Raw genomic sequence first — 115,343 nt, 5'->3', positions numbered from 1 at the left:
GACATCAACCAGGACGCAGCACGCCGGCAACGGAACGCCTGCCGCCCGCTTTTTCCGGCCTGCTTACGCATGCACTGCGCGCAGTCCGACGCACCCCTCGCAAAGCCGAAACACATGAGCAAAAAAGCCGCATCCAGCAAGAAAACAAAATCCTTCGAACAGACGCTCTGGGACACCGCCGACAAGCTGCGTGGCACGGTTGAGTCATCCGAATACAAGCACGTGGTGCTGAGCCTGATCTTTCTGAAGTTTGTCAGCGACACCTTCGAGGCGCGCAGGCAGGAGATGATCGATGAGGGCCGAAGCGCCTACGTAGATATGGTCGACTTCTACACCATGCGCAACGTGTTCTACCTACCTGAGCAGTCGCGCTGGTCATACATTCAGCAGCACGCCAAGCAGGATGACATTGCGGTCAAGATCGACACCGCGCTGCATACCGTCGAAAAGAGCAATCCGTCGCTGCGCGGCGCATTGCCGGACAACTATTTCTCCCGCCTGGGGCTGGACGTCAGCAAGCTGGCGGCGCTGATCGACTCGATCAATAACATCGACACCGTCGAAGACAACGAGCAGGACGTGGTCGGCCGGGTGTACGAATATTTTCTCGGCAACTTTGCCGCCACCGAGGGCAAGGGCGGCGGTGAGTTCTATACGCCCAAATGCGTGGTCAACCTGATTGCCGAAATGATCGAGCCCTACCAGGGCAAGATCTATGACCCGTGCTGCGGGTCGGGCGGCATGTTCGTGCAGTCGATCAAGTTCATCGAGAACCACCAGGGCAACAAGAAAGACATATCCATCTACGGGCAGGAACAGACCGCCACCACCTACAAGCTGGCGAAGATGAACCTGGCCATTCGCGGTATCGCCGGCAACCTGGGCGACGTGCCTGCTGACACCTTCTTCAAGGACCAGCACCCGGACCTGAAGGCCGATTTCATCATGGCCAACCCGCCATTCAACCTGAAGGAATGGCGCGCCAGCAACGAGCTGACCAACGACCCGCGCTGGGCCGGCTATGAAGTACCGCCCACCGGCAACGCCAACTACGCCTGGATACTGCACATGCTGGCCAAGCTCAGCGAAAACGGCGTCGCCGGTTTTGTATTGGCCAACGGCTCCATGAGCACCAACACCAGCGGCGAAGGGCTGATCCGCCAGAAGCTGATCGAGAACGACCATATCGACTGCATGATCGCCCTGCCCGGCCAGCTGTTCTACACCACGCAGATTCCCGTATGCCTGTGGTTCATGACCAAGAACAAGCGCGCCCAGCAGTTCAATGATGGCCGCAAACACTTCCGCGACCGCCAGGGTGAAACCCTGTTTATTGACGCCCGCAACAAGGGCAGCATGATCGACCGCACCCACAAGGAACTCACCACCGACGACATCGCCGACATCGCCCGCACCTACCATGCCTGGCGTGGCGAGTTTGACGGTGAGACTGTGTATGAAGACGTACCCGGCTTCTGCAAATCCGCCACGCTGGATGAGATCAAGGCCAACGACTATGTACTGACACCCGGTCGTTATGTCGGCGCTGCGGACGTGGAAGATGATGGCGTGCTGTTCGAGGAAAAAATGGCCGAACTAAGCCAGACCCTGTACCGGCAGATGAAGGAATCGGCGAAGCTGGATGCGGTGATTCGGCGGAACCTGGAGGGGTTGGGTTATGGGGAATGAGGATTTTAAGCATTGCAAGGTAGAGGATATAGCTCTCGAATTGGGCGATGCCCCCTTTGGGTCGAATCTAAAGACCTCTGACTACACTGACCTAGGGGCTCTAGTCGTACAGGGTAAAAATATTCAAGGACGGCGCTTCGACTGGTCTGACACTCGACACGTTTCGCTAGAAAAATACCATTCCATTCCAAGGAGCCATTGTTTTATCGGAGATTTGATTTTCCCGAAAGTTGGCACAATAGGCAAGGTCGGTGTGCTTACCCCACGCCAAGGGGATGAGCATTATTTGCTATCAACGAACACTATGAGATTACGAGTCAACGCCGCCAAGGCTGATCACCTCTTTGTTTACTATTACTTTACGTGGCAGCGAACGGTAGATTTGATTCATGCGATGAATTCTAAATCTGTTCAGCCCGTATTCAACTTTACAAGTCTCAAGAGTTTTCCATTAGAGCTGCCACCTCTCCGTGATCAAGTGAAAATCGCGTACATGCTCAGCACCCTCGACGACAAAATCGAACTCAACCGCCAGATGAACACCACGCTCGAAGCCATGGCGCAGGCGTTGTTCAAAAGCTGGTTTGTGGACTTCGATCCGGTGATCGACAACGCACTGGCAGCCGGCAATCCGATTCCCGACGAACTGGCCGACCGCGCCGAACGCCGCGCCAAGGCCGCACAGCTGCAATCGCCCGAACACCCCCACACCCTACCCGCCGCCATCCGCCAGCAGTTTCCAGATCGCTTTGTGTTTACCGAAACCATGGGCTGGGTGCCGGAAGGATGGAAGCATGGTCGACTCTCAGAGTTCACTCAGATCATTTCGAAAGGAACAACGCCTAGCAAGTCCGCTGTAACTTTAGCGCCCGACAAACCTGAGATTCAGTTTTTGAAGGTGCGAGATATTAGCGATAACAATGAAATAAACATCGATGGGTTAGAAAGAATTTCTCGGAGCATACATGAAGGAGTTCTTAAAAGATCGATCCTCAAAGAAGGGGATATATTGTTTTCTATAGCGGGAACGATCGGGCGGACCGCGATAGTCACTCACGAGTTAAATTATTCGAATGCCAATCAAGCTTTAGCATTTATAAGACCAACCTCAAAAACGACTTGTCATTATATTCACCAAACTTTGAAATCAGAGCAGATCAAAGACATCGTGCACTCCAGAACAGTCCAGGCGGTTCAAGCCAACTTCAGCTTGAGCGAGCTGGCAAGTATTCCTATTTTGGACCCTGGAACTTATATTCTCGATGCGTGGCATGGCCATACATGTTGCCTTTTCGAAAAGACTGCGCGATTGAGAGAAGAATCACGAGGGCTCGCTAAGCTCCGCGACACCCTCCTTCCCAAACTCCTCTCCGGCCAACTGCGCATCCCCGAAGCCGAACAGCTGCTCGCCGAGGTGATCTGATCTTGCGCAAGGTCGCGGACGACAGATTAGAGCGGGAGTAGGATATGCCACTGCAATGGCAGGTTCATACGCCTCAGGCGGGTGATCGGTTTCGCCACAGCGAACCCAATCATCATGCACTAACGAGGCAGGACAGCCGATGACCACCGACAAGCAGATCGAAATTTACCAGATCGACGACAATCAGGTAGAAGTTCAGTTATACAGCGACACCCTTTGGGTCAGTCAGAGCCAGATGGCTGAACTATTTGCTACCTCGACTGACAACATCAGCCTCCACCTCAAGAACATCTTTAGCGAGCAGGAGCTGGATGAGCCTGCAACTACCGAGGATTTCTCGGTAGTTCGCCAGGAAGGCAAGCGGCAGGTACGTAGAAGTCTCAAGCATTACAACCTCGATGCCATTATCTCAGTGGGCTACCGTGTGAACTCCACCCAGGCCACCCGATTCCGCCAATGGGCTACGCGGGTTCTGCGGCAATACCTGACGCACGGCTACGCATTGAGTCAAACCCGCTTCGAAAAAAATGCCCCCGAACTGGAACAGGCGCTGAAGCTGATTCAGAAAGCCGCACAGAGCCCCGAGCTGAGCGGCGATGCCGGGCGCGGGCTGGTAGACATTGTCTCGCGCTATACCCAGACCTTCCTGTGGTTGCAGCGCTACGATGAGGGCTTATTGGAAGAGCCCGACGGTGAGTCCGGCGGCAAGTTGCCCAGCGCAGATGAAGCGATGGCAGCGCTGGGTGAACTCAAGCAGCAACTGATGGCACGCGGTGAAGCGACGGCCTTGTTCGCCCAGGTGCGCGAAGCTGGACTGGCCGGTATTTTCGGCAACCTGGATCAGAGCGTATTTGGCGAACCGGCCTACCCTACCGTGGAAAGCAAGGCTGCGCATCTGCTCTATTTCGTGGTGAAAAACCACCCCTTCGCCGACGGCAACAAGCGCAGCGGCGCCTTTCTGTTTGTAGACTTTCTGCACCGCAACGGCAGACTACTGAATACCAGCGGCCAGCCGATAATCAACGACACCGGCCTGGCGGCGTTGACACTGCTGGTTGCCGAGTCCGACCCGAAACAGAAAGAAACGCTGATTCGCCTGATCATGAATATGCTGAGCACCCCGACCTCTGCCGCCAGGTAAGCCTCCAGCGATTCGCGAGTTTATGCCAAGAGGAAAATCAATACTTTGGGTATGACTATCGTGGAAAAAGTAAACTCGATACGATCAGTACCGCAGGATTATTGTTTCTGATGCTGACACGGGACGCCCACAATTCACCTTCATTTACGGGACTCAGACTGCGTTAAACGTTTAGACACTAGCCAGACGATCAACCATATCAGGGTACTACTCGACCAGCTTTATCAGCAGCGACGCCTGGGCGTTCGGCTTGGACTTGTCCTGCTCCCAGTTGCGCAGCGTCTCAGCACTGGTTCGTATGCGCATGGCGAAAACCCGTTGTGACATCTTCATTTTCTTTCTCAGAGCGACGATCTCTCAGCCGTCACCTCGGGCGCGGGCCTGCCTGCGACAGTCACCGAATAAAAACTGGGATCAGATGAAAATTTTTCACATCCGCCGTTACCTCGGGCGCGGGTCGGTTTTCGACAGTCACCTGAGCAAGGGGATTTTGCCTCCCGCTGCGCCGCCATCTCATCGACGCCCTGCATCATCTCGTCGAACAGATTGCGCTTGTTTATTGAATACCTCGCTTGTCAAGACCACGAAACGGTGCAAAAGCCCCCACTCATATGTAGGCATCAACAAAGTAGAGACAAAAAGAAAAGTCGAGGTTAAAGCACTTCCAAACAGAATACGGCAGGCGTGACAATCCGTGTGCGTTCGATGTGCCCACGTTGCAGCAGGCCTGCGCGCCGATCACCGGTGACCAGATAATCCGCTTCACCTGCCAGTGCCATGGCCAATAAGAACGAGTCATCTGGATCCGTGGCTTCGACCTCAATTTTCAGTCGCTCCAGCACTACTGCTCGCTGCAGATTGTTAATCATGGCTCCAACTTTGGCAGGCTGAAGAACGTTCTGGAGCTTGGGGTAGCGGCTTGCTCTACGGATTTCATCGAGCTGCGCCTGCGAGGTGACCATCTCGAATCGCGCCGCTCGCCAGGCGCGATAAATCGTATCAGGTGCGCCGTGGGGAGAAATCAGAGCACTGAACAGGATATTTGTATCCAACACCACCCGCATCAGCGTTCACGTGCCCATTGGAGCGCTTCATCAATCGCCTCGGCCAATTCTGCCTCACTCAAATGCGAGTTCGAGGCCTTAGCTTGCTCCGCAGTCAGTTCCAGTATGTGTGCTTGCACTGCCTCCTCGATGAAACGAGATAGATCACCCTTCCGACCGCCGCCTTGGCTGGCCAGAAACATACGAAGGGACTGATCCGTGTCAGCCGAGACAGCTACGTTCCAGCGAACGGTATCCATCGAACTCTCCCAAATGTGTGTTTATGCGCTTATGTGTTTATACATCGATCATAGATAGCCATTCAAGCTTTTGGCCGCGCAGCGAATAGCCAATTTGATGAGCCCGCCGCAGCGCAGTTACCTGCTGTACGTTGGAAGCTGATGAATATAGAAAAGCTCGCAACCAATGCAGCCCGCCATCAACAACAGATCGCCCTGCTCGAATCTGTATCGAACCAATGGCTGACCGGTATTCAATAGCGCCAACGTTTGGCCGCTGGGGGCAATGCTGGCACTATTGGGCGAGATGTTGACCGAAACTGCCGTCATTGAGGAAGGGAGTACCCGATGAGTTTCAACGAAGCCAAGCTGGAGCAGGCAATTATCGATTTGCTGGCGCAGCAGGGTTATCCGCACTTCACTGGCGACAGCATCCGGCGCGCCAGCAACAGCGAAGTCCTCATCAAGGATGATCTGCGCCAGTTTCTGGCTACGCAGTATGCTGCCGACAACATCACGGCGAGCGAGATCGAATCGGTCATCCAGCAGCTAGACAGCCTGCCAGCGCTGGATCTGTATGACTCCAACAAGACCATTCACAAGCGCGTGGCAGACGGTTTTCTGCTCAAGCGCGAGCACTCGCAGCACAGCCAGAAAGACCTCTACATTCAGCTGATCGACTACAGCGGCCTGCCCGAACAGCGCGTGCCGATCGAGGGCGAGGTAGAAACTCTGGTCGTGGAGCCCCGCGCGGATTACCACACCGGCAATATCTATCGGCTGGTCAATCAGCTCGTCATCGAAGGCACCGAGAAGCGCATCCCCGATGCGATTCTGTATATCAACGGCCTGCCGCTGGTGGTGTTCGAGTTCAAGAGCGCTGTGCGGGAAGACGCGACCATTTTTCAAGCCTGGGAACAGCTGACCAGGCGCTATGTGCGCTCCATTCCCGAGCTGATGAAATACAACGCCCTCTGCGTGATCAGCGACGGGGTGAACTCGCGCATGGGCTCGGTCTTCGCGGCTTACGATTTCTACTACACCTGGCGCAAGGTCACGGGTGACGAGAGCATCGAGCAGGATGGCATCAACGCTCTGCACACCATGATCGAGGGGCTGTTTCACCCGGATCGCTTGCGCGCGGTGATTCGGCACTTTATCTACTTCCCGGACGTGTCCCGCAAGCAGGAGAAAATCGCCTGCCGCTACCCGCAGTTCTACGCGGCCAACAGGCTGTACGAGAACATCCGCCTGCACCGCAAGCCGCTGGGCGATGGTAAAGGCGGCACCTACTTTGGCGCGACCGGCTGCGGCAAGAGTTACACCATGCTGTTTCTCACCCGTCTGCTGATGAAGAGCGTGGAGTTCGGCAGCCCGACCATTGTGCTGATCACCGACCGTACCGACCTGGACGACCAGCTCGCGGGCCAGTTCACCAACGCCAAGAATTACATTGGCGACCAGACGGTGGTCAGCGTGGAAAGCCGCGCGCATCTGCGTGAACTGCTCAAGGGCCGCAACAGCGGTGGCGTATTCCTGACCACCATCCACAAGTTCACTGAAGACACGGAGCTTCTGACCGAGCGCACCAACGTGATCGTTATCTCGGACGAGGCGCACCGCAGCCAGGTAAATCTGGACCAGAAGGTGCGGGTGACCGACAAGGGCGTTAAGCGCACCTTCGGTTTTGCCAAATACCTGCACGACTCGCTGCCCAATGCCACCTATGTGGGCTTCACCGGTACGCCGATTGACGCGACGCTGGATGTGTTCGGCGAGGTAGTCGATAGCTACACTATGACCGAGTCGGTGAAGGACGAGATCACCGTGCGCATCGTCTACGAAGGCCGCGCCGCCAAGGTGCTGCTGGATAACGAGAAGCTCAAGGAAATCGAGGCGTATTACGCCCAGTGTGCCGAAGACGGCACCAGCGAATACCAGATCGAGGAAAGCAAAAAGGCCAGCGCCAACATGAGCGCCATCCTCGGCGACCCGGATCGCATCCAGGCGCTGGCCATCGACTTTGTGCACCACTATGAAAAGCGCGTGGCAGAAGGCTCAACGCTCAAGGGCAAGGCGATGTTCGTGTGCAGCAAGCGCGAGATCGCTTATGCCTTCTGGCAACAGGTGGTGGCGCTGCGCCCCGAGTGGAATGAGGTGCTGGCGGCCGAGGAAGGCGTCGAGCTGACCGAGCAGGAGCGCAAGGAAATCAAGCCGATGGAGCGGATCAAGATGATCATGACCCGCGGCAAAGATGATGAGAAAGCGCTTTACGAAATGCTCGGCACGCAGGAATACCGCAAGGAGCTGGACCGCCAGTTCAAGAACGCCAAGTCCAACTTCAAGATCGCCATCGTCGTCGACATGTGGCTGACCGGATTCGACGTGCCTTTCCTAGATACCATGTATATCGACAAGCCGATCCAGCGCCACAACCTGATCCAGACCATCTCCCGAGTGAACCGCAAGTTCCAGGGCAAGGAAAAGGGTCTGGTAGTCGACTACATCGGCATCAAGAAGCAGATGAACCTGGCGCTGGCGCATTACAACAAGGCCGACCAGCAGAACATCGAAGAGATCAACCAGTCGATCATCGTGGTGAAGGACCACCTGGATCTGCTCAACAAGCTGTTTCATCAGTTCGACGCCCGCCTCTACTACACCGGCAGCCCGCTGGAGCAGCTCAACTGCCTGAATAGGGCGGCGGAGTATGCCCAGATCACCGACAAGATAGAGAAGCGCTTCATGGCGTTGGTGAAACGCCTGAAGGCGGCCTATGACATTTGCTGCGGCTCGGAGGGCGTCAGCCAGGGCGAGCGCGACCAGATCCATTTTTACCTCGCAGTGCGCTCCATTGTCTTCAAGCTGACCAGGGGCAACGCGCCGGATATCGCGCAGATGAATGCGCGGGTGCGCGAGATGGTCGCCGAGGCGCTGAAGGCAGACGGCGTGGAGGAAATCTTCAAGCTGGGCGATGACGGCGCGGGCGAGATGGATATCTTCGACGATGACTATCTGGCGAAGATCGAGAAGATCAAGCTGCCGAATACGCGCATCAAGCTATTGCAGCAACTGCTGGCCAAGGCTATCGAGGACTTCAGGAAGATCAACAAGGCCAAGGGCGTGGATTTTGCGGAGCAGTTTCGCAGGCTGGTGGATCATTACAATGAGCGCAAGGACGATACGCTCTATGTCGGCGAAGTCTGGGACGACATTACCAACGAGTTCGTAGACCTGATTCATGCTCTGAAAGACGAGCAGCAATCCTATGCCGACCTCGGAGTGGATATTGAGGAAAAAGCCTTCTACGACATCCTCAAGAAGCTGGCCTTCCAGTACAACTTCACTTACCCCGAAGACAAACTGCTGACCCTCGCCACTGCAGTGAAGAAGGTGGTGGACGACAAGGTGCGCTACACCGACTGGAATCAGCGGGCAGACATAAAAGCTGAGTTGAAGGTCGAGCTGATCCTGGTGTTGGCGGACCACGGCTACCCGCCGGTGGCCCAGGATGAGGTGTACAAGGAGATATTCGAGCAGGCGGAGAACTTCAAGAAGCATCGGGCAGTGTTAACCGCAGGCTAGTCACGGCCCGTGCATGAGACATAGGCATCCCGCCATTGCTCTGCGGGAAGCCGATCCGATGACGATTTTCCAGCAGCCAACGCGGGCTGCCTGAACGCTTGTCATGGGAACGCTCGGCCTGCCTTCCGCAACACGCCTGCCCAGAGGGCGAGCGTGTACAGCCAACCCCTAAATGTTCTCCTGTGGTGATTGCCTGCGAAACTGAGCGAGACCAGCCCTCACGCTATGCCCCTTAATTCCCGCGCAGCCGCGACCATATTCTCCAAGGCTGGAAGAACTTCCTCCCATCGACGGGTCTTCAGGCCGCAATCGGGGTTAACCCACAGGCGTTCGGCCGGTATGCGTTCCGCCGCTTTGCTCATCAACGCCACCATCTGTTCCTTTGTCGGAATGTTCGGGGTATGGATGTCGTAGACCCCAGGGCCAATCTCGTTGGGGTAGTGAAATTCCTCGAACACGTCGAGCAGCTCCATGGCGGAACGGGAGGTTTCAATGGTGATCACGTCGGCATCCATACGTGCAATGTCCCGGATAATGTCATTGAACTCCGAGTAGCACATGTGGGTGTGAATCTGGGTGGTATCCCTGACGCCGTTTGCGGTAATGCGAAAGGCGTCCACGGTCCAGTCCAGATAGTCCTGCCACTGGGAACGTCGCAGGGGCAGCCCCTCGCGCAGGGCCGCTTCGTCAATCTGGATGACATTGACGCCGGCGGCTTCGAGATCCAGTACCTCCTGGCGGATTGCCAGGGCTAGCTGTAGCGCGGTGTCGCGCCTCGGCTGGTCGTCGCGCACAAAGGACCAGTTGAGTATGGTCACCGGCCCGGTGAGCATACCTTTCAGCGGCTTGTCTGTGAGAGAGCGGGCGTAGACGGTCCAGTCTAGAGTCATGGAGCTGGGGCGCTGGACATCGCCGTACAGGATAGGTGGTTTGACGCAGCGCGAGCCGTAGGATTGTACCCAGCCAAAACGGGTGAACAGATAACCTTCCAGTTGCTCACCGAAATATTCCACCATGTCGTTGCGCTCGGCCTCGCCATGCACCAGAACATCAAGCCCCAACTTCTCCTGTTCCCGCACCGCACGTTCGATCTCTCCTTTCATGGTGGAGACGTAGAGTTCGTGGCTGATTTCCTGTTTACGGTAGGCCAGTCGCGCTTTACGGATATCGGTGGTTTGCGGAAAGGAGCCGATGGTGGTGGTCGGGTAGCGTGGCAGCTGCAGCGCGACGGCCTGTCGCTCGGCCCGTACAGGATAAGGGCTCCGACGCTCGCCCAGATCGGAGGTGATGGCCTGAACCTGCTGTTTCACGGTCGGGTTATGGACGCGCGTGGAAGCCCTCCGGCTGGCGATGGCGCGGGCATTGGCCGCCAGTTGTTCGGCCACCGCATCGGTGCCGTGGTTGAGGGCGGATCGCAGCAACCGGAGCTCGTCCAGCTTCTGGACGGCGAAGGCAAGCCAGCTGCGAATTTCCGGGTCGAGTTCGGTTTCGAGTTCCAGATCTACCGGAACATGAAGTAATGAACATGAGGCAGCGAGCCACAGGCGATCCCCCAGCCTTTCGTGAATAGGGGCCAGCCACTCCAGCAAAGCATTCAGGTCGGTCTTCCAGATATTGCGACCGTCGATCACTCCCAGGGACAACACTTTATGAGACGGCAGCCAATCGACCAGCGCGTTAACCTCCTGCCGGCCGCGAACGGCATCCACATGCAGACCGGCGACCGGCAGATTGCAGGCTTGCTGTAGATTTTCGCCCAGCACACCAAAATAGGTGGTCAGCAGCAATTTCGCGCGGCTACCTTTCAGATGGTGGTAGGCGGTTTCGAAGGCCAGCTTCCAGTCGGCGTCCAGCTCAGTGACCAGGATGGGTTCATCCACCTGCACCCAGTCCACGCCTGAATCAGCCAGTTGCTCCAGCAGCTGCCCATACACGGGAAGGAGGTTCTGCAGGAGTTGCAATCGGTCATAGCCGCTCCGGGCCTTGCACAGCCACAGGTAGGTGACCGGGCCGATGATCACCGGCTTGGGTGTGACACCGGCGCTGCGGGCCTCGGCAATCTGGTCCACCAGCCGTTGGCTGTTGAGCAGGAAAGCGGTATCGCCGCAAACTTCGGGGACAATATAGTGATAGTTGGTATCGAACCACTTGGTCATCTCGCCGGCCGCGACGCCGGAACAACCGCAATCTGCGGGGGAACGGCCCCGTGCAACGCGGAAATAATGATCCAGCTCGGTGCCCTTTAGCTGCCTTACGCGCTCCGGAAGGTGGCCGAGGGTAAAGCTCATGTCCAGCACATGGTCGTACAGTGAAAAGTCGCCTACCGGTACCAGATCCAGGTCTGCCTGGATCTCCCAGTTCTGCGCCCGCAGCGCGGCGGCCGACGTCAGCAAATCATCCGCGGTAGTGTTCTGCCTCCAATAGTCTTCAAGCGCGAACTTCAATTCCCGGCGGGTGCCGAGGCGGGGAAACCCGAGGTTATGTGCCTTTGCCACAGTGATGCTCCTGTTAAACGGTAACGGGGATGAGCATAGCGGCGGTATCTCATGACGAAAAATGGTTAAATATCACCAGTCCATGACACAGATTCATAATTAATCATGATCGAACGAAGCCACCTCAAAATATTGCGGGAAATAGAACGTCAGGGCTCGCTTACCGCCGCCGCCCGCGCACTGCACCTGACCCAATCTGCCCTTAGTCATAAGATCACCCGGCTGGAGCAGTTACTGGGCACCCCCCTCTGGCTGAAGGAAGGTCGTGGTCTGAAGTTGACCCAAGCTGGCGATTATCTATTGCGCGAGGCCAACCGGCTGCTGCCCCAACTGGAGCGGGTAGATGAGCGCCTGTTGCAGTTCGCCCGGGGGGATCGGGGCGCACTCAATATCGGCATGGAGTGCCACCCTTGCTATCAATGGCTACTCAAGGTGGTGGATCCGTTCCTGGCCCGCTGGCCGGGTGTGGATGTGGACGTGACCCAGAAATTCCAGTTTGGTGGTATGGCGGCACTGTTCAACCACGATATCGACCTGCTGGTAACCCCGGACCCTATCCGCCGGCAAGGCATTCACTTCGTGCCAGTGTTTCCCTATGAACAGGTGTTGGTCGTCGGCCGTGACAGCCCGCTCGCCGGACTGGACTGGGTTACCCCCGACCAGGTGGCAACCCAGACCCTCTATACATACCCGGTGGCAATTGATCGTCTGGACATTTTTCAGCAGTTTCTGCTGCCCGCCAACTGCCTGCCCAAAAAGCATAAGGTGCTGGAAGCCACCGAGATGATGCTGCAGATGGTAGCCGCCGGCCGTGGGGTCGCGACGCTGCCATTGTGGCTGGTGGAGGAATACACCGAGACGCTGCGCATTGCCCCGGTGCGGCTCGGGGTGCAGGGTATTCACAAGCACATCAATCTGGGGATCAGAACACACGATCTGCATGACCAGCACACCCGTGCCTTTATCGAAATAGCCTCGCTAAGCGCCCGCGCGGGAGACGCCTGAAAGTCACGGTATTTTATGGTTGCCGACGAAAGCTTGGCTGTATATAGTGCCTATGTCCTTGGCGCACTACCATATATAGAGATATTAACGAGATCCCTTGGTAGTAGGGAATCCGGTGAGAATCCGGAACTGACGCGCAGCGGTATTGGGGAACGAGCGGGCAACACGACACTGGCTAACGCCGGGAAGTCGCCCGCGAGGCCGAGCCTGACCGGTTCACGCCCCTGAGTCCGAAGACCTGCCCTGGACAAAGTACTGCGCCTTCGCGTCCATAAGGTAAGCAGAGAACTCTTTGGCCACGAATGGTTTGTATCGTCGGTGCATCGCCCTGCCCTTCCCCTGGGATCGAGCAGGAGATCTGATCGCCGCGGTATTTTCTTGCATACGTCCTCCGGCCAGGGTTTCTCCTCTGCAACGCGAAGTCAGCAGCCCTAACGCGTTGTAACAGGAGACACTCATGTCCACAGCTCTAGCAGAAACCCCGGCGACAACAGCCAGACTTCAGGTCGTCAAACGCAACGGTACGCTGGTGGCGTTCAATCTTTCCAAGATCAATGTGGCCGTGACCAAAGCCTTTCTCGCAGTGGAAGGCGACCGGGCAGCAGGTTCCACGCATATCAATCGTGCCGTGCAGGAAGTGTCTTCTCAGGTCATGCAAGCCATAAGCCGGCGCCTGGAAGCCGGCGGCAAAGTGCATATCGAGGACATCCAGGACCAGGTAGAACTCGCGCTGATGCGACGCGGCGAACGGAAAGTGGCCCGTGCTTACGTGCTTTATCGGGAAGAACACGCCCGCCAGCGCGCGCAGGATGCTCCAGTAGAGGCGCACCCTCACCTAACCGTAAAAAAGGCTGACGGTGAAGTCGTGCCCCTGGACCTTGGATTGATGAAGCATCAGGTCGAGCAAGCTGCCCAGGGCCTGGAAGGCATCGACGGCGAGTCCCTGGTGGAGGACGCGTTACGTAACCTCTACGACGGCATTGAGGAGACGGGCGTGCTATCGGCTCTGATCATGACCGCCCGCGGCCGCATTGAGCAGGAGCCAGACTACAGCGCGGTCACTGCACGGTTACTGCTGGAGCAGATTCGCCTGGAAGTCGCCGGAGCGCTCAACCTGCCCGTCAACCTCTCCCTGGCAGCGTTCTATCCCCAGGCCTTCGATACCTTTATCCACGAGGGCATCGGTTACGAGTTGCTGGACGAAGCCCTTGCGGCCTTCGATCTGGACCGCCTGGGCAATGCCTTGCAACCGGAGCGAGACCAGCAGTTTGGCTTCCTCGGACTACAGACGCTGTACGATCGCTACTTTCTGCACTGGGACCAGGTTCGCCTGGAGCTACCCCAGGTGTTCTTCATGCGCGTCGCCATGGGCCTCGCCCTGCGGGAGGATGACCCCAACGCCCGTGCAGTCGAGTTCTACGACCTGCTTTCTAGTTTTGACTACATGGCCAGCACACCCACGCTGTTCAATAGCGGCACTCGGCATTCTCAGTTGTCGTCCTGCTACCTGACCACTGTGCGAGATGACCTGGACGGCATATATGGCGCGATCAAGGACAACGCCCTGCTCTCGAAGTGGGCCGGTGGCCTGGGCAACGATTGGACTCCGGTCCGGGCGCTGGGCTCTCACATCAAGGGCACCAACGGCCAGAGCCAGGGCGTCGTGCCCTTCCTGAAAGTGGTCAACGACACTGCCGTGGCGGTGAACCAGGGCGGCAAGCGCAAGGGAGCGGTCTGCGCCTATCTTGAAAGCTGGCACCTGGATATCGAGGAATTCCTCGAGCTGCGCAAGAACACCGGTGACGAACGCCGCCGCACCCATGATATGAACACTGCCAACTGGGTGCCGGATCTGCTGATCGAGCGCGTGCGTGAAGACCGGGAGTGGACCCTGTTCTCCCCCAGCGATGTGCCCGACCTGCACGACTTATACGGCAATGCCTTTCGAGAGCGTTACACGCACTACGAAAAACTGGCTGAACAAGGGCAAATCCGTCTCCACAAGAAGATTTCCGCCAAGCAGCTCTGGCGCAAGATGCTCACAGTGCTGTTCGAAACAGGCCATCCCTGGATTACCTTCAAGGATCCTTGCAACCTACGCTCACCACAACAACATCGCGGCGTAGTACACAGTTCCAACCTGTGCACCGAAATCACCCTTAACACCAGCGACGATGAAATCGCTGTGTGCAACCTCGGCTCCGTCAACCTGGCGGCCCATGTGCAGCACGGCGAGCTGGATGTCCAACGGCTGGAGCGGACTGTCACTACGGCGGTACGCATGCTTGATAACGTCGTCGACATCAACTTCTATGCCGTACCCCAGGCCAGAAACTCCAACCTCAAGCACCGCCCGGTGGGTCTTGGGTTGATGGGCTTTCAGGATGCGCTCTATAAACTGGGTGTGCCCTACGCCAGCCCGGAAGCAGTAGAGTTCGCTGATGTCGCGATGGAACAGCTCAGCTACTTCGCTCTCCGCGCCTCCGCCACGCTTGCCGCAGAACGTGGCGCTTATGAGAGCTATCCAGGCTCCCTGTGGGATCAAGGCATCCTGCCTATCGACTCCCTGAACCTGCTCAAGGAATACCGCAACGACGGCGACTTGAGTGTCGACACCAGCCTTCGACTTGACTGGGCCCCGGTGCGGGAGCTCATCGCCAGACATGGCATGCGCAACAGCAACGTCATGGCAATCGCTCCCACCGCGACCATCTCCAACATAGTGGGCGTTTCGCAGTCCATCGAACCGGCGTATCAGAACCTATTCGTCAAATCCAACCTCTCCGGCGAGTTTACCGTCGTCAACCCATCACTGGTCCGCGACCTGAAGGCCGAAGGCCTGTGGGATAACGTCATGGTCAACGACCTCAAATACTTCGACGGCAGCGTTCAGCAAATCGACCGTATCCCGACTGAACTGAAGGCCCGCTACGCCACCGCCTTTGAAATCGATGCAAGGTGGCTGGTGGAAGCAGCCGCCCGCCGGCAGAAATGGCTCGATCAGGGCCAGAGCCTGAACCTTTACATGGCAGAACCCAACGGCCGCAAACTGGACGCCCTGTATCAGCTGGCCTGGGAACGCGGTCTGAAGACCACCTATTACCTACGCTCCCTTGGCGCCACCGGCGCGGAAAAAACGGCCCCGGTCGCCGCGCCACAACCGCAGGTGTGTTCGATAGACGAGCCTGACTGTGAGGCATGCCAGTAAGCGCCGGCTCATCACTAAAGCACGACGAACGGGCCGGGTAGCGCTTTTCGGCAAACACTACCTGGTCCGGTCCTGACACCGAATTCTGCTGGCCAGACAAGAGAAGGCAACGACAATGCTCAATTGGGACGACGAACCAAACACTCGATCAACCACCACCCGGACTGAAGGCCCAGCCCCGGTCAACGCTGATGACAAACGCGTCATCAATGGCGAGACTGACATCAACCAGCTGGCGCCATTCAAATACCCCTGGGCCTGGGAATATCTCATGAACGCCAACAAGAATCACTGGACACCCCTGGATGTGAACATGGCCCAGGATGTTCACGACTACCACCACCGCCTCAACCCCGCGGAAAAGCACGTCTACGAGAATGTCCTGGCCTATCTCACCACCTCCGACATCCTGGCCATGCGCAACATCGGCCTGGCCGTGATGGAAAAGATGAGCGCTCCGGAATTACAGATTTACCAGGCAAGACAGGTGTATGAGGAAGCGATGCACACCTGGGCTTATCAGCACTGCATCGAAACTCTCAACCTGGACCAGAGTGAAATCTACAACCGCTACCGCGTGGTGCCCGAAATCTACGGCAAAATCCAGATGGCCAACCGTCGATTGGACGCCGCTATGCGCAGTGACCTTAATCTGCGCAACCGGGAGGACTTGCATGAATTCATCATGTCCTATCTTTTCTTCGCCGCCGTATTTGAGGGGACCTGGTTCTACAACGGCTTCAGTCCCATCTTCGCGCTCCAACGGCGGGGCCTGATGCGAGGGACCGGCGAACAGCTGCAGTACATTCTGCGGGACGAGGCCATGCACTTCTCTTTCGGCCTGAAGGTGGTCAATCAGATCATTGAGGAAGAGAACATCACCCTGGATCTCAGGGCTGTACAGGAGATGTGGGAAGAATCAGATGCAGCCGAAACCGCCTATGCCAACTACATCCTGCGCGACCCCATCCTGGGTTACTCTGCCGAGTATCACCGCGAACAGTTCCGCTTTGTGGCCAACCGCCGCGCAAGGACCCTGGGCCTGAAAGAACCTTTCCCAGGTGCGAAGAACGTATCACCCTGGCTTGATGAACAGGCCACTCTGCGTAAGGAAAAGAATTTCTTCGAAACACGGGTGATCGAATATCAGACGAGCGCGCAGCTAGACTGGTGATAGCCGACGATTGGTACCTGGATAGGGAACCTTGGATGACGGCAGCGTGATCTCGCGCTGACTGGGACTTCCATCTCACGCGACGGAAGCCCCCAGCGGGGCTTCTGCGCATCTAGCTGAAACGCGACCGTATCGGCACCTGAAATTCCGGACAAAAAAATACCCCAATCACCTTTCCAGGTTGTGGGGTATTTTGTTGGGTGTAAATCAATACTTTATCTAACTTATTGATCTACAACGGTATCTGGCGGAGAGAGAGGGATTCGAACCCTCGATACGCTATTAACGTATACACACTTTCCAGGCGTGCTCCTTCAGCCACTCGGACACCTCTCCGGATCTTGAAGGCAGGGTAACCCCTGTCTCCAAGGCGCGCTAATTTACCGAAACATGCCCGCTTTGGCAAACGCTATTTGCTTGAAAGCGCTATAAATTTGGCTGCCGCCAGCGGGACTCGCCGGTCAAATTTATCTTGGTACACTGCTGGGCGATTGTGGCCTGTGGAAGCCACCCCTATAACGAGGAAAAATCAATGAGCGCGCTGGTTAGCTACGAATTTGCTGAGGGTATTGCCCGACTGAATCTGGACAACGGCAAGGCCAACGCCCTATCGCCGGAGGTGTTTGCGGCGTTCAATGCGGCGCTGGACCAGGCCGAAGCTGACCGGGCGGTGGTGGTGATCAGCGGCAAGCCGGGGATTTTCTCCGGTGGCTACGATTTGAAAGTCATGACGTCCGGGCCGGACCAGGCGAAGGCGCTGGTTGAATTGGGTTCGACATTGTCACGCCGCTTGCTGTCCCACCCCTTCCCTGTCGTTGCGGTCTGTACTGGCCATGCGATCGCCAAGGGTGCGTTCCTGCTGCTGTCGGCTGACTACCGCCTCGGCGTCGAAGGGCCGTTCAAGATTGGCCTGAATGAAGTCGCCATCGGTATGTCCATGCACAACGTCGGCACCGAGCTAGCCCGCGGTCGACTGACGCCCGCAGCCTTCAATCGTTCGGTTATCAATGCCGAGATGTTCGAGCCGAACGCTGCAATGAACGCAGGTTTCCTGGATGACGTGGTTTCCGCCGACAGCCTGGAGGAACGTGCCCTCGAAGTCGCCCGCCAGCTCGGCTCGCTGAACATGACTGCGCATCGCAACACCAAATTGAAGGCGCGCCGGGATTTGCTTGAGTTGCTTGACCGCTGCATTGAACTGGATCGTCAACACGCGCTGTAACCCACGGTCAGCAACGTCCGGCGCAAATCGCCTGCAGGTTGAGTATCCTGTGCGCTTCCTCACAAGGGTTGAAGCAAAATGGATTCGATAACGCAGGCGATGTTGGGCGCCTCTATCCAGGGGGCGGTGTTGGGCCGCTGGCAAGGTCGTAAGGCGCTGGTATTCGGCGCGATGCTCGGCACTTTGCCTGATATGGATGTAGTCATTGATTTCGGCGACGCGGTGGCCGATGTGACCTATCACCGCGGCTTCAGCCATTCGCTGTTTGTCATTGGTCTGGTCGCCGTTCTGCTCACCTGGCTGGTACGCAAGGTCTGGCCAAACGCCGAGTACTCAACCCGCCGACTCTTCGCCTGTATTGCTCTGGTGTTGTTTACCCACGTTCTGCTGGACGCGTTCACCACCTACGGTACGCAACTGTTCTGGCCGTTGCCGACGCCGCCGGTGGCGATTTCCAGCATCTTTATTATCGACCCTCTATATACCGTGCCGCTGCTTGTTGCAGTGCTCGGCTGCCTGCTGTTCGGACTAAGGCGCAGCGGGATTCGCCTGCAGTATTTCGTACTTGGGCTAAGCACGCTCTATCTGGCCAGCACCCTGGCTGGCAAGCAGATGGCCGAACACAATCTGAACCAGGCGCTGCAGCGCGACTCAATCGTGCCGCAGCACACCTTCATCGCACCCGCGCCCTTCAATACGCTGCTTTGGCGCGTGGTGGCAGTCGATGGAGATGATTATTACGAAGGCCTGGTCAGTTGGCTGGATAGCCGTCCGCCCACACTTGAGCGGCTTTCGCGCAATGCCAGTGCCGCCATGCCCGCGTTGGATAACTCACCGCAACACGCACGGCTGCGCTGGTTTACCCTGGACCTGCTGCGCTATGACCTGATCGAGAATGAGTGGGTGGCCACTGACCTGCGCCTGGGCATGCCCGGCTACCACCCGTTCCGTTTTGCGCTGGCCAGACGCAGCCCTGAAACCGGTGCATTCGAGCCGATTCAGCATGTGGAGTACTGGCCGGAATCCGATGCGGACTGGTCACGCCTGGAAGACCTCAAGCGCCGGGCCTTCGATCAGGATTACCCGCTATCCATGGCGGCGCTGGCTGCGAATATGACTGACGCGCCGTCTGCCAACGACCCGAGCGCCGCCGATGACTGAGGCGTTGAGCCCCGCACTCTGCGATAATCGCCGCTTTTGCGCAGCACACGGGCAGCAATGATGATGACAGGCGATAGCGTCCAGGCAACTTCACAGAGCAGGAACCGGCTGGCAATGACGGCGGCGCTGATGGCGATCTTCACCACCATCTTCGCCAGCAATCTGCCTACGCCGCTGTATGCCGTGTGGCAGGTGCAATGGGGCTTTTCCTCGATGGCGCTGACGGCGATCTTCTCGGTCTACGTATTTGGCGTCGCCAGCACCCTGATCACGCTCGGCTCCCTGTCGGACAAGCTCGGGCGCCGCCAGGTGCTGGTACCGGGGTTACTGCTGACGATCATCAGCTCGGTCATGTTCATGTTTGCCGATGACATTGTGGATCTCGGTCTGGCCCGGGTGCTCACTGGCATCGGCACAGGCATCATCACCGGCGCAGCCTCCGCCGCCGTGGTGGAGATGGAACCTGATGGCAACTGGGCGCGCGGCGCGACGCTTTCTGCCCTGTTTTTCACGCTGGGCGCGTTCGCCGGGCCAACGGTCAGTTCTCTGGCGTTGCGCTGGGATATCGATGCCGGATTCTGGCCCTTCGCGCTTATCGTTGTGCTCTGCGTGACAACCATCGCTCTGCTGATCACAGCGCCCTGGCCGGCCCATCTTGGTCAGCGACGCGCGGATTTCAGCTGGCGTACCTGGCGCCCGACTACCATCAGATTACCGCGCGAAATGCTCGGTGTATTTGCCTTTGCCGGGGCGGCGATCAGCCTGGCGTGGTCAACCGGCAGCCTGTACGGTTCCCTCGGGCCATCGTTGGCAACCAATCTGGTGGGAATTGGTGACCGCTCTACAGCGGGATTGTTCGCTGCGGCCTGGCAGTTGCTGGCGGGTATGAGCCAGTTCGCCTGCCAGCGCCAGCCGGTCAGCCGCATGTTGTTGCTGGGCCCGTCCACGCTGATGATCGGATTGCTGGCGATGGCGGCGGCGGTCCTGTTCAGCTCGCCCTGGATCTTCGCCTTCGCCACCATCGCTACCGCCTTTGGCGCAGGGGCAACCGGCGTGGTGGCGATTGCTTCGGTAAGTGAAGTCGCACCGCCGGCTGAGCGCGGCGGCATCACGTCCGCGTTCTATCTGCTGGCCTATCTGACCATGGCTACCGTGGTGCTTTCGCTGGGCTTCGTCAGCGACCTGGTTGGGTTGGGCAATTCGATACTCGGCTTCACGGCCGTAGTGTCTGTCGCTGCGGTGGGGTTGATTATCGTTGCGGTACGCAGCGGCCGGGTAACACTGTTCAGCTGAACAACCAGCGCCACAGCATGAAGGCCGCCATGCCGCCGGCAATGGTCGCTAACAGGTTGCGCCATTTGGCGGCAATCCCGATCGCCGCCAGGCCGCCGAACAGATAGGCGTTATCCAACGAAAGCTGCCAATGCTCGCCATCCGGCATGAGCATCGCCGGCGCGACAATGGCGGTCAGCACCGCCACCGGAACGTAACTCAGCGCCCTGCTCAGCAGAGGGCTGAAACGCACCCGATGGCCTACGGCAAACAGCGTATAGCGAATGGCAAAGGTGATCGCCGTCATACCGGCGATGAGAAGGATCTCAGCGTGGCTCATCAGCGGCCTCCCCGGTTCGGTCCGCGCGGTTGAGCTGCTCTGCGACCAGCCCCGCCACCACGCCGGCCAGCGCAGCCAGGATCAGCCCCAGCTTGTAGGGCAGCGTATGCGCAACCAGCGCCACCGCAGCCGCCACCAGCGCTGAGACAATCATGGGGCGGCTGCGCAGCGAGGGCACCACGATCCCGATGAAGGTCGCGACCATCGCAAAATCCAGCCCCCAACCCGCCATACCCGGTAACGAGCTGCCCAGCAGCACGCCCACCAGAGTGCAGGCTACCCAATTGCTGTACATCGCCAGGCAGGAGCCGAGAAAATACCAGTGCTGGTGTTCCAGCGGCCCCTGCGAGCGCAGGTAATGGTTTTGCACAATGGCGTAGGTTTCGTCGGTCAGCCAGAAGGCCAGCGGAATGCGCCAGCGCTGCGGCAGGTGTTTGACGTAGGGCAGCAGGCTGGCGCTATACAGCATGTGCCGCAGATTGACGATGAAGGTGGTGATCAGGATCACCGCCAGCCCGGTGCCGGATGCAATCAAACTTGCAGCAATGAATTGAGCGGAACCTGCGAACACGAAGACGGACATCGCCAGGGTGGCGGCCACCGACAATCCGGACGACACCGCCAGGGTTCCGTATATGATTCCGAAGGGTGCAGCGCCGACGAGCATGGGGATGGTGTCCCGCGCACCCAGCAGCGCCTGTTTGAAACGCGACGACATGAATACTGACTCTGCGTGGTAATCGGGAAGACTAAGGCGCGATACGCGTCGCTTCAAGATACAGTTGGGTTGATACAGTTCGGAGAGGCCTGAGATGCGCTGTCGTTGAGCAGGCGCTCAACATCTCCGGGGCGCAGCGTTCGCTCGCTACCTGGGTGTGTCGTGCGCCTGCGCGACGCAATCCATTTCACTGTCTACTGCAAGGTCACGTAACGGCTGATCAGCGCACGCATCGCTGCGGGTTTGACCGGCTTGGGCAGAAAATCCAGGTCTGCCTGACGTATCCGCGTGACCAGTTCATTGCGGCCGTCTGCGCTGATCACCACGCCCGGCAGATCGGCGCCCAACTGCTCACGCAGCCAGCGCATCACCTCCAGTCCGGTGTCGCCCTCATCGAGATGAAAATCAACCAGCACCAGCTGCGGCCTGAAGCCCTCTGCGAGAATGCTGCTTACCTCGTTGCGATTGCGGGCAATGGCTACATTGCACTGCCAGCGGCCAAGGAGACTGCGCATACCGGTCAGAATATTCAGTTCATTATCGATACACAGCACCTGTGCACCACTCACCGCAGGCGCTGCCTGGGTCTGATTGGTCTGTTTGCCCTGCCCGCTTGAACGAGCGATCGGCAGAGTGACGCTGAACACGCTGCCGCGCCCCGGCCAGGAACGCACCGCCAGTTGATGCCCGAGCACCCGGCAAAGACCATCCGTTATCGCCAACCCCAGGCCGAGGCCCTTCTCGGCCTGGTTGCGATGACTGTCCAGACGCTGGAATTCCTCGAAGATGATCTCCAGTTTGTCGCGTGGAATCCCCGGTCCCTGATCCCAGACTTCGATCCGAACGCGTTCACCGACCCGCCGCACACCGAGCAGTACCCGCGAGTTACCCGCATAGCGAAACGCGTTGGTCAGGAAGTTCTGCAGGATTCGGCGCAGCAACCGCGGATCACTGCGCACAGGCAATCGACTCGCACGTACACGCAGATCCACGCCCTGCTCCGCCGCCAGTGCGCCGAACTCGATGCGCAGGGTGTCGAATAGCTCACTGAGCGGGAAATCGCTCCACTCGGGGTTGATTCGGCCGGCCTCCAGGCGCGACATATCCAGCAGGTCGGAAATCAGATCCTCAGCCGAGCGTAGCGATGTATCCAGATGCCGCACCAGCTCCTGCGCTTCGGCTGGCAGATTCGGCTGATGGGCCAGTGAGGCAGAAAACAGTCTGGCGGCGTTCATCGGCTGCATCAGGTCGTGGCTGACCGCCGTCAGGAAGCGCCCTTTGGATTGGCTGGTACGCTCGGTTTGTGCCTTGGCCTGAATCAGCGCCTCGTTCAGTTCAGACAGTTCCCGGGTACGCTCGGCCACACGTTGTTCCAGGCTTTCGTTGGCTTCCTTGAGTCCCTGCTCGGCTTTCTTGAACGCTGTGATGTCGGTGAAACTCATGACGAACCCGCCGCCAGGCATCGGGTTGCCGATGATTTCGATAACCCGGCCGCTGGGAAACAGGCGCTCTGAACGGTGCGCGGTGCCGCGGCGCATCCAGTTGATGCGCTTGTCGACGTGGGACTGCGGGTCACCCGGGCCACAGAGCCCGCGCTTGGCGTTGCACAGAATGAGATCCGCAATCGGCCGGCCAATCACGATCAGCCCTTCCGGGTACTCGAACATTTCCAGGTAACGCCGGTTCCACGCCACCAGCCGCAGCTCCTTGTCCACCACGCTGATGCCCTGGGTAATATTCTCGATCGCGCCCTGCAGCAGTCCCCGGTTGAACTGCAGCACCTCGGTCGCTTCGTCGACGATGCGCACCACATCGTCAAATTGCATGTCGCGGCCCTCGATTGCAGCTTTCACCACGACCCGCGCCGATGACGCACCGAGTACGCCGGCCAGCAAGCGTTCGGTATGGGTAATCCAGCTGCTGTCGGCCGCGACGGTGGAGACCAGAGCCGTATCTTGCGCCGCGGCGAAGCGCTCGAAACTGGAGTAGGCACGCTCTTCGCCAACGAACCGCGAAGCCAGCTCAAGCAAGTCATTCACCGTTACGCGCAACAATGAGCGGCTCGGACCATTGGCCCACATCTGGCCGTCTTCGCTGACGAAGCGACTGGCTTGCCAGTGTTCCAGGACACGGGTGCGGCTCGCCTGGGAGACAACTACAAAGGCAGCGAAATTGCAGGCCAGCGCAATCAGGCTGCCCAAGGTGATGTTGTCGATGGGCAGTCCAAACGAGTCGCCATGCAGCTGCGCCAGCAAGGGCCAGCCGCCCAGATTCAGCCCCAGGCCACCACCAATTGCCGGAACAATCAGCAGATACAGCCACAGGCTGATACCGATGGTAAGCCCGACGAATACACCGGTGCGGTTTGCCTGCTTCCAGAACAGCGCGCCGAACATGGCCGGGGCAAGCTGGGCGATTGCAGCGAAGGCAATCTGACCGATATTGGCCAGGCTGCCTGCCGAACCGATCAGCCGATACACGACGTACGCCAGCAGAAGGATCACCAGAATACTGGTGCGCCGCACGTTGAGCAGCGATCCGCGAAACTCTTCATAGGACTGTGCGGAGCGATGCCGGTTGCGCAGCAGCAAGGGCATTACTACGTCATTGGATACCATAGTGCTCAACGCAATGGCCGCCACCACGACCATGCCGGTCGCGGCGGAAGCACCGCCAAGAAAGGCCAGCATTGCCAGCACCGGGCGGCCTTCGGTCAAGGGAATACTGATCACATACGAATCGGGAGAGACGTTCGGACCGAGGGTTATCTGCCCGGCGAGGGCGATGGGTATAACGAACAACGCTGCCAGAATCAGATAGGCGGGAAAGACCCAGCGCGCCAGACGCAAGTCTCCCGGCTGAATATTCTCCACGACGGCGACCTGGAACTGTCGCGGCAGGCAGACAAACGCAAGTATTGCGATAAAGGTCTGGAACAGGATGCTGGTATGCAGCGTTTCGCGTTGCCAGTATTCCTCAAGCTCTGGGGTGGTCGCAGCGCGCTCGAACAGATCCCCGAAGCCGTTGAACAGACCGAAGGTGACAAAAGCGCCCACTGCGAGAAATGCCAGCAACTTGACCAGCGACTCGAAGGCAATCGCCAGCATCATGCCGCGGTGGTGCTCGGTCACGTCCAGGCTGCGCGTGCCGAACAGGATGGCAAACAGCGCCAGCACCAGGGTCACCGCCAGCGCCGTATCTTCAGCCACGCCGCCCTCGCCTTCAACCAGCCCGTCCGCCGGGGACGGTGCGCTCAGGAGGGTGTAGCCGAGCACGATGCCCTTCAATTGCAGCGCGATATACGGCAAAACGCTGACCAGACACAGCAGCGTAACCATCACCGCCAGCCCCTGGGATTTACCGTAGCGCGAGGCGATGAAGTCGGCGATGGAGGTAATATTCTCCTGCTTGCTGATCGCAATCATGCGAGCGTAGATACGCCAGCCAAACAGGAACAGCAGCACCGGCCCGAGATAGATTGGCAGAAACGCCCAGAGCTGCCCGGCGGCCATGCCGACCGCACCGAAGAACGTCCAGCTCGTACACCAGACCGCCAGCGACAGCCCGAACACCCACATACGCAGACGCGGGTTGAACTCGCCCGGCTTTCGGTCACCCCAGAACGCTATCGCGAACAGCAGGACGATATAGAGGATGAAAATCGTGGCGACCAGCCCGCCGGTGAGCATCATGAGCAGTAGGGCCTGTTGTGCAAAGTCATAGTTTGGCAGCGGCCCCGGGCTTTGCCCAGAGAGGCATGTTCAGACAAAAGTCGGGGTTGCTGCGCGGGCGCTTCAGCCGAGCAGCACCAATCCCCAGACCACCGCGATCAGGCTCAGGCTGATCAACTGCGCGGCACTGCCCATATCCTTGGAGGCTTTGGAAAGCGGATGACGTTCCAGCGAGATCCGGTCGATGGCCGCCTCGATCGCTGAATTAAGCAGTTCGACAATGAGCGAAACCATGACACTGCCAATCAGCAGTGCGCGGGAAATAGCATCCAACGGCAAGATCAGCGCCACCGGTATGAGCACCGCGGCCAGCCACACCAATTGACGGAATGCGGCTTCACCCCGGTAGGCCACAGCCAGGCCGTCCAGCGAATAACCCGTCGCACGCCACACCCGACGCAACCCGGTCACGCCCTTGTATGGGTTTTCTTCCATCCGTTCGATCCTGGCTATTGCGCGGCGCGCGTTAGTTCCATATGTTGCAGTGCGAGGGCCGCCTGGGTACGGGTGCGGACGTCGAGCTTGCGAAAAATCGCTGTCACATGCGCCTTGACGGTGGCCTCGGAGACGTTCAGCTCATAGGCGATCTGCTTGTTGAGCAAACCATCGCAGACCATGGTCAGCACCTTGAATTGCTGGGGCGTCAAACTGGCCAACTGGGCACTGATGTTCTTTTCTTCATCGGACAACGGGCCAGCGTCGTCGACCGCAGGGGGCCAGCATACGCCACCATCCAGCACTTCCTGTACGGCCTGCTGGATGCCCTCGAGTGTTGACGACTTGGGAATGAAACCACTGGCACCGAAATCCTTGGCACGCTTGTATACCGGCGCCTCTTCCTGCGCGGAAATCACCACTACCGGGATATGCGGATACTGCCCGCGCAGCAATACCAGGCCAGAAAAGCCATAGGCTCCCGGCATATTCAGATCGAGTAGCACCAGGTCCCAATCCTTTCGCGTTTCAAGCAACGATTGTAATTCGACGATGCTTCCGGCTTCGGTCAGCTGCACTTCTGCTTCGAGGCCGTTGCTCAGCGCCTGACGCAGTGCGCTGCGGAAAAGCGGATGATCGTCGGCGATCAGAATGTCGTAAGTGGGGCCCATGCCTGGATTTCCAATTGAACTGTTATTGTTATCAATGGTTAGTCCTTCAAACAGCAGCGAGAGCGTGCCAGCTGGCGGCAGTGGCGTCAATTCGCATCGGCGCGCCATGGCGCGATCACAGCGCTACTGTATCTGTTTTGCGCGCGCCTCGAGGTTCATACTCTCCGCCTTTTCCAGACGGTTGTCGTTCATGAATATTCGAACCTATCGGGCCGACGCCCTGATGCTCATTACTGCCCTGATCTGGGGCAGTACCTTTGTCGCCCAGAGTCTTGGCATGGAACACATAGGGCCCTTTCTTTATACCGGCCTGCGCTTCCTGCTCGGGGCCCTTGTGGTGCTGCCACTGGTCCTGCTGGCGCGACCGCAGACCGACCAGCCTCACCGCCAGTTTAGTCGACCGATGGTTCTCGGCAGTCTCGTGCTTGGCACGGTGTTGACGCTGGGCATCAACCTTCAGCAGATCGGGCTGATGTTCACCAGCGTAACCAACTCGGGCTTCATTACCGGGCTCTACGTCATTCTCGTACCGATATTCGGTCTGTTTATCGGTATGCGCACCGGCGTGGGCACCTGGATCGGCGCACTGCTTGCGCTGGTAGGCATGCTACTGCTCAGTATCAATGAGGATTACAGCGTAGCCCCCGGGGACTGGTTACAGCTGATCGGCGCCGCCTGCTGGGCGCTCCATGTGCTTCTGGTCGGTGCATTGGCAAGCCGCTACGATCCGATCCGCGTTGCCTTTTTGCAGTTCGTTGTTTGCGCGCTCATCAGTCTGATGCTGGCGCTGATCTTCGAGGAGCTGGATTGGCACAATATTGTCCTGGCCGTCCCGGCGATTCTGTATGGCGGACTGCTGGCGGTAGGCATCGGCTTCACCTTGCAGGTGGTCGCGCAGAAGGATGCTATTACCTCCCACGCCGCCATCATTCTGAGTCTGGAAGCCGTGTTCGCCGCCCTGGCCGCCTGGCTGGTCCTCGGCGAGACACTCAGCCTGCGCGGCCTTATCGGTTGCGCATTGATGCTGAGCGGCATGCTGCTGGCGCAACTCGTACCCATTTACCTCGAGCGACGCCGTACCGTTGCCCCGGTGCAGCAAGAACCGGCGGGGCATCATTGAGCTGCAAGCAGCGCGCCAGCGGCGAGACCCCGACCAACGAACCACTGTCCTGTGGCGCGGTCCGACAGTTAGAACCTTTCTTACAGCAGATGGAGATCTCATGCGTTGGTTAAGTCTTGTCCTAGCCTTGTCCGTAGTCGTGCCAGCGCACGGGGCGTCGCTTCGCGACATGCAGTTGCAGAAAATGCTCGAGGACGTCGCGGTCATCAGTAGCGAAGGCACCCCGCGAGCGATCAACGAGGAGATCACCGACGAGGGCTTCACGGTCGATGGCAAACAGCTGGTCAATATCCTGTCGGTACGGCCTGCTTATGCGAAAAAGCTGCAAGGCGACCCGCTGGTTGTTCGCACCCAGCTCCAGGCCAGCGTCTGCGAGAACCAGCGTTTCCGCCGATTGATGGATCTGGGCGCCACGCTGACTTATCACTTCGTTCTGACCGGGTCCACGCAACCGGTCCTGACCCAACGTTTCATTGCCGAACATTGCCAGGCGCTCTGACTTGAAGCGGGCATGACGCAGGTCATGTCACAGGGAGGCGGAAGGATTGATAATCAATTTTTCCCAATCTCAGGAAGATATCCATGGCATCACTTACGTTTCACGGTGCAGTTCGACAGGTAACCGGTTCCTGCTATCTGCTGGAAGCCAACGGCGATCAGGTGCTGATCGAGTGCGGCATGACGCAGGGCGGCAAGCGCGACGAGCTTCATAATCGCAACCGCTTTCCCTTCGACCCCGCTGCGCTGAGTGCGGTGGTGATATCCCATGCCCATCTTGATCACTCGGGACTGCTACCCAAACTGGTGGCCGAAGGATTCAGTGGTTCGATCTATCTGACGCCTGCCAGCACCGATCTGCTGGGGCTGATGCTCAAGGACGCAGCCGGCCTGCAGGAGCGCGACACGGAATGGGAAAATCGCTGGCGACAGCGGGCCGGCAAACCCTTGCTTGAGCCCTTGTATGTTCAAGCCGACACTGACGCGGCGCTGGAACTGTGCAAGCCCACCGATTATCAGCAGCCAACCATGATCGCCCGTGGTATCGAGGTATGCTTCCACGAAGCAGGACACATACTGGGCTCTGCCATCGTGGAAATCAGCGTGCATGAGGAAGGCGAACGCACCCGTCGACTGGTGTTCTCCGGCGACCTCGGCGGGCTGGACGCCCCGCTGCTGCGTGACCCGGCCTTCCTTGAGCAAGCGGATCTGGTGCTGATGGAATCCACCTATGGCGATCGCGACCACCGGAACAAGCAGGAGACCCTGACAGAGCTGCAGGCGATCCTGGAACGAGCCTGGAAGGACGGCGGCAACGTGCTGATCCCCTCCTTCGCCGTAGGCCGCACGCAGGACCTGCTCTACTATCTGGGCAAGTTCTACCAGGCGGGACTGCTCAAGCAACACACTGTGTTCCTCGATAGTCCGATGGCAATCGCTGCCACCAGAATCTACGACCGCTACCATCACCAGTTCAGCGAAGAAGACCAGGCGCTGATCAAGGGCAGCGGCAAGGGCACGCTGCGCGACTGGTTGCCCATACTCAAATGCACCCAGACGCCGGATGAGTCGATGGCGATCAACAAGGTCACCAGCGGCGCGATCATCATTGCCGGAGCGGGCATGTGTAACGGCGGTCGAATCGTCCATCACTTCAAGCACAACCTGTGGCGTAAGAACTGTCATGTGATCTTTCCCGGTTTTCAGGCCAAGGGCACCGTGGGGCGTCGCCTGGTGGATGGCGAGAAACAGATTCGCGTGGTGCATCAGAGCCTGGCGGTCAATGCTCAACTGCATACGCTGGGCGGCTTTTCGGCACATGCTGGCCAAAGCGATCTGATCGGTTGGCTAAAGCATTTTACCAGTGCCCCCGAGGTATATCTGGTGCATGGTGAAGAAGAAAAGAGCCAGATACTCGCAGCGGCAATCAAGGAGCAGTTGGGCATACAAGCCAGACTCCCGGAACAAGGGCAGAAGATCACCTTGTGATCAGCCCCCATGAGCGAGCAGGAGCGATATATGTCGGATGATCTGAACACGGTGGGGTATCTGAACCGGCACTTGCGCACCGGAGACACCGGCATTCAGGACAAGGTCGATGATCTCATCAACGCCTGCCAGGGCAGCAGCGAGAACGCAGCGTTATACAAGGAAATGGTCCTGACTGTGGTGCGCATGGCCCAGGCTGACCGGGACCGCTGGGATGCCAAGATCATGCTGCAGACGATACGTGAACTGGAACAGGCGTTCGCGCGGCTGGAACTGTTCAAACGGCGGCGCAAGGTCACCGTATTCGGCTCGGCGCGCACGCCTATCAGCCACGAGCTGTATATGCTCGCCAAGAAGATGGGCGCGGCGCTCGCGCGCAATGAGTTCATGACCATCACAGGTGCAGGCGCAGGCATTATGGCTGCCGCGCACGAGGGCGCCGGGCTGGATAACAGCCTGGGGTTCAACATCACCCTGCCCTTCGAACAACGCTCGAATGACATAGTGCGTGGTACCGATCACGAGCTGCCGTTCAAATTCTTCTTCCTGCGCAAACTGTTTTTCGTCAAGGAGGCAGACGCGCTGGTGCTATGTCCGGGTGGGTTCGGCACGCTGGATGAAACACTGGAGCTCCTGACGCTGATCCAGACAGGCAAGAGTCCGGTAGTGCCGGTTATCCTGCTGGATCTTCCGGAGGGCGGATTCTGGAGTGGCCTGGTGGAGTTTTTCCGGCATCAACTGTGTGAATCCGGCTACATCGGCGAGTCAGATCTGAATCTCATGACCGTGGCCCATTCGCCTGACGAAGCCATGGAACACATCCTGCGGTTCTACAGTAATTACCATTCAGCACGCTGGGTCGACGGTCAGTACGTTATCAGGCTGTACCGCCCGCTGACTGAAGCGGCAATGGAGCTGATCAATAAGGAGTTTGCGGGGATCTGCAAGGAGCCCGGGTTTCATCAAACACATGATTCACCGAGCGAATCAGACGAACCCGAGTTGAAACAACTGGTACGACTGGGATTTGTGTTCAATGGCCGCGATCACGGACGTTTACGCGCGTTGATCGACGTGCTCAATCAACCTCATAACCAGCAAAACCACGATACTGCATGAAGCGAAGCTGCTTGGCGCGCTCTCTGGCGTCCCGCGCCTCGCCTTCCGGAAAGCGCTTGTGAAATGTCTCGCGGGCAAGCGCGCTCCAGTCATAGACCTCATCGCGCAATATCGAATCAATCAGATGTTCAGCCACACCGCGCTCGCGCATTTCCTGGCGTAACCGCTGCGGCCCGTACCCTCGCTGGGAACGGGCGTGAACATAGGCTTCGCAGAAGCGCTCGTCGCTGAGCAGCCCGTCGTCTTCCAGACGGTCCAGCTCCACTTCAAGCAAATCAGCCGGCGCTTCGCGCTGACGTAACTTGCGTTGCAACTCCAGACGGGTATGTTCTCGCCGCGCCAGCAAATCCAGCGCGGTGCGGCGGATGGCTACCGGGGTCTCGAGTCCCTTGCGACCGAACATATGTCAGTGACGAAGCGGATCAGGCGTCCGCTTCGGCGCTATCCTCAACCACAGCACCTGGCTTGCCGGGCTTGGGCAACAATTTTTCACGGATCGCCTTTTCAATTTCTTCAGCAATCGCAACGTTCTCGGCCATGTACTTGGCAGCATTTGCCTTGCCCTGACCGATCTTGTTGCCCTTGTAGCTGTACCAGGCGCCTGCTTTCTCAACCAGACCGATCTGCACGCCCAGATCGATGATCTCGGCATTGTGATAGATGCCCTGACCGTAAAGAATCTGGAACTCAGCCTGACGGAACGGCGGCGCAACCTTGTTCTTGACGACCTTGACGCGGGTCTCACTGCCAACCACTTCGTCACCTTCTTTCACCGCACCCGTGCGGCGGATGTCCAGTCGTACGGAAGAATAGAATTTCAGCGCGTTACCGCCGGTAGTGGTTTCCGGGTTACCGAACATAACGCCGATCTTCATACGGATCTGGTTGATGAAGATAACCAGGCAGTTGGCGTTCTTGATATTACCGGTGATCTTGCGCAGCGCCTGGGACATCAGACGCGCCTGGACACCCACGTGGTGATCACCCATTTCGCCTTCGATTTCGGCCTTGGGCACCAGGGCAGCCACGGAGTCGACAATGATTACGTCGACCGCGTTTGAACGCACCAGCATGTCGGTGATCTCAAGGGCCTGCTCACCGGTATCCGGCTGGGACACAAGCAGGTCATCCACATTCACGCCCAGCTTGCCAGCGTACTCGGGGTCCAAAGCATGTTCAGCGTCAACGAAGGCGCAGGTGGCCCCTTGCTTCTGAGCCTGAGCAATGACCGACAGGGTCAGCGTGGTTTTACCTGACGACTCAGGACCATAGATTTCAACGATCCGGCCCTTGGGCAAGCCGCCAAGACCCAGGGCAATATCAAGCCCCAGCGAACCGGTGGAAATCGACGGAATGGCCTGGCGTTCATGATCGCCCATGCGCATGACCGCGCCCTTGCCAAACTGACGTTCAATCTGACTCAAAGCCGCCGAAAGCGCCTTCTTCTTGTTGTCGTCCATTGTGCATCCTCTTGGAGTGGCGGGAGCGGTAGCGCCCGGACTACTGGAAAAACTACTGTATATTTGGTCAGTATTATTCCACAGTTGCTGAAGCTCGCCTACCCCCCTATTTGATCAGGATGATGATCGGTTCGCAGCGAGGCGTTCAACCTCGATAACCAGGCCTTCCAGTGCCTTGAGCACGGTATGCGCGCGCACTTCACGACGATTGCCCTGCATGCGCTTGCAGTGGCTGACTACGCCCTTGCCCCGAATAGCCCAGGCAAACCAGACAGTGCCGACCGGCTTTTCCGGCGTCCCGCCATCAGGCCCGGCAACACCGCTCACCGCTACCGCCAGATCCGCATCGGCTGCCTGCAAAGCGCCCTGCGCCATTGCCCGGACCACAGGCTCGCTGACTGCGCCATGGGTTTCGAGTATGTCCTCCGGCACGCCCAACCAGTGGGATTTGCTGCGATTGGCATAAGTAACGAAGCCTGTTTCAAACCAGGCCGAGCTACCGCTTACCCGCGTGATGGCTTCGGCAATACCACCGCCCGTGCAGGACTCAGCCGTGGTGACCTGCAGACCCAGCCGCCGCAAGCCGTTGCCCAGCCGGGCGGCTACGGAATCGATCAAGGGGTCGTATTGAGACATCGTGCACACCTCTTCATTTGCGCTTGAAAAACCGCGACTGCTTCACTTCAGCGTGTCCGGCCACCCTATCATCCCAACGCCGCAGACCCCAGAAACACACACGAAATGCGCGGCAAACCGTCAGGTCTTGGAACCGATTGAAACCATTCTCCCACACTGCCAGCCGCTTTTCGCGAAGCGAATAAAGCCACCTATAAACAGGTTCTCATCGCGCTGCCAGAGCCATGTTGATGCGCCGCCGGCATGGTAGACTTTCGGCATCGGAGCGGCTGTATTTCCTGTCAGTACAGCGTGATTTCCGTATGAGATAAAAGTTTTCCTGTAATGGACAAAGCGATGCACGAGAATAAAAAAGGTTCCGGATTTACGGGACATGTGCCCGACCAATTGTTCGAAGCCAAGCTAGAAGGCATTCAGGACACTTCTCTCGCCGAGCAGCGCCGGGATCAGATATGCGACGCAGCGCTCGAACTCTTCCTCAAGAAAGGCTTCGCCTCGACCACGGTGCGCGATATCTGCGCGCTTTCAGGGGTCAACCAGGCGAGCATCTACGACTATATCGCCAACAAGAACGACATCCTCAGGCGATTATTGAACAAGCTCTGGTTTCGCTCGGGCGTGCCCAATCTGCATGAACTGATGAAAGAGCACCCGCAGGAGTCGCTGGAAGACTGCGTCAGGTTGTACCTGAGCGAATCCTGGACCAAGAAGCGCAAAGGCACGTTACTGGCTTATCGCACAGTGCCGCATCTGCAGAAGGACGACCGCGACGCCATGAGATCGCGCGATCAGCTGGTGATCCGGCAGATGGCCGAGAAATTCCGGCATCGAGCGGGTCTTGCCGAGGACGATCCCCGGGCGGAAATCATCTCGAATCTGATCATTTACCTTGCAGGCTTCGGTCCGCTACGCGACTGGCTGCATCAGGATATTGACGATGACGTCATCGTCAATACCGTCGCTGCGGGCGTTACCGCAATGGTTGAGACGCTCGCACACTCTGTAGAGCAGCCGGAGCCACAGCCCAGCTGACTGCACACTCTTCTCGCCTGACAAGAAAAAGCCCGGAAACCGTTACTGGTTCCGGGCTTTTTCCTTCTACCGGTGCAGTCGCTGGCCCTTAGGCCAGGCTTGGCTTCATCCGGTTTTGACTCCACACAAGCGCTATCAGTACCGCCGATGCCAGACCACCGATGATGGTCGTCATCAGACCCGGAAAGCTGAAGGCGAAACCGGCGACGAACAGCGGTATACGCTGCCAGGGTTTCACATGTCCGGCGCCCAGCAGATAACCTTCCAGACCGCCCGAGATCAGCATGATGCCGATGATGATCGACGGCAGCACATACAACAGCGGTGTCAGATCACCCTGCAATACCAACGCCGGCTGGAACAGGAAGAACAGCGGTATGAAGTAGATCACGATGCCCAGACGCATGGCCGTGAATGACGTCTTCATCGGCTTGGCCCCGGCCATGGTGCCGGCCAGGAACGCAGCAGCCCCTACCGGCGGCGTGATCACCGAGAGCATGGCGTAGTAGACGATGAAGAAGTGCACCGCGATGGTGTTCAACCCACCGACTTCAATGATCGCAGGCGCCAGCGTGACCGCCAGGAAGATGTACGCCACGATCGCCAGCCCCGCCATTCCCATCACAAAGCAGGCGACGATACCGAAGAAGATCACCATGAACACATTATCGCCACCCAGGCCTATCAGACCCGAGGTCAGGGACCCTGTCACACCCGTGATGGTCAGGGCGCTGACGACGAACGCAATGGGCAGGATGATCGCCGCGGTCTGCGTAATCAGCACACCAATCTGTCGCATCGCGCTATATAGCCGCTTCGGCGTCATACGCGTTTCTTTGTTGAAGAAAGACAGGCCGATCATCAGGATGCAGGCGTACCACGGGGTGTAGTACTCCCAGCGCATGTACAGCAATCCCCAGATCAGGAACACCAGTACCAGAAGGAATGGCCAACCGCGCATCAGGACTTTGCGAGTGGAAGGGAGGCTTTCGACCGGCATACCTTTCATGCCAGTGCGGGCCGCGTAGGCGTCCACCTGCAGGATCAGACCGAAGTAGAACAGCAACGACGGAAGAATCGCAGCAATCATGATGACCGCGTAGTCGACGCCGATGGTGATGGCCATAACAAAGGCAATGGCCCCCATTACCGGCGGCATCACAACGCCACCGGTCGAAGCACACGCTTCGATAGCACCAGCATAATGTGCCGGATACCCAGCCTTCTTCATCGTTGGAATAGTGATGGAACCCGTTCCGGCGATATTTGAAAAAACTGAACCCGACAGGCTGCCCATGAAGGCACTGGCAACCACCGCCACTTTGGCGGGACCGCCGCGATAGCGACCGAAGCTGGCGTTTGCCAGGTCGATGAAGAAGTCGCCTGCGCCCGTTGCCAGCAGGATGCCGGCGAAAACCAGGAAGCCGAGGATGATCTCCGCAACGATCTTGGTCGTAATTCCCATCATCCCTTCAGTGCGGAAGACGTGGGCTTCGATCATGTGATCAAACTGGTAGGGAATCCCCATCAACAAGCCGGGGAGGTAATCGGCAATCAGGGGGTATACCCCGATGACTGCAACAACCAGAAGGAAAGGAGTGCCCCCGCTGCGCCGGGCCAGCTCCATCATCAACAACCAGACCACGATTCCCCAGTACAGATTGCTCCATCCGGCTTGCGCCATGTCCCAGGCGTTGATCGCGAAGAATATCCCCACCCCCAGCACCAGCGCGGCAGCAGCCAGGTCATAAACGGGTACTTTGAACTGGTTGGCTTTTGCAGGCAGCGCAATGAATGCGGCCGCCCCGAAAAGGCCGATGAAAATCCAGTAGTACTCACCTTCGAGCAGCCGGTGCCCGGCAAAGGTAAATCCAAAAATATAGGCAATGCCGGCCAGCAGCCCGCCTACACAAAGCAGGACAAACAGGATGCTTTGCCAGGAAGTGGCGTCGCCCAGTCGGGTCACTTCAGATTTGTGCTCAACACTTTCAACAGGAGCGGCATCAGCTTTCATGGAACTGTCTTCCAAATAAAAAAACGGTGGTGATGCGTGGCCAGAATTTGTTGCCGCCAGCTACGCGCCCCGGAGGAACAGGGCGCGAGCACGACAACAGACCCAGTCAGGACTATTGCTTAAAGCCGGGTGCGGAAAGGCTCGAGCCCTTCGGTGTGCTTCTTCAGGATCGCGGTGAATTCTTCGTTGTTATGGCTAGCCTGGATGCGCCCCTTTCGTGCCTCGTCCAGCGCTGCCTGCCGCGCCTCGGTCCAGCGGTCCATTTTCTCGATCGCGGCCTGGTTCCAGGTGTCATCTTCAGCCGTCCAGGCACCTACTTCCTTCAGGTAACGAACCGTGCCTTCATGAACGGGCAAGGGTGAGCGGTTCAGGTATTCCCGGAAAATACTCAGATCCATACGTGCGGACAGTGGATGAGTGCCCTTGTATTTGTCGAATGACTGGTGGAACCACTTGGCCATGTTGTAGGCGAACTCTTCATCCGCATCCGCTGGTACGGAATACAGAAAGTTGGAGGCCAGGCCATCCACACCCTTTGCCGTCGACACACCAAGATCAATCTCGGTAGGCACGACCATGGTGCGGTGTGCCAGGAACCGGTTCCAGGCCTCCTTGTTGTCGAGGTCCATGTTCAGCCAGCGGATGCCACCCGGGGCGCCTTCCATCTCGGAAAGGATCGAGCTCGTCGGGGCGCAGTAGGCGACGTCAGCCCGGCCCTCCACCACGGCGCGGCAGCTTTGCGCATAACTGCTCGCAGAAGCAAAAGAGAAGTTCTGGGACGTTTCTTCGTCAGTCATACCCAGATAGGCAGGCAAGGCTTTGGTTACCGCGACAACCATGGGAGGCGAGAACTCGCCCTGTGACACGGTGATTTTTCGCTTCTTGAGATCTTCCATGGTGTGCAGGTCAGAACTGCCGGCGACGACAAAACCCCATGGCGTGTCGTTGTGGTGCCAGAGGACGCGCTGCGGAACCGGCTTGCTGCCCGCATAGCTGCCAATCCCCTCGATCTGGAAACGCATTTCGGCAGAGGACACCGAGCTGATGGTGAGATCCCGGCGGTCTGTCAGCCGCTGATACCGTTGGGATTCATTGTCCACCGGGACGATCCGCACATTGGAGCCGGTTTCCTTTTGGAATACCGGGCCCCACCCGTTGGTTGAAGCGAAGCTGCCGCTAGCAGTACCCGATGTCCCTATCGCCAGCAGACGCGGCATCTTGTATTCGTCTGCATGCGCCAGGCCGGCGCTGCTCATCGCAAGCGCGACAGCCAGGGACACGCTAGTACTGAGCACGTTCTTCAGCGACTTGATCTTCATGGATACTTCTCCAGTTTTGTTATTGTTTGCTTCAGTCCTGGCGGAGGCCTTGATGCCTCCGCCGATCGATTCTTTGCAACCAGTCTGGCTCAGGCCAGCGCCTGGTCAGGCACCCACTCTGCGACTTGCTCGCGCAGGGTTTTCTTGAGCACCTTGCCGACGCCGTTGCGCGGCAGGGCGTCGACGAAGATGACGGCGCGCGGCGTTTTGTACTTCGCCAGATGCTCCTGGCAAAAAGCCAGGAGTTCGGACTCACTCGCGACGGCATTGCGGGCGGGCACCACCACGGCGATCACCTCTTCGCCCATGCGCTCCGACGGCACACCCACCACCGCCACTTCGGCAACGGTCGGATGCGTAGAGATAAGCTCTTCCAGGTCTCGCGGGTAGATATTGAAACCGCCGCGCAGGATCAGGTCTTTTTGACGATCCACGATGTACAGGTAGCCACCCTCATCCAGTCGCGCGACATCGCCTGTATGCAGCCAGCCATCCCGGATAGCCGCGTTGGTCGCTGCCTCGTTGCGGTAATAGCCCGGTGTGATGTTCTCGCCCCGCACCAACAGCTCACCAATCTCACCCGTCGGCAGCGGTTGGCCCGCCTCGTCAACAATACGCAGCTCAACGCCTGGAAACGCCCGGCCCACCGAGCCAGGCTTGAGCGTTTCACCGACCCGGTGCGCAGAAACTGTAGGCGCGGCCTCGGACAGGCCGTACCCCTCATATATATCTGCACCGAAGCGCGCCTTGAATGCGGAAATCAGCGAGACCGGCAAGGGTGCCGAACCCGACCCCACGATTTCCAGGCTGGACAGGTCGTACTGAGCCGTGACCGGATCCGCTACCAGGGCATGGATCATCGCAGGCACCGCACTGAAACGGCGGACCTTGTGCTCCTGAATAGCCTGGCAGACCTCCGCAACACCAAACTTCGGCAGGATCACCATCGCACCGCCTCGCAGGAACAAGGTGTTGGCAGTGGTAAATCCGTAGATATGAGCAAGGGGCAGAACACCCAGGGTCACGCCAGCGGGCTCGTCCTCCACATCAGCGAGGGCAGCCGCAGCCGCCGCATTGCTGTACAGGTTACGGTGGGTGAGCATGACGCCCTTGGGCTGTCCCGTCGTACCGGAGGTAAACAGGATGACGGCGGTATCGTCCGGCTGCAGCTGCGGATGCTCAAGCGCGCCCGAAGCAGTCTGGAGTAACGTATGCAGATCCAGCATGCGCGGTGCAGTGCCGTTGGCCGGCTCGCCCAGCCCCGACACCAGTAGCAATGGCGGCTCCGTCATGCCGGCCACGGCCTGCTGCACATTGGGAAGAATCGAGTGTTGCGTGATGATCGCGCTTGCCTCGGATACTTCCGCGATGAACCCAATCTCCCTGGGATGAAGTACATGCATTACCGGGAGCACAATTGCGCCGGCGCGCATGATCGCCTGGTAGGCGACAAATACCTCCGGGGCGTTCGCCATACACACCATGACGCGGTCGCCTGGCTTGATGCCTTGTGCCTGAAGTCCTGCCGCAAGGCGGCTGGTCATCTCCAGAAGCTGGCGATTGCTCAGCGGCCGATCATTGAAATACAGAAAGGGATATTCACCGAAGCGTTCAAGGTTATGGTCTGGCAACTCGGTCAGAATCATGGCGATACCCCGTAGCTCAGGCAGCCGAGCATTGTCGGCGCTTTATTATTGTTCACGTGCAGCTTCCTGAAATTATTGTAAGCACGGCCTGTAGGAAAACGCTTCGTCGCTCCCTGACAACTGTCAGCAATCAAGCTACGACCGAGGCCAGACCCCTGTCAAGCGAGCTGACCGACCATATCGAAGCATTGAAATCGGATGATTCACGAAACGAATAACGGAACTTCATAGTAGCCGACCGAAAGACTCGCCTACTGTAAAAGCGCGCACAAGGTTCCGGGGGCTGTTACCGGACGGGGCTGGCAGGCCGGCTCCCTGAAACTGAATGAGCACTTCACTTTGCGCTTAAAAGCCGAGAGCGCTTTGCGTAGACTATGCCCGGCCAACCTACCCTCCTAACGTCACCGACCCCAGGGATCTGCATGAGTCGCGCCGAAAAATCAGCCAGCCACACCCCCATGATGACGCAGTATTTCGGCATCAAGCAGCACCATCCAGATCAGTTGCTGTTCTATCGCATGGGTGATTTCTACGAACTCTTCTACGACGACGCAAAAAAAGCCGCGCGGCTGCTGGATATCACGCTGACCGCGCGCGGCCAGTCGGGCGGGCAACCGATTCCCATGGCGGGTATCCCCTTTCACGCGGCTGAAGGTTATCTGGCCAAGCTGGTCAAGCTGGGTGAATCCGTAGTGATCTGCGAGCAGATCGGCGACCCGGCCACGTCCAAAGGTCCGGTTGAGCGCCAGGTCGTGCGTATTCTCACACCTGGCACAGTGAGCGACGAAGCCTTGCTGGATGAGCGCCGGGACAACCTGCTCGCGGCACTGGTCGGGAGCGAACGTGGCTTCGGGCTGGCCACGCTGGACATCAACAGCGGCCGCTTTACCACCATGGAGCTGCGCGGCTGGGAAACGCTGCTCGGCGAACTGGAGCGCCTGGCGCCAGCCGAGTTGCTGATCCCCGATGACTGGGAAAGCAATACACCCATCGAGCGACGCCGTGCGGTGCGCCGGCGCGCTCCATGGGACTTTGATCAGGACAGCGCATTCAAGTCGCTGACACAGCAATTCGGCACCAAAGATCTCGCCGGCTTCGGCTGTCGTGGACTGACACTCGGGCTCGGTGCGGCCGGCGCGTTGATGTGCTACGCCAAGGAAACCCAGCGCACCGCCCTGCCCCACATCCGCGGCATTCTGCGCGAGCGATTCGAAGACAGCGTCATCATCGATAGTGCCAGCCGGCGCAATCTGGAGATCGACAGCAACCTGTCCGGTGGGCGTGACAACACCCTGCTTGATGTGCTCGACCAGACCGCAACCACGATGGGGAGCAGACTTCTTGCACGCTGGCTGAATCGCCCCCTGCGCGACATGGCTGTCCTGGAAGCCCGGCAAAGCAGTATCGCGACCTTCCTTGACCAGCATTTCCACGAAGACATCCGGCCGATACTCAAGGGCATCGGCGACATCGAGCGCATCCTCGCACGAGTCGCCCTGCGCTCAGCCCGGCCCCGCGACCTGGCGCGTTTGCGCGATGCCCTGGCGGTACTGCCAGAGTTGCAGGAAGCCCTCGCGTCCACCGAAACCCCGCATGTACGTCATCTGGCCGAACAGGTACGTACCTACCCTGCCCTGGCAGACCTGCTTGAACGCGCCATTATCGATAATCCTCCGGCAGTGGTACGGGACGGAGGCGTGATCAAAGCAGGCTTCGATGCCGAGCTTGACGACTTGCAAAACATCAGCGAAAACGCCGGTCAATTCCTGCTGGATCTGGAGACCCGCGAACGCGAGCGCACCGGCCTGTCCAGCCTGAAGGTCGGCTACAACCGCGTGCATGGTTATTTCATCGAGTTGTCCCGCGGGCAATCGGATAAGGCGCCGGTCGATTACATCCGCCGCCAGACGCTAAAAGGTGCGGAGCGCTTCATCACCCCTGAGCTGAAAACCTTTGAAGACAAGGCGTTATCAGCCCGCAGCCGTGCGCTGGCCAGAGAAAAACAGCTTTACGACGAACTGCTCGATCGCCTGAACGAAGACCTGGCGGCATTGCAGGACAGTGCAGCCAGCCTCGCAGAACTTGATGTCCTGGCGAATCTCGCCGAGCGCGCCGGCACGCTGGACTTTTGCCAGCCCCGCTTTGTCGAGCAAAGTCAGCTGATTATCAGGCAAGGCCGTCACCCGGTGGTCGAGCAGGTACTGGATACGCCCTTTGTGGCCAACGGGCTATGCCTGAACGACGACATCCGGATGCTCGTGATTACCGGCCCCAACATGGGCGGTAAATCAACCTATATGCGGCAAACCGCGCTGATCGTACTGCTTGCCCATATCGGTAGCTACGTACCGGCCGCCCAGGTTGAGCTGTCCTGCGTTGACCGGATCTTCACGCGTATCGGCTCCAGTGATGATCTGGCAGGAGGCCGCTCCACCTTCATGGTGGAAATGAGCGAAACCGCCAACATCCTGCACAACGCGACCGCGGCCAGCCTGGTGCTGATGGACGAAGTAGGCCGGGGAACCAGCACTTTTGACGGCCTGTCTCTGGCCTGGTCAGCGGCTGAGTACCTGGCAAAGATCCGCGCCTTTACGCTGTTCGCCACGCATTATTTCGAGCTCACCGGTCTGGCCGATACCGACCCGGGCGTAGCCAATGTGCATCTCAATGCCACCGAGCACAACGAGCGAATCGTGTTCCTGCACACCGTGCTGGAGGGCCCCGCAAGCCAGAGCTACGGTTTGCAAGTAGCGCAGTTGGCGGGCGTGCCCCGGGAAGTAGTGGAGCGTGCCAAACAACATCTGGCGCACCTCGAGCGCCAGAGTCTGAACCAGCAGGCCAGCACCTTGAATGCCGGTAACCAGCCGTTGCAAAGCGATCTTTTCGCCAGTGCGCCGCACCCGCTGATTGAACAGATGCAAAGCGTGAAACCGGACGACCTGACCCCGCGCCAGGCGCTGGAACTGCTATACCGGTGGAAGGAGCAGCTGCATTGATCAGCCGCTAAATGAGAGTGATTTTCATTAAACGTGTGGAGAACGGCGCATAATGGGTACGGATCGGCTAACTCCCTGTACCCACAGAAAAAAACTGCTAAACTACGCGCCACTTTCGTACTCGCCGATCTTGATGGAGACCCACAATGACTTTCGTTGTTACCGACAACTGCATCAAATGCAAATACACAGATTGCGTTGAGGTCTGCCCTGTCGATTGTTTTTACGAAGGCCCGAATTTTCTGGTCATTCATCCTGACGAGTGTATCGACTGCGCTCTGTGCGAGCCTGAGTGCCCGGCCAACGCTATCTTCTCCGAGGACGAAGTGCCCGCCGATCAGCAGGAATACACCGAACTGAACGCAGAGCTGGCGGAAGTCTGGCCAAACATCACCGAGAAAAAAGACAGTTTGCCCGATGCAGAAGAATGGGACGGTGTGCCTGACAAGTTGCAGTATCTGGAGCGCTAAAGGCGCACGGATTGAAAATGCCGGCCTCGCGCCGGCTTTTTTTGTGGCCGCTCAAAGAGTGAGAAGGTATTGACACCGAGCGGCAGGTTCTACGTCAGGCCATAAATCGCAGGCAAAAAAAGGGGCGGGGATTAACCCGCCCGCTCTTCATTCCATTTGTGCAATCCGTGTCCAAGTCATCCTGACTTTACCTTCCTGGAAATCCCTTCCCCAACTTCCTGTCGGGGTGCGTGATCCGTCACACATGGATACATAATACGTCCAATCCATAGGGAATCAAGGCGCTGCTACAGGGTCTCGCCTGTCCTTCTATAAAATAATGTTCTTTATATTCAATAGCTTAGCCATTATCACACAGCCAATCAACTGTCATGCTGACAGCATTTGGCAGTCATGGCTTACATCTCGTGTAGGTAATCGCTTACACATGATCTTCTAATCAATGCTCCAGGCACAAAAAAAACCCGGTCTTTACAGACCGGGTTTTCGGAGCGGGAAAGCAGCGTTACATCATGCCGCCCATGCCGCCCATACCACCCATGCCGCCCATGTCAGGCATTGCTGGCTTGTCGTCGTCCGGCAACTCAGCAATCATGGCTTCGGTCGTGATCATCAGGCTGGCCACGGAGGCAGCAGCCTGCAGCGCAGCGCGAGTGACCTTGGCCGGATCGAGGATACCCATTTCGATCATGTCGCCGTACTCACCGGTGGCAGCGTTGTAACCATAGTTACCGGAGCCGGCCTTGACCTTGTCCAGCACGACAGAAGCTTCGTCACCGGCGTTGGTCACGATCTGACGGAAAGGTGCTTCGACAGCGCGACGCAGCAGATTGACGCCGACAGTCTGGTCATCGTTAGCACCAGTCATGCCTTCGATTGCCTGCAGCGCGCGAACCAGCGCTACCCCACCGCCAGGTACCACGCCTTCTTCAACGGCCGCACGGGTTGCGTGCAGAGCGTCTTCAACGCGGTGCTTCTTCTCTTTCATCTCGACTTCAGTCGCTGCGCCAACCTTGATGACGGCAACACCGCCGGCCAGCTTGGCCAGACGCTCTTGCAGCTTCTCACGGTCGTAATCGGAGGTAGTGTCGTCGATCTGCTTACGGATCTGCGATACACGCGCTTCGATGTCGATCTGGGTGCCCGCACCGTCGATAACAGTGGAGTTGTCCTTGTTGATCTGAACGCGCTTGGCCTGGCCAAGGTGCTCAAGAGACGTGTTCTCAAGGTTCAGCCCAACTTCTTCGCTGATCACGGTACCGCCGGTCAGGATAGCGATATCCTGCAGCATTGCCTTGCGACGATCACCGAAGCCAGGCGCCTTGACGGCTGCAACCTTGACGATGCCACGCATGTTGTTGACAACCAGAGTCGCCAGCGCTTCGCCTTCAACGTCTTCAGCAACGATCATCAGCGGACGGCCAGCCTTGGCAACAGCTTCCAGAATCGGCAGCATTTCGCGGATGTTGGAGATCTTCTTGTCAACCAGCAGGATGTACGGGTTGTCCAGCTCGGCAGCCATGGTTTCTGGCTTGTTGACGAAGTAAGGAGACAGGTAGCCGCGATCGAACTGCATGCCTTCTACGACAGACAGCTCGTTGTCCAGGCCGGAGCCTTCCTCAACAGTGATAACGCCTTCCTTGCCGACTTTTTCCATCGCGTCAGCGATGATCTTGCCGATGGACTCATCGGAGTTGGCCGAGATGGTGCCGACCTGAGCGATGGCGCGGGAATCAGCGCAGGGCTTGGCCAGGTTCTTCAGCTCGGCAACGATAGCGGTAGTCGCCTTGTCGATGCCGCGCTTGAGGTCCATGGGGTTCATGCCGGCAGCAACAGACTTCAGACCTTCGGTAACGATAGCCTGAGCCAGAACGGTCGCGGTGGTAGTACCGTCACCGGCGTCGTCGTTGGCGCGGGACGCTACGTCCTTGACCAGCTGGGCACCCATGTTCTCGAACTTGTCTTTCAGCTCGATTTCCTTGGCAACGGAAACGCCGTCCTTGGTGATCATCGGCGCGCCGAAGCTGCGCTCGATCAACACGTTGCGACCCTTCGGTCCCAGAGTAGCCTTTACGGCGTCAGCCAGAGTATTCACACCAGCCAGCATCTTGTTGCGGCCGGAAATTCCGAACTTAACTTCTTTAGCAGCCATTTTCGCTTTCCTTCATATATTCGTTGGAGAAATGCAGGACGTCAGCAGTTCGCGGATCAGTCCAGCACACCATAAATTTCGGATTCGCTCATGATCAGCAGGTCTTCGCCGTCGATCTTGATGGTGCTGCTGCCGGAATAGGGACCAAAGACAACCTTGTCACCTTCCTTGACGGCCAGTGCGCGCACTTCACCGTTGTCCAGCAGACGCCCGGTACCTACAGCTACTACCACGCCGGTATTTGGCTTTTCTGCGGCTGAGCCAGGCAGAACGATACCGCCAGCGGTTTTAGTTTCTTCTTCGCTGCGACGAACGACGACGCGATCGTGTAACGGACGAATTTTCATCGTGTTTAGTCTCCAATTAGCTTCTAAAAGCCGGCGTGCCGGCGTCCCAAGAAAAACAGGCTTTTCAGCCTGACAAACATGCCTGAGCATGCTTTTGTTCAGGGCATGCACCCGATGAGGGAGCCTGCCAAAACTGGTGAATCCTTAATGGGGCCCTGTAAAAGCTTTTCAAGCCCCCTGCCGCAAAATTTTTCTGCCTGGTTCAGTCGCGATTGATGCGCTGATCCGAGTCGGACGACTCCTTGCGACCAGCCTCCCACTCGCCTTCGATGACGTGGTGCTCGCCGCGCTTCCAGACTGTCGGCCCGCCTGGTTCGCCCGGACCGGGTCGGTTGCGATTACGCAGCGCGAGTATCAAGGCAGGGACTGCCAGAACATCAGTCACGACACCCGGGATCAGTAACAGCACACCGGCCAGCACGCCCCACATTCCCGACTTTAGAATGGAGAAAGGCGCGCGGTTCTCAGCCATTTGCATCTGCAGACGCTGGAGCATTCCCCAGCCCTGTCGTTGTATGACTGCTACGCCAAGCAACCCGCTTACCAACACCCAGAGCAGGGTGAACCCGACTCCGATCGCCTGGCCCAGCAATATCAGGCCCGCCAGTTCGATCAGCGGGATCAGCAACAGCAAAATTCGAATCAGGGGCATGGCAGCCTCTCATGAGATGGCAAACAAGCTATATGGGGTTCACTGGCAAAGACTTCAACCTTCGACATCAACCGGCTACCTCTCATCCGCCGGCCTCGGCAGACCGACGGCGTCTGAGGAGAAAAAACATCAAAAAGCCCGAGATAGACACTTCAGAACCCGCGTCGCCTGCCGATACCTTGCACGTAACCATTCAGATCATTGTTCCGCCCGGAGCCCAGTAAGGAAACGTCATGAATCTTGTTTCAAGCCTCAGCATACGGTCCCGCCTGCTAATCGGGATTCTGCTTCCCGTCTTGTTGACCGCAGGAGTCACTGCCTGGCTAACCTTCAATCAGATTCAGGTGCAGGGAGCTGCTGAGGTGGAGCGACTGCGCACTCAACTTATCGAAGCCCACAAGACCGGACTCAAGCAGGTAGTGGACGCGGCGCGCACGGCTATCGAGGAGGTCTATACCGACCCCTATATGGACAAGAGCACGGCCCAGACGGCGGCGCGGGACATTATTCGCTCGATGGGTTTCGGCGATAACAACTATATCTATGCATGGACATACGACTCCTACAATCTGGCCTTTCGGCCCAAGCCCAGCGCCGAAGGGCCATCAGTGGATTCGACGCCGGCGCGCAGAGAGTTGTTGCGCAATCTGATCTCGAGCGGGCGAAGCGGCCAGGGGTTCCACGACTATATCTGGACGAATCCGGCAACAGGCCAGCCGGAGCCGAAGATATCCTATTCGATCGATCTGCCTGAATGGCAATGGGTTATCGGAGCGGGCATTTACGTCACCGATGTCGATAGAGCGGTGAGCGCAGCACAGCAGGAGATCGAAGCGAACACCGCGGCTGCGCTCAGCCGCATACTGTGGATCACGCTATTTATCGTCGGCGTCGCGATCCTGCTTGGGATCTTCATCGGCCGCACCGTCACCCGCCCGCTCAATAGCGCTACCCGCATGATGCAGGAAATCGCCGAGGGCGACGGCGACCTGACGCAGCGTTTGCCCGCACAGGGCACCGACGAGCTGAGCGAGCTGGGCCGTCAATTCAACGCCTTTGTCTCGAAGATCCAACAGGCCATTGCACAGGTAGGCGAGACCACCGATCAGCTTGCGTCCGCTGCGGAGGAGCTGAGTCATATCGCCTCAGAGACGCAGGCCTCCGTCGAACTGCAGGGAAGCGAGACCGATCAGATTGCCTCGGCAATCAACGAGATGGCCGCAACCGTGCTCCAGATCGCCGGAAATGCCACCGAAGTCGAAAGCGCTGCGTCGGTAGCAGACGAGCAATCGCGACTGGGCCGCGGCACCGTTCTGTCATCCCAGGAATCGGTCCGGCACCTGTTTACTACCTTGCAGGAAAGTGCACGGATGATCGAGGCGCTGGCAGCCAAGAGCGATGAGATTCAGTCGGTGGTGGACGTGATCCGTGAAGTCACTGAACAGACCAACCTGCTGGCGCTTAACGCAGCAATCGAGGCGGCGCGCGCTGGCGAGATGGGACGCGGTTTTGCTGTAGTAGCAGACGAAGTCAGACAGCTCGCCAGCCGTAGCGGTGAATCGGCTACGCAGATCCGCGCCATGATCGAGAGCTACGTCGATGAATCAAAGAAAGCCGCTGATCACATGAAAGGTGCTCAGGCGCAATCGCAACACACGGTCAGCGCGATCAACGAGGCAGCAGGATCGCTGCAGACCATCGAAGAGTCGGTCGGTATGATCCGCGGCCAGATAATTCAGGTGGCCGCTGCATCCGAACAACAGAGCCATGTCGCCGAAGACATCAATCGCAACGTCGTCAGCATCGTCAACGCGGCGGCACAAAGCTCAACGGGAGTCAGCCAGACCTCCGACGCCAGCAACGAGCTCGCACGGCTGGGCGAAAATCTCAGGCAGTTGGTATCCCAGTTCAGGGTGCACTGAGCCTCCCTCCCCTCCCAGCTCAGGGTTGGGGCACGCCCGACCCTGAGCTGCGTCATCAGGCTGTACTTCAAGCACTCCGCCGCTATCTCATGGAGCAAAAGCACAGGCGGCGTGCCCTCGCTGTTCAAACCAGTCACCGAAAAATGTGACGCAAGTCTCCTTTGATTGACTAATGCGGCGTAGGTCGTGAAGCTCTCGGGTAGGCTCTTGGCCATTGATGGCCGACCAGATCACGACGGAGATAAGGACGTGTCCAAACAGATATTCCCCAGCGACGCCACCAAGGATCGTCGCTTCGTAGAATCGCTTTCTCGCGGCCTGAACGTGCTGCGGGCGTTCAATGAAGGGTCGGTTACGCTCGGTAACCAGGAGATCGCACGCATAACCGGACTGCCCAAGGCGACGGTATCGCGCATGACGTTCACGCTGACCAGCCTCGGCTATCTCAGCTATAACGCTCGCCTGGAAAAGTATCAGCTCAGCTCCGGGGTTCTGGCGCTTGGTCATGCGTACGTGTCCAACCTGCGGGTACGCCAACTGGCTCAACCGTACATGGACGAATTTGCCCGACTGAACAACACCTCCGTAGGGCTTACCTGCCGTGATCGCTTCCATATGATCTACGTGGAGAACCGGCTGCCACCGGAGCAGTCCCTGTTACGCATGGAGATCGGTTTGAAACTGCCAATGGCCACGACAGCGGCCGGGCGCGCCTATTACGCGTCATTGCAGGAGGATCCGCGCAAGGAGCTGCTGGATGCATTGGCCGAACGCTACGGCGAAGCGCAATGGCCCGAGAAACGTGCAGGACTGGAGCGTGCCGTTGAGGAGTATCGGCAGTTCGGGTTCTGCCTGTCGCTGGGTGACTGGGATCGCAACGTCAATACCGCCGGGGTGCCTATCACCCTCGCCGACGGAAGCACCATGGCACTTACGTGCGCAGCGCCCTCTTACCTCGTGCCACTGGAAAAAATCCGTGACTCAATCGCCCACCAGTTGGTAATACTGGCCAGCGATATTCAGTCGCTGGCCAGTTGAGACTCGCTGATTGAAGTTGATGTCGAAGCCTGCCCGGGACGGCCGGCTCCGGCAGCATCAGGAGGCCTGCTTACGCCACTCCTGTTCCTGCAGTTCACGCCACATCAGCTTTCCTGACGGTGATTTCGGCAGCTCCGTCATGAACTCAACGATTTCCGGGACCTTATAAGTCGCCATCTCTGCCTTACACCAGTCGAGGATTTCCTGTTCCGCTGTAGCCGGGTTGGCTTCAGGGCTCAGTACGATACAGGCCTTGACCGTTTCGCCACGCTTGGGATGCGGCGAGGAAATGATACATACCTCACGCACCAGCGGGTTCTGATACATCATGCTTTCGACTTCGCTCGGCCACACCTTGAACCCGGAAGCGTTGATCATTCGCTTGATTCGGTCGACCATGAAGAAGTAGCCCTCTTCGTCGTAACGCGCCAGGTCGCCAGTGCGGAAGAAGCGCTTGCCATCCAGCTCGATGAAGGCCGCAGCGGTCTCCTCCGGGCGGTTCCAGTAGCCAACGGTGATCTGCGGGCCATGGCTGACAATTTCACCGGTTTCGCCCGGGCCCATCTCTTCGAGCGTGTCCGGATCGATGATCCGCGAATCGACATCGAACACCGGAATCCCGAGACACTGGGCCTTTGGACGATCCGGCGGGTTGATATGCGTAGCGGCCATGGTCTCGGACAGACCGTAACCTTCTATATAGGACAGACCCGTCAGCCGGTGCAGCTTCTGCGCAATGGCTTCCGGCATGGCTGCCCCACCGCCACCGATATTCTGCAGGCTGGAGATATCGTATTGGTCGAGGTCAGGGTTGGAAAGGAAGTCCACCGCCATGGTGACGATATTGGCCCATCCCGTAACCCGGTAACGCTCAATCAGTTTGGCCGCCACCGTTCGATTCCAGCGGGTCATGATCACAGAGGTGGAACCGGTATAGATGGGGCTGTTCATGGACGCCTGCATGCCGGTCACATGAAAGAACGGCAAGGTAGAGAGCTGCACGCTGTCAGCCGTAGCCAGATTCCAGAACGAGCGGTGGACGGCTGTGGCCATGACCGCACGGTGCACGTGCATACACCCCTTCGGCGCACCCGTGGTACCTGAGCTGTAGGGGATCAACGCGAGGTCGTCCGGTCCGGCAGTATGCGGACCCGGCTTGTGCCCGGCAGCGATCGCTGCTTCCCAGCGGGTTCCGCCTTCGGGCAGCGGGGTTTCGGCCAGAGTCACTTCGGCTGGCAGTTCAAGGTCAGTGGGCTGTTTGAGGAAGCTGCCATAGGCGGAAACCAGAACCTGCCGAAGGTCGGTATGCTCGACCAGAGGCAGTATATGTTCGGCCAATTCCTGGCCCGCCAGACAGATCTGAGCGCCGGTGTCGGCAATATAATGCTCGAGTTCGGCGTGGCGATTCATCGGATTGACCGGAATCACCACCGCATCGGCACGCAGAATGGCGTAATAACCCATGACATACTGCGGCGAGTTCTGCATATAAAGCAGTACCCGATCGCCCTTCTTTACGCCCTGCGCCTGCAACCAACCGGCCAGGGCTTCGACATCACGGTGCAGCTCGGCATAGGTAATAGATGTGTCGTAAAAGATAATCGCAGGATGGTCTGGATACCGTTGGACGGAAATTTCGAGGTTGGTAAAAAGGCTGGTCTGGGGCAGCGTCATGGTTTTGGACAAGCTTTTCGGCCAAACGCCATAGTGTCTCGTAAACATATTATTGTCGTCCTGATAAACGGTAAAACCGAACAGCCCGGGGCTGCCCAGCGATTGATCACAATGCAGAGCTTCCAGCATATTGCGGAGGCACCATACCAGCGAGGCCTGAACTCGAGCGTTGCGCCCCGAGAACCAGCACCAAGCGCCGGGGGTCCAATTGGACAACTGATCACTTTCGAAGTCAACGCTACGAAAGTCAGTACCGCACACTAAAACAACTGCATCATTTTCATTTCATGATGTAAAAGCCGTTTTTCATCCTGTCCGGCGCATCGTCCCACGCATCTGGAGTGACTCAGTTCCGACTCGCCACGCCATAGATGCCGAGCCAGCGCCGTGTCAGCAGCCGATACAGAATGATCTATACTGATTTATGCCCCTTCCAGAGACCTTAAAACAAGCAGTCTCGATCCGGTGAGCAATGAGTATTGCAATCACCCTTTCGTGTGTTAAATTTAAAAACCTGACTCATTGTGCAGACGACAGTTCTGCACAGTGAAATACATAACAAAACAACAATGAGGCACGAGATGTTAACGAACCTACGCAAGAAACTGGGCACCATTGCGGCAGCCGTCGCCCTGGCCACCTCAGCCACTCTAACTCCCTCCGTCGCCTCTGCGGCAGAAACCACTACCTGGCGTGTTCAATCCCACTGGCCTGGCGCGAGCACGTCATACACAGACAGCCTGGTGCGTCTGAAAGACGTACTGGAAGAACGCTCCGATGGCAGACTGAAGCTGCAGCTGTTCGAAGCTGGCGCACTGTTCAGCGCGCAGGAAACCTTCAACGCGGTCAGCCGCGGCATTGTCGACATGGGCACTATCTCCCCGTCCTACGCACAGAACAAGGTCAGCCTGGCGGGTATTGCCTCGGGTCTGCCTTTTGCCTTCCGCAACGTATGGGAAGCGGCCTACTTCCATCAAGTACTGGGTTTTGAAGACATGCTGCGCGCCGAAGCAGCAGAGCACAACGTCTACTGGGCGACCGACAAGGTCTATCCCACCGAGATGGTGATCAAGCGTCCAGTCAACAGCATGGAAGATCTGAAGGGCCTGAAAATCCGTTCCTCCGGCTCGCTGCAAACCTTCCTCACGGACGCTGGCGCGACTGCATCTTATATCCCCGGTAGTGAGCTTTACTCCGCACTGGACGCCGGCATCGTCGACGGCGCGCACTGGGGTGCTTCACAGGGTGCCGACAGCATGGCCCTCTATGAAGTCGCCAAGCACCACGTCAAACCTGCCCTGAATATCGCCGGTACCGACGTATTCATCGTGAGCCAACGGTCCCTGGACAAGCTGCCCGAAGATCTGCAACAGATCGTCAAGCAGGCGCTGGAAGAGCAGTTCTGGTTCCGCACCAATGAGTATCAGTACCAGGAGCAGGTGACCCTGGCCAACGCCGTCGCTAACAAGGGCGTGCAGGTCAACACCCTGCCGGAGGACGTTCAGAACCACCTGACCCAGGCCGCCATGAAGCAATGGGACAAGGAAGGTGCGCGTAGCGAGAACACCAAGAAGGCCCTGAGCATGCTCAAGGAATTCCTCGGCGAACTCGGCTACCTGTAAATCTCCAGCGACACCACCCGGAGCCGTCCTGGCTTCGGGTTTTCAAATTGAGCCATAGCGGTATGCCCGGAGGGTGTGATGCGTGCAATCACTGCATTCATGAATGGCGTTACCAAACTGAATGATGTAATCGGCCGAATGGTTGCCTATCTGGTGGTGCCGATCTTTGCGTTTCTGATTCTCGAAGTTTTTTTGCGCTACATGTTCAATTCGCCCACCGTGTGGACCAATGAACTGACGCAGATGCTGTTCGGCGCCTACGCCGTGCTGTCTGGCGGCTATCTCCTGGCACACCGCGGCCACGTGAATGTCGATCTGTTTCATTCACAGCTCAAGCCCCGAGCACGGGCCGTTGTAGACATTCTCGGCTCAATCATCTTTTTCATCTTCATTCTGGCGCTACTGTATTTCGGCTACGAAATGGCGCACGAATCCGTCAGCAGCTGGGAAACATCCTATTCCGCCTGGAACCCGCCTATCTGGCCGATCAAGGTAGCCATTCCGGTCGGAGCCACGCTGCTGTTGCTACAAGGCATCGTCAAGCTGTTGCAGGACATCGCTATCGCACTGAACCTGGATTATTACAAGCCTGAGGAAGGCGAAACAGGAGATGAGTTGTGAGTATTGAAGCCCTGACTCTATTGTTCTTCGGTGCGTTGCTGCTGGGTATTTTCATGGGCATCCCGCTGGTATTCGTACTTGGCGGCGTCTCCGTTATCTTTCTGTATTTCACCTGGGGCATCGATTCCTTTTACATGGTGGCGTCGCAGATCTACGGCACCATGGGCAGCTTCACGCTGGTTGCGATTCCCTTGTTTGTCTTCATGGCCATGATTCTCGAACGAACCGGCGTAGCCCGTGACCTCTACCGCATGATGCACCTGTGGTGCGGCGGTATGCGAGGCGGACTGGCCGTCGGTACGCTTGGGATCTGTGCGGTGTTCGCCGCCATGGTGGGTATCAGTGGTGCCGCGGTGGTGGCCATGGGCACCATCGCCCTGCCCTCGATGCTGGAGCGTGGCTACGACAAGCGCATGGTGCTCGGTGTGATCAACACCGGTGGCGGCTGGGGCGTATTGATCCCGCCCAGCATCATGATGATCCTTTACGCGCTGATCTCCGGTGTGTCGGTAGGCAAGATGTTCGCGGCAGGGATATTGCCCGGACTGGTACTGATTACCGTCACGGTGCTCTACGTTCTGATCCGCTGCTATCTCCAGCCGCACCTGGCACCGGCACTGCCAGCCTCGGAACGCGGCAGCTGGCCTGAAAAGTTCAGGGCGGTGCGCTCGGTATTGCTGCCGGTCATGGTTGTCGTGATGGTGATGGGTTCCATCATCGGCGGCCTGACCACGCCGACCGAAGCGGCCGCCATGGGTGTGTTGGGTGCGCTGATTTCAGCGGCAGTCTATCGCCAGCTGAACTTCAACCTGATCCGTGAAGCCTCGATCCGCACCTTCAAACTGACCGGCATGATCGTCTGGATTCTGTTTGCGGCGCATGCCTTCAGCTCGGCTTATCAGAGCATGGGCGCGCACCAGCTGATCGAAACCTTCATGCACATGATTCCAGGCGGCCCCTGGGGCATCATCATTGCCATGATGGTGATCGTGTTCCTGCTGGGGATGGTGCTTGATCCCGTAGGCATCATGCTGATCACTCTGCCGGTGTTCCTGCCGATTGTGGACTCACTGGGTTTCGATCCGATCTGGTTCGGTATCCTGTTCGTGATCAACATGGAAATCGGGTACATGACGCCACCCTTCGGCTTCAACCTGTTCTATCTCAAGGGCATCGTACCGCCGGGCATTACCATGAAGGACATCTATAGCTCGGTTATTCCATTCGTGCTGGTGCAGATCGTGGGCCTGATCATCCTGATGATCTTCCCTGACATCGTGACCTTCCTGCCGAATCTCTGGTTCTAACGCGGTATAGCCGCCTGCGCCCGGTATCGGGCCGCGGGCGGTTTGCTTTATACGCCGCTCTCTCCTGCCCGCCTAACGCTCCCTCTCAATAGCTCCTGTTATCCGTATCAGCACGTATGTCTGTCTAGTCCAGTGCCAGCTGCCGCGAGGCAACAGGGCTGCGCCGACACGCTGCAAGTACGTCCCTGTAAGCTCGATGACATCCCTGTCATCGCACGGTCGGCCCAGCCCTGTCGCCTCGCTTCGCCTGAACATTGGAGGTGCCTGATAGGAAGACCGAGAGCAAAAAGCGGTTCTAAATCCCCACCTCACGCCAATGCTCATTCAAGTCCGCCGGCTGTCAGGGTGGAGCAAGTGTTGAAAACAGGGATGTTTTCGCCAAGCCCCCAGGGACGGGTTCACGGCGTCTTGCGCAATCCTGACAGCTGATGGGCGACCAGCCTTGCCCTCGACAGAAACTTTCACGCGATCTCAGAAATCGCATGACAACCAACCACTCGCGGGGCCTGTATCGCAGAGTCAGCTATCGCGAGGCGACAGGGCTGCGCCGACACGCTGCAAGTACGTCCCTGTAAGCTCGTCGATGACATCCCTGTCATCGCACGGTCGGCTCAGCCCTGTCGCCTCGCTTCGCATAAACATTGGAGCTGCCTGAGAGGAAAATCGAAAGCGGTTCTGATCTCAGCCTCACGCCGATGCTCATTTAGCCTGCCGGCTGTCAGGATGGAGCAAGTGTTGAAAACAGGGATGTTTTCGTCAAGCCCCCAGCGATGGGTTCACGGCGTCTTGCGTAATCCTGACAGCCGGCGGGCGGCAACCCAGGACAGCCCTACCCGGGAGGCCAAAAAAAACCTGAGCCCGGAATATATCCGGGCTCAGGCCTTGGCTTGCTCTCCCAACTCATCGCGAGCTGAAGAGCAAGTAATACCTTGCCGTAGCTAGACTACTAAGTTCGAACTATCAGTAATTGAACTTAGCCGATGCCATGAGCTGCTCATATTGGTTGGAGCCAGAATCACTGATTATGCCAAAGTCCCAATAGGCGTATTCCAGACCAAGGGTAATGTTGTTAGTGGCTTGATAAAGCAGGTTTAGATGAGCTGAGGTGGAACGGTCAAAATAACGACCCAATTCTGCCGCATCTGTGTCAGTTACCATTTCCAACTGCGATAGACTCAGGTTCGAACGCCACTTGGGTGTCCAGTGTCTTTGATAAGCAACCGTTGCTCCGTAGGAAACAGCAGTAGTCAGTTCGCCGTCTTCTGTAATGACGCCACCTACGGTGGTGTCGGTATTTAACACATCAGCAAAGGTTCTCAGCCCAGCGTAGCGACCAAGGGCACCATAGCTGTACTGCAGACGCAGATTGTCCTTGCCGACGGTCGGTATACGCGCTGCGAGCGATACAGCCCCTTGCAGAGAACGGTCATCAACGGAGTCTTTCTCCAGAGTACGCGCCATACCTGAGAGGGAGAACACGCCGTAATCGTTCTTGTGCTGATAGCGAAGCACTACGTCCGGATAAGCCTGGTCGTTGCCACCGTCCTCGGGGTTTTCGATGGCAGCGGACAGACGACCGCCGGGGATATCCATGCCATAGCGCAGCAGCGGTTGACGAGTATAAATAAAGGCAGCCATCTTGCCCTGGTTAAGAATCTCGGGCAGCGCGGCCAACTCAGTGAAGGTGGTCACGTCCTGGCCCACAGTCCAGTCTGCCCATTGTGCATAAGCCAGACGGATACGCGGGTTATAGCTATTGGAAACGAACTCGTTGGCGCCGTCTTCGGACCCATGGAAGTCCATTTCGAGGTGGGTAATCAGGTCATGACCATTGACGTCCGCAGTGCGCGTGCCCAGAGCAATACGGCTCTCACGGATACTGGAGCCAAACCGCCATTCATCTGCATTATCCGAGGCTGCGAAGGTCGCGAAATTGGCAGCCTGGCCCAGCGTACGGTTGTTGGCACTGCCGTCACCACCGGAGCCGACCACTGCGTCGGCCTTGATGAAGCCGCTAACTGTCACTGTCGTGTTGCCGATCTTGATGCCTTTGCCATCGCGCACGATGTAGTCAGAGTCTGCCTTGACCGGCTCGCTGCGTGGCGCAGCACGGCTGCCTGCCAGCTGCTCACGGGCCTCGCGCGCTTCGGCACGTGCCTGAGCGGCCTCTTCCCGCGCCTGAGCAGCGTCAGCTTCGGCACGTGCGGTGCTTTGCTCAATGCGCGCTTCCAGTGCCTTGAGCTGACGACGTAGTTCCTCGATTTCTGAATTCTGTGCCATTGCCGGGGCAGCGCCCAGCAGCATGACCGGAACACTCAAGCAGGCAATAGCTTTTGCCAATGGGTTCGTGGCGAACAGCGCCTTTGTTGTTTTCATCGCAACCTCGTTGTAATTATTAATCGCGAAACCTGCCGCCAAAACTGGGCGGAGCATTTCGCAGTGCGGAACTACTCGTCAAAATTGTTCCATCAGGCAGTACATGTTTCCGCATTTAATATAGTAAATGAGACACTAATCAACAAGTATTAAAACGGGATTCGGAGATGCAATTTCATTGCTCCACATACAATGTAGCTGGTTTGCCACGCGTGACATCATAGAGTCAGTCTCCGGGTCATCCAGATAGACATAAGTCAAAGATGATATTTGGCGTTCACTCGCTGCGGAAAATAATGCATCCTTCGCGGGCTAAACAGGATGGCCAGCCGAACACGTGCGTGAAAGAGGCAAGCGGGAATGCCCGATCAGCCGACATATCATGCCGGTTGCGTGCTCAGCGCTTGAGGGTGAGCGGCCACGATTCAAAACCGCTCGCTTGGTAAAACATCGATAGGGGAATACCCGCAATGCAATTGAAAGACAGCGTTATTATCGTCACCGGTGGCGGTCAGGGTCTTGGTCGCGCAATGGCCGAATACCTGGCATCACAGGGCGCACGGCTGGCTCTGGTCGATCTCGGTCAGGAGCGCTTGGACGAAGCAGTCGCTGCTTGTAAAACCGCAGGCGGGGACGCCCGCGGATATGTCTGCAATGTCGCCAACGAAGACCAGGTCAGTGACATGGTGAATCAGGTCGCAACCGACTTTGGCACCATCAATGGCTTGATTAACAACGCGGGCATTCTGCGTGACGGTCTCCTGCTCAAGCAGAAAGACGGCGAAATTCAGAAGATGAGCCTGACTCAGTGGCAGTCGGTTATCGATGTCAACCTGACCGGCGTATTCCTGAGCACTCGCGAGGTCGCGGCCAAGATGATCGAACTTGGCAGCAAGGGTCTGATTATCAATATCTCGTCCATCTCACGGGCGGGCAATGTCGGCCAGACCAACTACTCCGCCGCCAAGGCTGGCGTGGCTGCCATGACCGTCGGCTGGGCGAAGGAACTGGCCCGGTATGGCATCCGCGTAGCAGGCATTGCTCCCGGATTCATCGAAACCGAGATGACCGGCAGCATGAAGCCGGAAGCCCTGGAAAAGATGACCGCAGGCATCCCACTCAAGCGCATGGGTCAGCCCCAGGAAATCGCCCACTCCGCGGCCTATCTGTTCGAGAATGATTACTTCACCGGTCGCATTCTTGAGCTGGACGGCGGACTGCGTCTCTAAACGTCTTCCGACCCTCAGGCCTGCACCGGGGGCTTGGTGTCACTTCATCGCGGTTCGCGATGAAGTGACACCTAAACTCCGAGCCTACCAGCTAACGCCAAATCCCACCCTGTAGCGCTTTTCGTTCAATGCCTGCTCGACGTTATCACTCTCGATGTAATCCCATTCAGTGAGTAAGCTCAGCGAGGCCCAGCTGTTCACCATGTAACGGATGCCCAGCTCGGTATCGACAATGTATTTAACGTCTCTATCGTCCGGGATTTGGGTTTCGGTATTGTGGAATAGCTCCACCCGCTTGCCGAACATGAATTTGCGGAAATCGTATTCAAGGCCCAGTGCCTGAAACTCATTCTCCTCCCCGCTGCGCTCCTTCAGGCGCAGATGGTCAAGGCGAGCCGAGGTTTCGAAGCGTGAAAGCGACGTATTCCACCACTCATAACCGGGACCGGCACCAATCTGTATCCGCCGGGCAATATCTCCGATATGGTCGCGCTCGTAATCGAGACTGGTCTGCCAGAACCATTGTTCGCCGAAGAACCAGCTCAGATCATATTCGGTCTGCAGCAGGTGACGACTCCGGATATCATCCCGATAGTCACGCTCGAAGTTAGCGGCTAGATCGTGACGCCAGTCGCCATGTCGCGCCCGGGTATTGAAGCGCAGCGCCAGGTCTTCCTCTTCCTGCGAGGCATCTTTCATATCGAAGGAAAGATCCGCGTTGCCCTCAAGCAGCCAGTCCTGAATGAACGGCTGCGGCTCCATGAGTTGGCTGATATCAGCCAATGGCATGTCGACCGGTTCCGGCAGACCGTTGAAGACCAACACGTTTCCTTCAGTATCGGAGCTTTTGATCGCCAGCGCCTGCTCGGCGTGATCCTCGGTCTTGACCAGCATTGGCGTTGTGGTTTCCATCGTGCGAATGCGACCGACCTTGACGGTTACCTCACCTGCAAATTCGGTTCTAATAACGAGACGCCCACGGTCCAGCAGCTCGATCTTTCCGGTCAAACGATCACCGTTATCCAGCCAGACAGTGTCAGCGATTGAAACCATGGGGAAACACAACAGAAAAGCAGCGGTATAGCGGCAGAATAACATCACAATAGCCTTAAAATAGGGCGTAAAAAGGCGCCATTATCCATGAATGAGAACCGATTGCCAGCGAACTCGATCAACGGAAATCCCGCTGAGGAGTTCCTCACAGCCCGTCAAAATTTCTGGCAGATACTTGCCACAGTCCCGCCTGGGCGCGTCACCAGCTATGGACGACTGGCCCAGCTTGCCGGCCTGGGTCGAGGAGCCCGTGTGGTCGCCCGCTGGCTGGCGCAACTGCCGGAAGGCAGCAGTCTGCCGTGGCACAGGGTAGTCAACAGTCGAGGCCAACTGTCACTATCGCCCGAGTCTGCGGCGGGCGCCGAGCAACGACGACGTTTGCTCGGTGAAGGCGTGCTGATCGTCAATCACAGGGTTAACATGGCACACTTTGGCTGGCCTGGGTCACCTGAACAGCCACCCGACCAATCACAGGAATTGCATGAGTAATCACCCGGCTGAGCATACCGAGCCCGCACGCGAAGGTTTGCGCGTTTACCTCAAACCACGCGTCATTGGCATGTTGTTCCTCGGCTTCTCCGCCGGCCTCCCCTTACTGCTGGTCGGTGGCACCTTCAGCGCCTGGCTGAAAGACATCGGCGTGGAGCTGGCGGCCATCGGCTTTCTGAGCTGGGTCGGCATGGCCCACTCCATCAAGGTGCTCTGGGCGCCTTTTATAGACCGCGCTGCGATCCCGTTGCTGACGGATTGGTTCGGCCGGCGCCGCGCGTGGATGCTACTGGCGCAGTGCATCATTGCCGCCGGATTGTTCGGCATGGCCATCACCGACCCGCGCGAGAACCTGCAGTTCGTTGCGCTTTGCGCGGTATTGGTCGCGTTCGGCTCGGCTACTCAGGACGTCGCCATCGATGCTTACCGCGTCGAGGCCGAAGCCAAACATCGCCAGGCAGCAATGGCGGCGACATACGTGACCGGGTATCGCGTTGCGCTGTTGATCGCCGGCGCCGGCGCCCTGCATCTGGCCAATCTGGATAGCTGGACGCTCGCCTATGGCGGAATGGCCTTACTGATGGGCGTCGGGATGATCACTACGCTGGTGATCGCCGAGCCTGATGTCGAGGTTACGCAAAGCACTTATGCACTGGAGCAACGCGTGCAGGATTACTTGGCCAGCACCGGACATCAGGGCTGGCGACGCGACCTGACAGCCTGGTTCATAGGCGCGATGGTTTGCCCTTTCGCTGAGTTTTTCCAGCGCTACGGGAAGGTCGCCTTATTGATATTGGCGTTCATCGCCACCTTTCGCATCAGCGATATATTCATGGGTGTCATGGCGAACCCGTTCTATCTGGATCTGGGGTTCAGCAAGGCGGAAATAGCCAATATTGCCGCCGCCTTCGGCCTGGGCATGACGTTACTGGGCGCAGCTCTGGGTGGCTTGCTGGTCGCTCGCTATGGCATAGCTCCGATCATGCTGTTGACTGCATTCATGGCGCCAGCGACCAATCTGACCTTTGCCTGGCTGGCATTCATCGGGCCGGAGACCTATGGGCTGGTGTTGGCGATCATCGCCGACAATATTACGGGAGGGCTGGCTGTGTCGGTATTCATCGCGTATCTGTCGAGCCTGACCAACACTGCCTATACGGCTACACAATACGCGCTGTTCAGCTCGCTGATGACACTGCCCGGGCAGTTCGCGGCAGGTTTTACCGGCTTGCTGGCGGCAAACGTCGGCTGGGTGAGCTTCTTCGTATTGACCGCATTCACAGGCGTACCGGCGATTATTTTGGCTGCATTACTGATCAGAAAAGCACACCCGGACAAGCTCCGCCGCCCCGGAATTGATTAAGACGATCTGGAATCAGATATCAACTGAGCATTCGGGGACTAAATACGAAAAAAACAAGCGGCGCCTGGACAGGCGCCGCTTAAGCGGTCGATCAGAAGTTGTAACCCAGACCTACACTGTAGAAAAACGCGCCGTCATCGTACGTGTCATCAACATCCGAAGCGCTTTCAAACAGGAACTGATACTCCACCAGGCCTGTGACGAAGGTGTTTTCGTTCAGCCAGTGTTTGTAGCCGATCTCCGGCCCGCCCATGAAGGTTTCGTCCACGCCATCACCGTAGATACCGCCGGCGCTCAGACCGATAAACGGGCGGCTGTTGCCGCTGCCGAAGTGATAGTCGTAGAACACACGAGTCGAACCGCTCCACTGCACGCTCTCGCCCTCAGTATCAAAGGCGTTCACGGTTTGGCGAACACCCCAGAGAGAGGAATCGCTCAGATACTGACCCCAGCTACCCTGAACGGACAGACCGGAGGAATCAAAATCTTTATCGCTGCTACCGGCACCACCCAAGGTGATTTCCTGATCCCCGGCCGACGGCTGGGCGAGCGCAACTGCTGGCACCATCGCAGCAAGAAGCATTGAGGTTTTGAAGAGTTTTTTCATGTCTCAGCCCTATGTTCAGTTAAGTCGAATTTCGCAGCGAAATTCACTGCGTGTACTAACTGACAAGCAGACCAGCGACCTGTTCATATTTTTTTGAGGATTGACACGTCTGGTCATCGGGTTAGCCATCACTCCTCAGGTGAAGTATGAAGAACCGGCGCTCAAGAAACGGGGGCAACGCAGGAAGCAAATTGGCAACACGGAGATTTCTAAGCAAACAAAAGCCCGGACAAGCCGGGCTTTTGTTCATCTTAGACTACAACCGGATAAGGATCAGTCTGCTGCGCCTGTAGGCGCTGCAGCAGGCGTCATGACGTGCAAAGTCCGCTGAGGGAATGGAATAGTGATGCCTTCACGTTCGAAATGTTCCTTGGCAAGCTCCTGGATGTCCCAGAACACACCCCAGTAATCGGCATTGTTCGTCCACATACGCAGCGACAGATTCACCGAACTTTCGCCCAGAGAAACCAGCCAGACCGCTGCCGCAGGGTCCTTGTGAACACGTTCGTCAGCAGCGGCCAAATCCAGCAGGATCTTCCTGGCTTTTTTCACGTCGTCGTTATAACCAATGCCCATATTCAGATCGACCCGGCGCGTCGGCTGACGGGAATAGTTGACGATATTACCGTTGGAAAGACTGCCGTTCGGTATGATGATCGTCTTGTTGTCAGCCGTTTTGAGTACGGTGTGGAAAATCTGAATGCTGTCCACGGTGCCCATGACGCCCTGGGCTTCGATGAACTCACCTGCTCGGAAGGGTCTCAGGATAATAATCAGCATGCCGCCGGCAAAGTTAGCCAGACTCCCCTGCAACGCCAGCCCCACTGCCAGACCCGCCGCACCGATCATCGCAATGAAGGATGTTGTTTCGATACCTATCATCCCGGCTACGCTGATGACCAACAGTACCTTCAAACCGATACCGACCAGCGCACCGACGAAGCCGTGTAGCGTCCGGTCGATCTTCCGTTTTTCCATCATCGCCTGAATACCGGCAGTCACCCGACCGATAATCCACCAGCCAATCAGCAGGGTTACCAGCGCGAGCAAAACCTGGCTGCCGTATTGCACGACCAGCGGTAGCCAGGCGTCCTGAAGCTCTTCGAGCTGAATAATTACATCATCCATTGAAACGGATCCTTAGGTGGGATAATCAATCGCGAAAGTTATTGAACTGCAGCGGGAGGTCCAGCGAGGTGCCCTTGAGCATAGCCATGGTTTGCTGGAGGTCATCTCGTTTCTTACCGGTGATGCGCACTTGTTCGCCCTGGATGGCAGCCTGAACCTTGATTTTCGATTCTTTCACCAACGCGACAATCTTTTTCGCCATTTCCTTATCGATACCCTCTCGCAGTACAACGTCCTGCTTGACCTGCTTGCCTGAGGCAAAGTGCGGTTTGATTTCCATGCACTTGATATCGATCTTGCGCTTGGTGAGGTTCATTTTGAGGATCTCGAGCATTTGTTCCAACTGGAACTCTGCGTCGGCGGTGATGGTAACCGTCAGATCCTTTTCGCGGAACTCGAAATCCCCTTTGCCACGCAGGTCGTAGCGGCGGTCAAGCTCTTTCATGGCGTTGTCTATAGCATTGGTGACCTCATGCTTGTCCAATTCGGACACGACATCAAAAGATGGCATTTTTACCTCGAATAAATGTGATTTTTATGACATAACGGGCCGAACAACGGATATGCTCTCATGGCATTATAACGAGACGTAGTCAGCTGCAGGGAGCACAAACACACATGCCCAATCCGCAACTCAGCATTATGGTGGTGGACGATACCAAGTTCAGCAGTGCCGTCATAGGCCACGCCCTCACCCAGGCCGGGTATGTCGATATTCGCTACGCCAATTCAGCAGTGGACGCGCTGGCAATGCATGAACAAACCCCTGCAAGCGTCATGATTGCGGATTGGCTGATGCCGCAGATGGACGGGCTGGAGCTGACTACCCGTATCCGCCAGGTTGATGAACAGACCAGCCACTACACCTATGTGATTCTGCTGACTGCGCGCGAAGGCGATAATGTTCTGGGCCAGGCCTTTGACCGCGGCGTGGACGATTTCATTAGCAAGTCCGCCATGAACGAGCAACTTCTGCCACGCATCTACGCCGCTGACCGTATCTCGCAGTTGATCAACCGTCTGCTCGAAGAAAACCGGTTGATGGCAGACAACAACGCTGAACTGGAAGCACATAACCTTATCGATCCCCAGACCGCGCTGGGTAACCGCCGCTATCTGCTGCGCCGTCTGACCGATGCCATTCGCAACGTCGATTCGCGTGGCGGGGCCTGCTGCCTGGTCATTCTTGGCGTGCAGAATCTTGAAGAGATGCACAAACAGCACGGTGAGACCGTCAAGCACGAACTGCTCAAGGGAATCGCCAGACGATTACAGCAACTGGTCCGGCCGGCGGATGTTATCGCGCGGGTAGGCGATAACACTTTTGCCGTGGTTACGCTGGTTGACGATCCAAGCGAATGCAAACCCAACAGCTTCAGACGGCTGCACGACGGGCTCAATCTCAAGGCATTCAAAACAACCGAAGGTTACCTCAGTGTACGCGCCGGTATGGCCCTGGGATCGGTTACAGCTGATCAGGCCATGCCTGAACCGGAACAGCTCTTCGAGACCGTCGAGCAGCATCTGGACGATGCTTACGCCACCAACCTGATCACGGAAGTCAGACGTACCACGCCGATCTAGGCCTCATTGATGATTCACCTGCTAGGTGCTGGAAGCCTCGGCCTGTTATGGGCCGCTCGCCTGGCCCGGGCCGACAAGCCCTGCCGCCTGATTCTGCGAGATGCCGCTGCACTGAATGCGTGGCAAACACGGCACCAGATGGTCGGGCTCACCGACGGAGCGCAGCATTACGAGCTCAAGGTACCGGCCGAGCTGGCCACGGCTGGCGAACTGATAGACCTCCTCATCGTCGCAACCAAAGCCTATTCCGCGCAGACAGCGCTGGCCAGTGTCGCTCCACGCCTCAAGCCCGGCGCACAGATCCTCATGCTGCAAAATGGACTCGGTAGCCAACAGGCCGCCCGCCAGGCCTATCCAGCACAGCGTGTTCTTTACGCAAGCGTCACCGATGGAGCCTTGATTGCCAGCCCCGCTCAGGTTGTCTGGGCCGGCAAAGGCGTTAACCGGATTGGCGATCCCGCCGGCGGGGCTGCGCCGAGCTGGCTGGTGGATCTGAACGCGGCGGCGATTGAATCGCAGTGGGAGCCTGACATCGAGCAAGTACTCTGGCAGAAGCTTGCAATCAACTGCGCAATCAACCCTTTCACAGTGCTGTACGACTGCCCCAACGGCGAGGTACCGCTCCATGCAGGCGCGCAGCTCGACCAGCTCATTCCCGAATTACAGCAGTTGCTGGCTGTCTACAGCGCACGTGTTGAGCTCGATCAGCTGGAGACTACAATTCGCCAGGTAATAAACAGCACTGCAGCCAACAGCTCATCCATGCGACAGGACGTCCATAACGGTCGACGAACCGAGATCGATTTCATCCTTGGCTACGCCGTGCGCCAGGCCCGCAAGGCCGGTCTGCAGCTGCCCACCCTTGAACGGCTCCACACCAACTTGCGCACCCGACTGATTGCGCTCGGCTTGCCGCCGGATTGATCCGGGCCTGCTGACAACCGACCCCAGGGTGTTGCCCCAACGTAAATCACGCTAGGCTGAATACTCCGACGCCGCTCGTTCGCGGGTGCAGCGCTATATCAGAGGCAATTAAACATGGGCTTTCGCCTGAGCAAACTCTATACACGAACCGGCGACGCCGGAAAAACCGGACTGGCAGATGGCCGTCGCGTGGAAAAGGATCACCCACGGATCGAGGCGATCGGCTGCGTTGATGAACTGAACAGCCAACTGGGATTGTTACTGGCAGACCTGGGAACCGAAAGACTGGTCGAGCTGCGCGACACGCTTGCACCCATCCAGCATCGTTTGTTTGATCTCGGAGGAGAGCTCGCCGTGCCCGGCTGCAATATCATTGACGCAGCCGACGTCACACGGCTTGAGGAGCTGATCGACGGATTCAACGAAACGCTCGACCCTCTGACCAACTTCATTCTGCCCGGCGGCTCCCGCGCTATAGCCCAGGCACACCAGACTCGCAGTGTCTGTCGCCGGGCCGAACGACGCAATATCACCCTGGCGGCAGAAGAAACCATCAATGAGCAGGCGCTGATCTACCTCAACCGCCTTTCAGATCTGTTGTTCGTGGTCGCCAGGATCATCGGCAAGCTTGAAACCACACCGGAAGTACTCTGGGAACCAAAGCCGAAGCCCGAGTAACCAGACGCCGCCGAGCTGCAGCACAACGTCAGCGCGTCTGATACAGACTGTCAGACGCGAAACGCGCCCAGCATGTCCTGCAGCTCCTTGACCAGACCTCCCATGCGCTTGCTGGACTCCTCGGTGCGCGTCGCTCCCTCCGCTGTGCGCTCGCCGGTTTGATTGATCTGCACAATGTTCTGATCGATATCATGGCTGACCGCAGTCTGCTCTTCTGCTGCAGCGGCAATCTGCTGGCTCTGATCGACGATCTGGGTTACCGCCCGGGCAATGTTATCCAGCGCCGCCTGCACTTGCAGCGAAGCATCCACAGCTGTAGCAGTCTTGCTATGGCTGGCATCCATCGCGCTGACGGCTGCCGAGACGCCATTCTGCAAGCGACCGATCATCTGCTCGATCTCTTCAGTCGACTGGTGTGTACGCTGCGCCAGAGTGCGCACCTCATCGGCGACAACGGCGAACCCGCGGCCTTGCTCGCCGGCACGTGCCGCTTCAATAGCCGCATTCAATGCCAGCAGGTTGGTCTGTTCGGCGACACCCTTGATCACATCCAGGACGCGGCTGATGGAAACGCTGTCTTCAGCCAGGCGATTGATGACCGCAACCGATTTCTCGATTTCCCCGGCCAGACTCTCGATTCCGTCCACGGAGCTTTCCACCAGGCGACGGCCGCTGAGTGTTTCGGTATTCACCTGTTCGGCATTCACCACCGCAGAGGCCGCACTGCGCGCTACTTCCTGCGAGGTCGCAGCCATCTCGTTCATTGCGGTAGCCACCTGCTCTATCTGGCTACGCTGGTCCATCGCCGCCTGGCTGCTCTGAGCCGAAATGGTCTCAACCTGTTGCGACTGTTCTTGCACCAGACCGGAGGTGGCGCTGACCCGCTGGATCAGCTCGCGGATCCGCGCGATCGTTTCATTGAAGTCCCGGGTCAGCGCGCCCAGCTCGTCGCGACTGCCTACCGCCGTGCTGACTGTCATATCGCCGCCAGCCACGCGGGTCATCAGCTCAGACAGGCGTCCGATAGTCTGTCGGGTGGAGATGTAAAAGCCCGCATACAGGTAGGTGATGACGACGAACAAAGCGAGCATGGTGCCGATCAGCAGCAACATCGTCCGCCAGTTACTGCCAAGACGTTGATCGAGCTTGTCATGCAATACGCTGACTATGGCGTCACCCAGCGCGTAGGTGTGGTTGATCTCGCCGCTGACTTCGTCGAAGTACGCATTCCAGTCGCCCGAGAGATCGCTGGCGAAAATGATTTTATCTTCGAACAGCAAGACGCTATCGCCAATACTCGCTACGCTGGCCTCGACGTTCATTCCAAGCTCGGTAACTATCTGCTGGTCGATCATCCCGAGAGCCTGTTTGTAATCGGTGGTGAGCCGGTCGATGTCGTCGAGCAGGCTGTCCATGGCGCGGCTGCCATCAGAATTCAGATATCCCTGGCCCAACGCGACCGCCCCCAGCCTGCGCCCTTCAGCAAGGGTGCCGGTAATGTCAGGTACCTCATCCACCAACACAGACGTCATGTGACGAACCGCCGGATCGAAGTCCTGCGACAAGCCTGCATAGCCAGCGATCATGGAAAGAAGCGAACGCGCATTACCGTACGCCTGAGACGACATGTCAGCGCGATTGCGTGACGAGGCGTCCGCGATGCGCCCATAGAGATCGACCAGTTTATCGCGGGCGCTGATCAGGTCTGCAGCGAGCGGGTCAGCGTTATCAATCTGTAGCCCCTCCAGCCCCTCTATAATCCTGCTACGAAGCACTTGAGTGCGCTGATCCAGCGCCTGCGCCTGATCGCCCGGACCAAACTGGAAATGCACCTCATCCAGATCGTGCAGTATTTCGGCATTCTGCACGACCACCACCATCTCACGCATGAGGCCAATTGAATCGAGCCCGCGCTCCGTCAATTGCACGCGCTCATATTGCTGCAACCCCAGGAAACCGACCATAACGCCGAGGGGAACAAAACACAGAAGACTGATCAGGCAGAACTTCATGCCGTAGCGGAGTCTGTTCATAAGCGCTATGGCAGGAGCCAAGAGGGTATTCACAGTGATGTCTCCCTGGGGCAAATGATGGTGGGGTCAGGCAAACCCTGAATTAACCCCTACTATCGGCCTTGCGCCGGGAGTCTTTAGCCCATCAGGGAGATAAAGGCGATGACCACCGCCCACACCAGTACTGCACGCAGCAGGAAGGTACGCATCACATCCAGAGGCTGAGCGACCGGTACGGCGGAACTCTCAGTCAAGGCGGCGGCGGTAAACCACTGAGCCAGCTGTACCGTCTGCGGCTCCCATTGCAGCACGACCCGGCGGAGCACAGCCAGAGTCGCATCGAAATGCCCTACCAGCGCAAAGCTGAGCCCCATCAGACGCACCGGCAGCCACTCGAGCGCGTGGGCCAGGGCTCCGGCAAACGCGTTACCGCCAGCATCGCTGCGCTGACTGGCAAGCCATGCCAGGCGATACCCCACCGCTACGATCGGCCCCAGGAGCACATACCAGAACGCCGGAACGAAATAACCATGACAGGCCTCCGCTGCCATGCGGCCGCGCAGGCCCTGTAGCAGCACTGCTGCGTCATCCCCCACCACGCCGAAGTCGCGCTCCGCCAGCACGCTGGCCGCCTCCTGATCGCCACGCTGCCAGGCCTCGCCTACGGCGCTGGTCATGGTGCCAAGCGGATCGGAGCGGCCCACGCATAGGAGCACCAGCAAGGTATGGATGATCAGCGTCAGCACGCCGTAGGCTACGCCCGTGGCCAGCCACAGAACCACTGCCAGCAGTGGTAGCGGCAACAACAGCATTATCAGGAACAACCAGCTCGAACGCCCGCGGGTGACGCGGCCCACCCAGTCTGACCAATAGCCCAGGACGTCAATCGGAAAGCCGCCGCGCCAAGGGGTAAACCGTAGAATAACGGCCACCAGTAGCAAAACCAGAAAATTCATGCAGAGCTCCGTTGATCAGGCGAGGCGAGATGCGGCATATCGGCATGACCGGTCACCGCGCGCAGATAACCTTGCCAGTCAAATGCAGGCCCAGGGTCGGTCTTGCGCCCGGGTGCGATGAATTCGTGGCCAGTGATGCGATGGGGAGTGATCGCCGGATAGGCTTCCTGCAAGGCGCGAGTCAGATCAATCAGCGTAGCGTACTGTGCCGGGGTATAGGGGGTGGTGTCGGCACCCTCCAGCTCCACGCCTATGGAATAGTCGTTGCAATCTGCCCGGCCGCCAAAGCGAGACGCACCCGCATGCCAGGCACGGTCCAGGCAGGATACAAACTGGAATAAGGATCCGTCCCGCTCAATGAGAAAATGCGCTGAAACGCGCATGGAGGCAATCAGGGCAAAATAGGGATGCTGGTCGGGATCCAGCTGGCCGGCAAAGAACGGTTGCACAAAACCGCCACCAAACTGGCCCGGCGGGAGGCTGATGTTGTGGATGACCAGTAGCGAGATATTCTCCCCCGCCGGCCTTGCATTGCAATGCGGGGACGGGCAGGCACGCGCGTCCGTCAGCCAACCATCCTGCGCAACTCTGAGCATGCTATCCCACCGGCAAAAAAAGCCATGCTAGCAGGCATGCGGCTCAAAGCACTAGGGTCTGTTGTCGTTTCATCGCGGCTCGCAATGAAACGGCAACAGACCCTAGTTCAGGATCGGCCGGATTGCAGCTGTCGTAGATTACCGATAACCGATTCCAGAGCTCGATCAAACAACTGGTTGTCATCCACAAGATGGATCAGACCACTGTCAAAGTGCCGCTGCAGCGCCTGCGTCCTGAACTCCGCGACCTTGACCCCGCTGCGGTTTACGAAGATATGATTGCCACTGAAGCTGATTATCGCCGCCAGTTTGCACCGCTGGGCTGGCTGCCCCTCGCTGGGCGTCAGCTCGAACCAGCTGCCCGCGTGCAAGCGCGAGACCCAGCTGATCGATTCTGCACTGGGCAGATCGATAACCAGTTCCGCCTCTTCTTCAACGGCTACTGATTCGATCACCTGCTCTGCAATATGTACCGCCTCGATATCCGCCAGCGCGGCTGGTTGTACCGCAAGCGCTTCCTGCGTAGCGGCGGGAATCAGCGTACTGTCCGTAGGTGCTGCCGCTTCTTCCGGTCGAGCAATGGGCTCGGCGGGCGAGATCAACGCCTCGCTGGCAGCTTTCTGCAAAGCGGCCAGAGCAGCCAGCAGGGGTGCGCTCTGCTGTTCGTCCTGACCAATGAGCTCTAGCCCTTCGGCGACCTCGCTCAACACTTTCTGATTGGCAGCATCCCGCTCCGGAAGCGTCTGGCCTTGCGCCGGGCCTTCCATACTGATGATCAGACGCTCAGCGGTATCGACAACACCTCGCCACGCCTCGGATTCAGCGCCCTGGCGAAGCCAGGTCATTTGCATGACCTGGCTCCAGGTATCGCGCAACGTGGCGACCAGGCGTACGGGCACAGTTCGACCGAGCAATAGCGCATTCAGGCTGTCGGCGACCTGGGCGCGTGCCGCTTCGACCTTCGCCTTACCCTCCTCCGCATCGCGCGTGCGCTGCTCGAGACGACCAGACCGGCGCTGCTCAATCCTGACGAAGCTGGACAACTCGGCGTGCAGCTCATCAAACAGCTCGGCCGAAGGGCTGGGCTCGATCAGCAGACGGCCAACCATATTCTCCAGGAGGATATAGAGTTGATCGCGGCGCAGGTCGTCCTGATCATTCCAGCCCACCGTTGCGCGCGCGAGTTCATTGAGCAGACGGCGTGCCGGGTGACGTGACAGGCTGAAGAACGCCTTATCCGCGATCGCCACGCGCAGCACCGGAAGCTGAAGCCGTGCCACCAGCGCCTTGACGGTCGTCGGCAGATGCTCATCATCGAGAATAAACTCGAACAACATCGACACCAGACTGATCACATCATCATCGACGCGATCCAGACTTTGCGCCTTGCCTGTGGCATGCCGGCGGTTATCCAGCTGCTGATATACATTCTTGCGGAGGTTACGCGTATCGCTTTGCGTCGGGGCAGCAGGCAGATGAGCGAGCAACTCGAGCAGCTCGTCGCTCTGCATGGGTTCAGCACCAATCACGCCCGGGTTGGACAGTGCCGTATCCCCGCTGGCATGCCGCCAGCTACCAATCAGCTGGCTGAACACCGAAAGCACTTCCTGATCGCGCTGATCGCGCGCGCCTGTATCACCAGCAAACGCATCCGATACGGTGCCACTGGGGGGACGGGCATGCTGTCCTCTGGGCGCAGCTGAACGCGCCTGCGGCACGCTGCCGAGTTTCAGATCCGGCAGGATTCCCGCCTGGATCAGTAGGGAATTCGCCTCGCCGTAGAGATCATCCAGACGGTTACAGAGATAACGCTCGAACAGCTTGAGAAGGATCAGCCGTACTTTTATATCCAGATCGAGCGCAGCGAAGCTGTCTACAAACACCTCAGCCAGGATTGCGGGGCTTAGAGGATTGCTGTGCTCGTCGACAGGCTGCTTGGAGAGACTATTGATACGCAGAGCCAGATGCTGCAACGCAAGCCGATTGCGCTCATTACAGCGTCCCACCATCCCGTCCAGCGCAACCGACTGCTCAAGTTCGTCAGGCTGAACCAGGCTGAGGCTGTCTACCGCGAAGGGTTGAGGCGCCTCTTCTGCTGCGGGCGTGATTCGGCCGAGATCGTCAAACTTCTCTATCAGGCCGCCAGCACAGCTACTGATCAGCTCGCCGCGCTTGAGGCGTAACGCCCGCATGACTTCGAAAAACATGCCCTGTTCGGCATTGCTGGCCGCTTTGTCAGCCAACACGAACAAGCTGTCGTCGGCCTGATCGTACAGCTCAGCGAGCGCCGACTTATAGAAGACAACAGCCTGGTCACGGATGCTCTGTAATAACGAAGGAAGATGAGAGGGGCGCGCAACGGGCCGTGCGACTCGCCGGGAATCCGTACCGATCGGGATGACGTTGCGATCCTTGGACATCTCAAAACTCCTGGCGGCCAGCATGTGGGGAACTCATCACAGCCGCATTGCTTTGTGAAAGACGCCGATTCGGACACATGCCCTATCCCGGCTGGCCTGTCGCGCGCGTGCTACCGAAACCAAAAGCATGCAAGCCGCGCACCGACCATCGCGACACTGGCAAAAATTGTATGGCATTAAATTGGCGTCAATTAATTCTATGCGCTTCCCGGCGAACTTCAACCTCTTTTTCCAGAACCGCGACGTCCTTGGCTAAAAGCAAATATTCCTGCCTGACTGAAATCGGTTCGAAAACTCACTCGCGCTGGCGCGGCGTTTGCAGCGGTTATCGTTTTTCTGGTTTATGCTCAGACTGCTGGCACTTTTCTGCAGTGTCTGAAAGGGTGGCAGGAATATCGATCAAACAGGCAGTGCCATGAAAGCCAATAACTAGAATCCTCTGGAGAGTCCAAGAAATGGAATCACTCATATCCATCATTAACGCCATAAACGGCGTGGTCTGGGGGCCGGCCATGCTGGCCTTGCTTGCGGGAACCGGCCTGTATCTGACCTTAGGCCTGAAGCTCCTGCCGCAGCGCAAGCTGTTCTACGGCTTCAGCATGTTGTGGCAGGGTCGGAAGAAGACCGCCGAGGAAGGCGACATCAGTCCCTTCAACGCCCTGATGACAGCCCTGTCTGCGACGGTGGGCACAGGCAATATCGCTGGTGTTGCAACCGCGGTGTTCTTTGGCGGCCCCGGCGCGCTGTTCTGGATGTGGCTCATCGCGATCGTCGGCATGGCCACCAAGTTCTGTGAAGCGGTGCTTGCGGTGCATTACCGTGAAAAAGACGCCCTGGGTAACCATGTCGGCGGTCCGATGTATTACATCCGCAACGGCCTGGGCGAGAAGTGGAAATGGCTTGGCGTGCTGTTCGCGATATTCGGCATGCTGGCCGGCTTCGGCATCGGCAACACGATTCAGTCCAACTCGGTCTCCGATGCTCTGGAAAGCACCTTCGGCATCCAGCCAGTGATTACCGGGGTGGTTATCGCCGTACTGGTCGCGCTGGTACTGATCGGCGGCATCAAGCGTATCGGCGAGGTTGCCGGCAAGCTGGTTCCCATCATGGCGCTGTTCTACGTCGGTGGCGGCCTGATTATCCTCGTTACCCACGCCAGCGAGATCCCGGATGCAATCGGCCTGATCTTCTACCACGCGTTCAATCCGGCCGCTGCAGCCGGCGGCTTTGCCGGCGCAACTATCTGGGCAGCCATGCGCTTCGGTATTGCCCGTGGTGTGTTCTCCAACGAAGCCGGCCTGGGCAGCGCGCCCATTGCCCATGCTGCGGCAAAAACCAACAACCCGATCCGTCAGGGCACAGTTGCGATGCTCGGTACCTTCATCGACACCATCATTATCTGCTCGATTACCGGCCTGGTGATCATGGTGACCGGCGCCTGGCAGAGCGGCGAAAATGGTGCATCGCTATCAGCGCATGCCTTCAATCTGGGCCTTCCGGGGGGCTGGGGTCAGTACATCGTGAGTATCGGCCTGGCAATCTTTGCCTTCACTACCATCATCGGTTGGAGCTTCTATAGCGAAAAATGCACCCAGTTCCTGTTCGGTGAGCGCTCCAATACGCCGTTCCGCGTACTCTGGATTATCGCCATTCCGCTCGGCACCCTGCCGATGATCGACCTGGGCACCATCTGGCTGGTGGCCGATACACTGAACGCGATGATGGCGATCCCCAACCTGCTGGCGCTGTTGTTGCTCAGCCCGGTGGTATTCCGTCTGACCCAGGATTACTTCAACAACCCGCTTGCAGTAAGCAATACGCAGTAACCCCGGAAGCACCAAGCCCGCCCTGCCCGGGGCGGGCTTTTCCTTTCAATCGGGTATACTCGCCGCCATCACTCACGTGCGACGGAGCCCCTTCCCCATGCCCAACCTGACTCTCGAAAGCCTGCAGACGATCATTCCCGAGGACGTGCGCCGGGCCTTGGCCGAGGATGTGGGTGATGGCGACATTACCGCCGCCCTGATTCCAGCTGACCGGCAAGCCAGCGCAACGATCATTACGCGAGAGCCAGCGACACTTTGCGGCACGGCCTGGGCTGACGAAGTGTTCCGGCAGATCGATCCAGCTATCCGGGTCGAATGGCTCGCACAGGACGGAGACCGGATCGAAGCCAACCAGGTCTTTTGCAAGCTTGATGGCCCCGCACGCGGATTGCTGACCGGCGAACGCGCCGCTTTGAATTTCATCCAGACGCTTTCGGCTACCGCCACCAGTAGCCGCTACTACGCCGATCTCGTGAAGGGCACCGGCGTTCGCCTGCTGGACACGCGCAAAACACTGCCAGGGCTACGCATGGCGCAGAAGTATGCGGTGACCTGTGGTGGATGCGATAACCACCGGATCGGGCTGTTCGACGCATTTTTGATAAAGGAAAACCACATCGCCGCCTGCGGCGGGATCAGCGCGACCATTAGCCAGGCACGTAGCCTCGCCCCGAACAAGCCAATAGAAGTTGAAGTGGAGAACCTCGAGGAACTGGAAGAGGCACTCACGGGCGGCGCAGATATCATCATGCTCGATGAAATGAGCCATGAGGACATGCGCACGGCGGTAGGTCTTGTGGCGGGGAAAGCCAAGCTTGAGGCATCCGGCGGCATAACCGAGGCAACGCTGCGCAGCATTGCCGAAACCGGTGTGGATTTCATCTCCATCGGCGGCATCACCAAGCACGTGCGCGCCGTTGATCTGTCAATGCGTTTGACCATGTAATGCACAGGCCGGCTTCGCGCCGGCCGCTGATCTCAGTCGCGCACGTTCTCGTACAGCATATAACGCGCGGTTTCGTACAGCCCGCGGGTCAGCGGCAGCAGCCGCTGATATTCCTCGGGGTAGCGTTCAGCAACATTGTCCAATGGCGTGTCCGAGTCCAGATCATGCAGGCTGGGCTCGCTGCCGTCGTAGTTCATCTGCAGCAGGAAATCCTTGGTCACCGCTCCAATTAATGGAAAGGAACCTTCACGCAGCACCAATGGCACAACCCTTTCCCCTTCTGGTGCAGGCATCTGCAGATCACGCCCAAGCGTACGGTTCTCGTAGTCCAGGCCGAGCAACCCCGCCATGGTGGGCAGCAAATCGGTTAAACCTACGGCCTCTTCGAACTCCCGTGGTTTCAGCAACTCGGGGGCGTAAATCAGCATCGGCACGTGATTGCTTTCCAGACCCAGCTTGTCGAAGGCCGGCTTCATGTAATCGATGTTGGCGATACGCGTATTGTGGTCGCCGAACAGCACGAAGATGGTGTTCTCGAAATAGCCGCTCTCCTTCGCCATCTCCATGAACCGACCGATGTTGTAATCCAGCAGGCGTGCGGCATTGTACTGCTCCACGCTGCGCGAGCCCGCCGCCTGGACTTCCTCGAGTGTGCGGTCGATTACCTGGAAGTCATCGTTGTTTTTCGGAATCGTGAACGGCCGGTGGTTGCCAGCCGTCTGGATATAGGCGAAGAAAGGCTTGTCCTTCGGCAGGCCGCGCAGGATCTGATCGGTCTCCTTGAACAGATCCAGATCCGAGATACCCCAGACATCCACATTCGGAGCCTGCCAGCCACCTTCCTCATAGAGTTCGATGCCGTCGATGCTCTGGCGAATCAGGGCATTCATGTTGGCCCAACCGGAGTTGCCACCAATGGTGTAAACCTTCTGATAATCCTTCAGCGCATTGATCAGGGTGTGCTGATTGGTAATCAGCGGGTTACGCGTCGCGGTTTCCTGACGCGATACATCCGGAACCCCGGTAATACTCGCCCAAACGGTCTTGGCAGTGCCTGTCACCGGCACATAGAAGTGCCGGAAAAACCAGCTCTCGCCGGCCATCCGGTCCAGGTTGGGAGTCGGATTCAGCGGATTACCATAGGCACCGACCGCAGTGGTGCCAAGGGACTCCAGCATCACGAACACCACATTCGGTGGCTGAGCAACCCCCAGCTGGTGCGGTTGCGGCGCTATGTGACGTGACAATGTCAGCGTTTCGGCTTCCGGCTCGGAAACGCCGAGATAATGGCTGACTTCGGCGTAATGTTTGCGTACCTGCTCCAGGTCATAGCGGTCCTGCGGCACCAGCAAGGTATCGTAGAAAAAGATCACCGGATTCAGCCCCAGTGCGCCCAGCTGCGTATCACCGGCGAAGAACGCATCGTTCCAGCGCAGCGGTACCGGATTTTCCAGGTTCAGGTTGCTGTAACGGCCGAGCAAGGCGAGAAACACTACCACCACCATCGCCACACTTCCGAGGATCCGCGACCACAGACCGATTCGTTTTTCCTGACGGTTGAGAGTGATCTTTTCTAGCGACCATAGCGCGTAGAACACTGGCAGCAACAGCGCGAGCCAGCCCAGGGTGATCCACACGACCGGATAGCTTTCCCACACCATCTGCTGGGAGATCTGTACATCAGCGATAAACTTCAGGGCTGACGCATTCAGGCGCACGCCGAGGTAGGCGTAATGCCCGAAATCAAGAATATAAACCAGTAGAATGACGGCCAGCGCCAATAGCAGGTAAGTCCGGCCCACCCAGCGCAGCACCGTTGAACGCAGACTGTTCCAGCCGGGCAGCCAAGCGAGAAACATGGCTGGAAGCATCAGCAGGATGGCCAGACGCAAATCGAAACGGACGCCAATCCCCAGCGTCTCGAGTACAAGCCCCCAGGGCTGATCAACGCCCGGATCGACCGACGAGAACGCTACGAGAAAAATGCCGCGCAACGCCACCAACAACACAAACAGAATCGCCACTCCGCCCACGAAATAATGCAGGCGCCGGGAATGCAACCAGGCCATAGAGGCTCCTAAAAAATCACTATCGGCACCCTGCGGGGTCAGGTGCGTCGTTGTTCAAACCGGGCGAGGACGCCCATGGCAAGGGTGAAATGTTCAGTGGCTAGCGGGTCCGGGCGTGGCACCGCTGCGTCAACCACCGGCAGCAGCCCGTCATGCAGGCAATGGTAACGACTGAACCGCTCGGCACTGTACAGCCGCACACTGTCTGCAGGCAACTGCGAGTTGACCGTCAGCAGTCCGTCCAGGGCATCACAGGCTGCCCCTGGGAAGTCCCACAACCGTATGACCCGGGCCGACAGTTGCCGGGAAATATTCAGCCACTGTTCACGAAATGCCTGGCTGTGCGGCTGGGGTAATGGCGTGGCAAGTTTATCCAGCACTCTGCAGCCTACCAGCAGCCCGAGATTGCTCGAAATCCCCGCCAGATAGGCATCGAACTCATCGGCGCGGTCATGCTTTGCCAAAGCGGCGTTGACCACGGCGGCTTTCTCCGACTGCTCCCATAGCAACGGACCTGCCGCCGCGCTGAACCGACCTTGATGTGCTCCGAATATGGGCTTCACCAGCAGATTGGACACCATCTGCTTCAGCCCTTCACGGCCAATAACCAGCACCGCCTGCTCGAGACTGCGTGTTTCGTGGCTACGACGATAGAACGGACTGTTCGCCAGGCGCAGCACTTCACTGACCGAGACCATATCCCGACCAATAAGCGACGCCAGTTGCCGGTTGGTTGAAGCCGGATCACGCAATGTACTCATCAGGCGAGGCAGCATGGCGGGTAGCCTGGGGATTAATTGCCGGTCAGCCAGATCACTCTCGAGCACGGCCGTAAACGCCTCCAGCGCTGCGTGCTCTGCGCGTCCAGGTCTGATACCCGCGTCAGCCTCCGCGCTAAGAACCCTGTCCAGAAAAGACTGATCAATCGCAGCGCCAGATACATTTACAGTGGGGACGTGCGCCAGCGATTCGCCGGCTACTTCCGCAGCGCGTACTGCAGCGTGCAAGCCAAGCAAAGATGTCGGCTGATCTGAAGGACGCTGAGAAAAGAAGGACCTGACTCGATTCCACATGGCATGCTTCCGTGCATTTAGCTCATTGATGGCGCCATCATAACCGCTCGGCAGGCATTAACCACCAGCGCCGTTCGACGGTGGATTCAGGACGGTTTGCTGGAGTCCAGCCTGGCCCTCAGCGTTACGCAGTCAGACACATGCCAGTCGGTCAGCTCCGGCCAGCGATTGTGCGGGTGAACGAGACAGGTATGGCAGCCCGCGGCGCGACCGGTTTCGACGTCGAAACGAAAGTCCCCCACCATGACCACTTGCGACTCAGGCAATTGCCAGGCATGCAACAGCTGGTGGATACCGTCGGGATCCGGCTTGGGCAGTGCCTCGTTACGGCCGATAATATGATCCGTATGAAAGCAGTCGAGCACACCGACCACCTCCAGCGAGGCCATCGCCACCGAGCGCAGATTGCGCGTAAGAATACCCAGCTGCACGCCCTGGGCATGCAGGTGCCGAATCAGATCCGCCGCACCGGGGGCTGGCTGGACACCGGCAGCAAGGCGCAACTCGATCGCATCCAGCTGCGCGCTCATATCCTGACGGTGTGTATCAGGCAAGCGGGCTATGTGTCCCAGAATGTCTTCGTCGGGCGGAATCCCTAGCTCCCGACGAATCGCCGGAAAATCATGCTGGGCGACCGTAAGGGTGCCGTCCAGGTCGAACACCCATCCACGCAGATCCTTCATTGCTTGGGCGATACCTTGCGCATCAACGATTCCTGAGTCACCGATGCCACCAGCACGCCGTCCTGATTGAAAATCTGACCCCGCGACAGACCCCGTGCGCCACTGGCGACAGGACTCTCCATCGCGTACAGCAGCCATTCATTCATACGCAGCGGATTGTGATACCAGAGCGCGTGATCCAGGCTCGCTACCTGCATATCGCCTGCCCAGTTGGAAATGCCATGCGGCAGCATCGCCGTACCCAACAGGTGGAAATCCGAGGCATAGGCCAGCAGATACCGGTGCAGCTGGGGGTCATCCGGCAGCTTGCCGTCAGCACGGAACCACATGTAACGAACCGGATCCGACGGCTTGGGGTTGAAAGGGTTGAACAGCCCGACAGGGCGAATCTCGATGGGCTTGTCGACCAGCACTTTTTCGCGCACTGCTTCCGGGATCATATGCTGGTATTTGCGCGTCAGCTCCGTCTCGTTGAGCAGATCATCGGGGCCTGGCACATCAGGCATGGTCGTCTGATGCTGATAGCCCTCCTCTTCACCCTGGAAGGAACAAATCAGGGTAAAGATCGGTTTGCCTTTCTGAACCGCCTGAACCCTGCGCGTAGTGAAACTGCCGCCGTCACGCACCGGATCCACGTGATAGACAATGGGAAATGTCGCATCTCCGGGACGCAGGAAATAGCCATGGGCTGAGTGCACGTGGCGATCCGGGTCAACGGTCTGGGTGGCCGCCGACAGCGACTGACCAAATACCTGGCCACCAAACAGCTGGCGAAACCCCAGGTCCTGGCTCGCGCCGCGGAACAGGTTCTCTTCGATTTTTTCCAGCGCCAACAGGCGAACCAGATCATCCAGCATTTGGGTCATAGCTTTCTTCCTCGACAACATTCGGCCGCAGTCTGAACACCGGGCCTGAATAACTGAGCCTGAACGACTGAATAGCTGCCGCGACTCCGTGTCACAGCAATTTGGGGAGGCGAGTTTACATTGACCGCCCGAATCGCGCACTTCTAACGTATTCCCGGCACAGGCGACACGCCATGCAGGCCTGGTAATCAGCATAGATGAGTTCAGTCACTGCGCTTCAGGACGGTTTGGATGGCTCGGCGACTAGGTTAAACTGCCGCGCCAAACGCCCAGACCAGAGACCATCACCGTGCGCAGCCAGTCAAACCCCGCCCCACCCTCGGTTGCCATCATTGGCGGCGGCCCGGCCGGTCTGATGGCAGCCGAAACGCTGGCAAACTCTGGCGCGGCTGTGACGGTCTACGATGCCATGCCTTCAGTGGGGCGCAAATTTCTGCTCGCCGGCGTGGGCGGGATGAATATCACGCACTCCGAGCCTGCAGAGGCGTTTATCGCGCGCTACCGTGAGGCGAGCCCCTGGGTGGCGGACTGGCTGGCTTCCTTCGACGCTGATGCGCTGCGCGTCTGGATACATGGTCTGGGCATCGACACCTTTGTCGGTTCGTCCGGCCGGGTCTTCCCGGTCGAGATGAAAGCCGCGCCACTGTTGCGTGCCTGGCTTCGCAGACTGCGCGAGAGCGGCGTAACCATTCAGACCCGGCATCGCTGGGTCGGCTGGAATGCACAGGGCGAGCTAGAGTTCGCTACGCCTGCCGGCCCCCTTTCGGTGAACCCTGACGCAGTGGTGCTGGCACTGGGGGGCGGTAGCTGGGCGCGCCTGGGCTCCGATGGTGCCTGGACAAGCGTGCTGAGCGATCGGGGCGTGGCAATACGCGCGCTGATTCCGGCCAATTGCGGGTTTACAGCAAACTGGAGTGCACACCTGAAACAGCGCTTTGCCGGCACGCCGCTCAAGCAGGTTATCGCCAGCGTTCACTCACCCGATCAGGGGCTGATCGAGCGACGCGGCGAATGCGTAGTCACCGAGGCTGGCCTGGAAGGCAGCCTGATTTATGCACTATCCGCAGAGCTGCGGGATCAATTGTCAGCTAACGGTGAAGCAAACCTGACACTGGATCTCGCACCCGACCGGAGTCTCGCCAGTTTGATCTCGGCACTCGAACAGCCCCGCAAAGGCCAGACGCTCTCCTCTGTGCTCCGCAAGCGCGCCGGGCTGGACCCGGTGAAAATCGCCTTGCTGCATGAGTGTCTGCCCAGGGAAGCCATCGCCGAGCCCGCGAGGCTGGCCAGCGGCATCAAGAAGCTGCCGGTACGTCTGACTGGCACCAGTCCCTTGGATGAAGCCATAAGCAGCGCGGGCGGCGTGTGTCGCGATGCACTGGATGATCAATTGATGCTGCGCCAGCTGCCGGGCGTATTCTGCGCCGGTGAGATGCTGGACTGGGAAGCGCCGACTGGCGGCTACCTGCTCACCGGCTGTTTTGCCAGCGGCAGGCATGCGGCACACGGCGTCATGAACTGGCTCGCTTTGTCGGCTTGACGCCCGACAATCTTGGCACCATCCAGCGCTCGAATGCCCGCGGAAAAAGCCGGGCGAACAACCGCGCTCGCCAGTTCACGTTGGACAGGATCATCAGTCGCTTGCGCTTGCATGCACCACAATAAATGTCATCGGCCACATCGGTGGGTGAGGACACCTTGAACGACGGCGCGGCATTCTGACCGCTGATCGAGCCATCGCCGACCAGCGCATTTTTGCGGATATCGGTCGCGGTAAAGCCCGGCGTTACCAGCATGACGTTCACGCCGTGCTCGCGAACCTCCGTGCGCAGGGTTTCGAACAATCCGTGCAGTGCATGCTTGCTGGCGTTATAGGCGCTGCGGTAAAGCATGGGGGCGAAGCCGGACAGCGAACTGAGTACGATAATCTGCCCGCGTCGTTCGATGATGCTGCTCAACGCATGATGCGTGCAGTGCAAGGCGCCGAAGTAATTCACATCCATGATGCGCCGGAATACCTGCAGATCGGTCTCGTGGAACAGACTGCGATGGGTGATGCCGGCATTGTTGATGAGTACATCAATGCCACCGAAATGCTCGATGACCTGACAGATCGCCTCTTCGCAGTCACGCTCATTGGCGACATCACAATGCACTGCGAGCACTTCGGCATTGACCTTGTCCGACAGTTGCTGACGGAAGGCGACGAGGGTCTCGTCCTGAATATCAAGTATCGCAATCCGGGCACCTGCCTGGGCGAAACGCAGCGCCAGAGCGCGGCCGATCCCTGCGCAGCCACCGGTAATGACGACAACTTTCTGATAGAACTGTCCCCTGGACATGTGTGCTCTCCGCCCTGTTTTCTTTTTCAATGCAGAGTGGGACAGAACGCGACCGCACGCAAGCCTGCCGCCGGGGAAGACAGTGGCAGGCTCAGGGAGCGAGCCGCTCCCGCAGCCATACATTGTCTTCCATCCGGTAACGCAACCGGTCATGCAGACGGCTCGGCCGCCCCTGCCAGAACTCCACTGATTCAGGCTTCAGCCGGTATCCGCCCCAATGCGGCGGGCGCGGTGGCGGCTGGTCAGCGTATTGTGCCTCCAGCTCCGCCAGGTTGCGCTCAAGCACCTCGCGGCTCTCAATCACCTGACTCTGCGGAGACGCCCAGGCGCCAAGCCTGCTGCCCAATGGACGGCTGTGATAATAGGCATCGGATTCCTCATCACTGATGCGCTCGATCGCCCCCTCGATGCGTACCTGGCGTTCCAGGTCGTGCCACCAGAAGGTCATTGCCGCCCGGGGATGCGTGCGCAACTGCTCGCCCTTGGCACTCTGATAGTTGCTGAAGAACACGAAACCCTGTTTATCCACCCCCTTGAGCAGCAAGGTACGCAGGTGCGGCTGGCCGGCGTCATCCACCGTAGCCAGCATCATGGCATTGGCTTCGGTGGTTTCGATTTCCACCGCCTGTTCGAACCAGGTCGCGAACAGGCTGAAGGGCTCATCCGGGGCCTGGCTTTCGAGCAACCCGTAGCGGGTGTAGTTACGACGCAGATCGGCAATGCTGGCTTTCATAGGGACTCCTTTACTGATGTGCTAATCCTAGCATTCGAGCCCCAAGCTGCATTTGCTCTGGGACAACTAATCGAGATCGCGCAGCGCCGTGTAGACCGCACGGCTCAAAGCGCTCGCACGCGGGTCCATAAGCACGTAGGGCCCCATGGCATTGGTCGCATAACCGAAGCCGACTTTCGCATCCGGATCGCAGAAGCCGAGCGTGCCGCCCGCGCCGGGATGCCCGTACGCATTGGCACCCATGCCAAAGGAGCCACCTTCGTAGTTCTGCTCAAGCATAACGCCCAGGCCAAAACGGGTGGGCGCGCGCAGGGTACGGTCAAGCCCCTGGCTGTGCTCCTGCTGCATCAGCGTGACCAGCTCTTCGTCGAGCAGTTTCACGCCATCAAGCTGACCGCCATGGGCCATGACCTGCCAGAAACGCGCCAGTGACCGGGCATTGCCGCTACCGTTGGCCGCAAGCAGTTGGGCCTGCTGCCACTCGACGCGATTGGTGCTGGTAAGCAGGCTGGATGGGTTGGCGAAGGCTTTGAAAGGCAGATCTTCGGGCTTGCCCATGGCCATGAACAACGCCTTGGCGTAGTCGTCACCGAACTGGTTGCGCAGGCGAGAAACATGGGCAATGCGCGAAAGCTCCGCGTCAGGCGCGCCGACAAAGAAGTCCATGCCAAGGGGCTGGCAGATGTGCTCCTGAACGTAGTTGCCGGGGCTTTGCCCGCTTAAGCGACGCAGCGGCTCGCCCAACAGCCAGCTGTAGGTCAGCGGTGCATAGCCGTGCGCCTCGCCGGGCGACCACCAGGGAGACTGTGCTATCAGGGCATCGCACATGGCTTGCCAGTCGAACAGCGCTTCCGGCGGCAGCGTCTGACTAATGGCAGACATCCCAGAGCGGTGGCTGAGTACGTGACGCAGGGTCACGGCTTCCTTGCCCGCTGCCGCAAACTCTGGCCAGACATCCGCCAGGGGCGCGTCCAGTTCGATACGACCCGCCGCGACCAGCTGCAGCAACGCCACTGCACCCAGCGGTTTGGTCGCCGAAAACACATTGACCAGCGTGTCCTGCTCCCAGACCTGCGAGTCATCCTTGTCGACCACGCCACCCCATACATCCAGCACGGTTTCGCCACCGACCGTGACGCACAGCGCAGCACCGCGCGCCTGCTCGTCGTTCAGTTGCTCGGCAAAAACCTCGCGTACGCTTTCAAAACGGGGATCGAAGTATCCTTGCACCTTGCTCATTCCATGCTCCTGGCCGTGCTGTTGTTGTCCGGCTATTTAAGCGCAGCCAGCGACAGAATGCAGCGCCGATAAGCGTGGCGATCGCAAGTTTATGCGTGGGCGTGATGTTTGATGCAGCCTCGGTACTGTTCCCGGGATCGAAAACAGGTTTCCTCGGATTGCGGGCCGCGTTCGGACGCGCCGGCAGGTTTGGTGTGGCTTGCAAGCCTGGCGTAGCGCAGGCGCGCTACGCCCCCGGGCATGCTCCCCTCGAGTGGGCGAGCGCTTCAGCCGCGTTCGGACGCTCTTACGGTTTTGCGTATCCGGGGTTGGCGAGCGCCTGCTCGCCGACAAGGTATTGGGAGCTTTTAGCGCTTGGCGTAGCGCAGGCGCGCTACCCCCCCGGGCAGGCTCGCTTCGAGCGGGCCTGCACTTCGGCACGTTCGGACTCGCTTACGGGTTTCCGCCTCTTGGGGTTGGCGAGCGCCTGCTCGCCGACAGGGTATTGGGAGCGCCTGGCGCCTGGCGTAGCACAGGCGCGCTACACCCCCGGAACGCTTTCCTACTCGATTTCGCGGCGGAACGGCGGCAATGCGTTGAGAATGGCTTTTCCGTAACGCTGGGTAACCAGGCGCCGGTCGAGCAAGGTGATCACTCCACTGTCCTGCTCGCTGCGCAGCAGCCGACCGCAGGCCTGAACAAGCCGCAGACAGGCATCGGGCACGGCGATCTCCATGAACGGATTGCCGCCGTTGCGCTCAATCCATTCCGACAACGCCGCTTCAACCGGGTCGTCCGGCACAGCGAAAGGAATCTTGGCGATCACCACGTGCTCGCAATATCTGCCCGGCAGGTCGACTCCTTCGGCAAAACTGGCCAGCCCGAAAATAACGCTCTGCTGCCTGTTATCAACCCGTTCGCGGTGTTGGCGAATGAGCTCCTGTTTGGACAGATCCCCCTGCACCAGAACGCGCTCGCGGAAGGCGCTCGGCAACCCGGCGTACACCTCGAGCATTTGTCTGCGCGATGAAAACAGCACCAAGCTGCCCGCTGCGTCGTCGAGCATGGTCGGCATGCGCTCAATGATCGCCGCACTGTGTCCGGCGCTATCGCGGGGGTCGGCGCCCAGATCCGGGATCCGCAGCACGCCGCGCTCAGCGTGTTTGAAGGGACTCGGCGCCAGCGTGCACACCGCACTCTTCGGCAGGCCGGCGCGCTGGCTGAAACGATCGAAACGCCCCAGCGCCGTCAGCGTGGCGGAAGTCACCAGACAGGCAAAGGCGCTGTACCAGAGAAACTGCCGCAGGGTGTCAGCTGCCAGGATCGGGCTGACGTGGACTTCGATATCGTTCTGCTCGGTCAACGTCAGCCATCGTGCGGTAGGCGGCTTGTCCTCGGGATCCTCAAGGCAGAACTTGGTCCACAATGTCCAGTTACCCTCGGACCGCGCGAGCAGCGCACCGAACAGCGGATACCACTCTTCGGCCTGAACCTGATGCACCCCGACGGCTTCGCCGTCCATAGCATCCTTGAGAATATCGACCATCCGTTGCAGCAGATCGGTAATGCGCCCGAAGCCGCCTTTCAGCTCAGTGGCCATATCGCGCAAATGCTCTGGCACCACGCCATGTTCGAAACGGTGCTGCGGCCGCATGTTGCCGGTCAGATCCTCGGTATTGGCAAAATCGCCGGCTTCGGCCAGCGCCTGGGTCATGAACTGCTGGTGCGGACGCAAGTCCCGCGCTTGCGCCGGAACCTGTTCGAGCAGACGACCGAAATCACCCGGGAGCGGGTGCTGCGCCAGTAGTTTGGACAGATTCTTGTCCAGCTGATCGAGCCAATCGGCGGTAGCATTCATGCGGGTGTGATGCGCGAAGTGCGCAATCGCCTTGTCCGGCAGATGATGTCCCTCATCGAAGATATACAGACAATCACGCGGATCAGGCAGGATGGCTCCGCCTCCCAGTGCCAGATCGGCTAGCACCAGATCGTGATTGGTGACAATGACGTCGACCTTCTGCACGCCCTCGCGCGCCTTGTAGAACACGCATTGATTGAAGTGCCCGCAGCGCCGATTGGTGCACTGGATATGATCGGTGGTCAAACGAGACCAGTCCTGATCATCCAGTGCCGCCGGCCAGGAATCGCGCTCGCCGTCCCATTTGTTGCTGCCCAGCGCTTCGACCATGCTGGTGTAGAGTTTCAGCCCGGCTTCGTCGATGTCGATACGAAACCCTTCATCGGCAAAGCCCTGCTGACGGCTGGCCGCCTGCTGATTGTCATTGAGTAGCTGATCGAGCTTGGACAGACAGACATAACGCCCCCTGCCCTTGGCCAGCGAGAATTGAAAATTCAACCCGGCATTGCGCTGGATGTCGGGCAGATCCTTCAGCACTATCTGTTCCTGCAGGGCAACGGTGGCCGTGGAAATGACCAACGGCTTGCCCAGATGCTTGGCGATCGGAATGGCCGCGAGGCAATAGGCCACGGTCTTGCCGGTGCCTGTGCCCGCCTCGACAACCGCCACCGCAGGCTCGCCGTCGCGATGGCCTTCCTCGTCCAGCTCAACGCCGCCGAAGGCCTTGGCCACTTCGGCGATCATTACCCGCTGGCCGTAGCGCGGCTTAAGGGATTTGTTTTCGAGGAAAGTGCGATAGGCCGTCTGGATCTGGCCTTTCAGGTCGTCGTTCAGCATGCGGGCTCCCGGGAAGGCCGGCATCATACCATTTTGCGGCGCGCTCGACGGGGCGGCCGATGGCTGGCAGCGTCCCAGATCCGTCAATTTTCGCTTGAAGCGGACGGCATCAAGGTCGAAGCTATTGAGCCTCGACATCTCACCCCTCGACACATTACTCAAGGACGGTCCAATGTCCGACAGCCCAACCGCAGCCCTGCTCGGCATATTCGAACACTACCAACCGCAGCGACTGCTGAGCGTCAGCTCTGCACCTATTCCCGCAGCCGTTGCGTTCTGCGCCCAGCACGCGGATTGCACGCACTTCGAAACAAACGAGGTGCCTCTGCCAGCCGGTTACGCAAATCAGCGCTACGACCTGGCCGTGGTCGCTGATCAACTGGAGCGTCTGGATAAACACCAGGGCATGGAATTGCTCGCCGGTATGCGTAACCTGCTGGTGAGCAGAATGGCGGTGCTGGTGGATATGCAACGAACCCCGGCCTGGGAGCAGAACGACTTCTTTGGGCTGGCCTTCCAGCGTCAGGGTCATTTTAAGCGGGACGGCCAGACGCTGACGTTATTCACCTATGATCTGGCCTCATACAAAACCGTACCGGACTGGCTCAATTCAAAATACTGGGCCAATCCAGAACTCTTCGGAAAATACTGGTGGTAAGAATGGAAAGTAACGGCGGCTGTCCCTGCGGCAGTGGCAAACCCTACGCAGAGTGCTGCCTCCCATTGCATCAGGGCAAGCCCGCACTCACAGCGGAGCAGCTGATGCGTTCACGCTACAGCGCTTACACACTGGGACTGGTCGATTATCTGGTGGCGACCACCCTGCCCTCACAACAGGCGCAACTGGATCGCGCTGCGATGACCGACTGGAGCCAGTCGAGCGATTGGCTTGGCCTGACTGTGGAGAAGGTTCATTCGACCGAAGCGGCCAGCAACCAGGCGCAGGTCACTTTCACTGCGCAATGGGCCGATGCGCAGGGGCATCGACACAGCCATCGCGAATGCTCGGACTTCATTCGCATCAAGGAACGCTGGTACTTCGTAGACCCGACCATCAAGGTGAAAACCGGACGCAACGAGCCCTGCCGCTGTGCGTCCGGAAAAAAGTACAAACAGTGCTGTGGACGTTAGGCGTCGGCGTTATCAATCCACCAGTTTGAGATGATCGGTGCTCGGTACCACGGCCGCCTCGTTGCGCTTGATTTCCTCAAGATCCGCGCCCGGCGGCGCCAGGCTCAGTGCTGACAGATCAAGCGGCAACGGTGTGAAGTCGCGGTATTCGTCCTGCATATCAGCACCAAGCGGGGCGATGCCGAAATCAGGCGCTTCCACATCGCTGAATGCTGCCATGTACTCATCCCGCGGGACCACTTTGCCAGTGGCAGATCGGGCGGCCGGCGCAGCGTTTGACGGCGGCTCGGCTGCGGCCGTCTGGCCACCCATTGGCTCCACCAGGCATATCGCGCCCGCCCGTTCGATGGCCTGCCGGTACTTGTCAGCTGAGGCCTGATCCAGCCCCTGCTTGATCACGATCCTGCGGCCTGAGAACAGGATATCCAGCTGCTGTTCTCCTGCCTGAAACAATTGGCCGAGCCTCTGCCGCGCCTGTTCCGGCGCTACGCCCGCCTTGACCTGTCCCTGAAACACAATCTCGAATAGCGGCATATTGTCACTCCCTGGCAGCGATTAGCGGTTAGTATGGACAGGCGCGGGCCGCCAGACAACACCGCCGACGGTCCGAGATCCACATAAGGAGTCGACAATGTACATGCGTATTTTCGGCAGGATAGGCTTGGTTGCCAGCTTATTGTGGCTCTCCGGCTGCGCGGTGTTCGGTCAGGGTTATACCAAGCCGGAAATCCAGCTGGCCAACCTCGAAATGCTGCAAAGCAATCTATGGGAGCAATCCTTTCGGTTGCGCCTGCGTGTCGACAATCCGAACGATCGCAGCCTGCCCGTGCGCGGTATGCATTATCGCGTGTACCTCAATGATTCCAAGCTTGCCACGGGCGTAACCAATCAGCCCTTCGATGTGCCGGCCTATGGCTCGGAATACTTCGAGCTGGAGGTACGCTCTAACCTGTGGCGGCATCTTGGCGATCTGATCAAGCTTGTCGAGCGCCAGCAACCGGTCAGCTATCGGATCGAGGGCCACATCAGCACCGGGATGCTCTGGGCGCGCAAACTGACCCTTGAGGAACACGGGACCCTCGACCCGTCCGACATGAGATTCTGATTTATGAGTTCTACCTTCTGGCTGGTCGCCGGCCTGATCATCATTATTGCCCTGGCTATCTATGCCCTCGTACTGTGGCGTAAGGTCTGGAACGCAAAGCAAGTAAAAGCCGAACAGGAGCGCGAACGCAATGAGCGACTTGCGCAGGACATCCAGTTTCTCGCGCAGAGTTTGCTGAACGGCCAGTTACCGCTGATCGAGGGTGCGATCCGTATCAAGGTTCTGCTGGATAACTATAGCGGCCCGCGCCGCACTGATCTGGATGTCGGTGTATTCGAAACGATCTATGACGCCACGGCGCATATCCCGACCCACCAGCAGTGGAAGGATCTGCCCCGCAACGAGCGCCAGCACCATGAACAACATATGCAGGCGCTGGAGGAGCAGCACAAGGACGAAGCGGAACGCGCCGCCAGACAGCTCAGCACCGGCGTTGCGCCCTCCTGACCGACGGGGCAGGCATCACCTGCTGCCCCGTCCCAGCACTCAGACTGCCGAGTGGCCGCCGTCAACGGCAACAGCCTGACCCGTGACATGGCGTGATGCTTCGCTGGCGAAAAACAGCGCCAGCCCCTTGATGTCATCTTCTCCGCCTACACGGCCCAGTGGCGTGTCGCGCTTGAGCACTTCGGTTACCCGCTCCAGCCCCTTAGCCATTTTGGTCGGAAAATACCCGGGGCAAATCGCGTTCACATTGATGTTGTGCGGACCCCACTCCCCTGCCAGGGCACGGGTAAGGTTCACCGCTGCGGCCTTGCTGGTGTTGTAGGCGACGGTATAGACGCCGGTGTTCGGCTTGTTGCCCTTGAAGCCGGCAATGGAGGCAATGTTGATGATCTTTCCGGACTGACGCGGAATCATGAAACGGCGAGCCACTTCCTGCGCCAGCAGGAAGCAGACATCCACGTTAAGGCCCATAACCTTCTGCCAGCCTTCATAGCTGTGTTCTACCGCAGGCTGACCCCAGCTGGTGCCAGCGTTGTTGATCAGGATATCAATGGTACCGAAGCGCGCCTCGGCGGCATCAACCAGCTTGGAGATCGGGTTGGTGTCCAGCTTGCCCAGGTCACATACCATGCCGTCGGCCTCGATGCCCTGCGCATTCAGCTGCGCCACCACTTCCTCCACTTCGCTGGCGTTTCGCGCGTTGAGGAAAATCTTCGCACCCTGCTCGCCCAGCGCTTCAGCCATCTGCAGGCCGAGGCCCTTGGTGCCGCCGGTTATCAGTGCAACCTTACCGGTCAGGTCAAACAATTCCATCACTTTCATGGGAAGTCCTCTTGTATGCGTTGTAGGAAGCGTTTCAGCATATACGCCACGGGGCGCGACACCGACTATCAGTGAGCCTGGTGATATGCCGCCCTGCACCGGTGTTATCATCGTCGGCTACAACACGACAGGATTCCCATGGCTGAACACGACTTCCGGCGCACCGCGCTTAACCCATCCCACACACTAATTGAATGCCGCACTCTGGCTGGCGGGCTTTATCAGGTCACCGGTCAGGGTGGCGGTATTCAAAGTGGCGACACGCTGATTTGCACCGTCAAGGGTAGCCGCGATCTGCCGCTACCGCTGATCGTCGACAAGGTGCGTTATCTGCTCAGCCCTCCCGGACAGTGGACAGCCACCGCCAAGGGGCCTGATCTGCGCGGCAGATCCGTGCTGGGCTGGTCGGTGACCTGCGACGAATGCAGCAAGGAGCAAGCCTTCGAGTTTCTGATCAATGACAAGGATGGGCTCGAGCAGCGGACCGCCAAGGCGGTAGTGCGTATCGGCGAGCTGGGGTGGAAGCCACGCGGCGAAAACCACCTGTGCCCGGCATGCGCCCGCAAGGCGCTCTAAAACAGACTCAACTGTTCGCCCAACAAGCTGTTGGCGTTATCCAGGCGTACGCCAACGCCTATCAGGCGCACCGGCTTGAGACCGCGGGCATAGGCCTGCGCGGTGAGTTCCCGATAGCCTTCGGGAGTGATGGGTGCGCCAGCCTGCTCCAATGTCGTCTGGGTAAAGTCGTTGAACTTGAGTTTGACGAAGGGCTTGCTCGCCCGGTAACCGTCCTGCAAACGGCCGACCCGTTGAGCGAGTTTTTCCAACAGCGGCCCGAGAGCTTCAAAGCAGGCGCTCAGATCCGGCAGATCCTGATCGTAAGTGTTCTCGACGCTGACCGACTGTCGCGTGCTCTCCACGATCACCGGACGATCATCAATACCCCGCGCCAGCTGCCAGAGCCGCTCGCCAAAACTGCCAAATTCCTTCGCCAGATCCTGCTTGCGCCAGGGTAGCAGCTCACCGCACACGTCGATTCCGAGCTTCCTCAGTCTCGCAGCGGTCACTTTCCCCACGCCGTGCAAGCGCTCCACCGGCAACGTCTGGATAAAGGACTCGATCTCGTCCGGCAAGATCACCTTGAGCCCGTCCGGCTTGTTCCAGTCACTGGCGATCTTGGCCAGGAACTTGTTCGGCGCCACGCCAGCGGAAACGGTAATCCCCAGACCCTCACGCACCCGCTGGCGGATACTTTCTGCAATCAGCGTTGCGCTGCCACGGCAGGCAGTGCTGTTCGACACATCGAGGTAGGCTTCGTCCAGCGATAGTGGCTGTATCAGTGCGGTGTAGTCGGTAAAGATGGCGTGGATCGCCGCAGACGCCTCGCGGTAAACCGCCATGCGCGGCGGCACGATCAGCAAATCCGGGCACAGCTTTTTGGCATAGCCGGAGGCCATGGCCGAACGGACGCCATAAGCACGCGCTTCATAGTTGCAGGTGGCGACAACGCCTCGCTTGCCTGGGTCCCCGCCGACCGCCAACGGACAGCCACGCAGGCGCGGATCATCCCGCATCTCGATCGCTGCGTAGAAACAGTCACAGTCCACATGAATGATCTTTCTGTGCTTCATCCGTTGCGGATTTTACCGTTAACGAGTCAAAGACGACGACATCTGGCGCCTCGCCTTACTCAATTGAAGAGATGGCCTACACTGTCATCAGATAACAAAGGCATAGCCATGCGCAGCTACCCGCCCAAGGATGTCCCATTGTACTGATTCGATCAGATTGATCCTTGGGCTTCCGACAATATTCCTGTCGCGACTCTGCTCTCAGGTCGTTAAGGAGCCCGGCAGCCGCCCGTGCGCCCTCGCACGTCGCATCGAAAAAGTCTCTGTTCTCTGACGTCTACAAAAACAACAACGGAGTAATGCTCATGCAACTGATCAAAAGACTCAGCCTCTTCACTGCCGCCGCGGCTCTGACGGCCAGCACGGCCGTCTTTGCTGCACCGACTTTCATCAATATTCTCACAGGCGGGACCAGTGGGGTTTACTACCCGATCGGTGTGGGGCTGTCGCAGCTCTATGGCGCTATCGAAGGTTCGAAGACCTCGGTGCAGGCAACCAAGGCCTCGGTGGAAAACCTCAACCTGCTGCAGAACGGTCGAGGTGAGCTGGCCTTCGCACTGGGCGACTCGGTTTCCGATGCCTGGAACGGGGTGGAAGACGCCGGCTTCAAGGCACCGCTGAAAAAGCTTCGCGCGATTGCCGGCACCTATCCGAACTACATCCAGATCGTCGCCAACAAGGAAGCCGGCATCAATACACTGGCTGACCTTAAGGGCAAGCGCATCTCGGTCGGCGCACCCAAGTCGGGCACCGAGCTGAACGCCCGCGCGATTTTCGCCGCAGCGGGCTTGAGCTACGAAGACATGGGCAAGGTCGAGTTCCTGCCGTACGCCGAGTCGGTCGAGCTGATCAAGAACCGCCAGCTGGATGCGACTCTGCAGTCCTCGGGTCTCGGGATGGCTGCGATCCGCGATCTGGCCGCCACCCTGCCGATCAATTTCGTCGCCATCCCGGAGGACGTTACCAGCAAAATCGGCGTCGCGGCCTATCAGCCCGCCGTCATTCCGGCCGGCACCTATGATGGGCAGGACACCGACGTAGAAACCGTCGCGATCACCAACATCCTGGTCAGCCATGAGGATGTATCCGAGGACGTGGCCTATCAGATGACCAAACTGATATTCGACAACCTTGAGCGGCTGGGCAATGCGCATTCCGCTGCCAAGGACATCAAGCTCGAAACCGCCGCGAAGGATCTGCCGATCCCGCTGCATCCGGGTGCCGAGCGCTACTACAAGGAAGTCGGCGCGCTGTAAAGCTGCCAGTGCCCGGTGAGTCAGACCGCTTGCGCAACTACCGTGCGCCGTAAGCTATAGACGGGTGTGCTGAAGGAATAGGCTCCATGACCGAACAAAACCACGGCCTTGCGGCCGGTCCGAAGGAATGGCCTAAAGCGCTGTTTTATGTGGCGCTGCTGTTCTCCATCTTTCAGATCATCACGGCGGCCTTTCACCCGGTCTCCAGCCAGATTCTGCGGGCGATGCACGTCGGCTTTCTGTTGATGGTGGTGTTTCTCAGCATTCCTGTTGTCGGCAAGCATAGACCCTGGCAACCGCTGGCCTGGCTGCTCGGCCTGGCGGGCATGGGCACGGCGATCTACCAATGGGTGTTCGAGGCAGACCTGATCCAGCGCTCCGGCGACCTGACCAGTGCCGATATGGCCGTGGGTCTGGTGCTGACGGTGCTGGTGTTCGAGGCCGCGCGCCGGGTCATGGGTATTGCCCTGCCGCTGATTTGCGGACTTTTCCTTGCTTACGCGCTGCTCGGGCAATATCTGCCCGGGGATCTGGCCCACCGTGGTTATGACCTGGATCAGGTCATCAACCAGTTGGCGTTCGGCACCGAAGGCTTCTACGGCACGCCGACCTACGTGTCGGCCACCTATATCTTCCTGTTTATCCTGTTCGGCTCGTTCCTGGAGCAGGCGGGCATGATCAAGCTGTTCACCGACTTTGCCATGGGCCTGTTCGGCCACAAGCTCGGCGGCCCGGCCAAGGTCTCGGTGGTCTCATCGGCGCTGATGGGCACCATTACCGGTTCCGGCGTAGCCAACGTGGTCACCACCGGTCAGTTCACCATTCCGTTGATGAAGCGCTTCGGTTACCGGGCGGCGTTTGCTGGCGGGGTCGAATCCACCTCCTCGATGGGCAGTCAGATCATGCCGCCGATCATGGGCGCGGTGGCGTTCATCATGGCCGAAACGATCAATGTGCCCTTTATCGAAGTGGCCAAGGCCGCGCTGATTCCCGCGCTGCTGTACTTCGGCTCGGTGTTCTGGATGGTTCATCTGGAAGCCAGACGCGCCAATCTGAAAGGCCTGCCGAAGGACCAATGCCCGAACCCATGGACGGCAGTAAAGGAGCGTTGGTACCTGTTGATCCCGCTGTTCATCCTTATCTATCTGCTGTTCTCCGGACGCACGCCGCTGTTTTCCGGGATGGTCGGTCTGGCACTCACTGCGATTGTCATTCTCGGTTCGGCGATCATTCTACGGGTATCGTCTTTCGCGCTGCGTATAGCGTTCTGGATCGCACTCGGCGTCCTCTGCGCCGGGTTCTTCCAGCTCGGCATCGGCGTAGTATTCGGCGTGGTCGGACTACTGGTAGTGATCTGCTGGTTCATCAAGGGCGGCCGCGACACCCTGGTGATCTGCCTGCATGCGCTGGTCGAGGGTGCGCGACACGCGGTGCCGGTGGGTATTGCCTGCGCACTCGTCGGGGTGATCATCGGCGTGGTCTCGTTGACCGGGGCGGCGTCGACCTTCGCCGGTTACATCCTCGCCATCGGCCAGGAGAACCTGTTCCTCTCGCTGCTTCTCACCATGCTTACCTGCCTGGTACTGGGCATGGGCATTCCGACCATTCCCAACTACATCATTACCAGCTCGATTGCCGCGCCCGCGCTGCTGGAGCTGGGCGTGCCGCTGATCGTTTCGCACATGTTCGTTTTTTACTTTGGCATCATGGCCGATCTCACCCCGCCGGTGGCACTGGCTTGTTTCGCTGCCGCGCCGATTGCCAGGGAATCCGGGCTGAAGATCAGCCTGTGGGCCATACGTATTGCCATCGCGGGCTTCGTCGTGCCCTTCATGGCGGTGTACGAGCCCGCCCTGATGCTGCAAGGCGAGAGCTGGCTGGCCACTGTTTATGTGCTGTTCAAGGCGGCTGTGGCGATCGGTATCTGGGGCGCAGTGTTCACCAACTTTCTGCAATGGAGAATGGCTTGGTGGGAGCGAGCACTGGGTTTTGCAGCGGGTGCCAGCCTGGTTCTGGCCACGCCTACCAGCGATGAAATCGGCTTCGCTCTGGCGGTGCTGTTTCTCGCTCAGCATTTCTGGCGTGGGCGGCGTGCCGAAGCGAGAACCGCGTGATCGGATTGTGTATGGGTCTGGCCGGAGCAGTATGGGCTGAATTGCCGGTGCCGGGGTTTACCTTGGCCTGGCAGCACACTATTGAAAAAATTCGATGGGAAGAAGATTACCGCGTTTCGCCAGAGGGATTGTCGCTCGGCGTGGCGCGCGTGATGGGATCTGGTGCGGGCATGGACATTCCGGCTGATGCTCAATTGCGTGACGGCACTTGGCACTATCGCCGCCAGCTACCTCCCCTGCAACCGCTGCGCCTGGGCCGAACCCCAGAGGCAGGAGATTACCAGTTGTGTTTTAACCAGCGCTGCCAACCAATGAGCGACTGGCTCGGCCCGCCCCAAGCGGCCCGGCCGGCGGTGGAACTCTGGAGCTGTGAACTAACCGCCCGCCCGTAGGATAGAACCGTTCGTGGATGGCATTCACAATCCACATTGACTATCCAGTCATCACGCATATTTCAGGGTCATGCCCGGCGCAGCCGGTCAGCCCGCCACGACTTGATTACGCCCGGCGTTCTTGCCGGCATAAAGCGCCTTGTCGGCGCGCTGAAGCAGTAAATCAAGGCGGCGCTCATCACCCAGCTGCGCCACGCCAACCGTGGCCGTAACCCGCAGCTGCGGAACCTCCTCGCTGATGGTGGACGCAGCCAGTTTGTCAACAAAGCGCTGGGCGACCAGCAAGGCTGCAGACAGATCCGTCTCGGGAAGCAACGCCACGAACTCTTCGCCGCCCAGACGCCCAAGGATATCGGTTGCCCGGAAGGAATCCCGGCAGAGCTGTCCGACCCGCTTGAGGACTTCATCCCCCGTCGAATGCCCCCAGGTATCATTGATCTGTTTGAAGTGATCGAGGTCGATGATGCATAGCGTCAGCGGCTGGCCGGTACGCAGCGAGCGGTTGAGTTCGTACTGGAACAGCGATTCGTACTGACGGCGGTTATTCAACCCGGTCAGCGCATCGGTGGTCGCTTGCTGAACCAATGCCGCCTGCAACCTGGCCCGCTCTTCGATCTCTCGCGATAGCGTCGCATTGACTTCCTGCGCCTGCTGCCACAACGCGAATTGTCTTCGTTGCAGAATCTGCGTTCGTGCGGCAGTTCCCCACCCAAGCCCAATGGGCATCAAGGTCACGATTGAAATGCCGACTATCTGAGACGGCGCCAGCGAGTCGACGTGGTAGAGCATGATGACTGTCGACACGCCCATGTACGTCGTAACCCCGAGAATTGCAGGGATACGATTGGGAATATACACAAAGGTGGTAACCAGCATGATCAGCGTCAGCGTGAAAGCCCAGTGTGCGACTTCAGGCCTGAATACATAAACAGCGAGGAAACAGGTCATTCCCATGACTTCAAGGAGACTTATCCAGCGCGCCTGCGTAGCCAGCATCGGCTTGCGCTTGATCTGCCACGAGAAGAAGACAAGAACGGCTACGACGCCAAACCGGATAGCTGCGCTTGACCAGAAGCTGGCGCTACCAATAAGCGCTTCGAGATCCGCCAGCAGAAACACCAGCACCAGCCCGGCCCAGACGGCAAGCGCCCCCCGCATCTGGCGGGCAATGGAAAGCTGGTTTTTTTCAAGGTAGGCCCGCTCCATCGCGGGATCACGAAACTCTCCGGTCCAGCTATTGATGCGCCAGCTACGCTCGGACCTTTCAGCTTTAGCCTTCAATGCCTGTACCGCAATCTCCTCAGGCAGTGTTTCAACATCAGTCATTCGAGCTCCGCTTCCTTGCGCGATTTACACTTTGGGCTGGTCAGCCTTAACAGGGCACTGGAACCACGCAATTGCGCCCCCCGGCCTTCCCTTCGTAGAGGGCTTTATCGGCACGCCTGATCACATCTTCAATACTGTTATCGCTTGTGCACACCTCTGTCAGACCAAAGGTCGCTGTAACACCAATCTGATCATCCCCGACGGATACCGGAGCGGCTTCCAACCTCTGACGGAGACGGTTGATTACCACCTCAGCGTCTTCGAGGCCGGTATCGGGAAGCAACAGGATGAATTCCTCTCCACCGAAGCGCCCGATGATATCAGATTGCCTTAAAGCATGACTGAACTGATCAGCGACATGTTTGAGTACCTGATCGCCAGCATCATGCCCATGCTCATCATTCACGCGCTTGAAGAAATCGATGTCCGCGACACATAGAGAAAGGTGGCTGCCATTGCGCTTGCTGCGCTCCCGCTCGCGGTCGAACAGCATTTCGTACTGACGTCGATTGAACAAGCCAGTCAAGGGATCCGTCGTGGCCTGGCGGTTCAGCTCTTTTTCCAACACCTTTCTGCGTTCGATTTCCGCCTGCAATTCCTGATTGACTTCATTGGCGTGGGTGTACATCGCATATTGTTGACGCTGTGCTATCTGAAGGCGCTGGGTGGCGAAAAAACCCACCAGTATTGGCAGCGTCAACAACACAAAAGCCCCGAATATGACGTTGCCTGGCCGCTCCATCACTATCATGCACACCATAAGCCCCGCCAGGCCCAACACCGCCGCGATGGCCGAGAAGTAGAGCCGGTTCGGCACGAACACGAACATCGAGATGAACAGCAGCCCCAAAACGAATACGGTAAAAGTCGCGATCTCAGGTCTGAGAAAATACAGGAGATAGAAAAAAAGAAAGCCCACCAGCTGGAGGGCCATCGTGACACCGCCTGACGTTGCCAACTTCGGCTTGCGGAGTAGAACATACCCGTAGATGAAGATAGCCAAGGAAAGCGCTATCCGCGCTCCCATTAGTGTCATGAATACGGAAGACAGCCCTAGGCCCTGATAGTCCACCAGTCCGAAGAGCAGCAGCAAAGAGCCCCATACGGTGAGCGCCACGCGCATGTGCCGGACCATGTCCGACTGCATATACTCGCGGAATGCTGCCTCTTCTGCCTGATTCCTGAACTCCCCCCAGAAGGAGGAGATCCTGAATCGATCCTCGGCACGGTCCATGTCAATTCTCCTAGCCACTGCTGAATAGGCCGTGAAACTTTTCGCCATTTCGGAAGTATCCTCCAAGCGTCATTGCAGCGCCAGACGTAAGGGTCATTAAATAGCCAGTATTGACTGCCCGCGGTGAGTCACACGGAATTTCCTACCGGATTCACGACCCGGTAGGAGCCACAATTACGCTGCGTTGGCTCCTTCAAAAATTCTTTTTACTTCAAGTGCTTGACAGCACAGCCGTATTCCGTAGAATGGCCGCCACAGACGCGGGGTGGAGCAGTCTGGTAGCTCGTCGGGCTCATAACCCGAAGGTCGTAGGTTCAAATCCTGCCCCCGCAACCAGACAAGTAAAGGCAGATCAATCTAACCATTGATCTGCCTTTTTTGTTTTCCGGATCTGCTCAAATCTAGCCTGCCTTACTTCGCAGCCCGCCGGCCTGGTTCTCATCGATAACCCCCACCACTGCGCGCATTACTGCGCCTGCAGGGTAAAAGGGTCAATCAAACCCGCGCCGATCACCATTCCGACCAAAGCAGGCAAACTGTCTGCCTGCATGCGCTTCATTACCCTCGAGCGGTACAGGTCCACCGTTTTCACGCTGATGCCGAGTTGTTCGGCTATTTCTCGATTGCTGTAACCTTGCACGAGCGGCAGCAAAATGTCGCGTTCGCGGGGCGTAAGACCGTCCAGCCGCGACTGCACCTCATGTATTTCAGGACGCTCCCTTTGCAACGGAACCAGGCTGAGCGCACGCTGCACGCTGTCCAGCAACAGTTGCTCGTTATAGGGTTTCTCAATGAAATCCACGGCGCCGCTGCGAAAGGCGCGAACTACCAACGGCACATCTGCATGACCACTGACGAAGATAACCGGCGCCTGAATATTTCGTTCACGCATGGCTTCCTGGACAGCCAGACCGCCCATGCCGGGCATGCGGACGTCGAGTAACACGCAGGCTGGCTGACTGGGATCGCACTCTTCCAGAAAAGCGAGGCCGCTAATAAACGGGATGCCCTTGAGGCCCACCGACTCAAGCAACCAGAGCGTTGAATCAAGCAATCCCTGATCATCATCCACCACGTAAACCACTTGCTGTGGCGTCCCGGGCATTGCTTTTCTCCTCGAATGGCTTATCTGTTTTCTACGGCAGGCAGCCAGCAGCTAAGCCGTAGCCCGCCTGATTCGGCAAGATCGGCACTTAGCCCCCCACCAAAGTCCTCCACGATACCGCGACTCATAGACAGACCCAAGCCCAGCCCCTCGGCCTTGCTGGTGTAAAACGGGGTGAACATACTCTCGAGTTGTTCATCGGTTGCTCCCGGCCCTTCGTCCACTACATCAATCTCGACCCTTGCTGCTGCAACGCCGAGTCTGAGTGCGACCGACGAGGCGCTGTCCGGATGGCTTTCCCGGTTTGCCTCAATTGCATTGCGCAACAGATTGAGCATGACCTGTTCGAGCAGGATCGGATCGACGTACACATCCGGCAAACCCTCCGGGATCTGCTCAGCGATATGCACCTGATGCTGGCTTGCCTCCCAGGCGCATAAGCGGATGGCGTCCTGCGCCAGTGCCGCAAGGTTTGTTCGCTGAACCTTCCGCGGCCCCTTTCGCAGGAATGCTCTCAACCGCTTGATCACTTTGGAAGCGTGATCGGCATGTCCGGCGATGCGTTCCAGTCCCTGACGAACCTTATCCTGACGGCCATCGGCATGACTAAGGCCCGCCAGGTAGCGTTGGCTGGCCCCGGCGTAATTCATGATGGCGGCCAGCGGCTGGTTCATTTCGTGCGCAATGCCCGACGCGAGTTCACCCAAGGTCGCCAAGCGCGCGGCATGCGCCAGCTCATCCTGCAGGCGCCGGTTGCTTTCCTCTGTACGCATGCGCTCGGTGATATCCCGCGAGACGCTGACCATCTCGACCACCTTCCCTGTGTAGGTTTCACGTATGGCCCGGCTGGCGGTTTCGAACCACAGGTAATGGCCTCGCTGGTGTCGGATACGGTAAGTAGCGGTAAGGTAGCCCTCTTGCTCCAGTTCTTCCCGGTAGCGCTTGAGCAGACGCTCCCTTTCCAGCGGATGAAACATCGCCTGGATGGAGGTGCCACGGAGTTGCTCGGGCCAGTATCCCAACAGCGTCCAGGATGCAGGCGAGGCATCCAGGAACTGCCCGTCTGGCGTATGCCGTGAAATCAGATCCGTGGTGTTTTCGATAATCAGCCGGTAAAGGCGACTGGCGATGGTTGCATCCTGCTGCTGGCGCAATCGCTCGGTAGCATCTTGCCCCCGCGCCAGCACCCGCTGAACAGCGACTATGGGAATGAATGTCCAGAGCAGGAACCGGCCATCCGCTGTCTGCGCTTCGACCTCGGCAATGGCGCGTTGCTGAGTCAGACACGCACGGGCAAGGTGGAGAAAATTTGGCGGCAATAATTCAGTCGGCTGGCCAGCGCCCGCCAGCTCCCGCATTGCTGAATTCAGGGCCTGTACGCAACCATCCGTATCCAGCAAGACTGCTGACTGAGGGTCGCTGTCCAGCATCCACGCAGCGGCATCGACGCCCGAGGGGCGTTCACTTGCTGTTTGCTGCGGTTTGTTCTTCCTCACCCCGCACCTCTTTTCCGAACATATAGTATTTATACTATAAAACCATAGTCATATTTCCATATGCCATGGCGATAACTATAAATAACGCACATAGTCTCTGGTAAGTGCACTTGCGCGATACCAGACCCTAGAGCTAACAACATCGCCGCAGGTGGGAATCATGTCTATTTATCAGGAAGGCCTTTCGCAGAGCCCAGTCAACCACATCGCTCTCACGCCCTTGAGTTTCATTGAACGTACAGCCAACGTCTACCCCGATTACCCGGCCATCATTCATGGAGCCATCCGCCGTACCTGGAGCGAGACCTATCAGCGCTGCCGTCGCCTGGCGTCCGCTCTGGTCAACCGTGGCGTTGGAGCAGGCGATACCGTTGCGGTGATGCTGCCCAATATTCCGGCAATGGTCGAAGCACACTTCGCCATCCCCATGTCCGGTGCCGTGCTCAACACCCTGAACGTGCGCCTGGATGCAGAAGCAATTGCCTTCATGCTGAATCACGGTGAGGCCCGCGTACTGATTACCGACCGCGAATTCCATGCCGTGATCCGCGAAGCCCTGAAGCTGATCGATCGGCCGATTCTGGTAGTTGATGTTGACGATCCGGAATATGGCGAGGGTGAAGCGGTCAGCGATCTGGATTACGAGGCCTTTCTGGCCGAAGGCGACCCCGAATTCGCCTGGCACTGGCCGAACGATGAATGGCAGGCCATCTCGTTGAACTACACCTCCGGAACGACCGGCAACCCGAAGGGCGTGGTCTACCACCACCGCGGTGCTTACCTCAACGCCATGGGCAATCAGATGACCTGGAGCATGGGCCAGCATCCGGTCTACCTCTGGACCTTGCCGATGTTCCACTGCAATGGCTGGTGCCACCCCTGGACCATCACTGCGCTGGCCGGCGTGCACGTATGTCTGCGCCGCGTCGATCCGCAGAAGATCCTGAACCTCATTCATGAACACGGCGTCACCCACATGAGTGGCGCTCCGATCGTGCTGAATGCGCTGGTCAATATGCCGGAAAGCGCCAAGGCCGCGATTGATCACCCCGTCAAGGCGCAGGTCGCCGGCGCTGCCCCGCCCGCCAAGGTGATCGGTGCAGTTGAGGACATGGGCATCGAGGTTATGCATGTGTACGGGCTGACCGAAGTCTACGGACCGGTGACACTCTGCGCCTGGCATGACCAATGGAATGAGCTCCCGCTTGAAGAGCGCGCCCATCTCAAGTCGCGTCAGGGCGTGCGCTACCCGACACTCGAGGGCGTCATGGTGGCTGACCCGGTGGGCATGCAACCTGTGCCCAAGGATGGCAAGACCATCGGCGAAATATTCATGCGCGGCAATACCGTGATGAAGGGCTACCTGAAAAATCCCGAAGCGACCGCTGAGGCTTTCGAAGGCGGCTGGTTCCATACCGGTGACCTCGCAGTGTGCCATCCCAACGGCTATATCGAGATCAAGGACCGTCTGAAGGACATCATCATTTCCGGCGGTGAGAACATCTCCACCATCGAAGTGGAAGATACGCTTTATAAACACCCCGCCGTCATGGAAGCAGCTGTCGTCGCCCGGCCGGACGAGAAATGGGGCGAGACGCCCTGCGCCTACATCACATTGAAAAGCGGGCAGCAGGTAAACGAGGCATGCATCACCGAGTTCTGCCGACAGCACCTCGCGGCCTTCAAGGTGCCCAAGACGGTGGTCTTCACCGACCTGCCGAAAACATCCACAGGCAAAATCCAGAAATTCGTACTGCGTGACTGGGCAAAGGCGATCTGACCCAGATTCGCTGCAGTCTCCCCTTCTCTTTCCGTTTCACAACAACAACAAGCAGCCGGCGATAGAGCCGGCTGACGGAGGTCAGTATGCAACTCTTCAAGCGCGCCGACGGTGCCGAGCAACCTTTCTGGGCCTGCGGCCCCTTCAAGATCCGTTTGCCCTTCATCCATTACCGGTGGGAAACCGCCGAAATGATGCAGGCGCTGATCATGTTCGTGGTCAGCCTGGGCATGATCCCCTTGCTGGAAAAATATCTCGGATTGCCCTATGACGTGGCGCTCGCCTATGTAGTGGTATGCGGTATCGGATTCCTGCTGCCGGCGCTGCTTGGCGTACCCATGGTGCCCGGATGGATCACGCCTGCTATTCCTGTCGTACTGTTGTTTCTCAGCGATTTCGAACCCGGTCCCGAGGCTATCCAGGCGCTGTTCGCACTGCAGTTTCTGGTGTTCCTGATCTTCCTGATACTGGGGGTGACCCGCCTCGGCAGTGTGATGGTGCGTATCGTTCCAAACTCGATGAAAGGCGGCATCATCATCGGCGCGGGTATCGCCGCCTTGATGGGCGAGATCTCCAGTGGCGGCCGCCTGGCCAACACACCGATTTCACTCGTGCTGGGCAGCCTGATCTGCCTGTATCTGATGTTCTCGGTATCCTTCAAGGGCCTCACTGAACGCCTGCCGATGATGCGCAAGATCGTCAACTACGGCATGGTGCCCGGCATGCTGGTAGCCATTATCGTTGGCATCGCGGTGGGCGAATACAAGATGCCCGACGTGCGTTGGGGCATCACCCAGCCGGCGTTTGGCGAAATCTGGAACTACCTGCCGTTCAATGTCGGCTTTCCGGATCCGCAGATCTTCCTGTACGCCGTACCCACCGCCGTTATCGCCTACATCATTGCCTTTGGCGACATCATCGTCGGCCAGTCATTGATGCAGCGCGCTGACGAATTACGCCCGGATGAAGTGATCGAGAACAACATTGATCGCGCGCACATCGTCACCGCCATCCGCAACGGATTGCATGCCTTTTTCGCGCCCTACCCCGGTCTTGCCGGACCGATCTGGACCGCTGTCGCAGCGACCATGGCGGAGCGTTACAAGTATGGCCGCAAGGCGATGGATTCCATCTACAGCGGCGCTGGCACCTTCTGGATTACCGGCTTTCTCGCGCTGTTCATGCTGCCGCTGGTGAGCTTCTTTCAGCCAGTACTGCCCATCGCGCTGTCGCTGACGCTGATTCTCACGGGCTATATCTGTCTGATGGTTGGCTTTGAACAGCTGAACAACAATACCGAACGCGGCGTTGCCGGCACCATGGGTGTGGTATTGGCTGTGTATGGCGCGGGCTGGGGCCTGGCGGCAGGCGCGGTGCTGTATCTGCTGGTGGAACGGACCCATATCCTGCGCTTTCGCAGTGTCCGCGATAGCGACACCGAAGCGGGTTCCAGCGAGCTCGCCGACGAGGCCGGACCGGTCAACGAAACTCCATGATTGAAGATGCCAAGCTCAGGCCTGGCATTCCTCCGCAAAGGAAAACATCCATGCGCACTTTTACAACCCTTGAAGGTAACAGCCAGAGACTGGATGGCGGCGCCATGTTCGGCAACGCACCCAAAGCGCTCTGGTCACGCTGGGTAGAGACCGACGAGGCCAACCGCATTCGCCTGAGCTGCCGTGCCATGCTGGTGCAGGAAGACGGCCGCAACATTCTGGTCGAAACCGGCATCGGCGCGTTTTTCGAGCCCCGACTCAAGGAGCGCTACGGCGTTGTGGAAACCGGCCACGTGCTGCTCGAAAGCCTCGCCACAGCAGGCTTGCGGCATGAGGATATTGACGTCGTAGTGCTGACTCACATGCATTTCGACCACGCCGGCGGGCTGCTTTCGGAGTGGGAAGCTGGCAAGCCGCTGCAACTGCTGTTTCCCAACGCGACCTTCGTTACCGGGCAGCGCCACTGGAACCGTGCCAAACGGCCGCATCCGCGCGACCAGGCATCGTTCATCCCTGAGCTGCTGACCATGATGGAGGACAGCGGCCGGCTGGAGCTGATCAACGACGGTGAGCAATCCCGAACGCTCGCGCCGGCCTGGCGTTTCCGTTTCAGCGACGGCCATACGCCCGGCCTGATGATTCCGGAATTTGACATGCCGGGCGGCCCGGTGGTCTTCCCGGGTGACCTGATACCCGGCGCGCCCTGGGTACATCTGCCTATTACCATGGGCTACGACCGGTTCCCCGAAGGTTTGATCGAAGAAAAGGAAGCCTTGCTCGACTATCTGGTTGCCGCAAAAGGCCGGCTGGTTTTTACCCACGACCCGCAGGTGGCAGTGGCCCGCGTGGCGAGGGATGAAACAAGCGGCAAGTACCGGGTGTGTCAGCAGCTGGACGCTGCCAAAAGGTTGAGTGAGTGAAAGAGTCAGGATCCGCCGGCGTCAGGCATGCCCGTTTTGCCATGCAACCGGGCCTGATCCTGTTCTGCGGCCTGCTTCAGAAAATCCCAGGTCACGCGCATCCGTGCAATATCCTTCAACTCGATAGGCATCAGCATCCAGAAGGTCCTGATAAACCGGATCTGCTCGGGCATCGCTACTTGCAAGCGCGGGTCTGAATCTGCCGAAAAAGCCGGGAGAATTCCCAGGCCAGCGCCAGCGGCTATGGCTTCCTGTTGCGCCAACAGGCTAGTGCTGCGTAGTCCCACCGCGCCCGAACCCGCGATTTCGTCGAGAAACAGCAGCTCCTTGCTGAACACCAGATCATCCACATAGCTGACGAAGCGATGCTTGCTCAGGTCGTCACGATTGCGGATCGGGCCATGCTTTCTCAGATAGTCCTTGCCCGCATACAACCGCAGCACGTAATCAGTCAGCTTGGTGATGATGAAGGGGCCCCGCTCGGGCCGCTCCAGGGTGATGACGATGTCCGCCTCGTGCCGTGACAAGCGAACGGCCCGGGGCAGCGCCAGTAAATCGAGATGCAGATGCGGATGGCGCTGGCTCAGTTCACTGAGTTGGCCGCCCAGTATCAGCGTTCCGTAGCCTTCAGTAGCACCGATGCGCACCTGTCCCGAAAGGCTTTCGCCGGGGTTGGGCAGCGCCTGCTCGATGCGCACGCTCGCCCCTTCCATCTGCTCCACTTGCGGCAGCAAGCTGCGGCCGGCCTCGGTCAATACATAGCCAGTTGTGTCTCTGATGAAAAGCGCTACGCCGAGGCTCTTCTCCAGCGTCTGGACGCGCCGGGAAACGGTGGTGTGATCGACCCCGAGACGCCGCGCCGCGGTAGTCAGGCGGCCAGCTCGGCTCAATTCGAGGAAGAAACGCAGGTTATCCCAGTCCATCAGCTGTCCTTGTGCATAAACGCAGAGGCTCCTTGCGCATGAGCCAATTGTTTAATGTAAAAACGCACTGCTACTATCCAGTACGACCTTTCAAACGACAAGGCCTGCGACGGCCCGAGGCGAACCCCATGACCACCCAGAACGTCCCTACCGTGAAGCTGCTGATTAACGGCGAATTCATCGAATCGAAATCCGACCAGTGGCGCGACGTGATCAATCCGGCGACACAGGAAGTGCTGGCCCGTGTGCCCTTTGCCACCCCGGAGGAAATCAACGCCGCTGTCGCCAGCTCCCGGGAAGCGTTCAAGACCTGGCGCAAGACGCCCATCGGTGCCCGGGCGCGGATCTTCCTCAAGTATCAGCAACTGATCCGCGAGAACATGAAGGAGCTGGCGGCTATTCTGACCTCGGAGCAAGGCAAGACGCTGGCCGACGCCGAAGGCGATGTGTTCCGTGGCCTGGAAGTGGTCGAACATGCCGCCGCTATCGGAAATCTGCAGCTGGGCGAGCTGGCAAATAACGTCGCCTCCGACGTGGATACCTACACCCTGCTGCAACCGTTGGGCGTGTGCGCCGGCATTACTCCATTCAACTTCCCGGCGATGATTCCTCTCTGGATGTTCCCGATGGCGATTGCTACCGGCAACACCTTTGTCCTCAAACCGTCCGAGCAGGACCCGATGGTCACCATGCGTCTGGTCGAGCTGGCATTGGAAGCCGGCATACCGGCCGGGGTACTGAACGTGATCCATGGCGGTGCCGACGCGGTCAACGCGCTATGTGATCACCCGGATATCAAGGCTCTATCCTTTGTTGGCTCCACGCATGTCGGCACCCACGTGTATAACCGCGCCAGCCAGGCCGGCAAGCGCGTGCAGTGCATGATGGGCGCGAAGAACCACGCCGTGGTCATGCCGGACGCCAACAAGGAACAGACGTTGAACAACCTGGTCGGTGCTGCCTTCGGCGCCGCTGGCCAGCGCTGTATGGCCGTACCGGTGATCATTCTGGTGGGTGAATCCCGTAACTGGCTGCCCGAACTGGCGCGCAAGGCGCAAACACTCAAGGTAAATGCCGGTGTTGAACCGGGCACCGATGTCGGCCCGGTCATCTCGACCGCCGCACTGGAGCGTATCAATGGTCTGATTCAGAAAGGCGTGGATCAGGGCGCTGAGCTGGTGCTGGACGGACGCAACCCCACAGTGCAGGGCTATGAAGATGGCAACTTCGTGGGCCCGACCATTCTCGCCGGTGTGAAGCCGGGCATGGCGGTGTACGACGAGGAGATCTTCGGGCCAGTACTTAACGTGATGCAGGCGGACAGCCTGGACGAGGCCATCGAAATCGTCAACGCCAATCCCAATGGTAACGGCACCGCGATCTTTACCCGTTCAGGCGGCATTGCCCGGCGCTTTCAGGAAGATATCGACGTGGGCCAGGTCGGCATCAACGTGCCGATCCCGGTGCCTGTGCCGCTGTTCTCCTTCAGCGGTTCACGCGGCTCCAAGCTGGGTGATCTAGGTCCTTACGGCAAACAGGTGATCACGTTCTACACCCAGACCAAGACCGTTACCGCACGCTGGTTCGATGATGACGAGCAGGCCGCTGCGGTCAACACCACCATCACCCTCAAATGAACCATGCGGGCCGGCAGCGATGCCGGCCCGCTCTGTCTGGAGTAGACGATGAGTTTTGAAACCTTGCTGGTTGAGGTACGGGACCGTGTCGGCCTGATCACGCTGAACCGCCCTCAGGCGCTGAATGCCTTGAATACGCAAGTATTGGACGAATTGAACCAGGCCCTCGACCAGTTCGAGAAGGACCCCGATATTGGCTGCATGGTGCTGACGGGGTCGAGCAAGGTTTTTGCTGCGGGTGCCGACATCAAGCAGATGGCTGATCTGCAGTATCCGCAGGTATACCTGGATGACTTCTTCTCCCCCGCCGACCGAATTGCCAATCGCCGCAAGCCACTGATCGCTGCGGTAGCCGGTTATGCCTTGGGTGGCGGCTGCGAACTGGCGATGATCTGCGATTTTATCTACGCAGCGGACAATGCCCGCTTCGGCCAGCCGGAAATCAACCTGGGCGTCTTGCCCGGCATTGGCGGGACCCAGCGCCTGACCCGCGCTCTGGGCAAGGCCAAGGCGATGGAAATGTGCCTTACCGGGCGCCAGATGGACGCGCAGGAGGCCGAGCGCGCGGGCCTGGTCGCGCGAATCATTCCGGTGGACCAATTGCTGGAAGAAACGCTGAAGACCGCGAAGGTCATAGCGTCAAAGTCCTTGCCCAGCGTAATGATGACCAAGGAATGCGTTAACCGCGTGTTCGAAACCAGCCTCAGCGAGGGCGTGCGCTTCGAGCGGCGGGTATTCCACTCCCTCTTCGCCACCGCCGACCAGACGGAGGGCATGCAGGCCTTTGTCGAGAAGCGTGCACCCAACTTCCAGCACACCTGAGCCGAAGGCTGTACCGCGAGCGGACAACAACAATGAGGAAGCTCACATGAATATCGGATTTATTGGTCTTGGCAATATGGGCGGCCCCATGGCCCACAACCTCATCGAGGCCGGTCACCAGCTGACTGTATTTGACCTGTCCGAGGCTGCGGTGAGCGGTCTGGTAGAGGCTGGCGCCAGCGCTGCGCCAGGCATCGCCGCGCTCGCGCAGAGCAACGTCGAACTCATCATCACCATGCTGCCCGCCGCCCAGCACGTTAAGGCCGTTTATCTCGGTGAGGACGGCTTGCTGGCTCACGTTGCGCCGACGGTACGCCTGATCGACAGCTCAACCATTGACCCGATGAGTGCCCGCGAAGTCGCCGCCGCTGCGGCCGAGAACGGCAACCGCATGATTGATGCGCCGGTCTCCGGTGGCACTGTCGGAGCGGCGGCCGGCACCCTGACGTTCATGGTGGGCGGCGAGCAGAGCGACTTCGATGCGGCTCTGCCGATCCTGCAGAACATGGGCAAGAACATTGTCCACTGCGGCCCGGCGGGCAACGGGCAGGTGGCCAAGGTCGCCAATAACATGTTGTTGGCCATATCCATGATCGGTACCGCCGAAGCGATGAATCTGGGCGTATCCCTGGGCATGAATCCCAAGGTGCTGGCCGGCATCATCAATACATCCAGCGGCCGCTGCTGGAGTTCCGATACCTACAACCCCTACCCCGGAGTGATCGATAGCGCCCCGGCATCACGGGCGTATTCCGGCGGGTTTGGCACTGACCTGATGCTCAAGGATCTTGGCTTGGCTACCGAGGCCGCCAGGCAAGTACGCCAACCGGTGTTGCTTGGCGGTCTGGCGCAGCAGCTGTACCAGACGTTCAGCAGCCAGGGGAACGGCGGGCTGGATTTCTCCGCCATCATCAAACTGTTTTCCGGAGATACGCATGAGTGAAGAACAGGCTGCCGTACTGGTCGAGGTACGCAACCAGATTGGCCATTTGATCCTCAACCGCCCGGCGGGGCTGAATGCACTGACGCTGGAAATGATTCGCGTGCTGCAACAGCAACTCGACCTGTGGCGTCAGGATGCAGGGATTCTCGCGGTCGTTCTACGCGCCAATGGCGAAAAAGCCTTCTGCGCCGGCGGTGACATTCGTGCTCTATACGAGAGCTTCAAATCGGGTGACGATCTGCACAGCAGGTTCTTTGAAGAAGAATACGCGCTTGACCAGGCCATCCATGCGTATCCGAAACCCATTCTGGCGCTTATGGATGGTTTTGTTCTGGGTGGAGGCATGGGGCTGGTGCAAGGTGCATCCCACCGGGTGATCACCGAGCGCACGCGAATGGGCATGCCGGAAACCGGCATCGGTTATTTTCCGGACGTCGGCGGGAGTTATTTCCTGTCTCGTCTGGCTGGTGAAACAGGCATCTATCTGGGCGTAACAGGCTCACAGGTCCGGGCAGCAGATGCGCTCTATACCGGGCTGGCAGATTACTGCGTGAGCGCCGATCAACTCCAGGAATTGAACCGGAAACTGGGCGAGACGATCTGGTCGGATAACCCCGGAAAACAACTGACTACCCTGCTTGAGGGATACGCTTCCAGCCCGGCGTCCGGCGGCGAGCTCGAAGCTCTGCAGCCGGCCATTGATCACCACTTCGGCCACTACACCGTGCAGGAAATCCAGGCTTCGCTGGCCAGCGAAGAACGCGACGTCTACAAGCAGTGGGCGCAAACCACCCTGTCCGTGCTGGAAAGCCGTTCGCCACTGGCCATGAGCGTCACCCTGGAAATGATTCGGCGCGGCCGTGAGCTGACGCTGGAGCAGTGCTTTGAGCTGGAGCTGCACCTGGACCGCCAATGGTTTGCCAAGGGCGACATCGTCGAAGGCGTCCGCGCGCTGCTTATCGACAAGGACAAGGCCCCACGCTGGAATCCACCTACGCTGGCTGAGCTCAGCAGCGATCGGGTTGCCAGCTTCTTCGAAGGCTTTGAACCGAGCGCTCCGAGCATAGGTTGGCAAGCCTGAGACGGCAGAAACAGGAATCGGATGATGCATGACATCGAATTGAATGAAGACCAGCGCATGGTCCGCGACATGGCGCGGCAATTCTCCCAGAGCGAGCTGGCACCGCGTGCCGCCGAATGGGACAAAACCGGGTGGATTGATGATGCAGTAGTACGGCAGATGGGCGAGCTCGGTCTGTTGGGTATGGTGGTGCCGGAGGAATGGGGCGGCAGTTATACCGATTACGTCGCCTATTCGCTGGCGGTCGAAGAGATTTCTGCTGGCTGTGGCGCAACTGGGGCAATGATGAGCGTGCACAACTCGGTCGGCTGCGGCCCTTTGCTCAAGTTCGGCACCGACGAGCAGCGCAGGGCCTGGCTGCCGTCGTTGGCTGCAGGGCGGACCATTGGCTGCTTTTGCCTGACCGAACCCCAGGCAGGGTCCGAAGCGCACAACCTGCGGACCCGAGCGGTGTTGGAAAACGGCAAATGGGTTATCAATGGCGCCAAACAGTTCGTCACCAACGCCAAGCGTGCCGGGATGGCAGTTGTTTTCGCGGTGACGGATCCGGAACTCGGCAAGAAAGGTCTGTCGGCCTTTCTGGTGCCTACCGACAACCCCGGCTTCAAGATTGAGCGTATGGAACACAAGATGGGCATTCGCGGCTCGGATACCTGCGCTGTTAGCCTGGATAATTGCCGGATTCCTGAAGCGAATCTGCTCGGTCAGCGCGGCAAGGGGCTGGCAATCGCCTTGTCCAACCTGGAGGGTGGCCGGATAGGCATCGCGGCGCAGGCATTGGGAATCGCGCGTGCCGCTTTTGAAGCGGCGTTAGCCTATGCGCGGGATCGCACCCAGTTCGGCGTGGCGTTGACGGAACATCAGAGCGTCGCCAACATGCTTGCCGACATGCACATGAAGCTGAACGCAGCGCGGTTGATGATCCTGCATGCCGCGCGGCTGCGCACCGCCGGTGAGCCCTGCCTGTCCGAAGCCTCCCAGGCCAAATTGTTTGCCAGTGAGATGGCTGAAGAGGTGTGTTCCAAAGCCATCCAGATTCATGGTGGGTACGGCTATCTGGCGGACTACCCCGTCGAACGGCTGTATCGTGATGCACGGATTACGCAAATTTATGAAGGAACCAGCGAGATTCAGCGGCTGCTGATTGCGCGTGAGCTGCGCCATTACAGTCTTTGAACTCGGTGCTGCCCGGACGTCCGGGCAGCTGGAGTACTCAAACAATAAAAACAACATTGCTTCATTCAGATGTAGATTCTTTACCTCGGGCGTACTACTGTCTGACTACCCGAAATGCCTCGCACGCAAAACGCGAACGGCAAAAATATACGAACTACGATGTAGGCCTCGCTCATGAAAGACAATCTGATGAGTTCGTTTTTCGTGGTCGCGTTAGCGGCTGTTCTTCTTGTCACACTCAGCGTCGGCGCATTGCATCGCAGTGCCGAGCTGAATTCTGAACAGGTGCTGGCGTATACATGCAGCATCTCCTGCACGTTGAGCCCTGCCCACTGGTTCTAGTTGCAGTGTTGCGCCGTTCAATGAAAATCCCGGCTGCGCACATCCAGGCCATCCAGCATCGGGGTAAGATCGGTCAGGTGATGGGCGATGACATGAACTACGCCCTTCTCGGTTTCCAGTCGGCCCTTCACTTGCATCAGCCTTGACCCAACCAACTCCTTGCGTTGACGCTCGCCCAGATCATGCCAGACGACCACATTGATCATTCCGTACTCGTCTTCCAGGGTGACGAAGATCACGCCGCTGGCCGTACCGGGCTTCTGCCTGCCGGTGACCAGGCCTGCAACGATGACGGGGCGGCCATGTTCCAGCTTTTTCAGCTCCTTTGAAGAACGGCAACGTCGCATCCTGAGTTGTCTGCGCAGCAGACTCAAGGGATGCGGGCCAAGCGTCGTACCCGTGGTGGCGTAATCGGCATGCAGGTCTTCACCGACCTGCGGTAACGGCAACACAACACCTTGTTCCTGTGCCGAGGGCAGTCCGGCAAAAAGCGGTAGTTGCGGCTCTACCCCGGCAACCGCCCAGCGCGCCTTGTGTCTGTGACCAGCCAACCCGCGTAGCGCCCCCGCATCAGCCAGCAGTTCCCGTGCACGGTTATCAAGGCGACCGCGCTGGACCAGATCAGTCGTATCCGAGAAAGGCTTGTCGCTGCGGGCAGCTGTGATCCGCTGGGCATCCTCTTCGCGAAATCCCCGCACCATTCGCAGCCCCAGTCGTATGGCCAGCTCCCCGCCCCGCCCAGGCTCAAGGGTACAGTCCCAATCACTGTAACGGGCATCCACCGGAAAAGTTTCAATGCTGTGGCGCCGTGCATCCTGTAGCAGCTGGTCGGGGCTGTAAAAACCCATGGGCCAGCTGTTGATCAATGCGCAGATAAAGGCCGCCGGTTCATGACATTTCAGCCAGCAGCTGGCATAGGTCAGCAGAGCAAAACTGGCTGCATGGGATTCCGGGAAGCCGTAATTTCCGAATCCTTTGATCTGCTCGAAAATGCGTTCGGCGAATTCCCGTGTATAGCCCCGTGCGAGCATGCCTTCGGTCAGGCGTTTCTGATGAGGTTCCAGACCCCCGAGGCGTTTCCAGGCGGCCATGGAACGGCGCAGCTGGTCTGCCTCGCCGGGGGTGTAACCCGCCGCTACGATTGCCAGCTCCATCACCTGCTCCTGAAACAGCGGCACGCCAAGGGTGCGCTCGAATACCTGACGCAGGGCTTCAGATGGATACGTCACCGGCTCCTCGCCGTTTCGCCGGCGCAAATAGGGATGCACCATATCGCCGACAATCGGGCCGGGCCGAACAATCGCCACTTCGATGACCAGATCGTAAAAGGTTCTGGGTTTGAGTCGCGGCAGCATGGCCATCTGTGCCCGCGATTCGATCTGGAAAACGCCAACAGTATCCGCCCGACTGATCATCTCGTAGGTAGCAGAATCTTCAGCGGGAATGGTCGCCAAAGTCAGATCCCGTCCACGATGCAGGCGCAGCAGATCGAAGGTCCTGCGCAGCGCACTGAGCATACCCAGGGCCAGAATATCCACCTTGAGCAGACCCACCGCATCCAGATCGTCCTTGTCCCACTGAATGATGGTACGGTCATCCATGGCGGCGTTTTCAACCGGCACCAGGGTTTCCAAAGGCTGTTCGGAGATGACGAATCCGCCTGGATGCTGGGACAGATGCCGCGGAAAGCCGACAAGCTCGCCGGTCAGGGTCAATACCCGCTGTAGCACAGGATTAGTTGGATCAAAGCCTGCCTCACGCAGCCGCTCTTCGGAGGGCACCTTGCTGCTCCATTTGCCACAACAATCAGCCAGAGCACTTATCTGATCGGGTGGCAGGCCCAGCGCCTTGGCCACATCCCGGATCGCCCCGGCCCCGCGATAACTGGAGGCTACAGCAGTCAGCGCAGCGCGGCGGCGGCCATAGCGGTTGAAGACGTACTGGATGACCTCTTCACGCCGGTCGTGCTCGAAATCCACATCGATATCCGGCGGTTCGTTACGTTCCTTGGAGATGAACCGCTCGAACAACATGTTCATCCGGGCCGGATCGATTTCGGTAATGCCCAGCGCGAAACACACGGCCGAGTTGGCAGCCGAGCCGCGGCCCTGACAAAGAATATGGCGACTACGGGCGAAACGGACGATGTCGTGCACTGTCAGGAAATAACTCTCGTAGTGCATCTCAGTGATCAGGTCGAGCTCTGCCTCGATCTGCTGCAGTACTTTATCCGGCGCACCTTCAGGCCAACGCCAGCGCATGCCCTCCTCGGTCAAGATGCGCAGCCAAGTGGCTGCGGTCTGGCCCTCCGGAACCAACTCACGCGGATATTGATAACGCAGCTGACCAAGATCGAAGGTACAACGCTCGGCAATACGCAGGGTTTCGGCTAACAACTCATCGGGATACAGCTCGGACAACATGGGTTGAGGACGCAGGTGTCGCTCGCCATTGGGAAACAGATGCTGCCCGGCTTCGGCTACCGTGCAGTGATGACGGATGGCGGTCATGGTGTCCTGCAATGCGCGACGGCCGCGGGCATGCATATGCACATCGCCTGATGCCACGGCAGGAATCTCCAGAGACGCGGCAAGCCCCAGCAACTGATCCAGCCGCCTGGCATCATCCGGCCCACGATGCAGTTCAACAGCCAGCCACAACCGATCGGGAAAATGCTGTTTGAGCCAGTATCCGATGTCAGGGGTCGCTTGCTGTTCGGGTATCCAAAGCGCCAGCAGACCGGTTAGTGATTCATCAAAATCACTTCGTTCCAGTCTGTATTCGCCTTTGGGCGCGCGCCTTCGGGCAACCGTTACAAGCCGGCAGAGGTTCTGGTATCCAAGCAGATTTTCCGCCAATAGAACCAGCTTGAGACCGGCCTCGACCTGCATTTCACTGCCGACTATGAGCGGGACGCCAGTTTGCCGTGCGGCCTGCCAGGCGCGGACGATGCCCGCCAGTGTGCATTCATCGGTAATGGCCAATGCGCGATAGCCATGCCCCCGGGCACGTTCAAACAATTCCAGGGCGCTGGAGGCGCCACGCTGGAAGCTGAAATTGGACAGGCAATGCAGTTCGGCATAACCGGTCATGCGAACCATCCATGCAGCATCAAGGGCCCGGAATCGCCCACCCGCCGATAGGCCCAGGCCAGTTGGCCGGATTGAGTTCTGAGCAGGTAATAATCCCTGCGGATATCTCCGCCATCCCACCAACCGGACTCGATGCGTTCAGGCCCTGCCAGAATCTGGCATCCAGCGAACTCTGTGGCCACCGGTTCGCTCAACAGCCAGGCAGGACGCAGCCGCTGACTTGGTTGCCCAACCAATTCAGCAGCCTCGTTGCTGGCTTGCCATGCCCGTTCCGGTCGGTGATCAGCCTGTATGTGCAATCCGGTTACGGCGTCATCCCCAAGCCGGGCGCGCAGGCGTTCGCGCAGCTGTTCCCAGGGAAGCGATTGATGCGCCCGCTCGGAAAACAGCTCGCGGTGCTCGGGTACAAATACGGGAAGATCCCGCGCAATCAGCCGCAGCGAGAGAACAGGCTCAGGTAACTGCAACTGCTCCAGTCGGCCGCGTGCCAGTTCGAACAACATGGAGGCTTCACGTTCGGTGTTCAACAGCCCGATAGGCAGCAGTGTGTCCTCTCGATCACGGTGCTCCAGGTGCAGGGTGAAACGCTGCACCCCGCTGTCCCGGCCTGCCAGATAGGCAGCCAGATCGGAGGTCAGGCGACGCAGGGGGAATAACAATGCCTGATGCGATTCCACCTCGAAATTCAATTCGATACGGCTGTCGAAAAAATCCGGCGGTGCATAACATTCCAGCGCAAGGTGTCGCGCGCCCAGCAGGGTATCGATATGTATGAGTACATCCTTGCTGAAGCGCCGCGCGATACTGTCCCGGGGCAAGCGCAGAATCTGTTCCAGATTGCGTATACCCATGCGCGAGAAGGCGACGGCAGCGCTGCGTTCCAAGCCGAGACGATCGACCGGTAACCGGCCCAGTATCTTTCGTAGTTCTTGTTCGTCCACAGCGAGGCCATCATGGCAATTGACCAAGGCCCTCGCCGCAGCCGCATTGGGCGCCACCACGATACGGTGCTGAAAGCCCAGTTCAGTCAATTCCTTTCTCAGCAGGGACTCGAAACGCGGCCAGGGACCAAACAGGCTGTAACTGGATTGCACCTCCAATAACACAGCGCGCGGGTAATGCAGACTCACATGCGAACTGAAGCGATAGGCCCAGGCGGCAAGAAATTGATGCCAGCGTTCAATCTCGGCCGGATCATATTCCGCTGAGGCAAACGCGGTAGTAATGGCCTGGGCTGCGGTCAAAGACTGACCAGGACGCAAGCCAAGCGCTCGTGCGGCTGGATTCATGGCTTGCAGTACGCGGCGCTGGGCCGGGCCGCTCAACAATACCAGCGGCGCTTCAGGGTCGTCGCGCGTCCGGAGAACGGCGTCCAACGCCAGTTGCGGCAGGAGAATACAAGCCCAGCGCATAATGACTACTCACTGCAACGCGGCGAAGGGAAGCGGAGTCGCTGGCGCGATACCGCCACGGCACTTGAGAACACGTAATTGGCTGGATCCTGACTCTAGCAACAGACGC

At 58.6% G+C, this 115,343-nt stretch carries 93 protein-coding genes, 2 tRNA genes, 2 pseudogenes and 1 riboswitch (1 of these 98 cut by a window edge); of the genes and pseudogenes, 48 read left to right on the top strand and 49 right to left on the bottom strand.

All coding sequences use genetic code 11. The features are described 5' to 3' along the window. The first annotated feature begins 114 nt into the window (after positions 1-114). The 3 genes from HG264_RS18315 to rhuM all read left to right on the top strand — a co-directional run bounded on the left by HG264_RS18315 (position 115) and on the right by rhuM (position 4,253). Complete coding sequence (locus HG264_RS18315) at positions 115-1,689, top strand: class I SAM-dependent DNA methyltransferase (RefSeq protein ID WP_169408944.1); 1,575 nt, start codon at positions 115-117, stop codon at positions 1,687-1,689. Next, positions 1,679-3,112 (top strand): restriction endonuclease subunit S, encoded by a 1,434-nt coding sequence (locus HG264_RS18310; RefSeq protein WP_169408943.1) that lies wholly within the window; start codon positions 1,679-1,681, stop codon positions 3,110-3,112. Before HG264_RS18315 ends, HG264_RS18310 begins: the two co-directional genes overlap by 11 nt. A 139-nt stretch (positions 3,113-3,251) precedes the next feature. After that, the gene (rhuM, locus tag HG264_RS18305) at positions 3,252-4,253 is read left to right on the top strand and encodes a RhuM family protein (protein WP_169408942.1); all 1,002 of its coding nucleotides are present in this window, start codon (positions 3,252-3,254) and stop codon (positions 4,251-4,253) included. 207 nt (positions 4,254-4,460) lie between these two features. Here the strand turns inward: rhuM and HG264_RS18300 are convergent. The 3 genes and pseudogenes from HG264_RS18300 to HG264_RS18290 form a co-directional block, all read right to left on the bottom strand. Beyond that, positions 4,461-4,636 (bottom strand): annotated as a pseudogene (locus tag HG264_RS18300) (helix-turn-helix domain-containing protein); the annotation flags it as partial. A 270-nt stretch (positions 4,637-4,906) separates the two neighbouring features. After that, positions 4,907-5,317: a putative toxin-antitoxin system toxin component, PIN family gene (locus HG264_RS18295; protein WP_169408940.1), complete on the bottom strand. Its 411-nt coding sequence runs from the start codon at positions 5,315-5,317 to the stop codon at positions 4,907-4,909. Beyond that, positions 5,317-5,556, bottom strand: a complete 240-nt coding sequence (locus HG264_RS18290; RefSeq protein WP_169408939.1) for a ribbon-helix-helix domain-containing protein — start codon at positions 5,554-5,556, stop codon at positions 5,317-5,319. Before HG264_RS18290 ends, HG264_RS18295 begins: the two co-directional genes overlap by 1 nt. Before the next feature lie 327 nt (positions 5,557-5,883). Between HG264_RS18290 and HG264_RS18285 the strand changes: the two genes are divergently transcribed. Beyond that, positions 5,884-9,120, top strand: a complete 3,237-nt coding sequence (locus tag HG264_RS18285; protein WP_169408938.1) for a type I restriction endonuclease subunit R — start codon at positions 5,884-5,886, stop codon at positions 9,118-9,120. A gap of 218 nt (positions 9,121-9,338) precedes the next feature. On the opposite strand, the gene metE is transcribed toward HG264_RS18285, so the two are convergent. Continuing rightward, positions 9,339-11,615 (bottom strand): 5-methyltetrahydropteroyltriglutamate--homocysteine S-methyltransferase, encoded by a 2,277-nt coding sequence (gene metE, locus HG264_RS18280; protein WP_169408937.1) that lies wholly within the window; start codon positions 11,613-11,615, stop codon positions 9,339-9,341. Positions 11,616-11,720: 105 nt separating this feature from the next. Here metE and HG264_RS18275 point away from each other — a divergent pair, with 105 nt between their 5' ends. From HG264_RS18275 to HG264_RS18265, 3 genes are all read left to right on the top strand, one after another. Continuing rightward, positions 11,721-12,620, top strand: a complete 900-nt coding sequence (locus tag HG264_RS18275) for a LysR family transcriptional regulator (RefSeq protein ID WP_169408936.1) — start codon at positions 11,721-11,723, stop codon at positions 12,618-12,620. Positions 12,621-12,693: 73 nt separating this feature from the next. After that, positions 12,694-12,881, top strand: a riboswitch (cobalamin riboswitch). Between the two features lie 196 nt (positions 12,882-13,077). After that, positions 13,078-15,828 (top strand): ribonucleoside-diphosphate reductase subunit alpha, encoded by a 2,751-nt coding sequence (locus HG264_RS18270; protein ID WP_169408935.1) that lies wholly within the window; start codon positions 13,078-13,080, stop codon positions 15,826-15,828. A 115-nt stretch (positions 15,829-15,943) separates the two neighbouring features. Next, positions 15,944-17,002 (top strand): ribonucleotide-diphosphate reductase subunit beta, encoded by a 1,059-nt coding sequence (locus HG264_RS18265; RefSeq protein WP_169408934.1) that lies wholly within the window; start codon positions 15,944-15,946, stop codon positions 17,000-17,002. A 245-nt stretch (positions 17,003-17,247) separates the two neighbouring features. On the opposite strand, the gene HG264_RS18260 is transcribed toward HG264_RS18265, so the two are convergent. Next, positions 17,248-17,338 (bottom strand) — tRNA-Ser (locus HG264_RS18260). Between the two features lie 196 nt (positions 17,339-17,534). Here HG264_RS18260 and HG264_RS18255 point away from each other — a divergent pair. The 3 genes from HG264_RS18255 (at position 17,535) to HG264_RS18245 (ending at position 20,678) form a co-directional block, all read left to right on the top strand. Continuing rightward, positions 17,535-18,224 (top strand): crotonase/enoyl-CoA hydratase family protein, encoded by a 690-nt coding sequence (locus tag HG264_RS18255; protein WP_169408933.1) that lies wholly within the window; start codon positions 17,535-17,537, stop codon positions 18,222-18,224. 78 nt (positions 18,225-18,302) lie between these two features. After that, positions 18,303-19,385, top strand: coding sequence for a metal-dependent hydrolase (locus HG264_RS18250; protein WP_169408932.1), 1,083 nt, complete (start codon positions 18,303-18,305; stop codon positions 19,383-19,385). A 114-nt stretch (positions 19,386-19,499) separates the two neighbouring features. Next, positions 19,500-20,678: an MFS transporter gene (locus tag HG264_RS18245; RefSeq protein WP_169408931.1), complete on the top strand. Its 1,179-nt coding sequence runs from the start codon at positions 19,500-19,502 to the stop codon at positions 20,676-20,678. On the opposite strand, the gene HG264_RS18240 is transcribed toward HG264_RS18245, so the two are convergent. The 5 genes from HG264_RS18240 to HG264_RS18220 all read right to left on the bottom strand — a co-directional run bounded on the left by HG264_RS18240 (position 20,671) and on the right by HG264_RS18220 (position 26,552). Further along, a complete protein-coding gene (locus tag HG264_RS18240) occupies positions 20,671-20,997 on the bottom strand; it encodes an AzlD domain-containing protein (protein WP_169408930.1) in 327 nt (108 codons plus the stop codon). The two genes, HG264_RS18245 and HG264_RS18240, sit on opposite strands and share 8 nt — an antisense overlap. Next, positions 20,984-21,715, bottom strand: coding sequence for an AzlC family ABC transporter permease (locus tag HG264_RS18235; RefSeq protein ID WP_169408929.1), 732 nt, complete (start codon positions 21,713-21,715; stop codon positions 20,984-20,986). The genes HG264_RS18240 and HG264_RS18235 overlap by 14 nt, the downstream gene beginning before the upstream one ends. A gap of 194 nt (positions 21,716-21,909) precedes the next feature. Continuing rightward, the gene (locus HG264_RS18230; RefSeq protein ID WP_169408928.1) at positions 21,910-25,407 is read right to left on the bottom strand and encodes a NahK/ErcS family hybrid sensor histidine kinase/response regulator; all 3,498 of its coding nucleotides are present in this window, start codon (positions 25,405-25,407) and stop codon (positions 21,910-21,912) included. A 102-nt stretch (positions 25,408-25,509) separates the two neighbouring features. Beyond that, positions 25,510-25,881: a diacylglycerol kinase gene (locus tag HG264_RS18225; protein WP_169408927.1), complete on the bottom strand. Its 372-nt coding sequence runs from the start codon at positions 25,879-25,881 to the stop codon at positions 25,510-25,512. A gap of 14 nt (positions 25,882-25,895) precedes the next feature. Beyond that, positions 25,896-26,552, bottom strand: a complete 657-nt coding sequence (locus HG264_RS18220; protein ID WP_169408926.1) for a response regulator transcription factor — start codon at positions 26,550-26,552, stop codon at positions 25,896-25,898. A gap of 190 nt (positions 26,553-26,742) precedes the next feature. On the opposite strand from HG264_RS18220, the gene HG264_RS18215 reads away from it, so the two are divergent. From HG264_RS18215 to HG264_RS18200, 4 genes are all read left to right on the top strand, one after another. Further along, on the top strand, positions 26,743-27,672 hold the full coding sequence (locus HG264_RS18215; RefSeq protein ID WP_169408925.1) for a DMT family transporter: 930 nt from the start codon (positions 26,743-26,745) through the stop codon (positions 27,670-27,672). 100 nt (positions 27,673-27,772) lie between these two features. After that, positions 27,773-28,171, top strand: a complete 399-nt coding sequence (locus HG264_RS18210; protein ID WP_169408924.1) for a PA3611 family quorum-sensing-regulated virulence factor — start codon at positions 27,773-27,775, stop codon at positions 28,169-28,171. Positions 28,172-28,254: 83 nt separating this feature from the next. Then, positions 28,255-29,658: an MBL fold metallo-hydrolase RNA specificity domain-containing protein gene (locus tag HG264_RS18205; protein ID WP_169408923.1), complete on the top strand. Its 1,404-nt coding sequence runs from the start codon at positions 28,255-28,257 to the stop codon at positions 29,656-29,658. Between the two features lie 30 nt (positions 29,659-29,688). Then, entirely contained in the window at positions 29,689-30,777 is a 1,089-nt protein-coding gene (locus tag HG264_RS18200) for a TIGR00730 family Rossman fold protein (RefSeq protein ID WP_169408922.1), read from the top strand. Here HG264_RS18200 and HG264_RS18195 read toward each other — a convergent pair. From HG264_RS18195 to HG264_RS18185, 3 genes are all read right to left on the bottom strand, one after another. After that, positions 30,737-31,180 carry a regulatory protein RecX gene (locus HG264_RS18195; protein WP_169408921.1) on the bottom strand — a complete coding sequence of 148 codons (444 nt, stop codon included), beginning with the start codon at positions 31,178-31,180 and terminating at the stop codon, positions 30,737-30,739. The genes HG264_RS18200 and HG264_RS18195 overlap by 41 nt on opposite strands. Before the next feature lie 19 nt (positions 31,181-31,199). Further along, positions 31,200-32,237 carry a recombinase RecA gene (gene recA / locus HG264_RS18190; protein ID WP_169408920.1) on the bottom strand — a complete coding sequence of 346 codons (1,038 nt, stop codon included), beginning with the start codon at positions 32,235-32,237 and terminating at the stop codon, positions 31,200-31,202. Positions 32,238-32,351: 114 nt separating this feature from the next. Then, a complete protein-coding gene (locus HG264_RS18185; protein WP_169408919.1) occupies positions 32,352-32,873 on the bottom strand; it encodes a CinA family protein in 522 nt (173 codons plus the stop codon). A 336-nt stretch (positions 32,874-33,209) separates the two neighbouring features. Here HG264_RS18185 and HG264_RS18180 point away from each other — a divergent pair, with 336 nt between their 5' ends. Then, the gene (locus HG264_RS18180) at positions 33,210-33,905 is read left to right on the top strand and encodes a TetR/AcrR family transcriptional regulator (protein WP_169408918.1); all 696 of its coding nucleotides are present in this window, start codon (positions 33,210-33,212) and stop codon (positions 33,903-33,905) included. 88 nt (positions 33,906-33,993) lie between these two features. Here HG264_RS18180 and HG264_RS18175 read toward each other — a convergent pair whose 3' ends face one another. The 3 genes from HG264_RS18175 to HG264_RS18165 all read right to left on the bottom strand — a co-directional run bounded on the left by HG264_RS18175 (position 33,994) and on the right by HG264_RS18165 (position 38,884). Then, positions 33,994-35,919 carry a TRAP transporter fused permease subunit gene (locus HG264_RS18175; protein ID WP_169408917.1) on the bottom strand — a complete coding sequence of 642 codons (1,926 nt, stop codon included), beginning with the start codon at positions 35,917-35,919 and terminating at the stop codon, positions 33,994-33,996. 119 nt (positions 35,920-36,038) lie between these two features. Continuing rightward, entirely contained in the window at positions 36,039-37,238 is a 1,200-nt protein-coding gene (locus HG264_RS18170; protein ID WP_169408916.1) for a TAXI family TRAP transporter solute-binding subunit, read from the bottom strand. Positions 37,239-37,327: 89 nt separating this feature from the next. Next, on the bottom strand, positions 37,328-38,884 hold the full coding sequence (locus tag HG264_RS18165; RefSeq protein ID WP_169408915.1) for a class I adenylate-forming enzyme family protein: 1,557 nt from the start codon (positions 38,882-38,884) through the stop codon (positions 37,328-37,330). Between the two features lie 422 nt (positions 38,885-39,306). On the opposite strand from HG264_RS18165, the gene mutS reads away from it, so the two are divergent. Continuing rightward, positions 39,307-41,880, top strand: a complete 2,574-nt coding sequence (gene mutS, locus HG264_RS18160) for a DNA mismatch repair protein MutS (protein ID WP_256663722.1) — start codon at positions 39,307-39,309, stop codon at positions 41,878-41,880. A 146-nt stretch (positions 41,881-42,026) separates the two neighbouring features. Beyond that, complete coding sequence (gene fdxA / locus HG264_RS18155) at positions 42,027-42,350, top strand: ferredoxin FdxA (protein ID WP_169408914.1); 324 nt, start codon at positions 42,027-42,029, stop codon at positions 42,348-42,350. A 505-nt stretch (positions 42,351-42,855) separates the two neighbouring features. On the opposite strand, the gene groL is transcribed toward fdxA, so the two are convergent. The 3 genes from groL to HG264_RS18140 all read right to left on the bottom strand — a co-directional run bounded on the left by groL (position 42,856) and on the right by HG264_RS18140 (position 45,501). Continuing rightward, positions 42,856-44,502, bottom strand: a complete 1,647-nt coding sequence (gene groL / locus HG264_RS18150; protein ID WP_169408913.1) for a chaperonin GroEL — start codon at positions 44,500-44,502, stop codon at positions 42,856-42,858. Positions 44,503-44,558: 56 nt separating this feature from the next. After that, entirely contained in the window at positions 44,559-44,849 is a 291-nt protein-coding gene (locus HG264_RS18145) for a co-chaperone GroES (RefSeq protein ID WP_150300813.1), read from the bottom strand. A 202-nt stretch (positions 44,850-45,051) separates the two neighbouring features. Further along, the gene (locus HG264_RS18140; protein ID WP_169408912.1) at positions 45,052-45,501 is read right to left on the bottom strand and encodes an FxsA family protein; all 450 of its coding nucleotides are present in this window, start codon (positions 45,499-45,501) and stop codon (positions 45,052-45,054) included. 233 nt (positions 45,502-45,734) lie between these two features. Between HG264_RS18140 and HG264_RS18135 the strand changes: the two genes are divergently transcribed. Together HG264_RS18135 and HG264_RS18130 are read left to right on the top strand one after the other, a co-directional pair. Continuing rightward, entirely contained in the window at positions 45,735-47,423 is a 1,689-nt protein-coding gene (locus HG264_RS18135; protein ID WP_169408911.1) for a methyl-accepting chemotaxis protein, read from the top strand. 249 nt (positions 47,424-47,672) lie between these two features. Beyond that, positions 47,673-48,461 carry an IclR family transcriptional regulator gene (locus HG264_RS18130; protein ID WP_169408910.1) on the top strand — a complete coding sequence of 263 codons (789 nt, stop codon included), beginning with the start codon at positions 47,673-47,675 and terminating at the stop codon, positions 48,459-48,461. A gap of 57 nt (positions 48,462-48,518) precedes the next feature. On the opposite strand, the gene HG264_RS18125 is transcribed toward HG264_RS18130, so the two are convergent. Next, positions 48,519-50,183, bottom strand: coding sequence for a long-chain fatty acid--CoA ligase (locus HG264_RS18125; RefSeq protein WP_169409206.1), 1,665 nt, complete (start codon positions 50,181-50,183; stop codon positions 48,519-48,521). 533 nt (positions 50,184-50,716) lie between these two features. Here HG264_RS18125 and dctP point away from each other — a divergent pair. From dctP to HG264_RS18110, 3 genes are all read left to right on the top strand, one after another. After that, entirely contained in the window at positions 50,717-51,757 is a 1,041-nt protein-coding gene (gene dctP / locus HG264_RS18120; protein ID WP_169408909.1) for a TRAP transporter substrate-binding protein DctP, read from the top strand. A 78-nt stretch (positions 51,758-51,835) separates the two neighbouring features. Further along, positions 51,836-52,378, top strand: a complete 543-nt coding sequence (locus HG264_RS18115) for a TRAP transporter small permease subunit (protein ID WP_169408908.1) — start codon at positions 51,836-51,838, stop codon at positions 52,376-52,378. After that, the gene (locus tag HG264_RS18110) at positions 52,375-53,685 is read left to right on the top strand and encodes a TRAP transporter large permease subunit (RefSeq protein ID WP_169408907.1); all 1,311 of its coding nucleotides are present in this window, start codon (positions 52,375-52,377) and stop codon (positions 53,683-53,685) included. Before HG264_RS18115 ends, HG264_RS18110 begins: the two co-directional genes overlap by 4 nt. A gap of 960 nt (positions 53,686-54,645) precedes the next feature. Here HG264_RS18110 and HG264_RS18105 read toward each other — a convergent pair. Beyond that, a complete protein-coding gene (locus HG264_RS18105; RefSeq protein WP_218573019.1) occupies positions 54,646-56,061 on the bottom strand; it encodes a DcaP family trimeric outer membrane transporter in 1,416 nt (471 codons plus the stop codon). 470 nt (positions 56,062-56,531) lie between these two features. On the opposite strand from HG264_RS18105, the gene HG264_RS18100 reads away from it, so the two are divergent. Beyond that, positions 56,532-57,290 carry an SDR family oxidoreductase gene (locus tag HG264_RS18100; protein ID WP_169408906.1) on the top strand — a complete coding sequence of 253 codons (759 nt, stop codon included), beginning with the start codon at positions 56,532-56,534 and terminating at the stop codon, positions 57,288-57,290. Positions 57,291-57,374: 84 nt separating this feature from the next. Here HG264_RS18100 and HG264_RS18095 read toward each other — a convergent pair whose 3' ends face one another. Then, positions 57,375-58,343, bottom strand: coding sequence for a DUF481 domain-containing protein (locus HG264_RS18095; RefSeq protein WP_169408905.1), 969 nt, complete (start codon positions 58,341-58,343; stop codon positions 57,375-57,377). Between the two features lie 87 nt (positions 58,344-58,430). Here HG264_RS18095 and HG264_RS18090 point away from each other — a divergent pair, with 87 nt between their 5' ends. Both HG264_RS18090 and HG264_RS18085 read left to right on the top strand, forming a co-directional pair. Next, positions 58,431-58,832, top strand: a complete 402-nt coding sequence (locus HG264_RS18090) for an MGMT family protein (RefSeq protein ID WP_169408904.1) — start codon at positions 58,431-58,433, stop codon at positions 58,830-58,832. Further along, complete coding sequence (locus HG264_RS18085; RefSeq protein ID WP_169408903.1) at positions 58,825-60,195, top strand: MFS transporter; 1,371 nt, start codon at positions 58,825-58,827, stop codon at positions 60,193-60,195. The genes HG264_RS18090 and HG264_RS18085 overlap by 8 nt, the downstream gene beginning before the upstream one ends. 91 nt (positions 60,196-60,286) lie before the next feature. Here the strand turns inward: HG264_RS18085 and HG264_RS18080 are convergent, their stop codons facing one another. The 3 genes from HG264_RS18080 to HG264_RS18070 all read right to left on the bottom strand — a co-directional run bounded on the left by HG264_RS18080 (position 60,287) and on the right by HG264_RS18070 (position 62,441). After that, positions 60,287-60,802 (bottom strand): hypothetical protein, encoded by a 516-nt coding sequence (locus HG264_RS18080; RefSeq protein WP_169408902.1) that lies wholly within the window; start codon positions 60,800-60,802, stop codon positions 60,287-60,289. Between the two features lie 273 nt (positions 60,803-61,075). Continuing rightward, the gene (locus HG264_RS18075) at positions 61,076-61,930 is read right to left on the bottom strand and encodes a mechanosensitive ion channel family protein (RefSeq protein ID WP_169408901.1); all 855 of its coding nucleotides are present in this window, start codon (positions 61,928-61,930) and stop codon (positions 61,076-61,078) included. A 25-nt stretch (positions 61,931-61,955) separates the two neighbouring features. After that, on the bottom strand, positions 61,956-62,441 hold the full coding sequence (locus HG264_RS18070) for a YajQ family cyclic di-GMP-binding protein (RefSeq protein ID WP_169408900.1): 486 nt from the start codon (positions 62,439-62,441) through the stop codon (positions 61,956-61,958). Positions 62,442-62,548: 107 nt separating this feature from the next. On the opposite strand from HG264_RS18070, the gene HG264_RS18065 reads away from it, so the two are divergent. The 3 genes from HG264_RS18065 to HG264_RS18055 all read left to right on the top strand — a co-directional run bounded on the left by HG264_RS18065 (position 62,549) and on the right by HG264_RS18055 (position 65,116). Then, entirely contained in the window at positions 62,549-63,514 is a 966-nt protein-coding gene (locus HG264_RS18065) for a response regulator (protein ID WP_169408899.1), read from the top strand. A gap of 9 nt (positions 63,515-63,523) precedes the next feature. After that, positions 63,524-64,438, top strand: coding sequence for a 2-dehydropantoate 2-reductase (locus tag HG264_RS18060; RefSeq protein WP_256663721.1), 915 nt, complete (start codon positions 63,524-63,526; stop codon positions 64,436-64,438). 114 nt (positions 64,439-64,552) lie between these two features. Beyond that, positions 64,553-65,116, top strand: coding sequence for a cob(I)yrinic acid a,c-diamide adenosyltransferase (locus HG264_RS18055; protein WP_169408897.1), 564 nt, complete (start codon positions 64,553-64,555; stop codon positions 65,114-65,116). A gap of 50 nt (positions 65,117-65,166) precedes the next feature. Here HG264_RS18055 and HG264_RS18880 read toward each other — a convergent pair whose 3' ends face one another. From HG264_RS18880 to HG264_RS18035, 5 genes and pseudogenes are all read right to left on the bottom strand, one after another. Next, positions 65,167-65,871, bottom strand: a complete 705-nt coding sequence (locus tag HG264_RS18880) for a methyl-accepting chemotaxis protein (RefSeq protein ID WP_372240248.1) — start codon at positions 65,869-65,871, stop codon at positions 65,167-65,169. A 150-nt stretch (positions 65,872-66,021) separates the two neighbouring features. Then, a pseudogene (locus HG264_RS18875) lies at positions 66,022-66,207 on the bottom strand (HAMP domain-containing protein); the annotation flags it as partial. Positions 66,208-67,265: 1,058 nt separating this feature from the next. Continuing rightward, positions 67,266-68,084: a regulatory signaling modulator protein AmpE gene (gene ampE, locus HG264_RS18045; RefSeq protein WP_169408895.1), complete on the bottom strand. Its 819-nt coding sequence runs from the start codon at positions 68,082-68,084 to the stop codon at positions 67,266-67,268. Then, a complete protein-coding gene (gene ampD / locus HG264_RS18040) occupies positions 68,081-68,680 on the bottom strand; it encodes a 1,6-anhydro-N-acetylmuramyl-L-alanine amidase AmpD (protein ID WP_169408894.1) in 600 nt (199 codons plus the stop codon). Before ampD ends, ampE begins: the two co-directional genes overlap by 4 nt. A gap of 107 nt (positions 68,681-68,787) precedes the next feature. Further along, positions 68,788-71,100, bottom strand: coding sequence for a DUF1631 domain-containing protein (locus HG264_RS18035; protein ID WP_169408893.1), 2,313 nt, complete (start codon positions 71,098-71,100; stop codon positions 68,788-68,790). 455 nt (positions 71,101-71,555) lie between these two features. On the opposite strand from HG264_RS18035, the gene HG264_RS18030 reads away from it, so the two are divergent. Next, positions 71,556-72,926: a sodium:alanine symporter family protein gene (locus HG264_RS18030; RefSeq protein ID WP_169408892.1), complete on the top strand. Its 1,371-nt coding sequence runs from the start codon at positions 71,556-71,558 to the stop codon at positions 72,924-72,926. A gap of 97 nt (positions 72,927-73,023) precedes the next feature. Further along, the gene (gene nadC, locus HG264_RS18025; protein ID WP_169408891.1) at positions 73,024-73,872 is read left to right on the top strand and encodes a carboxylating nicotinate-nucleotide diphosphorylase; all 849 of its coding nucleotides are present in this window, start codon (positions 73,024-73,026) and stop codon (positions 73,870-73,872) included. A 32-nt stretch (positions 73,873-73,904) separates the two neighbouring features. Here the strand turns inward: nadC and HG264_RS18020 are convergent, their stop codons facing one another. The 4 genes from HG264_RS18020 to tesB all read right to left on the bottom strand — a co-directional run bounded on the left by HG264_RS18020 (position 73,905) and on the right by tesB (position 78,563). After that, on the bottom strand, positions 73,905-75,941 hold the full coding sequence (locus HG264_RS18020; RefSeq protein WP_169408890.1) for an LTA synthase family protein: 2,037 nt from the start codon (positions 75,939-75,941) through the stop codon (positions 73,905-73,907). A gap of 38 nt (positions 75,942-75,979) precedes the next feature. Beyond that, positions 75,980-77,014, bottom strand: a complete 1,035-nt coding sequence (locus tag HG264_RS18015) for an HDOD domain-containing protein (RefSeq protein WP_169408889.1) — start codon at positions 77,012-77,014, stop codon at positions 75,980-75,982. A gap of 86 nt (positions 77,015-77,100) precedes the next feature. Continuing rightward, entirely contained in the window at positions 77,101-77,697 is a 597-nt protein-coding gene (locus HG264_RS18010) for an HAD family hydrolase (protein ID WP_169408888.1), read from the bottom strand. After that, positions 77,694-78,563 carry an acyl-CoA thioesterase II gene (gene tesB, locus HG264_RS18005; protein ID WP_169408887.1) on the bottom strand — a complete coding sequence of 290 codons (870 nt, stop codon included), beginning with the start codon at positions 78,561-78,563 and terminating at the stop codon, positions 77,694-77,696. Before tesB ends, HG264_RS18010 begins: the two co-directional genes overlap by 4 nt. Before the next feature lie 289 nt (positions 78,564-78,852). Between tesB and HG264_RS18000 the strand changes: the two genes are divergently transcribed. Further along, positions 78,853-80,103 carry a TIGR03862 family flavoprotein gene (locus tag HG264_RS18000; RefSeq protein WP_169408886.1) on the top strand — a complete coding sequence of 417 codons (1,251 nt, stop codon included), beginning with the start codon at positions 78,853-78,855 and terminating at the stop codon, positions 80,101-80,103. On the opposite strand, the gene HG264_RS17995 is transcribed toward HG264_RS18000, so the two are convergent. From HG264_RS17995 to dinG, 4 genes are all read right to left on the bottom strand, one after another. Then, positions 80,075-80,905: an SDR family oxidoreductase gene (locus HG264_RS17995; protein ID WP_169408885.1), complete on the bottom strand. Its 831-nt coding sequence runs from the start codon at positions 80,903-80,905 to the stop codon at positions 80,075-80,077. The two genes, HG264_RS18000 and HG264_RS17995, sit on opposite strands and share 29 nt — an antisense overlap. A 91-nt stretch (positions 80,906-80,996) precedes the next feature. After that, positions 80,997-81,638: a pyridoxamine 5'-phosphate oxidase gene (pdxH, locus tag HG264_RS17990; RefSeq protein WP_169408884.1), complete on the bottom strand. Its 642-nt coding sequence runs from the start codon at positions 81,636-81,638 to the stop codon at positions 80,997-80,999. 66 nt (positions 81,639-81,704) lie between these two features. Further along, the gene (locus tag HG264_RS17985; RefSeq protein ID WP_169408883.1) at positions 81,705-82,877 is read right to left on the bottom strand and encodes a serine hydrolase; all 1,173 of its coding nucleotides are present in this window, start codon (positions 82,875-82,877) and stop codon (positions 81,705-81,707) included. A 541-nt stretch (positions 82,878-83,418) separates the two neighbouring features. After that, positions 83,419-85,551 carry an ATP-dependent DNA helicase DinG gene (dinG, locus tag HG264_RS17980; protein WP_169408882.1) on the bottom strand — a complete coding sequence of 711 codons (2,133 nt, stop codon included), beginning with the start codon at positions 85,549-85,551 and terminating at the stop codon, positions 83,419-83,421. 172 nt (positions 85,552-85,723) lie between these two features. On the opposite strand from dinG, the gene HG264_RS17975 reads away from it, so the two are divergent. Next, positions 85,724-86,209, top strand: coding sequence for a DUF6231 family protein (locus HG264_RS17975; RefSeq protein ID WP_169408881.1), 486 nt, complete (start codon positions 85,724-85,726; stop codon positions 86,207-86,209). 2 nt (positions 86,210-86,211) lie between these two features. Further along, complete coding sequence (locus tag HG264_RS17970; protein WP_169408880.1) at positions 86,212-86,682, top strand: YchJ family protein; 471 nt, start codon at positions 86,212-86,214, stop codon at positions 86,680-86,682. Between the two features lie 12 nt (positions 86,683-86,694). On the opposite strand, the gene HG264_RS17965 is transcribed toward HG264_RS17970, so the two are convergent. Further along, entirely contained in the window at positions 86,695-87,216 is a 522-nt protein-coding gene (locus tag HG264_RS17965) for a hypothetical protein (protein ID WP_169408879.1), read from the bottom strand. A 97-nt stretch (positions 87,217-87,313) separates the two neighbouring features. Between HG264_RS17965 and HG264_RS17960 the strand changes: the two genes are divergently transcribed. Further along, complete coding sequence (locus HG264_RS17960) at positions 87,314-87,787, top strand: LEA type 2 family protein (protein ID WP_169408878.1); 474 nt, start codon at positions 87,314-87,316, stop codon at positions 87,785-87,787. Positions 87,788-87,790: 3 nt separating this feature from the next. Then, positions 87,791-88,234, top strand: coding sequence for a DUF2489 domain-containing protein (locus HG264_RS17955; protein WP_169408877.1), 444 nt, complete (start codon positions 87,791-87,793; stop codon positions 88,232-88,234). A gap of 39 nt (positions 88,235-88,273) precedes the next feature. Here HG264_RS17955 and HG264_RS17950 read toward each other — a convergent pair whose 3' ends face one another. Further along, positions 88,274-89,056, bottom strand: a complete 783-nt coding sequence (locus HG264_RS17950) for an SDR family oxidoreductase (protein WP_169408876.1) — start codon at positions 89,054-89,056, stop codon at positions 88,274-88,276. Between the two features lie 138 nt (positions 89,057-89,194). On the opposite strand from HG264_RS17950, the gene HG264_RS17945 reads away from it, so the two are divergent. After that, complete coding sequence (locus HG264_RS17945) at positions 89,195-89,632, top strand: hypothetical protein (protein ID WP_169408875.1); 438 nt, start codon at positions 89,195-89,197, stop codon at positions 89,630-89,632. Here HG264_RS17945 and dinB read toward each other — a convergent pair. Continuing rightward, on the bottom strand, positions 89,629-90,687 hold the full coding sequence (gene dinB / locus HG264_RS17940; RefSeq protein WP_169408874.1) for a DNA polymerase IV: 1,059 nt from the start codon (positions 90,685-90,687) through the stop codon (positions 89,629-89,631). The genes HG264_RS17945 and dinB overlap by 4 nt on opposite strands. Positions 90,688-90,992: 305 nt before the next feature. On the opposite strand from dinB, the gene HG264_RS17935 reads away from it, so the two are divergent. The 3 genes from HG264_RS17935 to HG264_RS17925 all read left to right on the top strand — a co-directional run bounded on the left by HG264_RS17935 (position 90,993) and on the right by HG264_RS17925 (position 94,449). Then, entirely contained in the window at positions 90,993-91,943 is a 951-nt protein-coding gene (locus HG264_RS17935; RefSeq protein ID WP_169408873.1) for a TAXI family TRAP transporter solute-binding subunit, read from the top strand. Between the two features lie 86 nt (positions 91,944-92,029). Next, positions 92,030-94,057 carry a TRAP transporter permease gene (locus tag HG264_RS17930; RefSeq protein ID WP_169408872.1) on the top strand — a complete coding sequence of 676 codons (2,028 nt, stop codon included), beginning with the start codon at positions 92,030-92,032 and terminating at the stop codon, positions 94,055-94,057. Next, positions 94,054-94,449 carry a DUF1850 domain-containing protein gene (locus HG264_RS17925; RefSeq protein ID WP_169408871.1) on the top strand — a complete coding sequence of 132 codons (396 nt, stop codon included), beginning with the start codon at positions 94,054-94,056 and terminating at the stop codon, positions 94,447-94,449. Before HG264_RS17930 ends, HG264_RS17925 begins: the two co-directional genes overlap by 4 nt. A gap of 87 nt (positions 94,450-94,536) precedes the next feature. Here the strand turns inward: HG264_RS17925 and HG264_RS17920 are convergent, their stop codons facing one another. Together HG264_RS17920 and HG264_RS17915 are read right to left on the bottom strand one after the other, a co-directional pair. Next, entirely contained in the window at positions 94,537-95,775 is a 1,239-nt protein-coding gene (locus tag HG264_RS17920) for a GGDEF domain-containing protein (protein ID WP_169408870.1), read from the bottom strand. A 46-nt stretch (positions 95,776-95,821) separates the two neighbouring features. After that, positions 95,822-97,009, bottom strand: a complete 1,188-nt coding sequence (locus HG264_RS17915) for a GGDEF domain-containing protein (RefSeq protein ID WP_169408869.1) — start codon at positions 97,007-97,009, stop codon at positions 95,822-95,824. 259 nt (positions 97,010-97,268) lie between these two features. Here HG264_RS17915 and HG264_RS17910 point away from each other — a divergent pair. Then, positions 97,269-97,345, top strand: a tRNA-Met gene (locus tag HG264_RS17910). 130 nt (positions 97,346-97,475) lie between these two features. Here HG264_RS17910 and HG264_RS17905 read toward each other — a convergent pair. Both HG264_RS17905 and HG264_RS17900 read right to left on the bottom strand, forming a co-directional pair. Continuing rightward, complete coding sequence (locus HG264_RS17905) at positions 97,476-98,114, bottom strand: response regulator transcription factor (protein WP_169408868.1); 639 nt, start codon at positions 98,112-98,114, stop codon at positions 97,476-97,478. 20 nt (positions 98,115-98,134) lie between these two features. Beyond that, entirely contained in the window at positions 98,135-99,544 is a 1,410-nt protein-coding gene (locus HG264_RS17900; RefSeq protein ID WP_169409204.1) for a PAS domain S-box protein, read from the bottom strand. A 226-nt stretch (positions 99,545-99,770) separates the two neighbouring features. Here HG264_RS17900 and HG264_RS17895 point away from each other — a divergent pair, with 226 nt between their 5' ends. The 3 genes from HG264_RS17895 (at position 99,771) to HG264_RS17885 (ending at position 103,806) form a co-directional block, all read left to right on the top strand. Beyond that, positions 99,771-101,390, top strand: coding sequence for an acyl-CoA synthetase (locus HG264_RS17895; protein ID WP_169408867.1), 1,620 nt, complete (start codon positions 99,771-99,773; stop codon positions 101,388-101,390). An 86-nt stretch (positions 101,391-101,476) separates the two neighbouring features. Further along, entirely contained in the window at positions 101,477-102,886 is a 1,410-nt protein-coding gene (locus HG264_RS17890; RefSeq protein WP_169408866.1) for a solute carrier family 23 protein, read from the top strand. Between the two features lie 50 nt (positions 102,887-102,936). Beyond that, on the top strand, positions 102,937-103,806 hold the full coding sequence (locus tag HG264_RS17885) for an MBL fold metallo-hydrolase (protein ID WP_169408865.1): 870 nt from the start codon (positions 102,937-102,939) through the stop codon (positions 103,804-103,806). 5 nt (positions 103,807-103,811) lie between these two features. Here the strand turns inward: HG264_RS17885 and HG264_RS17880 are convergent, their stop codons facing one another. Next, positions 103,812-104,729, bottom strand: coding sequence for a LysR family transcriptional regulator (locus HG264_RS17880; RefSeq protein WP_169408864.1), 918 nt, complete (start codon positions 104,727-104,729; stop codon positions 103,812-103,814). Between the two features lie 128 nt (positions 104,730-104,857). Here HG264_RS17880 and HG264_RS17875 point away from each other — a divergent pair, with 128 nt between their 5' ends. Genes HG264_RS17875 through HG264_RS17855 form a run of 5 tightly spaced genes read left to right on the top strand, consistent with a single transcriptional unit; the run spans position 104,858 to position 110,388 of the window. Further along, complete coding sequence (locus tag HG264_RS17875) at positions 104,858-106,366, top strand: CoA-acylating methylmalonate-semialdehyde dehydrogenase (RefSeq protein WP_169408863.1); 1,509 nt, start codon at positions 104,858-104,860, stop codon at positions 106,364-106,366. Positions 106,367-106,414: 48 nt separating this feature from the next. Beyond that, positions 106,415-107,188, top strand: coding sequence for an enoyl-CoA hydratase (locus tag HG264_RS17870; protein ID WP_169408862.1), 774 nt, complete (start codon positions 106,415-106,417; stop codon positions 107,186-107,188). Between the two features lie 46 nt (positions 107,189-107,234). Further along, positions 107,235-108,131, top strand: coding sequence for a 3-hydroxyisobutyrate dehydrogenase (gene mmsB / locus HG264_RS17865; RefSeq protein ID WP_169408861.1), 897 nt, complete (start codon positions 107,235-107,237; stop codon positions 108,129-108,131). After that, positions 108,124-109,212: an enoyl-CoA hydratase/isomerase family protein gene (locus tag HG264_RS17860; protein ID WP_169408860.1), complete on the top strand. Its 1,089-nt coding sequence runs from the start codon at positions 108,124-108,126 to the stop codon at positions 109,210-109,212. Before mmsB ends, HG264_RS17860 begins: the two co-directional genes overlap by 8 nt. Before the next feature lie 24 nt (positions 109,213-109,236). Further along, a complete protein-coding gene (locus HG264_RS17855; protein WP_169408859.1) occupies positions 109,237-110,388 on the top strand; it encodes an acyl-CoA dehydrogenase family protein in 1,152 nt (383 codons plus the stop codon). Positions 110,389-110,747: 359 nt separating this feature from the next. Here HG264_RS17855 and HG264_RS17850 read toward each other — a convergent pair whose 3' ends face one another. The 3 genes in view from HG264_RS17850 to imuA are tightly spaced (at most 9 nt apart) and all read right to left on the bottom strand, a layout consistent with a single transcriptional unit that may run on beyond the window. Next, positions 110,748-113,822, bottom strand: a complete 3,075-nt coding sequence (locus HG264_RS17850; RefSeq protein WP_169408858.1) for an error-prone DNA polymerase — start codon at positions 113,820-113,822, stop codon at positions 110,748-110,750. Next, positions 113,819-115,234, bottom strand: coding sequence for a DNA polymerase Y family protein (locus tag HG264_RS17845; protein WP_169408857.1), 1,416 nt, complete (start codon positions 115,232-115,234; stop codon positions 113,819-113,821). Before HG264_RS17845 ends, HG264_RS17850 begins: the two co-directional genes overlap by 4 nt. A 9-nt stretch (positions 115,235-115,243) precedes the next feature. Continuing rightward, positions 115,244-115,343, bottom strand: partial view of a translesion DNA synthesis-associated protein ImuA gene (gene imuA / locus HG264_RS17840; protein ID WP_169408856.1) — the 3' end only. The gene runs 518 nt beyond the window's last position; the window shows 100 of its 618 coding nt (coding positions 519-618); its start codon lies off the right edge, out of view; its stop codon occupies positions 115,244-115,246.

Source organism: Pseudomonas sp. gcc21 (assembly GCF_012844345.1).
In the GTDB taxonomy this organism is placed as follows: Bacteria; Pseudomonadota; Gammaproteobacteria; order Pseudomonadales; family Pseudomonadaceae; genus Halopseudomonas.
This window is presented reverse-complemented; position numbering and strand designations above follow the sequence as displayed.

Coding starts and splice junctions, on each gene's coding strand:
- HG264_RS18100 (WP_169408906.1), top strand. CDS start 56,532: ATGCAATTGAAAGACAGCGTTATTATCGTCACCGGTGGCGGTCAGGGT.
- dinB (WP_169408874.1), bottom strand. CDS start 90,687: ATGAAGCACAGAAAGATCATTCATGTGGACTGTGACTGTTTCTACGCA.
- HG264_RS17985 (WP_169408883.1), bottom strand. CDS start 82,877: ATGAGCAAGGTGCAAGGATACTTCGATCCCCGTTTTGAAAGCGTACGC.
- HG264_RS18315 (WP_169408944.1), top strand. CDS start 115: ATGAGCAAAAAAGCCGCATCCAGCAAGAAAACAAAATCCTTCGAACAG.
- HG264_RS17915 (WP_169408869.1), bottom strand. CDS start 97,009: ATGGACCGTGCCGAGGATCGATTCAGGATCTCCTCCTTCTGGGGGGAG.
- dctP (WP_169408909.1), top strand. CDS start 50,717: ATGTTAACGAACCTACGCAAGAAACTGGGCACCATTGCGGCAGCCGTC.
- HG264_RS18290 (WP_169408939.1), bottom strand. CDS start 5,556: ATGGATACCGTTCGCTGGAACGTAGCTGTCTCGGCTGACACGGATCAG.
- HG264_RS17995 (WP_169408885.1), bottom strand. CDS start 80,905: ATGTCCAGGGGACAGTTCTATCAGAAAGTTGTCGTCATTACCGGTGGC.
- HG264_RS17900 (WP_169409204.1), bottom strand. CDS start 99,544: ATGCTGGACAGCGACCCTCAGTCAGCAGTCTTGCTGGATACGGATGGT.
- HG264_RS17905 (WP_169408868.1), bottom strand. CDS start 98,114: ATGCCCGGGACGCCACAGCAAGTGGTTTACGTGGTGGATGATGATCAG.
- HG264_RS18880 (WP_372240248.1), bottom strand. CDS start 65,871: ATGGCTGCGACCTCGCAGGAAGTAGCGCGCAGTGCGGCCTCTGCGGTG.
- nadC (WP_169408891.1), top strand. CDS start 73,024: ATGCCCAACCTGACTCTCGAAAGCCTGCAGACGATCATTCCCGAGGAC.
- HG264_RS18165 (WP_169408915.1), bottom strand. CDS start 38,884: ATGATTCTGACCGAGTTGCCAGACCATAACCTTGAACGCTTCGGTGAA.
- recA (WP_169408920.1), bottom strand. CDS start 32,237: ATGGACGACAACAAGAAGAAGGCGCTTTCGGCGGCTTTGAGTCAGATT.
- HG264_RS18205 (WP_169408923.1), top strand. CDS start 28,255: ATGGCATCACTTACGTTTCACGGTGCAGTTCGACAGGTAACCGGTTCC.
- HG264_RS17955 (WP_169408877.1), top strand. CDS start 87,791: ATGAGTTCTACCTTCTGGCTGGTCGCCGGCCTGATCATCATTATTGCC.
- HG264_RS18255 (WP_169408933.1), top strand. CDS start 17,535: ATGAGCGCGCTGGTTAGCTACGAATTTGCTGAGGGTATTGCCCGACTG.
- tesB (WP_169408887.1), bottom strand. CDS start 78,563: ATGACCCAAATGCTGGATGATCTGGTTCGCCTGTTGGCGCTGGAAAAA.
- groL (WP_169408913.1), bottom strand. CDS start 44,502: ATGGCTGCTAAAGAAGTTAAGTTCGGAATTTCCGGCCGCAACAAGATG.
- HG264_RS18265 (WP_169408934.1), top strand. CDS start 15,944: ATGCTCAATTGGGACGACGAACCAAACACTCGATCAACCACCACCCGG.
- HG264_RS18210 (WP_169408924.1), top strand. CDS start 27,773: ATGCGTTGGTTAAGTCTTGTCCTAGCCTTGTCCGTAGTCGTGCCAGCG.
- pdxH (WP_169408884.1), bottom strand. CDS start 81,638: ATGAAAGCCAGCATTGCCGATCTGCGTCGTAACTACACCCGCTACGGG.
- fdxA (WP_169408914.1), top strand. CDS start 42,027: ATGACTTTCGTTGTTACCGACAACTGCATCAAATGCAAATACACAGAT.
- mmsB (WP_169408861.1), top strand. CDS start 107,235: ATGAATATCGGATTTATTGGTCTTGGCAATATGGGCGGCCCCATGGCC.
- HG264_RS18015 (WP_169408889.1), bottom strand. CDS start 77,014: ATGTGGAATCGAGTCAGGTCCTTCTTTTCTCAGCGTCCTTCAGATCAG.
- HG264_RS18175 (WP_169408917.1), bottom strand. CDS start 35,919: ATGAAAGCTGATGCCGCTCCTGTTGAAAGTGTTGAGCACAAATCTGAA.
- HG264_RS18195 (WP_169408921.1), bottom strand. CDS start 31,180: ATGTTCGGTCGCAAGGGACTCGAGACCCCGGTAGCCATCCGCCGCACC.
- dinG (WP_169408882.1), bottom strand. CDS start 85,551: ATGCTGAACGACGACCTGAAAGGCCAGATCCAGACGGCCTATCGCACT.
- HG264_RS17860 (WP_169408860.1), top strand. CDS start 108,124: ATGAGTGAAGAACAGGCTGCCGTACTGGTCGAGGTACGCAACCAGATT.
- HG264_RS17890 (WP_169408866.1), top strand. CDS start 101,477: ATGCAACTCTTCAAGCGCGCCGACGGTGCCGAGCAACCTTTCTGGGCC.
- HG264_RS18295 (WP_169408940.1), bottom strand. CDS start 5,317: ATGCGGGTGGTGTTGGATACAAATATCCTGTTCAGTGCTCTGATTTCT.
- HG264_RS18035 (WP_169408893.1), bottom strand. CDS start 71,100: ATGTCCAAGGATCGCAACGTCATCCCGATCGGTACGGATTCCCGGCGA.
- HG264_RS17845 (WP_169408857.1), bottom strand. CDS start 115,234: ATGCGCTGGGCTTGTATTCTCCTGCCGCAACTGGCGTTGGACGCCGTT.
- mutS (WP_256663722.1), top strand. CDS start 39,307: ATGAGTCGCGCCGAAAAATCAGCCAGCCACACCCCCATGATGACGCAG.
- HG264_RS18140 (WP_169408912.1), bottom strand. CDS start 45,501: ATGCCCCTGATTCGAATTTTGCTGTTGCTGATCCCGCTGATCGAACTG.
- HG264_RS18180 (WP_169408918.1), top strand. CDS start 33,210: ATGCACGAGAATAAAAAAGGTTCCGGATTTACGGGACATGTGCCCGAC.
- HG264_RS18135 (WP_169408911.1), top strand. CDS start 45,735: ATGAATCTTGTTTCAAGCCTCAGCATACGGTCCCGCCTGCTAATCGGG.
- HG264_RS18020 (WP_169408890.1), bottom strand. CDS start 75,941: ATGGCCTGGTTGCATTCCCGGCGCCTGCATTATTTCGTGGGCGGAGTG.
- HG264_RS17965 (WP_169408879.1), bottom strand. CDS start 87,216: ATGCCGCTATTCGAGATTGTGTTTCAGGGACAGGTCAAGGCGGGCGTA.
- HG264_RS18115 (WP_169408908.1), top strand. CDS start 51,836: ATGCGTGCAATCACTGCATTCATGAATGGCGTTACCAAACTGAATGAT.
- HG264_RS18230 (WP_169408928.1), bottom strand. CDS start 25,407: ATGATGCTCACCGGCGGGCTGGTCGCCACGATTTTCATCCTCTATATC.
- HG264_RS18065 (WP_169408899.1), top strand. CDS start 62,549: ATGCCCAATCCGCAACTCAGCATTATGGTGGTGGACGATACCAAGTTC.
- HG264_RS18095 (WP_169408905.1), bottom strand. CDS start 58,343: ATGGTTTCAATCGCTGACACTGTCTGGCTGGATAACGGTGATCGTTTG.
- HG264_RS17975 (WP_169408881.1), top strand. CDS start 85,724: ATGTCCGACAGCCCAACCGCAGCCCTGCTCGGCATATTCGAACACTAC.
- HG264_RS18245 (WP_169408931.1), top strand. CDS start 19,500: ATGACGGCGGCGCTGATGGCGATCTTCACCACCATCTTCGCCAGCAAT.
- HG264_RS18085 (WP_169408903.1), top strand. CDS start 58,825: ATGAGTAATCACCCGGCTGAGCATACCGAGCCCGCACGCGAAGGTTTG.
- HG264_RS17895 (WP_169408867.1), top strand. CDS start 99,771: ATGTCTATTTATCAGGAAGGCCTTTCGCAGAGCCCAGTCAACCACATC.
- HG264_RS18225 (WP_169408927.1), bottom strand. CDS start 25,881: ATGGAAGAAAACCCATACAAGGGCGTGACCGGGTTGCGTCGGGTGTGG.
- rhuM (WP_169408942.1), top strand. CDS start 3,252: ATGACCACCGACAAGCAGATCGAAATTTACCAGATCGACGACAATCAG.
- HG264_RS17950 (WP_169408876.1), bottom strand. CDS start 89,056: ATGAAAGTGATGGAATTGTTTGACCTGACCGGTAAGGTTGCACTGATA.
- HG264_RS18030 (WP_169408892.1), top strand. CDS start 71,556: ATGGAATCACTCATATCCATCATTAACGCCATAAACGGCGTGGTCTGG.
- HG264_RS18125 (WP_169409206.1), bottom strand. CDS start 50,183: ATGTTTACGAGACACTATGGCGTTTGGCCGAAAAGCTTGTCCAAAACC.
- HG264_RS18055 (WP_169408897.1), top strand. CDS start 64,553: ATGGGCTTTCGCCTGAGCAAACTCTATACACGAACCGGCGACGCCGGA.
- HG264_RS18215 (WP_169408925.1), top strand. CDS start 26,743: ATGAATATTCGAACCTATCGGGCCGACGCCCTGATGCTCATTACTGCC.
- HG264_RS17855 (WP_169408859.1), top strand. CDS start 109,237: ATGCATGACATCGAATTGAATGAAGACCAGCGCATGGTCCGCGACATG.
- HG264_RS18240 (WP_169408930.1), bottom strand. CDS start 20,997: ATGAGCCACGCTGAGATCCTTCTCATCGCCGGTATGACGGCGATCACC.
- HG264_RS18310 (WP_169408943.1), top strand. CDS start 1,679: ATGGGGAATGAGGATTTTAAGCATTGCAAGGTAGAGGATATAGCTCTC.
- HG264_RS18285 (WP_169408938.1), top strand. CDS start 5,884: ATGAGTTTCAACGAAGCCAAGCTGGAGCAGGCAATTATCGATTTGCTG.
- HG264_RS18185 (WP_169408919.1), bottom strand. CDS start 32,873: ATGTCTCAATACGACCCCTTGATCGATTCCGTAGCCGCCCGGCTGGGC.
- HG264_RS17875 (WP_169408863.1), top strand. CDS start 104,858: ATGACCACCCAGAACGTCCCTACCGTGAAGCTGCTGATTAACGGCGAA.
- HG264_RS17930 (WP_169408872.1), top strand. CDS start 92,030: ATGACCGAACAAAACCACGGCCTTGCGGCCGGTCCGAAGGAATGGCCT.
- HG264_RS17870 (WP_169408862.1), top strand. CDS start 106,415: ATGAGTTTTGAAACCTTGCTGGTTGAGGTACGGGACCGTGTCGGCCTG.
- HG264_RS18010 (WP_169408888.1), bottom strand. CDS start 77,697: ATGAAGGATCTGCGTGGATGGGTGTTCGACCTGGACGGCACCCTTACG.
- HG264_RS18275 (WP_169408936.1), top strand. CDS start 11,721: ATGATCGAACGAAGCCACCTCAAAATATTGCGGGAAATAGAACGTCAG.
- HG264_RS17920 (WP_169408870.1), bottom strand. CDS start 95,775: ATGACTGATGTTGAAACACTGCCTGAGGAGATTGCGGTACAGGCATTG.
- HG264_RS18070 (WP_169408900.1), bottom strand. CDS start 62,441: ATGCCATCTTTTGATGTCGTGTCCGAATTGGACAAGCATGAGGTCACC.
- HG264_RS18270 (WP_169408935.1), top strand. CDS start 13,078: ATGTCCACAGCTCTAGCAGAAACCCCGGCGACAACAGCCAGACTTCAG.
- HG264_RS18170 (WP_169408916.1), bottom strand. CDS start 37,238: ATGAAGATCAAGTCGCTGAAGAACGTGCTCAGTACTAGCGTGTCCCTG.
- HG264_RS17970 (WP_169408880.1), top strand. CDS start 86,212: ATGGAAAGTAACGGCGGCTGTCCCTGCGGCAGTGGCAAACCCTACGCA.
- HG264_RS18075 (WP_169408901.1), bottom strand. CDS start 61,930: ATGGATGATGTAATTATTCAGCTCGAAGAGCTTCAGGACGCCTGGCTA.
- ampD (WP_169408894.1), bottom strand. CDS start 68,680: ATGCTCAGAGTTGCGCAGGATGGTTGGCTGACGGACGCGCGTGCCTGC.
- HG264_RS17935 (WP_169408873.1), top strand. CDS start 90,993: ATGCAACTGATCAAAAGACTCAGCCTCTTCACTGCCGCCGCGGCTCTG.
- HG264_RS18105 (WP_218573019.1), bottom strand. CDS start 56,061: ATGAAAACAACAAAGGCGCTGTTCGCCACGAACCCATTGGCAAAAGCT.
- HG264_RS18220 (WP_169408926.1), bottom strand. CDS start 26,552: ATGGGCCCCACTTACGACATTCTGATCGCCGACGATCATCCGCTTTTC.
- ampE (WP_169408895.1), bottom strand. CDS start 68,084: ATGAATTTTCTGGTTTTGCTACTGGTGGCCGTTATTCTACGGTTTACC.
- HG264_RS17850 (WP_169408858.1), bottom strand. CDS start 113,822: ATGACCGGTTATGCCGAACTGCATTGCCTGTCCAATTTCAGCTTCCAG.
- HG264_RS17880 (WP_169408864.1), bottom strand. CDS start 104,729: ATGGACTGGGATAACCTGCGTTTCTTCCTCGAATTGAGCCGAGCTGGC.
- HG264_RS18060 (WP_256663721.1), top strand. CDS start 63,524: ATGATTCACCTGCTAGGTGCTGGAAGCCTCGGCCTGTTATGGGCCGCT.
- HG264_RS18080 (WP_169408902.1), bottom strand. CDS start 60,802: ATGAAAAAACTCTTCAAAACCTCAATGCTTCTTGCTGCGATGGTGCCA.
- HG264_RS18145 (WP_150300813.1), bottom strand. CDS start 44,849: ATGAAAATTCGTCCGTTACACGATCGCGTCGTCGTTCGTCGCAGCGAA.
- HG264_RS17960 (WP_169408878.1), top strand. CDS start 87,314: ATGTACATGCGTATTTTCGGCAGGATAGGCTTGGTTGCCAGCTTATTG.
- HG264_RS17945 (WP_169408875.1), top strand. CDS start 89,195: ATGGCTGAACACGACTTCCGGCGCACCGCGCTTAACCCATCCCACACA.
- HG264_RS17885 (WP_169408865.1), top strand. CDS start 102,937: ATGCGCACTTTTACAACCCTTGAAGGTAACAGCCAGAGACTGGATGGC.
- HG264_RS18200 (WP_169408922.1), top strand. CDS start 29,689: ATGTCGGATGATCTGAACACGGTGGGGTATCTGAACCGGCACTTGCGC.
- HG264_RS18250 (WP_169408932.1), top strand. CDS start 18,303: ATGGATTCGATAACGCAGGCGATGTTGGGCGCCTCTATCCAGGGGGCG.
- HG264_RS18090 (WP_169408904.1), top strand. CDS start 58,431: ATGAATGAGAACCGATTGCCAGCGAACTCGATCAACGGAAATCCCGCT.
- HG264_RS18235 (WP_169408929.1), bottom strand. CDS start 21,715: ATGTCGTCGCGTTTCAAACAGGCGCTGCTGGGTGCGCGGGACACCATC.